This window comes from Erwinia persicina, assembly GCF_019844095.1.
In the GTDB taxonomy this organism is placed as follows: Bacteria; Pseudomonadota; Gammaproteobacteria; order Enterobacterales; family Enterobacteriaceae; genus Erwinia; species Erwinia persicina.
Genome location: NZ_CP082141.1, coordinates 2,878,316 through 2,991,294 on the forward strand (window position 1 = coordinate 2,878,316; position 112,979 = coordinate 2,991,294).

General features: G+C 54.3%; 116 protein-coding genes, 3 tRNA genes and 1 pseudogene (1 of these 120 cut by a window edge). 56 read left to right on the top strand and 64 right to left on the bottom strand.

Features of this window, described 5'->3' with window-relative positions; all coding sequences use genetic code 11:
- Both K6L24_RS13125 and K6L24_RS13130 read left to right on the top strand, forming a co-directional pair.
- Positions 1-350 (top strand): IS3 family transposase gene (locus K6L24_RS13125; protein WP_222681551.1); it begins 771 nt to the left of the window's first position. Within the gene, positions 1-350 belong to an annotated coding region that runs on past the window's edge; the region does not span the whole gene.
- Between the two features lie 228 nt (positions 351-578).
- Positions 579-1,688: an acyltransferase family protein gene (locus K6L24_RS13130; protein WP_222681552.1), complete on the top strand. Its 1,110-nt coding sequence runs from the start codon at positions 579-581 to the stop codon at positions 1,686-1,688.
- Positions 1,689-1,856: 168 nt separating this feature from the next.
- On the opposite strand, the gene K6L24_RS13135 is transcribed toward K6L24_RS13130, so the two are convergent.
- From K6L24_RS13135 to fliE, 4 genes are all read right to left on the bottom strand, one after another.
- Positions 1,857-2,255: a GtrA family protein gene (locus tag K6L24_RS13135; RefSeq protein WP_191927139.1), complete on the bottom strand. Its 399-nt coding sequence runs from the start codon at positions 2,253-2,255 to the stop codon at positions 1,857-1,859.
- Positions 2,252-3,205 carry a glycosyltransferase family 2 protein gene (locus K6L24_RS13140; protein ID WP_191927140.1) on the bottom strand — a complete coding sequence of 318 codons (954 nt, stop codon included), beginning with the start codon at positions 3,203-3,205 and terminating at the stop codon, positions 2,252-2,254. The genes K6L24_RS13135 and K6L24_RS13140 overlap by 4 nt, the downstream gene beginning before the upstream one ends.
- An 11-nt stretch (positions 3,206-3,216) precedes the next feature.
- Positions 3,217-4,359: a hypothetical protein gene (locus tag K6L24_RS13145; RefSeq protein WP_244634619.1), complete on the bottom strand. Its 1,143-nt coding sequence runs from the start codon at positions 4,357-4,359 to the stop codon at positions 3,217-3,219.
- Positions 4,360-5,671: 1,312 nt separating this feature from the next.
- Positions 5,672-5,986, bottom strand: coding sequence for a flagellar hook-basal body complex protein FliE (gene fliE, locus K6L24_RS13150; RefSeq protein ID WP_062743691.1), 315 nt, complete (start codon positions 5,984-5,986; stop codon positions 5,672-5,674).
- Positions 5,987-6,226: 240 nt separating this feature from the next.
- Between fliE and fliF the strand changes: the two genes are divergently transcribed.
- From fliF to K6L24_RS13225, 15 genes are all read left to right on the top strand, one after another.
- A complete protein-coding gene (gene fliF, locus K6L24_RS13155; RefSeq protein WP_062743692.1) occupies positions 6,227-7,966 on the top strand; it encodes a flagellar basal-body MS-ring/collar protein FliF in 1,740 nt (579 codons plus the stop codon).
- Complete coding sequence (fliG, locus tag K6L24_RS13160) at positions 7,963-8,955, top strand: flagellar motor switch protein FliG (protein ID WP_062743693.1); 993 nt, start codon at positions 7,963-7,965, stop codon at positions 8,953-8,955. Before fliF ends, fliG begins: the two co-directional genes overlap by 4 nt.
- Positions 8,948-9,637, top strand: a complete 690-nt coding sequence (gene fliH / locus K6L24_RS13165; protein WP_062743694.1) for a flagellar assembly protein FliH — start codon at positions 8,948-8,950, stop codon at positions 9,635-9,637. Before fliG ends, fliH begins: the two co-directional genes overlap by 8 nt.
- Entirely contained in the window at positions 9,637-10,998 is a 1,362-nt protein-coding gene (fliI, locus tag K6L24_RS13170) for a flagellar protein export ATPase FliI (protein ID WP_062743695.1), read from the top strand. The genes fliH and fliI overlap by 1 nt, the downstream gene beginning before the upstream one ends.
- A 57-nt stretch (positions 10,999-11,055) precedes the next feature.
- Positions 11,056-11,502: a flagellar export protein FliJ gene (gene fliJ, locus K6L24_RS13175; protein ID WP_062743696.1), complete on the top strand. Its 447-nt coding sequence runs from the start codon at positions 11,056-11,058 to the stop codon at positions 11,500-11,502.
- Positions 11,499-12,803, top strand: coding sequence for a flagellar hook-length control protein FliK (locus K6L24_RS13180; RefSeq protein ID WP_222681553.1), 1,305 nt, complete (start codon positions 11,499-11,501; stop codon positions 12,801-12,803). Before fliJ ends, K6L24_RS13180 begins: the two co-directional genes overlap by 4 nt.
- A 149-nt stretch (positions 12,804-12,952) precedes the next feature.
- The gene (fliL, locus tag K6L24_RS13185) at positions 12,953-13,435 is read left to right on the top strand and encodes a flagellar basal body-associated protein FliL (protein WP_062743698.1); all 483 of its coding nucleotides are present in this window, start codon (positions 12,953-12,955) and stop codon (positions 13,433-13,435) included.
- A 9-nt stretch (positions 13,436-13,444) separates the two neighbouring features.
- Positions 13,445-14,452 (top strand): flagellar motor switch protein FliM, encoded by a 1,008-nt coding sequence (gene fliM, locus K6L24_RS13190; protein ID WP_062743699.1) that lies wholly within the window; start codon positions 13,445-13,447, stop codon positions 14,450-14,452.
- On the top strand, positions 14,445-14,846 hold the full coding sequence (fliN, locus tag K6L24_RS13195; RefSeq protein ID WP_062743700.1) for a flagellar motor switch protein FliN: 402 nt from the start codon (positions 14,445-14,447) through the stop codon (positions 14,844-14,846). Before fliM ends, fliN begins: the two co-directional genes overlap by 8 nt.
- Positions 14,847-15,236 carry a flagellar biosynthetic protein FliO gene (gene fliO, locus K6L24_RS13200; RefSeq protein WP_062743701.1) on the top strand — a complete coding sequence of 130 codons (390 nt, stop codon included), beginning with the start codon at positions 14,847-14,849 and terminating at the stop codon, positions 15,234-15,236.
- Positions 15,233-15,970, top strand: a complete 738-nt coding sequence (fliP, locus tag K6L24_RS13205) for a flagellar type III secretion system pore protein FliP (RefSeq protein ID WP_062743702.1) — start codon at positions 15,233-15,235, stop codon at positions 15,968-15,970. Before fliO ends, fliP begins: the two co-directional genes overlap by 4 nt.
- Positions 15,971-15,985: 15 nt before the next feature.
- Positions 15,986-16,255: a flagellar biosynthesis protein FliQ gene (fliQ, locus tag K6L24_RS13210; RefSeq protein WP_062743703.1), complete on the top strand. Its 270-nt coding sequence runs from the start codon at positions 15,986-15,988 to the stop codon at positions 16,253-16,255.
- Positions 16,255-17,040, top strand: coding sequence for a flagellar biosynthetic protein FliR (gene fliR, locus K6L24_RS13215; RefSeq protein WP_062743704.1), 786 nt, complete (start codon positions 16,255-16,257; stop codon positions 17,038-17,040). The genes fliQ and fliR overlap by 1 nt, the downstream gene beginning before the upstream one ends.
- Positions 17,041-17,695: 655 nt before the next feature.
- Positions 17,696-18,331 (top strand): transcriptional regulator RcsA, encoded by a 636-nt coding sequence (gene rcsA, locus K6L24_RS13220; RefSeq protein ID WP_062743705.1) that lies wholly within the window; start codon positions 17,696-17,698, stop codon positions 18,329-18,331.
- Between the two features lie 165 nt (positions 18,332-18,496).
- Positions 18,497-20,200, top strand: a complete 1,704-nt coding sequence (locus tag K6L24_RS13225) for a methyl-accepting chemotaxis protein (protein WP_062743706.1) — start codon at positions 18,497-18,499, stop codon at positions 20,198-20,200.
- Positions 20,201-20,293: 93 nt separating this feature from the next.
- On the opposite strand, the gene dsrB is transcribed toward K6L24_RS13225, so the two are convergent.
- Together dsrB and K6L24_RS13235 are read right to left on the bottom strand one after the other, a co-directional pair.
- Positions 20,294-20,482, bottom strand: a complete 189-nt coding sequence (gene dsrB / locus K6L24_RS13230; protein ID WP_062743707.1) for a protein DsrB — start codon at positions 20,480-20,482, stop codon at positions 20,294-20,296.
- A 71-nt stretch (positions 20,483-20,553) separates the two neighbouring features.
- Positions 20,554-20,712 carry a YqaE/Pmp3 family membrane protein gene (locus K6L24_RS13235; protein ID WP_017800079.1) on the bottom strand — a complete coding sequence of 53 codons (159 nt, stop codon included), beginning with the start codon at positions 20,710-20,712 and terminating at the stop codon, positions 20,554-20,556.
- A gap of 690 nt (positions 20,713-21,402) precedes the next feature.
- On the opposite strand from K6L24_RS13235, the gene K6L24_RS13240 reads away from it, so the two are divergent.
- Positions 21,403-22,206, top strand: a complete 804-nt coding sequence (locus K6L24_RS13240) for a mannosyl-3-phosphoglycerate phosphatase-related protein (protein WP_222681554.1) — start codon at positions 21,403-21,405, stop codon at positions 22,204-22,206.
- Positions 22,207-22,234: 28 nt separating this feature from the next.
- A complete protein-coding gene (locus tag K6L24_RS13245) occupies positions 22,235-23,455 on the top strand; it encodes a glycosyltransferase family protein (RefSeq protein ID WP_137268857.1) in 1,221 nt (406 codons plus the stop codon).
- Here the strand turns inward: K6L24_RS13245 and dgcQ are convergent.
- Positions 23,452-25,107, bottom strand: a complete 1,656-nt coding sequence (gene dgcQ / locus K6L24_RS13250; protein WP_191931203.1) for a cellulose biosynthesis regulator diguanylate cyclase DgcQ — start codon at positions 25,105-25,107, stop codon at positions 23,452-23,454. The two genes, K6L24_RS13245 and dgcQ, sit on opposite strands and share 4 nt — an antisense overlap.
- A 197-nt stretch (positions 25,108-25,304) precedes the next feature.
- On the opposite strand from dgcQ, the gene K6L24_RS13255 reads away from it, so the two are divergent.
- Both K6L24_RS13255 and mfd read left to right on the top strand, forming a co-directional pair.
- Positions 25,305-25,529 carry a hypothetical protein gene (locus K6L24_RS13255; protein ID WP_240043768.1) on the top strand — a complete coding sequence of 75 codons (225 nt, stop codon included), beginning with the start codon at positions 25,305-25,307 and terminating at the stop codon, positions 25,527-25,529.
- 114 nt (positions 25,530-25,643) lie between these two features.
- Positions 25,644-29,090, top strand: coding sequence for a transcription-repair coupling factor (gene mfd, locus K6L24_RS13260; RefSeq protein WP_062743711.1), 3,447 nt, complete (start codon positions 25,644-25,646; stop codon positions 29,088-29,090).
- A gap of 121 nt (positions 29,091-29,211) precedes the next feature.
- Here mfd and K6L24_RS13265 read toward each other — a convergent pair whose 3' ends face one another.
- The 9 genes from K6L24_RS13265 to K6L24_RS13305 form a co-directional block, all read right to left on the bottom strand.
- Positions 29,212-29,751 carry a glycine zipper 2TM domain-containing protein gene (locus K6L24_RS13265; RefSeq protein ID WP_062743712.1) on the bottom strand — a complete coding sequence of 180 codons (540 nt, stop codon included), beginning with the start codon at positions 29,749-29,751 and terminating at the stop codon, positions 29,212-29,214.
- A 303-nt stretch (positions 29,752-30,054) separates the two neighbouring features.
- Entirely contained in the window at positions 30,055-31,359 is a 1,305-nt protein-coding gene (locus K6L24_RS13270) for an NAD(P)/FAD-dependent oxidoreductase (protein ID WP_118664304.1), read from the bottom strand.
- A 245-nt stretch (positions 31,360-31,604) separates the two neighbouring features.
- Complete coding sequence (ycfP, locus tag K6L24_RS13275; protein ID WP_062743714.1) at positions 31,605-32,147, bottom strand: alpha/beta hydrolase YcfP; 543 nt, start codon at positions 32,145-32,147, stop codon at positions 31,605-31,607.
- 39 nt (positions 32,148-32,186) lie between these two features.
- Positions 32,187-33,206, bottom strand: coding sequence for a beta-N-acetylhexosaminidase (gene nagZ / locus K6L24_RS13280; protein ID WP_222681555.1), 1,020 nt, complete (start codon positions 33,204-33,206; stop codon positions 32,187-32,189).
- Between the two features lie 15 nt (positions 33,207-33,221).
- Positions 33,222-34,073 (bottom strand): thiamine kinase, encoded by an 852-nt coding sequence (thiK, locus tag K6L24_RS13285; protein WP_222682330.1) that lies wholly within the window; start codon positions 34,071-34,073, stop codon positions 33,222-33,224.
- A complete protein-coding gene (gene lpoB, locus K6L24_RS13290) occupies positions 34,057-34,617 on the bottom strand; it encodes a penicillin-binding protein activator LpoB (protein WP_062743891.1) in 561 nt (186 codons plus the stop codon). Before lpoB ends, thiK begins: the two co-directional genes overlap by 17 nt.
- A 47-nt stretch (positions 34,618-34,664) precedes the next feature.
- On the bottom strand, positions 34,665-35,033 hold the full coding sequence (locus tag K6L24_RS13295) for a YcfL family putative periplasmic lipoprotein (protein WP_062743717.1): 369 nt from the start codon (positions 35,031-35,033) through the stop codon (positions 34,665-34,667).
- 24 nt (positions 35,034-35,057) lie between these two features.
- Entirely contained in the window at positions 35,058-35,408 is a 351-nt protein-coding gene (gene hinT / locus K6L24_RS13300; RefSeq protein WP_062743718.1) for a purine nucleoside phosphoramidase, read from the bottom strand.
- 145 nt (positions 35,409-35,553) lie between these two features.
- Positions 35,554-35,742, bottom strand: coding sequence for a hypothetical protein (locus K6L24_RS13305; RefSeq protein ID WP_222681556.1), 189 nt, complete (start codon positions 35,740-35,742; stop codon positions 35,554-35,556).
- 37 nt (positions 35,743-35,779) lie between these two features.
- Between K6L24_RS13305 and K6L24_RS13310 the strand changes: the two genes are divergently transcribed.
- Positions 35,780-37,390: an MFS transporter gene (locus K6L24_RS13310; protein ID WP_062743720.1), complete on the top strand. Its 1,611-nt coding sequence runs from the start codon at positions 35,780-35,782 to the stop codon at positions 37,388-37,390.
- Positions 37,371-38,510: a beta-galactosidase BglB gene (gene bglB / locus K6L24_RS13315; RefSeq protein WP_062743721.1), complete on the top strand. Its 1,140-nt coding sequence runs from the start codon at positions 37,371-37,373 to the stop codon at positions 38,508-38,510. Before K6L24_RS13310 ends, bglB begins: the two co-directional genes overlap by 20 nt.
- 57 nt (positions 38,511-38,567) lie before the next feature.
- Here bglB and ptsG read toward each other — a convergent pair whose 3' ends face one another.
- From ptsG to yceD, 14 genes are all read right to left on the bottom strand, one after another.
- Positions 38,568-40,001 (bottom strand): PTS glucose transporter subunit IIBC, encoded by a 1,434-nt coding sequence (gene ptsG / locus K6L24_RS13320; RefSeq protein WP_062743722.1) that lies wholly within the window; start codon positions 39,999-40,001, stop codon positions 38,568-38,570.
- A gap of 304 nt (positions 40,002-40,305) precedes the next feature.
- Positions 40,306-41,097, bottom strand: a complete 792-nt coding sequence (locus tag K6L24_RS13325; protein WP_062743723.1) for a metal-dependent hydrolase — start codon at positions 41,095-41,097, stop codon at positions 40,306-40,308.
- A 10-nt stretch (positions 41,098-41,107) separates the two neighbouring features.
- Complete coding sequence (gene holB / locus K6L24_RS13330; protein WP_222681557.1) at positions 41,108-42,106, bottom strand: DNA polymerase III subunit delta'; 999 nt, start codon at positions 42,104-42,106, stop codon at positions 41,108-41,110.
- Positions 42,103-42,735, bottom strand: coding sequence for a dTMP kinase (gene tmk / locus K6L24_RS13335; protein WP_062743725.1), 633 nt, complete (start codon positions 42,733-42,735; stop codon positions 42,103-42,105). Before tmk ends, holB begins: the two co-directional genes overlap by 4 nt.
- The gene (gene yceG / locus K6L24_RS13340; protein ID WP_062743726.1) at positions 42,725-43,750 is read right to left on the bottom strand and encodes a cell division protein YceG; all 1,026 of its coding nucleotides are present in this window, start codon (positions 43,748-43,750) and stop codon (positions 42,725-42,727) included. The genes tmk and yceG overlap by 11 nt, the downstream gene beginning before the upstream one ends.
- Positions 43,747-44,565, bottom strand: a complete 819-nt coding sequence (gene pabC / locus K6L24_RS13345; RefSeq protein ID WP_062743727.1) for an aminodeoxychorismate lyase — start codon at positions 44,563-44,565, stop codon at positions 43,747-43,749. Before pabC ends, yceG begins: the two co-directional genes overlap by 4 nt.
- Positions 44,566-44,695: 130 nt before the next feature.
- On the bottom strand, positions 44,696-45,937 hold the full coding sequence (gene fabF / locus K6L24_RS13350) for a beta-ketoacyl-ACP synthase II (protein ID WP_062743728.1): 1,242 nt from the start codon (positions 45,935-45,937) through the stop codon (positions 44,696-44,698).
- A gap of 88 nt (positions 45,938-46,025) precedes the next feature.
- Positions 46,026-46,262, bottom strand: coding sequence for an acyl carrier protein (acpP, locus tag K6L24_RS13355; protein ID WP_004157115.1), 237 nt, complete (start codon positions 46,260-46,262; stop codon positions 46,026-46,028).
- Positions 46,263-46,416: 154 nt separating this feature from the next.
- Entirely contained in the window at positions 46,417-47,151 is a 735-nt protein-coding gene (gene fabG / locus K6L24_RS13360) for a 3-oxoacyl-ACP reductase FabG (protein WP_062743729.1), read from the bottom strand.
- Positions 47,152-47,164: 13 nt separating this feature from the next.
- Complete coding sequence (fabD, locus tag K6L24_RS13365; RefSeq protein ID WP_222681558.1) at positions 47,165-48,094, bottom strand: ACP S-malonyltransferase; 930 nt, start codon at positions 48,092-48,094, stop codon at positions 47,165-47,167.
- 16 nt (positions 48,095-48,110) lie between these two features.
- The gene (locus tag K6L24_RS13370; protein ID WP_062743731.1) at positions 48,111-49,064 is read right to left on the bottom strand and encodes a beta-ketoacyl-ACP synthase III; all 954 of its coding nucleotides are present in this window, start codon (positions 49,062-49,064) and stop codon (positions 48,111-48,113) included.
- Positions 49,065-49,070: 6 nt separating this feature from the next.
- The gene (gene plsX / locus K6L24_RS13375) at positions 49,071-50,105 is read right to left on the bottom strand and encodes a phosphate acyltransferase PlsX (RefSeq protein ID WP_222681559.1); all 1,035 of its coding nucleotides are present in this window, start codon (positions 50,103-50,105) and stop codon (positions 49,071-49,073) included.
- A 22-nt stretch (positions 50,106-50,127) separates the two neighbouring features.
- Positions 50,128-50,298: a 50S ribosomal protein L32 gene (rpmF, locus tag K6L24_RS13380; RefSeq protein WP_003849870.1), complete on the bottom strand. Its 171-nt coding sequence runs from the start codon at positions 50,296-50,298 to the stop codon at positions 50,128-50,130.
- A 14-nt stretch (positions 50,299-50,312) separates the two neighbouring features.
- Positions 50,313-50,834, bottom strand: a complete 522-nt coding sequence (gene yceD, locus K6L24_RS13385) for a 23S rRNA accumulation protein YceD (RefSeq protein ID WP_062743733.1) — start codon at positions 50,832-50,834, stop codon at positions 50,313-50,315.
- 142 nt (positions 50,835-50,976) lie between these two features.
- On the opposite strand from yceD, the gene K6L24_RS13390 reads away from it, so the two are divergent.
- Complete coding sequence (locus K6L24_RS13390) at positions 50,977-51,564, top strand: Maf family protein (protein WP_222681560.1); 588 nt, start codon at positions 50,977-50,979, stop codon at positions 51,562-51,564.
- Between the two features lie 41 nt (positions 51,565-51,605).
- Here K6L24_RS13390 and rluC read toward each other — a convergent pair whose 3' ends face one another.
- Positions 51,606-52,568 (bottom strand): 23S rRNA pseudouridine(955/2504/2580) synthase RluC, encoded by a 963-nt coding sequence (rluC, locus tag K6L24_RS13395; RefSeq protein ID WP_062743735.1) that lies wholly within the window; start codon positions 52,566-52,568, stop codon positions 51,606-51,608.
- A 689-nt stretch (positions 52,569-53,257) separates the two neighbouring features.
- On the opposite strand from rluC, the gene rne reads away from it, so the two are divergent.
- Both rne and K6L24_RS13405 read left to right on the top strand, forming a co-directional pair.
- Positions 53,258-56,845: a ribonuclease E gene (gene rne, locus K6L24_RS13400; RefSeq protein WP_222681561.1), complete on the top strand. Its 3,588-nt coding sequence runs from the start codon at positions 53,258-53,260 to the stop codon at positions 56,843-56,845.
- Positions 56,846-56,990: 145 nt separating this feature from the next.
- The gene (locus K6L24_RS13405) at positions 56,991-57,740 is read left to right on the top strand and encodes an NAD-dependent epimerase/dehydratase family protein (protein ID WP_222681562.1); all 750 of its coding nucleotides are present in this window, start codon (positions 56,991-56,993) and stop codon (positions 57,738-57,740) included.
- A gap of 97 nt (positions 57,741-57,837) precedes the next feature.
- On the opposite strand, the gene flgL is transcribed toward K6L24_RS13405, so the two are convergent.
- The 11 genes from flgL to flgB all read right to left on the bottom strand — a co-directional run bounded on the left by flgL (position 57,838) and on the right by flgB (position 67,765).
- Positions 57,838-58,803 (bottom strand): flagellar hook-associated protein FlgL, encoded by a 966-nt coding sequence (gene flgL / locus K6L24_RS13410; protein ID WP_062743738.1) that lies wholly within the window; start codon positions 58,801-58,803, stop codon positions 57,838-57,840.
- 24 nt (positions 58,804-58,827) lie between these two features.
- The gene (gene flgK, locus K6L24_RS13415) at positions 58,828-60,471 is read right to left on the bottom strand and encodes a flagellar hook-associated protein FlgK (RefSeq protein ID WP_062743739.1); all 1,644 of its coding nucleotides are present in this window, start codon (positions 60,469-60,471) and stop codon (positions 58,828-58,830) included.
- Positions 60,472-60,601: 130 nt separating this feature from the next.
- Positions 60,602-61,543 (bottom strand): flagellar assembly peptidoglycan hydrolase FlgJ, encoded by a 942-nt coding sequence (gene flgJ, locus K6L24_RS13420; protein WP_062743740.1) that lies wholly within the window; start codon positions 61,541-61,543, stop codon positions 60,602-60,604.
- Entirely contained in the window at positions 61,543-62,649 is a 1,107-nt protein-coding gene (locus K6L24_RS13425) for a flagellar basal body P-ring protein FlgI (RefSeq protein WP_062743741.1), read from the bottom strand. The genes flgJ and K6L24_RS13425 overlap by 1 nt, the downstream gene beginning before the upstream one ends.
- A 9-nt stretch (positions 62,650-62,658) precedes the next feature.
- Entirely contained in the window at positions 62,659-63,360 is a 702-nt protein-coding gene (locus K6L24_RS13430; protein WP_062743742.1) for a flagellar basal body L-ring protein FlgH, read from the bottom strand.
- Between the two features lie 86 nt (positions 63,361-63,446).
- Positions 63,447-64,229 (bottom strand): flagellar basal-body rod protein FlgG, encoded by a 783-nt coding sequence (flgG, locus tag K6L24_RS13435; protein ID WP_062743743.1) that lies wholly within the window; start codon positions 64,227-64,229, stop codon positions 63,447-63,449.
- 15 nt (positions 64,230-64,244) lie between these two features.
- On the bottom strand, positions 64,245-65,000 hold the full coding sequence (locus K6L24_RS13440; protein WP_062743744.1) for a flagellar basal body rod protein FlgF: 756 nt from the start codon (positions 64,998-65,000) through the stop codon (positions 64,245-64,247).
- Between the two features lie 21 nt (positions 65,001-65,021).
- A complete protein-coding gene (gene flgE / locus K6L24_RS13445; protein ID WP_062743745.1) occupies positions 65,022-66,230 on the bottom strand; it encodes a flagellar hook protein FlgE in 1,209 nt (402 codons plus the stop codon).
- Positions 66,231-66,260: 30 nt separating this feature from the next.
- Positions 66,261-66,932 (bottom strand): flagellar hook assembly protein FlgD, encoded by a 672-nt coding sequence (gene flgD, locus K6L24_RS13450; RefSeq protein ID WP_062743746.1) that lies wholly within the window; start codon positions 66,930-66,932, stop codon positions 66,261-66,263.
- 11 nt (positions 66,933-66,943) lie between these two features.
- Positions 66,944-67,348, bottom strand: a complete 405-nt coding sequence (gene flgC, locus K6L24_RS13455; protein ID WP_062743747.1) for a flagellar basal body rod protein FlgC — start codon at positions 67,346-67,348, stop codon at positions 66,944-66,946.
- Between the two features lie 3 nt (positions 67,349-67,351).
- Positions 67,352-67,765, bottom strand: coding sequence for a flagellar basal body rod protein FlgB (flgB, locus tag K6L24_RS13460; protein WP_062743748.1), 414 nt, complete (start codon positions 67,763-67,765; stop codon positions 67,352-67,354).
- 156 nt (positions 67,766-67,921) lie between these two features.
- Here flgB and flgA point away from each other — a divergent pair, with 156 nt between their 5' ends.
- From flgA to flgN, 3 genes are all read left to right on the top strand, one after another.
- Positions 67,922-68,590, top strand: coding sequence for a flagellar basal body P-ring formation chaperone FlgA (flgA, locus tag K6L24_RS13465; protein ID WP_062743749.1), 669 nt, complete (start codon positions 67,922-67,924; stop codon positions 68,588-68,590).
- Between the two features lie 104 nt (positions 68,591-68,694).
- The gene (gene flgM / locus K6L24_RS13470; protein ID WP_062743750.1) at positions 68,695-68,997 is read left to right on the top strand and encodes a flagellar biosynthesis anti-sigma factor FlgM; all 303 of its coding nucleotides are present in this window, start codon (positions 68,695-68,697) and stop codon (positions 68,995-68,997) included.
- 3 nt (positions 68,998-69,000) lie between these two features.
- On the top strand, positions 69,001-69,432 hold the full coding sequence (gene flgN, locus K6L24_RS13475) for a flagellar export chaperone FlgN (protein WP_062743751.1): 432 nt from the start codon (positions 69,001-69,003) through the stop codon (positions 69,430-69,432).
- 61 nt (positions 69,433-69,493) lie between these two features.
- On the opposite strand, the gene murJ is transcribed toward flgN, so the two are convergent.
- The 4 genes from murJ to rimJ all read right to left on the bottom strand — a co-directional run bounded on the left by murJ (position 69,494) and on the right by rimJ (position 73,469).
- A complete protein-coding gene (murJ, locus tag K6L24_RS13480) occupies positions 69,494-71,032 on the bottom strand; it encodes a murein biosynthesis integral membrane protein MurJ (RefSeq protein ID WP_062743752.1) in 1,539 nt (512 codons plus the stop codon).
- A 264-nt stretch (positions 71,033-71,296) separates the two neighbouring features.
- Positions 71,297-72,220, bottom strand: coding sequence for a Gfo/Idh/MocA family protein (locus K6L24_RS13485; protein ID WP_062743753.1), 924 nt, complete (start codon positions 72,218-72,220; stop codon positions 71,297-71,299).
- Positions 72,217-72,867 (bottom strand): DUF480 domain-containing protein, encoded by a 651-nt coding sequence (locus K6L24_RS13490; protein ID WP_187509714.1) that lies wholly within the window; start codon positions 72,865-72,867, stop codon positions 72,217-72,219. The genes K6L24_RS13485 and K6L24_RS13490 overlap by 4 nt, the downstream gene beginning before the upstream one ends.
- An 8-nt stretch (positions 72,868-72,875) precedes the next feature.
- Positions 72,876-73,469 carry a ribosomal protein S5-alanine N-acetyltransferase gene (rimJ, locus tag K6L24_RS13495; RefSeq protein ID WP_062743755.1) on the bottom strand — a complete coding sequence of 198 codons (594 nt, stop codon included), beginning with the start codon at positions 73,467-73,469 and terminating at the stop codon, positions 72,876-72,878.
- Between the two features lie 262 nt (positions 73,470-73,731).
- Between rimJ and grxB the strand changes: the two genes are divergently transcribed.
- The 7 genes from grxB (at position 73,732) to solA (ending at position 78,849) form a co-directional block, all read left to right on the top strand.
- Positions 73,732-74,379 (top strand): glutaredoxin 2, encoded by a 648-nt coding sequence (grxB, locus tag K6L24_RS13500; RefSeq protein WP_062743756.1) that lies wholly within the window; start codon positions 73,732-73,734, stop codon positions 74,377-74,379.
- A gap of 152 nt (positions 74,380-74,531) precedes the next feature.
- Positions 74,532-75,095 carry a lipoprotein gene (locus K6L24_RS13505; protein WP_062743757.1) on the top strand — a complete coding sequence of 188 codons (564 nt, stop codon included), beginning with the start codon at positions 74,532-74,534 and terminating at the stop codon, positions 75,093-75,095.
- 136 nt (positions 75,096-75,231) lie between these two features.
- A complete protein-coding gene (pyrC, locus tag K6L24_RS13510; protein ID WP_222681563.1) occupies positions 75,232-76,284 on the top strand; it encodes a dihydroorotase in 1,053 nt (350 codons plus the stop codon).
- Between the two features lie 128 nt (positions 76,285-76,412).
- The gene (dinI, locus tag K6L24_RS13515; protein ID WP_062743759.1) at positions 76,413-76,655 is read left to right on the top strand and encodes a DNA damage-inducible protein I; all 243 of its coding nucleotides are present in this window, start codon (positions 76,413-76,415) and stop codon (positions 76,653-76,655) included.
- A 197-nt stretch (positions 76,656-76,852) separates the two neighbouring features.
- Positions 76,853-77,140: a hypothetical protein gene (locus K6L24_RS13520; RefSeq protein WP_062743760.1), complete on the top strand. Its 288-nt coding sequence runs from the start codon at positions 76,853-76,855 to the stop codon at positions 77,138-77,140.
- Between the two features lie 231 nt (positions 77,141-77,371).
- A complete protein-coding gene (gene bssS / locus K6L24_RS13525) occupies positions 77,372-77,626 on the top strand; it encodes a biofilm formation regulator BssS (RefSeq protein ID WP_062743761.1) in 255 nt (84 codons plus the stop codon).
- Positions 77,627-77,733: 107 nt separating this feature from the next.
- Positions 77,734-78,849, top strand: a complete 1,116-nt coding sequence (gene solA, locus K6L24_RS13530) for an N-methyl-L-tryptophan oxidase (protein ID WP_062743762.1) — start codon at positions 77,734-77,736, stop codon at positions 78,847-78,849.
- 60 nt (positions 78,850-78,909) lie between these two features.
- On the opposite strand, the gene proP is transcribed toward solA, so the two are convergent.
- The gene (proP, locus tag K6L24_RS13535; protein ID WP_062743763.1) at positions 78,910-80,388 is read right to left on the bottom strand and encodes a glycine betaine/L-proline transporter ProP; all 1,479 of its coding nucleotides are present in this window, start codon (positions 80,386-80,388) and stop codon (positions 78,910-78,912) included.
- A 598-nt stretch (positions 80,389-80,986) separates the two neighbouring features.
- On the opposite strand from proP, the gene K6L24_RS13540 reads away from it, so the two are divergent.
- Both K6L24_RS13540 and K6L24_RS13545 read left to right on the top strand, forming a co-directional pair.
- Complete coding sequence (locus tag K6L24_RS13540; protein ID WP_062743764.1) at positions 80,987-81,541, top strand: cytochrome b; 555 nt, start codon at positions 80,987-80,989, stop codon at positions 81,539-81,541.
- Between the two features lie 20 nt (positions 81,542-81,561).
- Positions 81,562-82,137 (top strand): YceI family protein, encoded by a 576-nt coding sequence (locus K6L24_RS13545; protein ID WP_062743892.1) that lies wholly within the window; start codon positions 81,562-81,564, stop codon positions 82,135-82,137.
- Between the two features lie 45 nt (positions 82,138-82,182).
- Here the strand turns inward: K6L24_RS13545 and trhO are convergent, their stop codons facing one another.
- Positions 82,183-83,235 (bottom strand): oxygen-dependent tRNA uridine(34) hydroxylase TrhO, encoded by a 1,053-nt coding sequence (gene trhO, locus K6L24_RS13550; RefSeq protein ID WP_062743765.1) that lies wholly within the window; start codon positions 83,233-83,235, stop codon positions 82,183-82,185.
- A 207-nt stretch (positions 83,236-83,442) separates the two neighbouring features.
- Here trhO and K6L24_RS13555 point away from each other — a divergent pair, with 207 nt between their 5' ends.
- Both K6L24_RS13555 and mdtG read left to right on the top strand, forming a co-directional pair.
- Positions 83,443-84,363 carry a Kdo(2)-lipid IV(A) acyltransferase gene (locus tag K6L24_RS13555; RefSeq protein ID WP_062743766.1) on the top strand — a complete coding sequence of 307 codons (921 nt, stop codon included), beginning with the start codon at positions 83,443-83,445 and terminating at the stop codon, positions 84,361-84,363.
- A gap of 136 nt (positions 84,364-84,499) precedes the next feature.
- Positions 84,500-85,735: a multidrug efflux MFS transporter MdtG gene (mdtG, locus tag K6L24_RS13560; protein WP_137268872.1), complete on the top strand. Its 1,236-nt coding sequence runs from the start codon at positions 84,500-84,502 to the stop codon at positions 85,733-85,735.
- Positions 85,736-85,740: 5 nt separating this feature from the next.
- Here mdtG and K6L24_RS13565 read toward each other — a convergent pair whose 3' ends face one another.
- Positions 85,741-86,490 (bottom strand): DeoR/GlpR family DNA-binding transcription regulator, encoded by a 750-nt coding sequence (locus tag K6L24_RS13565; protein ID WP_137268873.1) that lies wholly within the window; start codon positions 86,488-86,490, stop codon positions 85,741-85,743.
- An 83-nt stretch (positions 86,491-86,573) separates the two neighbouring features.
- Here K6L24_RS13565 and K6L24_RS13570 point away from each other — a divergent pair, with 83 nt between their 5' ends.
- Positions 86,574-87,170, top strand: a complete 597-nt coding sequence (locus K6L24_RS13570) for an NUDIX hydrolase (RefSeq protein ID WP_062743769.1) — start codon at positions 86,574-86,576, stop codon at positions 87,168-87,170.
- Positions 87,167-87,529, top strand: a complete 363-nt coding sequence (locus K6L24_RS13575; RefSeq protein WP_062743770.1) for an NUDIX hydrolase — start codon at positions 87,167-87,169, stop codon at positions 87,527-87,529. The genes K6L24_RS13570 and K6L24_RS13575 overlap by 4 nt, the downstream gene beginning before the upstream one ends.
- Positions 87,530-87,559: 30 nt before the next feature.
- Here K6L24_RS13575 and K6L24_RS13580 read toward each other — a convergent pair whose 3' ends face one another.
- Entirely contained in the window at positions 87,560-88,891 is a 1,332-nt protein-coding gene (locus tag K6L24_RS13580) for a carbohydrate porin (RefSeq protein WP_222681564.1), read from the bottom strand.
- 368 nt (positions 88,892-89,259) lie between these two features.
- Between K6L24_RS13580 and K6L24_RS13585 the strand changes: the two genes are divergently transcribed.
- Positions 89,260-89,802, top strand: a complete 543-nt coding sequence (locus tag K6L24_RS13585) for an RNA 2'-phosphotransferase (protein WP_222681565.1) — start codon at positions 89,260-89,262, stop codon at positions 89,800-89,802.
- 434 nt (positions 89,803-90,236) lie between these two features.
- On the opposite strand, the pseudogene K6L24_RS22325 reads toward K6L24_RS13585, so the two are convergent.
- Positions 90,237-90,365 (bottom strand): annotated as a pseudogene (locus K6L24_RS22325) (YrhB domain-containing protein); the annotation flags it as partial.
- 6 nt (positions 90,366-90,371) lie between these two features.
- On the bottom strand, positions 90,372-90,503 hold the full coding sequence (locus K6L24_RS22395; RefSeq protein ID WP_255850929.1) for a hypothetical protein: 132 nt from the start codon (positions 90,501-90,503) through the stop codon (positions 90,372-90,374).
- Between the two features lie 358 nt (positions 90,504-90,861).
- Here K6L24_RS22395 and K6L24_RS13590 point away from each other — a divergent pair, with 358 nt between their 5' ends.
- Positions 90,862-91,260, top strand: a complete 399-nt coding sequence (locus K6L24_RS13590) for a MysB family protein (RefSeq protein ID WP_062743775.1) — start codon at positions 90,862-90,864, stop codon at positions 91,258-91,260.
- A gap of 19 nt (positions 91,261-91,279) precedes the next feature.
- Here the strand turns inward: K6L24_RS13590 and K6L24_RS13595 are convergent, their stop codons facing one another.
- From K6L24_RS13595 to K6L24_RS13605, 3 genes are all read right to left on the bottom strand, one after another.
- Positions 91,280-91,513 (bottom strand): YceK/YidQ family lipoprotein, encoded by a 234-nt coding sequence (locus K6L24_RS13595; protein ID WP_062743893.1) that lies wholly within the window; start codon positions 91,511-91,513, stop codon positions 91,280-91,282.
- A gap of 199 nt (positions 91,514-91,712) precedes the next feature.
- Positions 91,713-94,292 (bottom strand): glucans biosynthesis glucosyltransferase MdoH, encoded by a 2,580-nt coding sequence (gene mdoH / locus K6L24_RS13600; protein ID WP_062743776.1) that lies wholly within the window; start codon positions 94,290-94,292, stop codon positions 91,713-91,715.
- Positions 94,285-95,820, bottom strand: a complete 1,536-nt coding sequence (locus tag K6L24_RS13605; protein WP_222682331.1) for a glucan biosynthesis protein G — start codon at positions 95,818-95,820, stop codon at positions 94,285-94,287. Before K6L24_RS13605 ends, mdoH begins: the two co-directional genes overlap by 8 nt.
- A gap of 270 nt (positions 95,821-96,090) precedes the next feature.
- On the opposite strand from K6L24_RS13605, the gene mdoC reads away from it, so the two are divergent.
- A complete protein-coding gene (mdoC, locus tag K6L24_RS13610; protein WP_062743777.1) occupies positions 96,091-97,218 on the top strand; it encodes a glucans biosynthesis protein MdoC in 1,128 nt (375 codons plus the stop codon).
- 32 nt (positions 97,219-97,250) lie between these two features.
- Here mdoC and K6L24_RS13615 read toward each other — a convergent pair whose 3' ends face one another.
- The gene (locus K6L24_RS13615; RefSeq protein ID WP_222681566.1) at positions 97,251-98,720 is read right to left on the bottom strand and encodes a phospholipase D family protein; all 1,470 of its coding nucleotides are present in this window, start codon (positions 98,718-98,720) and stop codon (positions 97,251-97,253) included.
- Between the two features lie 126 nt (positions 98,721-98,846).
- On the opposite strand from K6L24_RS13615, the gene K6L24_RS13620 reads away from it, so the two are divergent.
- On the top strand, positions 98,847-100,019 hold the full coding sequence (locus tag K6L24_RS13620; RefSeq protein ID WP_407065144.1) for a beta-glucosidase: 1,173 nt from the start codon (positions 98,847-98,849) through the stop codon (positions 100,017-100,019).
- On the opposite strand, the gene K6L24_RS13625 is transcribed toward K6L24_RS13620, so the two are convergent.
- On the bottom strand, positions 100,000-100,140 hold the full coding sequence (locus K6L24_RS13625; RefSeq protein ID WP_162900974.1) for a hypothetical protein: 141 nt from the start codon (positions 100,138-100,140) through the stop codon (positions 100,000-100,002). The two genes, K6L24_RS13620 and K6L24_RS13625, sit on opposite strands and share 20 nt — an antisense overlap.
- 422 nt (positions 100,141-100,562) lie before the next feature.
- Here K6L24_RS13625 and K6L24_RS13630 point away from each other — a divergent pair, with 422 nt between their 5' ends.
- Together K6L24_RS13630 and K6L24_RS13635 are read left to right on the top strand one after the other, a co-directional pair.
- Positions 100,563-101,399 carry an AraC family transcriptional regulator gene (locus tag K6L24_RS13630; RefSeq protein WP_118664318.1) on the top strand — a complete coding sequence of 279 codons (837 nt, stop codon included), beginning with the start codon at positions 100,563-100,565 and terminating at the stop codon, positions 101,397-101,399.
- Between the two features lie 51 nt (positions 101,400-101,450).
- Positions 101,451-101,858, top strand: coding sequence for a DUF2000 domain-containing protein (locus K6L24_RS13635; RefSeq protein ID WP_118664319.1), 408 nt, complete (start codon positions 101,451-101,453; stop codon positions 101,856-101,858).
- Between the two features lie 26 nt (positions 101,859-101,884).
- Here K6L24_RS13635 and K6L24_RS13640 read toward each other — a convergent pair whose 3' ends face one another.
- The 4 genes from K6L24_RS13640 to K6L24_RS13655 all read right to left on the bottom strand — a co-directional run bounded on the left by K6L24_RS13640 (position 101,885) and on the right by K6L24_RS13655 (position 106,539).
- The gene (locus K6L24_RS13640) at positions 101,885-103,267 is read right to left on the bottom strand and encodes an efflux transporter outer membrane subunit (RefSeq protein WP_118664320.1); all 1,383 of its coding nucleotides are present in this window, start codon (positions 103,265-103,267) and stop codon (positions 101,885-101,887) included.
- Positions 103,264-104,355, bottom strand: coding sequence for an HlyD family secretion protein (locus tag K6L24_RS13645; RefSeq protein WP_222681567.1), 1,092 nt, complete (start codon positions 104,353-104,355; stop codon positions 103,264-103,266). Before K6L24_RS13645 ends, K6L24_RS13640 begins: the two co-directional genes overlap by 4 nt.
- A gap of 59 nt (positions 104,356-104,414) precedes the next feature.
- Positions 104,415-106,046: an MFS transporter gene (locus K6L24_RS13650; RefSeq protein ID WP_194716048.1), complete on the bottom strand. Its 1,632-nt coding sequence runs from the start codon at positions 106,044-106,046 to the stop codon at positions 104,415-104,417.
- 61 nt (positions 106,047-106,107) lie between these two features.
- Complete coding sequence (locus K6L24_RS13655) at positions 106,108-106,539, bottom strand: MarR family winged helix-turn-helix transcriptional regulator (protein ID WP_062743785.1); 432 nt, start codon at positions 106,537-106,539, stop codon at positions 106,108-106,110.
- Between the two features lie 146 nt (positions 106,540-106,685).
- On the opposite strand from K6L24_RS13655, the gene K6L24_RS13660 reads away from it, so the two are divergent.
- The 8 genes from K6L24_RS13660 (at position 106,686) to K6L24_RS13695 (ending at position 112,397) form a co-directional block, all read left to right on the top strand.
- Positions 106,686-107,159, top strand: coding sequence for a GNAT family N-acetyltransferase (locus K6L24_RS13660; protein ID WP_222682332.1), 474 nt, complete (start codon positions 106,686-106,688; stop codon positions 107,157-107,159).
- 272 nt (positions 107,160-107,431) lie between these two features.
- The gene (gene srlA, locus K6L24_RS13665; RefSeq protein ID WP_062743787.1) at positions 107,432-107,980 is read left to right on the top strand and encodes a PTS glucitol/sorbitol transporter subunit IIC; all 549 of its coding nucleotides are present in this window, start codon (positions 107,432-107,434) and stop codon (positions 107,978-107,980) included.
- Between the two features lie 14 nt (positions 107,981-107,994).
- Positions 107,995-108,987, top strand: a complete 993-nt coding sequence (gene srlE / locus K6L24_RS13670) for a PTS glucitol/sorbitol transporter subunit IIB (protein ID WP_062743788.1) — start codon at positions 107,995-107,997, stop codon at positions 108,985-108,987.
- Positions 108,988-109,001: 14 nt separating this feature from the next.
- Positions 109,002-109,370, top strand: coding sequence for a PTS glucitol/sorbitol transporter subunit IIA (locus tag K6L24_RS13675; protein ID WP_062743789.1), 369 nt, complete (start codon positions 109,002-109,004; stop codon positions 109,368-109,370).
- A gap of 12 nt (positions 109,371-109,382) precedes the next feature.
- Entirely contained in the window at positions 109,383-110,162 is a 780-nt protein-coding gene (gene srlD / locus K6L24_RS13680; protein ID WP_062743790.1) for a sorbitol-6-phosphate dehydrogenase, read from the top strand.
- Between the two features lie 47 nt (positions 110,163-110,209).
- Positions 110,210-110,572, top strand: coding sequence for a transcriptional regulator GutM (locus K6L24_RS13685; RefSeq protein ID WP_118664323.1), 363 nt, complete (start codon positions 110,210-110,212; stop codon positions 110,570-110,572).
- A gap of 90 nt (positions 110,573-110,662) precedes the next feature.
- Complete coding sequence (gene srlR, locus K6L24_RS13690; protein ID WP_062743792.1) at positions 110,663-111,430, top strand: glucitol operon DNA-binding transcriptional repressor SrlR; 768 nt, start codon at positions 110,663-110,665, stop codon at positions 111,428-111,430.
- Positions 111,431-111,434: 4 nt separating this feature from the next.
- Entirely contained in the window at positions 111,435-112,397 is a 963-nt protein-coding gene (locus K6L24_RS13695; RefSeq protein ID WP_118664324.1) for a KpsF/GutQ family sugar-phosphate isomerase, read from the top strand.
- A gap of 127 nt (positions 112,398-112,524) precedes the next feature.
- On the opposite strand, the gene K6L24_RS13700 is transcribed toward K6L24_RS13695, so the two are convergent.
- The 3 genes from K6L24_RS13700 to K6L24_RS13710 form a co-directional block, all read right to left on the bottom strand.
- Positions 112,525-112,610, bottom strand: a tRNA-Leu gene (locus K6L24_RS13700).
- Positions 112,611-112,622: 12 nt separating this feature from the next.
- A tRNA-Cys gene (locus K6L24_RS13705) sits at positions 112,623-112,696 on the bottom strand.
- Positions 112,697-112,742: 46 nt separating this feature from the next.
- Positions 112,743-112,818 (bottom strand) — tRNA-Gly (locus K6L24_RS13710).
- Positions 112,819-112,979: the final 161 nt, after the last annotated feature.

Here is a 112,979-nt window from a genome sequence, read left to right on the forward strand (position 1 = left end):
TGTTTCGGGGCTATCCGGCGACAATAAGAACAGATCAGGGCCCGGAATTTACCTGCCGCGCGCTCGATCAATGGGCCTTTGAGCATGGTGTGGAACTACGGCTTATCCAGCCAGGTAAGCCAACGCAGAACGGATTTATTGAGAGTTTTAACGGACGCTTTCGCGATGAATGCCTGAAGGAACACTGGTTTAACGATATCAGCCATGCCAGGAAAACCATCAGTGAATGGCGTCAGGATTATAACGAGTGTCGCCCGCACTCCACGCTGAATTATCGGACGCCGTCTGAATTTGCGGCGGCCTGGCGAAAGGGTAATTCTGAGAGTGAAGGATCCGACATTACTAACTGAGCGTTGTATCTAATCCCGGGGGCAGGTCAAGGGGGCGATAAGCATCAATCAGGCGAGGTAGGGAGAACTGTCATTGTAGTGATATTTGAGTTCATTTTTCCACTCAGAACCTTACGAATTCTTGATGAATTCTTGATGAATTCTTGATGAATTCTTGATGAATTCTTGATGAATTCTTGACAGATGTTAAACTACCACCATTAATGAATCAGCACTGCGTCGGGAAAAATGCACAATAAAATAAACTCAATTCACTATCTCCGTGGAATAGCTGCTTTGTTGGTAGTAGGGTTTCATGCAAGACAATTTCTGAATGGAATGTTTGGAATAAAAGACTTAGGGAACTTTTTGTTTCTGGGCGGACAGGCTGGGGTTGACCTTTTTTTCATTATAAGCGGATTTATTATCGCATATTCCACACATGATAAGAATCGTTCAGCCCCTGCATCATTTGTCTTACGCAGATTTTTTAGGATTTATCCTGTTTTTATTATTTCTCTGCTAATATGCTATTTTGTTGTAAATTATGTTAAACCAATAGAGATAGCCTCATTATTACGATCATCTCTATTAATCCATACAAACTACTCACTTCATGGTCCTTTCTTCGGTTATAACATTCTCTATACAGCATGGACGTTAACATATGAACTCTACTTTTATCTTATTTTTACTATATCAATGTCCTTCAACCACAAGCATAGAGTACTGATATCATCAGTATTACTCCTCCTGCCGGGAGTGATTATTCAGAAAGTTTATAATGGAAGCATATCTATTTCTGGAGATACAACCCTTAATAACACAAGCTATCCATTTTTAAATTTCATTGCATCCCCCATGATGGTCGAATTTATTTATGGAATGGTATTATATAAATTTATTGCAAAAATCAAAATGCCATATTTTTCAGGGATTTTTCTTTTTTCATGCCTATCCTTTACTTTTATTTGTTACTTCAGTAAGTATCGTTTTGGTTCAGGACCGGCTAACTTTGGGTTGTGGGCATTAGTTTTAATGATTGGTTTAATGATTTACGAACAAACAAACAGCATAGGTGAAAATGCAATTCTTAATACACTTGGAAATATATCTTATTCGCTTTATTTAACACACGTCATCGTTATTTATGTAATGATTTATTATCCTACTTATGTTCCTATGTATGAAAGCACTAAGGGAATATCTCGATTCGCATATATTATTTGCGCCTCTATCACGGCTTCATGGTTAACACATGAGTACATCGAGAAACCGTTTATAACATTTGGAAAGCAGCTTATTAAATTAGGCAACTCAACATTACCAGCTCAAGCAACTCGTAGCGATGCTATATAATTAACTTAGGTGAGATCAAAAAGATAATTTTATGTGGCGCAAAAGATGACAAGAAAGAAAATTATTAATGTCTTTTAGCTCTAAAGCGGCAAGATCATATAACAACAGATATTGAAAGCCCTCAGATGAGGGCTTATATCTTTAGAAAACCCGCAGTTATATCAATGCTTAGACGTCTTTACGAAACAGTATAAGTTTTGATGTGGCGAGATTGACAAACATACCAGCTATGCTTCCTGCTGCAACACCGATCACTGGCTGAACCAAGACAAATCGGTAATTGGAGATAAGCCAGCTATAAAGACCATAGTTAACAGCACCGCCGCACAGCATCAGCACAAGATATGACGCGAATTCTGCTCGGGGCTTCATATTGGAGCTTTTATCCTTGAAGGTTATGCTCCTGTTAAAAACCCACGTAAACAAAACAGCGGAGAAAAAAGAGAAGCATCTTGCTATGTATGGACCGAAAATATCTATCAGGAGGTAAAGGATGACCGTATCTACCAGAAATCCAAGTCCGCCACTAATCGCGAAGAAAACTACTTCTCTCAGAGTTTTCATCATTTATCTTTGCTCATGAATGGAAGAGGTATTCCGAGATATACCAGTCTCTTCATTTCATGTCGCCCTCTAGTAACGTTATCCAAGATCAATCCGCAGACGAATGACAGTGCAGCGGCAATCATGATTGATGCCGCAAGAACTGCAGTTGGAAGTCTTGGAACCAAACCGTCTCTAAGGAACTCTGTCAGGAGTGGGAAGCCAAGTATGACAGATGTCATAGCCATTAATAGCGCACAAATGCCGAAGAAGGCAAAGGGTCGTTCAGTTATATATAGCCTTGCAATCATCTTCAGAATCCTGAAACCATCTCTGTATGTAGAAAGCTTACTTACAGAACCTTCAGGACGGGCTCCATATTCTGTCATAACCTCACCGTATGGCATGCGCAGTTCCAATGCATGAACGGTTAGTTCTGTTTCAATCTCAAATCCGCGAGAAATTGCCGGGAATGATTTTACATACCTGCGAGTGAACACACGGTAACCAGAGAGCATATCTGTGAAGTTGCCTCCGAAGATTTTCACCACGCTGTGCGTGAGCATGTAATTTCCCCACTGGTGGCCCCTACGGTATGCCTCCCCAGCCATTTTATCTTTGGTTTTTCTGCATCCAACAACCATATCCATGTGGTTATCGAGAAGCTTATCTACCAGCGAACGAACAGCGCTTACCTCATAGGTTGCATCACCGTCTACCATAACGTAGATATCAGCCTCAACATCCGCAAACATTCTTCTTACTACGTTACCCTTTCCTGGTAATTTCACTGAGATAACTTTCGCGCCTGCTGCTTCTGCAACCTGTGCTGTTCGGTCGCTGGAGTTGTTATCGAAGACATAGATATCGATTTCAGGCATTGTCTCACGGAAGCCATAAATTACTGCTTCAATCGCCGACTCTTCGTTGTAGCATGGAACTATCAATGCAACGTGCTGACCACGGTATTGCATATTAACCTCGGTTAATTTTTTCTAGTTTTGATAGATAGTAAAACAAAAGGAACGCTAGCTGACGTAGCAATGATAGACCAGTATGCATATCTGAAGTCAGAGGCTACGCCTACAAAGAAATATGCAAACAGGTAAAGGAAACTCGATGTATTCAAAGCAATGATCAGATTCCTTACTTCTCCTTTTCTGGTTAATAGCCCATACAACGAAAATATCAATGACGCAATCAACCAGAAACCTGGTTTAAATAAATAAGTTTTCTGCAGTGCGCCAGTTATTTCTTGTAGCACACTAAAGACAACCGTCTTTTCAAAGTCGAAGCCTAGTGAGTTCTTCGCAGTCCTTTCCTCAAGAATGCCTCCTGGCTGCCACAGAAGGTTCATATAGTTTTCATAGCGGTGGTAAAGATATGCTCTCGGCTGATGGAGCATGGCCCCAAGCCAATTTCGCATCAGTGAACCATCATCCCATGAACCTGACGCAACTAATCTTTTCAAAATAAACGCGCAAGGCCCCCATGCATAACTGTTCCATGATCTTGAATCGTAACAATCGGTACGCACCTTGCTATCTTCAGCAGAAGTCCATTCCTCGTTGAAGTAGTTTTTATCAGCAAAATGTGACACACCTCCAATATCAAAAACGATCAAAGATTGATATGCCTTTGATTTAGATGCGTTAAGTATTTGGTAGTTAAATACGGAAGTGATAAGGACTGTACATAAAGGAAATGCAAAGCATACGATGCTCCACTTTTTCCATGCATCAATATTCACTTTTGCAAGTAATAACCACACTAGGGGAAGGAGGCCGAATATGGCATTAAACCTAAACATGCTCCCCACCACCAGTAAGAGACTGGCAAATATAATCGCTTTCCTCTTTCCTGATTCACTTTTAGCATTTACAGAAATTAAACCAACAGCTAACATCCATGTTACTGCATGAAAAACATCTTTCAGGATATGGCTGAGGGTTCCCAATGCAAATGGCATGAACCCCACAATTACTACAGACAAAGAAAGGATTTTATGTTTTGCAGGAATAGAAATTGACAATAGCAGTAGAGAACCCCAATACATAGCGCACTCAAGCAACAACATGCCAAATGGTCCCAGTATTACTTTATCTGTTAATGACCAGATAAAGCTCATTATAGGAGGATGCCAGTCTGTAAATATAAAACGAGAGCCTTGCTCGTACTGGTCTAGCGCATCACTGCTAACGATACCGGGGTAAAATGCCCACAACGTAATTATTAGGCCAAACAGTGACAACAAGATCTGAGGGATCGCGAGCTTAAAATCTATCCTTGTAATTGACATTGAATCATCTAATTTTGAGGTTTTTCAGGGGAGTTAGGGTTCAGATTTTCCCACATGAGGTATTGGCAGGCAAGCTCTTTGGAAGTGAATTATGTTAGCGGAGAGATCATTGTAAAACATGTTCGCTTTTACGGCCTTTTTTACTGTTTACCAAGGGGAACCATCCTATAAGCTTGCCGGGTCAACTCCCATTTTGATGCAGTGGCCTGTACCGTCATGCCAAACGGCCACTTCACCTTTATGCACAATGTTTCTATTACTTTTTTCCATTGTATTTCAATCTATTAGTTCTTCCTGGCTCGTCAAAAAGGTTCACTTACCATCAGGTGTGTTTGTCCCTGACGTAACTCCAAAACATTTTCACCCAACACCTGCATTCGGGTGGTGTTGTCAGCCTGGAAGGAAGTATACGTAGTTCCCATGGATACATAATATTTTTCAATTATTGCCACCTGAGAATTGCAAACTACACTAACTGACTCAGTGCCACTAAGGTTAATATTATATGATACCTGAAGATCAATAAAAATTATTTGTCAAGCGGGCGGGGAAATAGTCTGGCATCTCCGAAAAAAAAGCCAACTGATCTCAACCTTAGATATTGAAAACAAAACTATTGTACTCGATTAAATTTTCAACCGCTTCAGGAAAAAAAAAGATGCATATCTAACATTGATAAGGTTGGTACAAGATGGGGATTCATGCATCAGTTAAAACATAGCTATCTTAAATAACATTTTTCCGCTATCGCCATTGACTGCTAAAAGCCGCCCCGTATCCAGTTACTTTACGTTTATTGACTTGCTCAGACTATGTCATAAATGCTTTGCCCGCCTTCTTAACAATGATGCTTAAGGAATGTGCCACCCTAAGATGCCGGGCTTCGTTAAAGTAAGGTATTTCAGTCCGAGTATAGATATAGATGCTGGCCTATGTAAGCTGGAGATAATCCAAACTTCATAGCCACACAGATGGGCCATGCTGACGTCAGGCAGTTTCCCCGGGTTATGGGGCGTGGAGGCTGAAAACGATGATGCGCGATTAAGCCTGATGAACCCGACAGCTTACGAGTTTGCCCCACTGATGCCCCAGAGTCACACGGGATAGCAACCTACCTGTTAATTTTAGTAGGTTATGATTTCTACACCTGCATGTTCATGATGTCGCTGTACGCACTGACCAGCTTGTTACGCACCTGAATCCCCATTTGCATAGAGACGCTGGACTTCTGCATATCGACCATGACGTCATTCAGCGAAACCCCCTCTTTACCCATCTGGAAATCCTGTGCCTGGGCACGTGATTCCGTCTGGACTTCGCTGATCTTGTTCAGCGCGGCTTTCAGCTCTGCACCAAAATCTGCCGTTGACGCACTGTCCGCGCCTTTGCCACCCGCCGCCTGCATTGCCGTGGTCTGCAGTGCCTGCATTACACCTTCAATACCCTGAATAGCCATGAATTCCCCCGAACGAACGATGTAGTGATTACGATTGCTGACAAACTTAACACAATGTCAATAAGACAAAGCCGCTAAATAGCCGCATAAATCACACCTTATCCAGCCATCGATTTTCTCGTTTCAGAAAATAATGGCACTCCATTGAGGTGGAAATTTTTTAAGCCAGCGCATCAGGGAGTCAGTTTTGTTACGACACTACACGCAGCAGTCCGGTCAACTGTCAGGCAGGAACGAGTCATGAATGCAACTGTCACGCAGGATAATCCAGAGAAGAAAGGTCTGAATGACCTGTTCGCTCGCCTACGCGCAAACCCCCGCATCCCGATTATTGTCGCGGCGGCCGCGGTTGTTGCCATCATCATTGCGATGGTGCTGTGGGCTAAGCAGCCAGATTATCGCGTTCTTTTTAGCAACCTCAGCAATGAGGATGGCGGCACTATCGTCACGCAGCTGACCCAGATGAACGTACCTTATAAGTTCGACGATCAGGGTGGCGCGCTATTGGTTCCTGCCGCACAGGTACACGAACTGCGCCTGCGCCTCGCTTCACAGGGTTTACCGAAAGGTGGCGCTGTGGGCTTTGAGCTGCTGGATAAAGAGAAGTTTGGTATCAGCCAGTTTAGCGAACAGATTAACTACCAGCGGGCGCTGGAAGGTGAACTGTCACGCACTATCGAAACGCTCGGCCCGGTGAAAAGTGCTCGCGTCCACCTGGCCATGCCGAAACCCACGCTGTTCGTGCGCGAACAGAAATCACCTTCTGCCTCCGTAACCCTGGCCCTGCAGCCGGGTCGGGCGCTTGATGAAGGCCAGATCAACGCGGTTGTGCATATGGTGTCCAGCAGCGTCGCGGGGATGCCCCCGGGTAATGTGACCGTCGTTGACCAGGCCGGTCGCCTGCTGACTCAGAACGATCCAACCGGGCGTGACCTCAATGACACCCAGTTGAAATATGCCAGTGACGTAGAAACACGTTATCAGCAGCGTATTGAAACCATCCTCGGCCCGATTGTCGGTAACGGTAATGTTCATGCGCAGGTCACCGCGCAAATCGACTTCAATAAGCGTGAGCAGACGGACGAGCAGTACAAACCCAACAGCAACCCTGACCAGCAGGCCATTCGCTCACGCCAGACCAGCGACAGCGAACAACTGGGTGGTCAGTACCCTGGCGGCGTTCCGGGTGCCCTGTCAAACCAGCCGGCACCGGCCAACGCAGGCCCGGTTACTACGCCAAATAACAATGCAAACAATGCGAACGCCAATAATGCGAATGGCGCAGGCGCCAATACGGCGAACAACGCAGCGGCGAATGCAGCGACGTCAACGGCACAGAAAACCGTCCCGTCCAATACCCGTAGCGATAACACGACGAACTATGAAGTCAACCGCACCATCCTGCACACCAAGATGAATGTCGGTGAAGTACAGCGTCTGTCGGTAGCGGTGGTCGTCAACTACCGTACAGATGCCGCCGGTAAGCCGGTGGCACTGAATGAAGCACAGATTAAACAGATTGAAGACCTCACCCGTGAAGCGATGGGCTTCTCGGAACAGCGTGGAGACAGCCTGAACGTCGTCAACTCGCCGTTTACCGCCAACGAAGACCTGGGCGATGACCTGCCATTCTGGAAACAGCCGGCATTTATCGAGCAGATGTTTGAAGCGGGCCGCTGGTTACTGGTGCTGATTGTCGCCTTCATCCTGTACCGCAAACTGGTACGCCCACAGCTGCGTCGCCGGGCTGAGCAGGAGAAAGCAGCGCTTGAAGCAGCATCTGTGGCTGCGGCACGCCGCGCTGAAGATGAAGAGTCCGGTATCTCCGTCAAGCTGTCGAAAGATGAACTTGATCAGGAACGTAAATCTCAGCACCGCATGAGTGCTGAGGTCATGAGTCAGCGTATTCGTGAGATGTCAGAAAATGACCCACGCGTTGTTGCTCTGGTTATTCGCCAGTGGATGAAGGACGAACTATGAGTCTCACCGGTACTGAAAAAAGCGCCATTCTGATGATGACGATTGGCGAAGATCGCGCGGCCGAGGTGTTCAAACACCTCGACTCCCGCGAGGTGCAGCATCTCAGCTCTGCCATCTCCAACATGCGTCAGGTGTCTCATAAGCAGCTGACCGACGTGCTGCGCGAATTTGAAATTGATGCGGAGCAGTATGCGGCCCTGAGCCTCAACTCCAATGACTACCTGCGCTCTGTACTGATCAAGGCGCTGGGCGAGGAGAAAGCCTCCACCCTGCTGGAAGATATTCTCGAAACGCGCGAAACCACCTCCGGGATGGACACGCTCAACTTTATGGAACCTCAGGCGGCTGCCGACCTGATCCGCGACGAACATCCGCAGATCATCGCCACCATCCTGGTTCACCTGAAACGTGGCCAGGCGGCCGATATTCTGGCCCAGTTCGACGAGCGTCTGCGTCACGACGTGATGCTGCGTATTGCCACCTTCGGCGGCGTACAGCCAGCGGCGCTGGCAGAACTGACCGAAGTGCTCAACGGCCTGCTGGATGGTCAGAATCTCAAGCGTGCGAAGATGGGCGGTGTACGTACCGCGGCCGAGATTATCAACCTGATGAAAACACAGCAGGAAGAAGCGGTTATCGAAGCGGTTCGCGAGTTCGACGGCGAGCTGGCACAAAAAATCATCGACGAAATGTTCCTGTTCGAAAACCTCGTCGAAGTGGACGATCGCAGCATCCAGCGCCTGTTGCAGGAAGTGGAATCCGAATCGCTGCTGGTGGCGCTGAAAGGCTCCGAACAGCCACTGCGCGAGAAGTTCCTGCGCAACATGTCGCAGCGTGCAGCCGATATTCTGCGCGACGACCTCGCCAACCGTGGCCCGATGCGTATGTCTGCGGTCGAAAACGAACAGAAAGCGATTCTGTTGATTGTCCGTCGTCTGGCCGAAAGTGGCGAGATGGTGATTGGTGGCAGCGAGGAAACTTATGTCTGATAACGCTTCCCTGCCCTGGCAGCGCTGGCAGCCCAACGATCTGGCAAGCCTGGACCGGCCGCTGATCGAAGAGCTGGTGTTACCCGACGTCACAGAAGATCCGGTCGATGAGCAGCAGTTTCAGTTAGAACAGCTTCAGGCCCAGGTACGCAACGAAGCCCAGGGTCTGGGCTATGCGGAAGGCCAGCAGCGCGGTTTTGCTGAAGGCCAGAAAGCCGGCTATGACGCCGGATTCCAGCAGGGACTGGCTGATGCCCAGCAGCAGCAGGCGCCTTTACAGGCGCGGATGCAGCAACTGGTTTCAGAGTTTCATCACACGCTGGAAGCGCTGGACAGTGTTATCGCTTCCCGCCTGATGCAGCTGGCACTGGAGGCGGCGCGCCAGGTCATCGGTCAGGCCCCACACGTTGATGGCACCGCCCTGCACCGTCAGATTCAGGGCATGCTGCAGCAGGAACCCATGTTCAGCGGCAAACCGACGCTGCGCGTCCATCCGGACGATCTGCCGCGCGTGGAAACCACGCTGGGCGCCACGCTCAGTCTGCACGGCTGGCGTCTGCTGGGTGACAGCACCATCCACCCCGGCGGCTGCAAGGTCAGCGCCGAGGATGGCGATCTGGATGCCAGTATTGCGACTCGCTGGCACGAACTGTGCCGGCTGGCCGCACCGGGAGAATTGTAATGACCACTCGCCTGTCGCGCTGGCTTGGCGTACTCGACAATTTCGAAAAGCGTCTGGCTCAGGTGCCGGACGTCCGTCGTTATGGTCGCCTGATCCGCGCCACCGGCCTGGTACTGGAAGCCACGGGCTTACAGCTGCCGCTGGGTGCCACCTGCGTCATTGAACGTCACGACAGCCAGGGCGTCAGTGAAGTCGAAAGTGAAGTGGTCGGTTTTAACGGCCAGAAACTGCTGCTGATGCCGCTGGAAGAGGTCGAAGGGATCCTGCCCGGTGCCCGCGTCTATGCACGTATTGCAGGCGATAAGCAGAACAGCGGTAAGCAGATGATGCTGGGGCCGGAGCTGCTTGGACGCGTGCTGGACGGAAGCGGACGCCCGCTGGACGGCCTGCCTGCGCCGGAAACCGGCTATCGTGCGCCGCTGAATACGCCCCCGTTTAACCCGTTACAGCGTACCCCGATTACGGACGTTCTCGATACCGGCGTACGGGCAATCAATGCCCTGCTGACCGTCGGACGCGGCCAGCGCATGGGGCTGTTTGCGGGCTCTGGCGTCGGGAAAAGCGTGCTGCTGGGCATGATGGCCCGCTACACCAAAGCCGATGTGATTGTTGTTGGCCTGATCGGTGAACGTGGCCGTGAAGTGAAAGACTTTATTGAGAATATTCTCGGTACAGAGGGCCGTGCCCGTTCGGTGGTGATTGCCGCGCCGGCCGATGTCTCTCCTTTATTACGTATGCAGGGGGCATCTTACGCCACGCGTATTGCCGAAGATTTTCGCGATCGCGGTCAGCATGTCCTGCTGATCATGGACTCACTGACCCGCTATGCCATGGCCCAGCGTGAAATTGCGCTGGCCATCGGTGAACCTCCGGCCACCAAAGGCTATCCACCGTCCGTATTTGCCAAACTGCCGGCACTGGTGGAGCGCGCCGGGAACGGTATCGACGGCGGCGGCTCGATTACCGCTTTCTATACCGTACTGACCGAAGGGGATGACCAGCAGGATCCGATTGCTGACTCCGCCCGCGCCATCCTTGATGGTCATATCGTTCTGTCACGCCGCCTGGCGGAATCCGGTCACTATCCGGCTATTGATATTGAAGCCTCGATCAGCCGTGTAATGGCGCATCTGATCGATGACACCCACTACGCGCGGGTTCGCCAGTTTAAACAGCTGCTGTCCAGCTACCAGCGGAACCGCGATCTGGTCAGCGTGGGGGCCTATGCCGCCGGTACCGACCCGACGCTGGACAAAGCGATCAAGCTGTATCCCGAGCTGGAAGCGTTTCTGCAGCAGGGCATGTTTGAGCGCAGTACCTTCGACGATGCCAGTCTGCATCTGCAGGCCATTTTTGGTTAAGTTTCATCTGACAACGCATCACGCCCTGCTGCGTGACGCCGCCTGACTGGAGGCTTTATGACAAAGACCGTTTCTGCTATCGACACGCTGCGCGACCTTGCGCATAAAGACGTGGAAAAAGCCGCCATTCAGTTAGGTGACGTACGTCGCGCACAAAAACAGGCCGATGAGCAGCTGACCATGCTGCTTAATTATCAGGATGAGTACCGTAAAAATCTCAACACCACCATGAGCGAAGGGATTGCCAGCACCCGCTGGTACAACTATCACCAGTTTATTCAGACGCTGGAAAACGCGATAGAACAACATCGCCAGCAGCTGCTGCACTGGAATACCCGGGTGGAGAACGCGCTGCGCCTGTGGCGCGACAAACAGCAGCGGTTGCATGCCTACGAGACACTACAGTCCCGTGCCCTTGCGACCGCTCTCTTACAAGAAAACCGTCTCGATCAGAAGCGGAATGATGAATTTGCCCAACGGGCATCACAGAGGAAAGGCGAATGATTACCTTACCAACGGCAGCCACGGCGACGAATGCCAGCGCCAAAACCACCCCCACCGGCGAGGCCCGCGAAAGCGACCTGAGCAATGCCGGTGGCGACGCACTTACTGGCGGCGAGACCTCACAACAGGGGTTTATCACCCTGCTGGGTAACCATCTTTTATCGCTGGCCCAACAGGGCAGCGGCGGTGTGGTGAAAGAAAATATCGGTGAAGCCGCGGATGCGGATGGCAAAACCGCTAAAAAACCGGGGATCAGCGATCTGCTGGCTGTACTGGATAAACCCGAAGCACTCACCGCGCTGTTGCATCCGCAGAAGGGCCAGGTTGACGCGAAAGAAGACGTGCTGAAAGACGAGAAAGAGACGCCTGCGGTGGTCCTCAGCGATAGCGACCTTCAGGCGTTGCAGGCACTTTACGCGATGTTACCGAACAACCCAGCCGTTCCTGTTGCCACGGCGGCAGCAAAAAGTAGCGACCTGCTATCCACCGGACTGAATAAAAGCGATAAGCAGTCGGCCCTGAACGCGTTAAGCGCGGCGTTAGGCAAAGGAAAAGGTGAAGAAGGGGAAGATACTGCTGCGCAGTCAAAAAATAGTGATAGCGCACTTTTGGTTCCTGTTAGTGCAAAATCTTCCGATAGCGTCGGCGCGGCCAAAACGTCAGTAAATCCGGCGGCTAACCCTATCGACTCAGCTTTTCAGCAGGTTATGAGCAATGTCAGCAAAGATATCGATAAAGAAAATTCAAGTTCTGCCCCTGCTGCGACGATAACCAATAATGTGATCAGTACCGCGTCTTCATTACTTACGCCGACCTCAACCTCGGTCGTGAGTGCACCGGCAACTCCTATGCTGAATTCTCAGCTGGGCAGTCCGGAATGGCAGCAGGCACTGGGACAACAGATCCTGATGTTCAGTCGCAACGGGCAACAGACCGCCGAATTGCATCTGCATCCGCAGGACCTGGGCAGTATCCAGATCAGTTTGAAACTGGATAACGACCAGGCCCAGCTGAGTATGGTGTCGAATCAGAGCCAGGTCAGGGCAGCACTGGAGGCAGCAATGCCTCAACTGCGCGCCTCGCTGGCTGAAAGCGGCATCAATCTGGGTCAAAGTAATGTCAGTAGCGATGCTTTCCAGCAGGGCCAGTCCTTTACCGGCCAGCAGGAACAGCAGCGCAATAACAACGGAAGCCCGTTTAGTCTTGCTAATGAAAATGACAGTGATGTGACGCCAATTGCCGTACCTGCCGCCCTGCAGGCGCGCGCAGCCGGCTCCAATGCTGTTGATATTTTCGCCTGACGGTAACAAACGCGTAAGCTGATGGCAAAACTCGCGTCTTTTCTGCCTATTGTTTGGCGCAAGACAAGGGATAATTTGCTCATAACGCCGTGGGACAGTGGATTACGTGGCACCGCCCCCGAAAATAATCACAGGAAGTTACAGCTAATATGACTGATAACGCTAAAGCCAAAAGCGGCAAACGTAAGCTCCTGATACCGGTGTTACTTATTGTGACTCTGGTCGCTTGCAGCGTGGCGGGCTATACAGTCTGGCGCATGATGAAAACTCCGGCCGATGCCGCTGCGGCAGCCAAGCCGGAGCCACCACCTGTGCCGGTATTTTTTGCTCTGGATACTTTTACGGTTAACTTGATCAATCCCGACAACGATCCGGATCGTGTGCTCTACGTAGGATTTACCCTGCGTTTGCCCGACGAAGAAACGCGTCGTCGTATGAATGATTATCTGCCGGAAGTCCGTAGTCGTCTGCTGCTGTTGCTTTCGCGTCAAAGTGCCTCGGCGTTAGCGAATGAGCAAGGTAAGCAGGAATTAATGAAACAGATAAAACAGGTACTGGCACCTCCGCTGGTGCAGGGACAACCACAGCAGGTCGTGACGGATGTTCTTTTCACGGCCTTCATACTGCGGTGATGTAAATTTATGGGCGATAGCATTCTTTCTCAGGCAGAAATTGACGCACTACTCAATGGCGACAGCGATAGTGCGACAGAAGATAAGGTCAGTAGCGGCGGCGAAAGCGACATTCGCCCCTATGATCCCAATACGCAGCGCCGCGTCGTTCGTGAGCGTCTGCAGGCACTGGAGATCATTAACGAACGTTTTGCGCGTTCTTATCGTATGGCGCTGTTTAACCTGCTGCGCCGCAGCCCGGATATTTCGGTCGGCGCGATTAAGATTCAGCCATACCATGAGTTCGCCCGTAATTTGCCGGTGCCAACTAACCTTAACCTTATCCACCTCAAGCCGCTGCGTGGCACGGCACTGGTGGTATTCTCGCCGAGTCTGGTGTTTATCGCCGTAGATAACCTGTTTGGGGGGGATGGTCGTTTCCCGACGAAAGTGGAAGGACGCGAATTCACCCACACCGAGCAACGTGTTATCCGTCGTATGCTGAAGCTGGCACTGGACGGCTACAGCGATGCCTGGAAACCTATCTACCCGCTGGACGTGGAATACGTTCGTTCTGAGATGCAGGTGAAATTCACCAATATCACCACCTCGCCTAACGATATCGTAGTCACTACGCCTTTCCAGGTTGAGATTGGTAACCTGACGGGTGAATTTAATATCTGCATCCCCTTCAGCATGATCGAACCGCTGCGTGAAACGCTGGTTAATCCCCCGCTGGAAAATTCACGTAGCGAAGATGAAAACTGGCGTGACACCCTGGTCAAACAGGTTCAGCACTCAGAGCTGGAACTGGTGGCCAATTTTGCCGAAGTGTCGATGAGAATTTCACGTCTGCTGGCGCTGAAGCCGGGTGACGTATTACCGATTGAAAAACCTGACCGCATCATCGCCCATGTCGATGGCGTGCCGGTGTTGACCAGCCAGTACGGAACGCTGAATAAGCAGTACGCCCTGCGCGTGGAACACCTGATCAACCCGATTTTGAATTCGCTGAATGAGGAACAGCCCGATGAGTGATACGAATAAGCCGTCCGATGACGACATCTCTGCGGACGACCTGTGGGCTGACGCAATGAATGAACAGGTGAAGTCGACCTCCACTGAAGGCGTTTTTAAATCGCTGGATTTGGGTGATGTCTCCGGGTCTGTGCAGGATATCGATATGATTATGGATATCCCGGTCAAACTGACCGTCGAGCTGGGTCGCACCAAAATGACCATCAAAGAGCTGCTGCGTCTTTCGCAGGGTTCAGTCGTTGCGCTGGACGGATTAGCGGGTGAACCGCTGGATATTCTGATTAACGGATACCTTATTGCTCAGGGTGAAGTCGTGGTCGTCGCCGATAAATATGGCGTACGCATCACCGACATTATTACCCCGACTGAACGTATGCGTCGTCTGAGCCGCTAAATGAATACCACCCAGCATCAGCCGGTCACTCCCGCGCCGGCCATTTCTACTGGCTCCATGCTCACCCAGGTGAGCAGCGTACTGGCAGCGATTATTCTTCTTATTCTCGCCTGCGCCTGGCTGGCCAAACGGCTGGGTTTTGCCTCGCGACGTGCCGGCAGCAAAACGCTGAATATCAGTGCAAGCTGCTCGTTGGGACAGCGTGAACGCGTGGTGATTGTCGATGTTGATAATGCGCGTCTGGTGCTGGGCGTCACTGCCCAGCAGATCACTCACCTGCATACCCTGCCTGCCAGCCCCGCGCCGGAAGAGACTGACGCCACTGAGCCTAAGCCCGATTTCCGTCTGGTGCTGCAGTCATTAATGAAAAGCACCGGAAAGAAAAAATGAAACGCATCCTTCCACTGCTGCTGCTCAGTTTGCTGATGCTGGCTCCCGATGTCTATGCTCAGTTACCTGGCCTGGTCAGTAAACCGATGCCTGGCGGTGGCCAGAGCTGGTCACTGCCGGTACAGACGCTGGTGTTTATCACCTCGCTGACATTCCTGCCGGCCATTTTGCTGATGATGACCAGTTTTACACGCATCATTATCGTTTTCGGCCTGTTACGTAACGCACTGGGCACACCCTCAGCACCGCCGAACCAAGTATTGCTCGGCCTGTCACTGTTCCTGACCTTCTTTATTATGAGTCCGGTGTTCGACAAAATTTATACCGACGCTTATCTGCCCTTCAGTGAAGATAAGATCAGCATGCAGGATGCTATCGAAAAAGGTGCCCAGCCGCTGCGTGAATTTATGCTACGACAGACGCGTGAAGCCGACCTGGCACTGTTTGCTCGCCTGGCCAATACGCCACCGCTTGCCGGACCGGAAGCCGTTCCGATGCGTATTCTGCTGCCGGCCTATGTGACCAGCGAGCTGAAAACCGCTTTCCAGATTGGCTTTACCGTTTTTATTCCTTTCCTGATTATCGACCTGGTGGTGGCCAGCGTGCTGATGGCGCTGGGGATGATGATGGTGCCGCCCGCGACCATATCACTGCCCTTTAAGCTTATGCTATTTGTGTTAGTGGATGGCTGGCAGTTACTGGTCGGTTCGCTGGCCCAGAGTTTTTATTCCTGACACGGAGCCACAATAATGACACCTGAATCGGTAATGGTAATGGGGCACGAGGCCATGAAGATTGCGCTGGCTCTGGCCGCCCCGCTGCTGCTGGCTGCACTGGTCAGCGGGCTATTGATCAGCCTGCTGCAGGCTGCAACACAGATCAACGAACAAACGCTTTCCTTTATCCCTAAAATCCTGGCCGTGGTGACCACCATCGTGATTGCCGGCCCATGGATGCTCAATCTGGTACTCGATTATATGCGTACGCTGTTCAGCAACCTGCCTTATACGATCGGATAATGATTCTTTTTGACAGTAGTCAACTTCTGTTCTGGATCAGTCAGCTATTCTGGCCCCTCGCCCGCGTGCTGGCGCTGATCATGACAGCCCCGATCCTCAATGAAAAAGCAATCAGCCGCAAAGTTAAAATCGGCCTGGGTGTGATGATTACCTGGGTACTGGTGCCTTCATTACCGCCGACGACGGTCACGCTGTTCTCCGTCGGTGGCTTCTGGCTGTTGATTCAGCAAATACTGATTGGCGTAGCCATCGGTTTTACGATGCAGTTCGCCTTCGCTGCCGTGCGAACGGCGGGGGAAGTGATTGGTTTGCAGATGGGACTGTCCTTTGCGACCTTCTTCGATCCTGGCAGCCGTCTGAACATGCCGGTTCTGGCACGCTTTCTGGACATGCTGGCCATGCTACTGTTTCTGTCTTTCAACGGCCATTTATGGTTAATCTCGATGGTGGCAGACAGTTTTCATACCTTACCCATCGGCGGAGAACCCCTTAACGGCAATGCCTTTATGGTTCTGACCAAGGCGGCCAGTCTGATTTTCCTTAATGGTATGAGATTAGCGTTACCGTTAATCACTCTGCTCCTCACCTTAAACCTGGCCCTGGGTTTGTTAAACCGCGTTTCACCACAACTGTCCGTTTTCGCCATCGGCTTCCCGGTCACCTTATCAATCGGTATGGTGTTTATCATCCTGATGATGCCTCTGCTTGGCCCTTTCTGCGAACATCTGTTCAGTGAAGTGTTCGATTTACTGGCCACGCTCCTCAGTGAATTACCCGGTAAGTAATCTTACCTATTTCCCGTTTCCCACAAAAGCATTGTTAAGCAATCAAAATACATTGGTGTATTTTTCACCCGATTATTTGCAGAATTTCCTTAAGGAAATTCTGATAAATGCGCCTGTGCGATGAAAATTATTCTTATTAAAACCCAGTTAGCGTATTTTAACCCCTCAAACCGATGATTTGTTGCGAAAGAGTTAACGGTTAAAAAACACTCAACCAACTGTTTTTTATGGGATTTTTATTTTTCGCGGTTTATCTTGTTTTAAAATACATTTTACGGCATTGTCAATGCTCTCCGCAGGCATACACTTTCGGAGAATGAATGTTTTTAAGAATCGTCCTATCCGAGTTTTCTGTTTTCTGCGCGATAGTGTGTAAAAGCAGGCGGAAAACTACTTAAAATGCTGTTTTAAGTCAGATTAGTAAGCAGAAATCTTGCTTACAGGCTGACTGTGGTACACAGGCAGGTTATCGCCGCGCCAAAACTCAAATTACCTGCCAGCAAGGACGAATCAGTACCCTCGCCATCAATGGCAAAGCTTTGCTAATGCTGGGTAAACATAACAAGATCGTGAATACAGAACTCTTGCACTCGTACCGAACGCGCGTAATTCATCGTTGATTTAAACGGATAACAAATTGGTGAGGGTCGCTATTATGCCAACGATTATTATGGATTCATGTAACTATACACGGCTGGGTTTAACTGACTATATGGCAGTAAAAGGGGTTAAAAAGAAAAATATAACCTCGGTGAATGACATAGAACAGTTACAAATTAAATGCCAGCAACTACAACCGGGTGTGGTTTTTATTAATGAAGATTGCTTCATCCATGAATCCGATGCCAGTCAGCGAATCAGAAACATTATTATGCAACACCCTGATACGCTGTTCTTCATATTTATGGCCATCTCCAATATCCATTTTGAGGAATACCTCTACGTTCGTAAGAACTTGATTATTACATCAAAATCGATAAAGCCTTCAACACTGGATTCTCTACTGAGTAGCTATTTTCAAAAAAACCTCAATGTCTCACCTCGCTATACTTCAGGCTTCGAGGTACATCCACTGACGCTGAGTCAGACCGAATCGAACATGCTTAAAATGTGGATGTCTGGTCATGACACCATACAGATTTCAGACAAAATGCAAATAAAAGCAAAAACAGTGTCATCGCACAAAGGTAATATCAAACGTAAAATAAAAACTCACAATAAGCAGGTTATTTATCATGTTGTTCGTTTAACTGATAACGTTACCAGCGGTATTTATGTCAATGTAAGATAATATTTCTGAGAAGCTGGCTGACGTCGGCTTCTCTGCCTTCCTGCACAAAAAGCTCATTTTGTGAGCCTGCTCTCAATTACAGTCCTAATCCTTTTCATCACAATGCCGATGCTTTCAAGACGACCGGAGTGTTCCTTCGTCCCTATCTGAATGAGAGCAAAGGATATGAAACAACAACAACAATCTCACGAACAACAGGCCATCAGCTTCTGGCAGCATCTGCGTCTGGTTCCTTTGTTTGCCACTATTCTTGGTGGAATTTTGCTACTTTTCGCCCTGTGTATTGGCCTCGCCAGTTATTTTCTAATCCAGAGTAATCAGTCACTGAACGATGTGACTGAAGAGATCCAGATTCGCACCGCGCTCTCAAACAGCTCCAACCACCTGCGCACAGCCCGCCTGACCGTGATCCACGCCGGGGCTTCTGCGCGCATTGGTGAAATGGACGAGTTTAAGGCCAATCTGGCAACCACCGACAAGCGCATCAAGATGGCGCGAGACAGTTTTAATGTGTACCTGAATCGCCCGGTGAAAACGCCGGCAGGGGAAGCGCTGGATGTCGACCTGAAGAAACGCTTTGAAGCCTATATCACTCAGGGACTGGTACCGATGGTGAAAAGTGCCAGCGATGGCAGCTTCGAAGGGGTCATTGCCCAGGAAACCGACTACACCCGGAAACTGGACGACGCCTATAATGAACTGCTGTTTAAAGCCATTAAACTGCGTACTGAACGCGCTGAAGGGCTGAATGCCGCCGCGAAATCTCAGACTCACTTCGGATTCATCATGATGGCGGGTGCCTTTGGTCTTGCGCTGCTGTTAACACTGGCAACCTTTATTTTCCTGCGCCGCGTGGTGATTACGCCCTTACGTCAGGCGGTCGAACGCATCGAGCACATTTCTCGTGGCGATCTGACTGCCCCGTTGCAAAGCTGGGGACGCAGTGAGATTGGCAGTCTGGGGAATAACCTGCAACTGATGCAGCAGGCGTTAGTGAAAACCGTAGGAACGGTTCGGGAAGGTGCTGTGGCAATTTATCAGGGATCGAGTGAAATCTCTGCCGGTAATACTGACCTGTCATCGCGAACCGAACAGCAGGCCTCAGCGCTGGAACAGACCGCTGCCAGCATGGAAGAGCTGACCGCGACAGTCAAACAGAACGCCGAAAACGCGCACCACGCCAGCCAGCTGGCCTCTGATGCCTCCGGTAAAGCCCGTCAGGGGGGCGATATTGTCACGGGGGTTGTGAATACCATGAACAATATCTCCACCAGCTCGAAGAAAATTGCTGAAATCACCACGGTGATCAACAGTATCGCCTTCCAGACCAATATTCTGGCTCTGAATGCGGCCGTTGAAGCCGCCAGAGCCGGAGAGCAGGGACGCGGTTTTGCCGTCGTCGCCAGCGAAGTCCGCAACCTGGCGCAGCGCAGCGCAGGCGCGGCAAAAGAGATCGAAGGGCTGATTTCTGAGTCCGTGGATTTAATCGGTAAGGGATCATCGCAGGTCGGTCAGGCGGGTAACACGATGAGTGAAATTGTCGATGCCGTGCGACGCGTAACCGATATCATGGCAGAAATTGCCGCAGCGTCGGACGAGCAGAGTAAGGGGATCCAGCAGGTCAGCATGGCGGTGACTGAAATGGACAACGTCACTCAGCAGAACGCCTCTCTGGTTGAGGAAGCTTCTTCCGCTGCCGCCTCGCTTGAAGAACAGGCTGCACGTCTGACACAGGCGGTTTCTGCGTTTAAGTTGAGCGCTGGCCCCGCAACGCCGGTAAAAACCCGTGAAGTCAGCGGTAAACCTGCTGTTCTGGCTGCAGCGCGACCAGCCCTGGCGAGCAGCAATGACCACTGGGAAACGTTCTGATAAAAACGGGGGCTGACCAGGAAGGGATGCGATGAGTCTCAGGACTGCGCATCGTCGGGGGCGACCGTCAAAGGCTCGCCCCCTGTGCGTTTGTTACGGGTGAGGTTCCACGAAAATTCCGTCGTGGTGCCCCATCTCATTGAAGAACCAAATTCCCAGCGGATAGTCTTCCAGCGCCACCAGATACATGGTGCCCTCGCTGAAGTCTTCCACGGCCAGCACTGTCCCCTCCCGGCGTGGCCCGCCGTCGGTTTTCACCGTTACCCTGTCATTGACCTGCATCGATCCTCCTGCGCAATTTTTTGGCCTAGTTTACCCGAAAACCTTATAAAGCACAGGGTCTGCGTTGAGCATCAACGACGCGCAATCACCCATACCGCATGAACGATCCCAGGAATATAGCCGCAGAGCGTCAGCAGAATATTCAACCAGAAGGCACCGCCAAATCCGACCTGCATAAATACGCCCAGTGGGGGTAACAGAATCGCAATTACAATTCGTAAAAAGTCCATAAATTCTCCATTATCTGTTTTATCTTACGGGGTTACCCGAACCCAGAGTATAGCCAGTGAATTTTATCTCGCCGTCATCTGCGGGTAAAAGTGGGTAAATCCTGCACCCGACCCGGCAGATATTTTCACTTTCTTTACGTGACCGGGCGAGACTTCTGACAGCTGGCCGCTCTACCATTGACTGACTGCACCAACCTCTAAGGGCAGCGCAAAGTAACAAGGATTTTTGCCCGCGCAGCGCGGGCTTTTTTTCGCCCGTTACCTACGGCACCCTTCGCTCTTACACCGACTCACCGGCGACAGGCAAAAAAAATCCCAACCAGTCTGGCCGGGATAACATGCTGCTCACAGGAAATGAATTTCGCTACTACCGGGAATTCTACAACCTGATTAGGTTAACGCGGCAGCCAGCCAGGATTAGTCTTATAATACACGCAAGGTTGTACAAAAATACAAATCACGTACAAGAATAGTCGGTCTGACCTGCGCCAGCATTGCTTTTTCCTTTCATACGGAATAGTCACCTCCGTCATTTAATGCCCTATTTTTTAAGATAATTCCTGGAATGTCGGTGGGGTGCCCGAACTCGTCACCGTTATCCTGCTGGCCGACATCCCTGAACTATACTCTGTCATCACAGGATCAGGTTCCACGCCTTCGGCGCAGTGACATCACTTTGAGGTATTGCTTATGCTCACATTGCAGGATCCACTGATGATTGTTACCGATCTCGACGGTTCGCTGCTGGATCATCACACTTATCAGTGGGAGGCCGCTGAACCCTGGCTGACACGATTGCACGCACATCAGATCCCGCTGGTGATCTGCTCCAGTAAAACGGCGGCAGAAATTATTCCTATCCAGCAGTCGCTGGGATTGAAGGACGCGCCGTTTATTGCCGAGAACGGGGCACAGGTCGTACTGAACAGCACCGATCCGTTGCCCCCCTATCCGGGTAATGTGCGCTATGACTATCCCGCCCTGTGTGGGCTGTTACAGCAGCTGAAGCAGCAATTCGGATTCAAATTTACCGGCTTTGGTGAGGTCACGGAGAAAGAGGTCGCTGACTGGACGGGTCTGACGCCGCAGCAGGCCACGCTTGCCCGCCAGCGCCAGGCATCTGAAAGCCTTATCTGGCGCGACAGCGAAGTGCAGTTTGCACGGTTCTGCGGGCAGCTGGAAGAGCGGGGTCTGACCGTCGTGCAGGGGGGGCGCTTCTGGCACGTTATGCCTGCGGGAAGCAGCAAGGGAGCAGCCCTGGGCTGGCTGCTGGAGCACAGCCGCCGGACTGGCACAGAACGCATCACCCTTGGGCTGGGAGATGGCCCTAATGATGCTCCAATGCTCGACAGTGTTGACTATGCCGTGGTGATCAAAGGCTACAGCAAGAATCCGGTGCTTTTACAGCGTCAGGATAAACATCATATTTATCATACCGCGAACTTTGGCCCGGTGGGCTGGAGCGAAGGGCTTGCGCATTTTATCACTCAGTGAACTGGGATGATCTTTTAAGGGGTAGACGATGAGCGATTTTTACCAGAATGGCGTCATAACCAATTTTCATAATCTGACCGGACGCTCCGTGGCCGATCTGGAAAAAGATCTGGTGCGATTTTCACGCAAGCGCAAAATGGGCCTGATCCTGCCTTCACTTTATTCAGAGCTGGAGGGACCCGCCCTCAGCCACATCGTCGATGAACTGGCAAAAGTGCCCTACCTGGCGGAAATTGTCATTGGCCTTGACCGGGCCGACCGGGATCAGTTTCTTCATGCCCGCGAGTTCTTTTCACGGCTGCCACAGCGGCATCGAATTTTATGGAATGATGGTCCGCGCCTGAAAGCGCTGGATGCCGAACTGGATAAAGAGGGACTTTCCCCTTCTCAGCCAGGCAAAGGTCGTAACGTCTGGTTCTGTACCGGTTATACCCTGGCTTCCGATAAGTCGAGCTGCGTTGCGCTGCACGACTGCGATATTGTCACTTATGAACGGGGCATGCTGGCCCGCCTGCTCTACCCGCTGGCCAACCCCGGTTTTCAGTACGAGTTCTGTAAGGGCTTCTATGCCCGCGTAGCCGACAACAAGCTCAACGGCCGGGTCGGCCGGCTGCTGGTCGGTCCCCTGCTGCGTTCGCTGCAAAAAGTCTACGGCCACTCAGAGTACCTGGATTACTTAACCAGTTTCCGCTACCCCCTTTCCGGAGAGTTTGCCATGCGAACCCACGTGCTGAACGGCATAAAGCTGCCGGGAGACTGGGGACTGGAAATTGGCGTGCTGTCGGAGATTTATCGCAACTACACCACCCGTCAGAGCTGTCAGGTGGAAATTGCCGATAACTACGACCATAAGCACCAGCCGCTGGCAGAAGAGGACGGAACCGGTGGGCTGAAACGCATGAGCAACGATATCGTCCAGTCGTTATTGCGCAAGATGGCCACGATGGGCGTGAACATCACCAGCGACTCGTTCCGCGTATTGAAAGCCACTTACTACCGTAATGCGCTGGATATGATGGAAATTTACAACCATGAAGCGACGATGAACGGGCTGAAGTTCGACCAGCATGCGGAGGAAGCCGCCGTGGAGATGTTTACCCAGGCGATCCTTGATGCCGGACAGGCCTTTATTGAGCGCCCCAATGAGAAACCGTTTATCCCCAGCTGGAGCCGGGTACAGTCGGCGTTCCCGGATATCATGCAGCGCATTTATCAGGCGGTGGAAGATGACAACAGCGGGGATGTTTAAGTCCCGCTGCTGACGCAGTTACGGCCGGCGGCTTTGGCCAGATAGAGCCGGCCGTCTGCAACGGACTGCAGGCTTTCAATCTGGTAATCCCCCTGCTCTTCGCTGCTGCTGACCCCCATTGAAGCCGTCACTTTTATCGTATGCATGGCATCAATCAGTACCTCTTTCGATGCCAGCTTGCAGCGAATTCTTTCAGCAATTTCGACGGCTTCTGCCAGCCCGGTATCGGGCAACACGATGCAAAACTCTTCTCCCCCCACGCGACCCAGGATATCCCTTTTTCTCATCGCCTTTGCAATAACGGCTGCGGAGTGCGTGAGCACGATATCGCCGGCATGGTGCCCGAGCGAATCATTAACCGATTTAAAATGGTCCAGGTCGAGCTGGATCAGGGAAACAGGCTGCTGCTGACGCTCGCTGAAGACCGAGAGCTTTTCCGCATGTTCAAAAAAGGCACTGCGATTAAGCAGACGCGTCAGACCGTCATAGTTAGCACGCCAGCTCAGTGTTTCCTGCAGGGTAAGCAACCGGCCTGTCATGCGAATGATCGCCTGATGAGACGCGATCAGCACCACACTGAACACCCCCCACATCAGTATCAGCACCAGCGTTACCCGGCCTGTCTCGCTGGACATCCCTTCTCTCAGAGGTTGTACGCTGATCAGCAACCCATCGAAATTTTGCAGCCGTACCCAGGTAATAAAATTAAGGCCGGATTTCAGCTGCCCGCTCTGTGCAGGCGTCACCTGCCTGAAAATCTCCGCTATCTGAGCTTTATCGAGATGATGCTCACTAAGATGATTCGCTTCCGATATCGCCACCGGATGCTGCTGGTTATCAAAAAGCATGACGCTGACATCCTGCCATTTAGGTAGCGCGTGTTGCAGGTACTGATGAATGGCTCTCGTGGAAAAGTCCATCGCCAGCACACCAAACCAGTAATTTTTTGCATCAACAGGAAGTGTTACCGTGACCATGTCCCCTTCATTATCAACGGAAAGGTAAGTTTCGGACCAGCGGAGTATGCGTTCAGGATTGAGCTCCGGGCGGGCACGGGTGAAATAAGGGCGATCAATAACGGTATTATAACTGGTCACGGTCTCTTCATTATCATCCGGCACTGAACTCAGGTAAAAACCAGCCCGGGAGATATACCAGAGACGAGAATGAAAATCCTGATGGGGATTAGCAAACTGGAGAATATAGCTCATTTCCAGCGCAGCTTTCAGTTCATCATCAAGACGCTGTGAATCACCGCGGTTTAATAACGGCACGCGACGGACAGCCTCATCTGAAATACCGTACAGGGGAATACTCCACTCTGTGTTGACCGATATTTTCCACAGAGGGTCGTGACGCTGATCGTTAAACATATTCAACGCCTCACGTGCCTTATCCGTTTCAAGCGGATAAATCAGCGCGTGTTGCAGCATTTTCTGGAAGAAAAACATTTGATCAATACTTTGCTGCCACTGGCGCTCCAGGCTGCCCGCGGCCTGTACCAGCCAGGCTCGCTGCCTTGTTTCGTAGGCAGACTTGAGGATCATCGCTTCACGTACGGTTAAAATACTTGAAAAGACAAAGACCACCGCAAAACAGAGATGCACGAGGTTTTTGGGGCGAAAATAACGCGAGTCTTTGTCTGATATCACTAAAGCATTCTCCGCTGCTGCGTTTATTTCAGTTATTCTTAGTTTAGACCGCAGCCAGCTGCACAGCCAGCGCCCTGTCATTTGTCATATTATATATATTATGTTGATAATGTTATTGATCTTATTTAGCACAGCCGCGATCTATAGGGATTAAATAGCGCCATCACCGTGAAGTGTGTTTACCTGGAGTACTGATTATGCAGGAGGTTGTGATGCCCGGATTGTCTAAAGGCAGTATTGTGCGCCATAAAACAGGACAGATTGAAGGTGTTGTTCTGAATGTATTCGTGCAAGGTAGCCGGTGCGGGGGCTATTACATTCAGTGGGATGATGGCAACCACAGCTATCACACTGAAAACGAACTGATCCGGGCAAATACTGACCGACCGCGTCTGAATGACACCCCGCGATCAGCAAAATAACGCGTTGCCCCCAACAAGCGATAAATTCAAGGTATACTCTCTTCAGCTGAATCGGGACCACCCGGCGCGCCAGGGCTCCCGTTCTCCCTTTTGTGAAGAGACCGTTTAACCTATATGCCTGAACTCTACCGTTATGATCTGCCAACCAGAGCCGGTGACCAGCGCCTGCTGGGACAGCTTACCGGCGCGGCCTGCGCCGTTGAATGCGCTGAAATAGTTGAACGCCATCCTGGTCTGGTGATACTGATTGCGCAGGATATGCAGAATGCACTGCGCCTGCAGGATGAAATCAAACAGTTCACCACCCATCCCGTGATGGCACTCGCCGACTGGGAAACGCTGCCTTTTGACAGTTTCTCGCCGCATCAGGAAATTATCTCCTCCCGCCTTTCCACGCTCTATCAACTGCCGACGCTGGAACGCGGGCTGCTGATTATGCCGGTGAATACTCTGATGCAGCGTGTCTGCCCGCATAACTTCCTCAACGGCCACGCGCTGGTGATGAAAAAAGGACAGAAACTCTCCCGGGATAAACTGCGGTCACAGCTTGAACAGGCGGGATACCGCAGTGTCGATCAGGTAATGGCTCACGGAGAATTTGCCACCCGCGGGGCGCTGCTGGACCTCTATCCGATGGGCAGTGAGCGCCCCTATCGTATCGACTTTTTTGATGATGAGATCGACAGTCTTCGTCTTTTTGACGTGGACAGCCAGCGCACTCAGGAAGAAGTGGCCGCCATCAATCTGCTGCCTGCCCATGAATTCCCGACGGATAAAAACGCCATTGAGCTGTTTCGCACTCAGTGGCGTGAACACTTCGACGTGCGACGTGAACCCGAACATATCTATCAGCAGGTGAGCAAAGGCACGCTCCCCGCCGGGATAGAATACTGGCAGCCTCTGTTTTTTGAACAACCTCTTCCCGCCCTGTTCAGCTACCTGCCCGCCAGGACATTGATGGTCATTTCTGGCGATCTGGAAAGCAGCGCCGAACGTTTCTGGCAGGACGTCAATGCACGCTATGAAAACCGCCGTGTTGACCCGATGCGTCCGCTACTGCCGCCGCCCACCCTGTGGCTGCGCAAAGAGGAGTTATTTAGCGAGCTGAAGCAGTTGCCGCGTATTCAGCTGCGCACCGATCTGCTGCCTGAAAAGGCTGCCAATACCAATCTGCGCTATGAGACTCTGCCGGATCTGGCGGTACAGGCGCAGGCCAAAGCGCCGCTGGATGCGCTACGTCGTTTCCTGGAATCTTTTGACGGCCCGGTCGTCTTCTCGGTGGAAAGTGAAGGTCGCCGCGAAACCCTGCAGGAACTGCTGGCGAGGATTAAAGTCAAGCCAGCCGCCATTGACTCGCTGCCACAGGCCGACCGCCCGGGCCACTATCTGCTGATCGGTGCCAGCGAACACGGTTTTATCGACGGCCTGCGCCATCGTGCCCTGATCTGCGAAAGCGATTTGTTGGGTGAACGCGTCAGCCGCCGCCGCCAGGACAGTCGCCGCACCATTAACCCTGACGTTCTGATCCGTAACCTCGCGGAGCTGCGTCCCGGCCAGCCCGTCGTCCATCTCGAGCACGGCGTGGGCCGCTATATTGGCCTGAGCACGCTGGAAACCGGCGGCATCCAGGCTGAATACCTGATGCTGGCCTATGCCGGTGATGCCAAACTCTACGTGCCGGTTTCGTCTCTGCATCTGATCAGTCGCTATGCCGGTGGCGCAGAAGAAAATGCCCCGCAACATAAACTGGGCAGCGATGCCTGGTCACGTGCCCGACAAAAGGCCGCTGAAAAAGTACGTGATGTCGCCGCTGAACTGCTGGATATCTACGCCCAGCGTGCTGCCAAGACCGGCTTCGCATTTAAGCATGACAAGCAGCAATACCAGTTGTTCTGTGAAAGCTTTCCGTTTGAAACCACGCCCGACCAGGCACAGGCGATCAATGCCGTCCTCAGTGATATGTGTCAGCCGCTGGCCATGGATCGCCTTGTCTGTGGTGATGTCGGATTCGGTAAAACCGAAGTGGCGATGCGCGCCGCCTTCCTGGCGGTGGAAAACCACAAGCAGGTGGCCGTGCTGGTACCGACCACCCTGCTCGCTCAGCAGCATTACGATAACTTCCGTGATCGCTTCGCCAACTGGCCGGTACGTATTGAGATGCTGTCACGCTTCCGTACCGCCAAAGAGCAGGCGCAGGTGATGGCAGAAGCGCAGGAAGGTAAAGTTGATATTCTTATCGGCACCCACAAGCTGCTGCAAAACGAGATCAAATGGCGCGATCTGGGACTGCTGATTGTCGATGAAGAGCACCGTTTCGGCGTGCGTCACAAAGAGCGCATCAAAGCCATGCGCGCCGATGTCGATATCCTGACCCTGACGGCGACCCCAATCCCGCGCACCCTGAATATGGCAATGAGCGGCATGCGCGATCTGTCGATTATTGCCACCCCACCCGCCCGCCGCCTGGCGGTTAAAACCTTCGTGCGTGAATATGACGATATGGTGGTGCGTGAGGCCATCCTGCGCGAAGTACTGCGCGGAGGCCAGGTGTACTACCTGTATAACGACGTGGAGAATATTGCAAAAGCCGCCAAACGCCTGTCAGACCTGGTACCCGAGGCGCGTGTCGCCATCGGTCACGGTCAGATGCGCGAGCGCGAGCTGGAGCGGGTGATGAATGACTTCCATCACCAGCGTTTCAACGTGCTGGTCTGTACCACCATTATTGAAACCGGCATCGATATTCCCACCGCAAACACCATTGTGATTGAACGCGCCGATCACTTTGGCCTCGCACAGTTACACCAGTTGCGTGGTCGCGTCGGTCGTTCGCACCATCAGGCCTATGCCTGGCTTCTGACACCGCACCCTAAAGCCATGACCACTGATGCCCATAAGCGTCTGGAAGCCCTGGCATCACTGGAGGATCTGGGTGCCGGGTTTGCCCTTGCCACTCACGACCTGGAGATCCGCGGTGCCGGGGAGCTGCTGGGTGAAGGCCAGAGCGGTCAGATGGAAACCATCGGTTTCTCGCTTTATATGGAGCTGCTGGAAAATGCAGTGGATGCCCTGAAAGAGGGACGTGAGCCGTCGCTGGAGGATCTGACCAACAGCCAGACTGAAATTGAACTGAGAATGCCCGCGCTACTGCCGGAGGATTTCATCCCGGACGTCAATACCCGCCTGTCATTCTATAAACGCATTGCCAGCGCGGCCCAGGCCGGTGAACTGGACGATCTTAAAGTCGAGCTGATCGATCGCTTTGGCCTGCTACCGGATGCAGCCCGTAATCTGCTGGATATTGCCTCCCTTCGCCTGGTGGCGAAAGCCCTGGGGATCCGCAAGGTCGAAGCCAGTGAGAAAGGGGGCTTTATCGAGTTTGCCGAGAAGAATAAAGTCGACCCGGTGTGGCTGATTGGGCTGTTACAGAAGGAGCCGCAGCACTGGCGTCTGGATGGCCCTACCCGGTTGAAGTTTATGCGTGACCTGGGTGAGCGTAAGGCCCGCATGAGCTGGGTACAGACATTCCTTGGCCAGATGACAGAACATACCACGGGATAGCCGCGTGGTTAAGGCCGGGTCGGCCGCCGCATAAGGCCGACCTGATCAGGATAACACTTGCCTGTGAGCCATAAAAAAAGGGACCAATCGGTCCCTTTTTCTCATCCATCAGGTCGCGTTATTACGCTTTATCATTCAGCACCAGCTGGCCGTTATTATCCAGCGGAATACGTGTGCCCGGGTCATTCTCCATCCGGATTTTGCCCTGCTGGTCACCAATTTTGTAGGTCACATCATAACCCAGCATTTTTTCCTGCTTGTCATAGACGGTTTTACAGCGCTGCTCGGTCGTGGTGTAGGTGTCACGATCCTGCATGGCACCCTGCACCTGATTACCGCCGTAGCCACCGGCCAGCGCACCCGCTACCGTTGCCACGTCGCGACCGCGACCGCCGCCAAACTGGTGGCCCAGTACCCCACCGGCCACCGCTCCCAGTACGGAACCCGCAATGCGGTTTTCGTCCTGTACGGCACGACGATGAGTCAGCGTCACGTTACGGCACTCCTGACGCGGATTCTTCAGGGTTTCTTTAATCGGAGTGGCTGAAAGCACCTGCGCATACTGCGGGCTACGATCGAACACATTCATACTGGCGACCGTTGCCACGCCTAATGCCGCAGCAACACCAATTCCAATACCCGCTAACATTGATTTATTCACAGGAAAACCTCCTGACATTGTTACCGCGCATTCTTGCCTGTTGCGACATCCTGTCGCAGGTACGGCATTCCCGGCGTGCGCGACGCACCGTGGTAATTAAACGTAATTCTGCGGTGAGCCGGAGATTGTGACAATAAGAATACTGGACGAAAATTAGATCCAGCATGATAAGAGAATGCTTTTAAGAGTCTTCTTAACGGGGCGGTTTCACTGTCGGGTCAGAAGCGCAGCTTATCACAGACCCGACAAAGAGCAGGAAGGATAAGCCGCGTTTAAACTCACTGAACCGGGGTCAGCCCCCTGTCAGTGCAGTTTCAGACGAGGTCGGATGACGCGGTTGATACTGCCTACCAGCATCATCAGCCCGGTCTTGAAGTAGCCGTGCAGCGCCACCTGATGCATGCGATACAGTGAAATATAGACGAAGCGCGCAATGCGTCCTTCCACCATCATTGAGCCCCGCATCAGGTTACCCATCAGGCTACCAACGGTACTGAAACGAGACAGCGACACCAGAGATCCATGATCTTTGTAGATATAAGGCTTTTGCGGCTGTCCTTTCATCTCAGCCAGAATATTGGCCAGCACGCGGGAGGCCATCTGGTGTGCCGACTGGGCACGGGGTGGCACAAAACCGCCCGACGGCAGCGCACAGGAGGCGCAGTCACCAATGGCATAGATATTCGGGTCGCGGGTGGTTTGCAGCGTCGGCTCTACCACCAGCTGGTTAATACGGTTGGTTTCCAGACCGCCCAGATCTTTCATAAAGTCAGGGGCTTTAATCCCGGCCGCCCAGACCATCAGATCAGCATCAATAAACTCTCCCGATTTGGTGTTCAGGCCATTTTTATCCGCGCTGGTCACCATGGTCTGGGTCAGAACGCGAACGCCAAGCTTGGTCAGTTCGCTGTGCGCCGCACTGGAGATGCGCGGCGGCAGTACCGGGAGAATGCGCTCTCCTGCTTCTACCAGCGTGACGTTCAGCGCCTGACTGTCCAGCCCTTTATAGCCATAGCTGTGCAGCTGCTTCACCGCGTTATGCAGCTCGGCAGACAGTTCCACCCCGGTCGCGCCGCCGCCGACGATGGCAATATTGACCTTATCCTGCGGCTCCTCGCTGGCAGAGAATTTCAGGAACAGGTTCAGCATCTCGTTGTGGAAACGACGCGCCTGGTGCGGGTTATCGAGGAAAATACAGTTCTCTTTCACCCCGGGCGTGCCAAAGTCGTTAGAGGTGCTCCCCAGCGCCATCACCAGCGTGTCATAGGCCAGCTCACGCTGTGGCACCAGTAATTCACCCTGGGCATCGCGAATTTCCGCCAGCTGCAAACGATTATTCTCGCGGTCAAGATCGGTCAGCGTGCCCAGTTGGAAGCTGAAGCCATGCTTGTGCGCATGAGCCAGATAACTCAGACCGTCAATCCCTTCATCAAGCGAACCGGTGGCCACCTCATGTAATAACGGTTTCCACAAGTGACTGTGATTGCGATCCACCAGGGTAATCTGCGCTTTCTTCTTACGGCCCAGTTTATGTCCCAGTTGGGTGGCCAGTTCAAGTCCCCCGGCGCCCCCGCCAATGATAACAATTTTTTTCATAGGTGTTGTCAAACGACCCTCTCTAAAAGTGAACCAATCGTTAATTAAAAGTTAAATAAATAACCTTAATTAACATAGGGTTGGCGATATTAATTCGCAAGCTGGGGTCAGAATAGCACGAGGGAATTCATCTGTTATAAGAAAATTGATCCTGGTCAATTTTATTGGCAAAACTAAGAATATTACGAATAAAGACCCTGCCACCCGCCCGCCTTTTAGCGGGCGTGGTGCAGCTCATTAAGAGGGCAAGGCAATGATTAACCCAGCGATTTGAAGGCTTTGATACGCGGAAGATGGTGTGAAATATTGCTGAACTTGTGTCCTTCTACTTCATCCCACACCAGTTCATAAAAAGGCTGTAACCCGGTGGCACTGCGCTGACTGTCCAGGACATCATCATGACGGGAGAGAATGGTCAGGCAGCGGTCACGATTTTTCTCGCGAAAATTCCCCACGCATTTGGTCGCGATATCCACATACTCTTCCGGGCGGTCGATCTTGCCCTGCATCACTTCCTGTGGCCACAGGTTGGGATTGAACATCACCTGCCGGACATCACAGAGAAAGCCGATCCGTTCAGCCCAGTATCCTCCGAGGCCGACGCCACAAATCAGCGGCCGCTCATCATCGCTCTGCTGCAGCATCTTGTACGCTTCTTTTAGCAGATGCTGCATATCGTGCTTCGGATGCCGGGTGCTGTAACTGAGCAACCGGACATCCGGATCGATAAACTGCAGCTGCAGGACTTTCTGATGGTTGCCCGGGCTGTTTGAATCAAAACCGTGCAGATAAATAATCATGCTCATCCTCACCGTTGTTGCACCGCAGGCCGCCTTCGATCAGAGGCCCGACGCCGCTTTGTGGTCCAGCCAGCGTTCCTGCAGCTGACTCAGTGTGGCACTGGTCTCTTTCCAGCGCGACGAGTCCCGCAGTTGCTGACGGGTAAACGAACCCTGATGGTAAAGCTGCGTCACTCTTTCAGCATTGATCGGCGACAGGTTATCCAGCACGCTCACTGCCCCCTGACGATTATTACACACCAGGATCATGTCACAGCCGGCATCCAGCGCTGCCTGACCGCGTTCAGCGTAGCTACCCATGATCGCCGCCCCTTCCATCGACAGATCGTCAGAAAAGATGACGCCATCAAACCCCAACTCCTGACGCAGCACCGTCTTCAGCCAGTGTGATGATCCGCTGGCCGGACGTGGATCCACCTCAGTATAGATAACATGGGCAGGCATAATGGCATCCAGGGCCTGTTCAGCAATCAGCTGCTGGAAAATCGGCATATCGTGCCGGCGAATTTCCGCTTCGCTGCGCGTATCGCGGGGCGTTTCCTTATGAGAATCGGCACTGACTGCACCATGCCCGGGGAAGTGCTTGCCGGTGGTTTTCATCCCCGCCTCGTGCATACCGCGAATAAAGCTGCGCGCCATTTGCAGCGCAATGGCCGGGTCTTCATGGAAAGAACGCTCACCAATGGCCGCACTGCCATGCCCTATATCCAGCACCGGGGCAAAACTGATGTCGATATCCATCGCAATCATTTCAGATGCCATCAGCCAGCCTGCCTGCTGCGCCAGCGATTCAGCCTCTGCGCCCCGGTGCAGCGCCGCAAACGCCTGCATGGCGGGCAGGCGGGTAAAACCGTCGCGGAAGCGCTGTACGCGGCCGCCTTCCTGGTCTACAGCCACCACCAGACGATGACGTGACGCTGCCCGGATCTGTCTGACCAGCTCCCGCAGCTGCGCCGGATCGTGGTAGTTACGGCTGAACAGGATCAGCCCCCCCACCAGCGGGTGTTGTAAAATTTCCCGCTCTTCCGCATCCAGTTCACACCCCTGCACATCTAACATTACCGGTCCCACACTTCACCTCTTACCTGATGATATGCGCTGCCAGCCTGCGGCTGCCAGCGTCTGAAAATGTTGTTCACCACTCTGCTGCCAGCGCAGTTCGTACCAGCTGGTCGCCAGCAGTGCCAGCCACGGCTGCCAGCGGTTAACCTGGCGCCACAGCGTATCCTCATCCCAGTGCTGGTGGCTGGCATAACGGGCGATCAGGCGCTGCTGTTGTAGCGCAGTCAATCCGTTGCCAGACACGATCGCCGCCAGCTCCAGTGCGGTATCGCCGTCTCCGGCATACTCCCAGTCAATCAGCCGCAGCCGATCGCCTTCGGCGATCAGGTTACCGCTGTGGATATCCATATGCAGAACGCCCGTGCGCAGCGCCTTCGGTTCACCCTCACGCTGACAGCGTTTCAGCGCGCGCAGCCAGTGGATCTGCCGCCGGGCGGGGAGGCTGCGCTGCCAGTAGCCCTCAAGCAGCGGCAGCAGCCGTAGCGGGTAGCCCGTCAGCGGCTGACGATGAAGTCGGGCCACTTCATCAACCACGCGATCCTGCCAGCGGTCCCAGTCGCCGGCCGACAATACCTTTCCAGGCTGCCAGGCCAGCAGCAGCCAGTGCCGGTTACGTCCGTAAACCTGCGGGACCAGCCCACTGGCCCCAAGCTTACGCAGCAGACGATACTCGCGCTGCCGGTCAACGCCTGGCATAGTGAGCGCCCCTGCCCCCTGTCGCGCCAGCAGCTGTGCCTCTCCCAGTGAGACCAGGACGCTGTAGCCGCTCAAGCCGGCCAGAGGAGAAAAAGAAGCGGCGGCTTGCGCCGCCGGAAAATATTGCATGATCAGCCGCTCAAGGGCTGAATCAGTGCAGGACTGCACCGCTGCCTGACCAGATAATTTCACCGGTCTGCACCAGCATCAGCTGCATCTGCAGCGTCGGTGATTTCACATCCCCTTTCGCATTGCTGTAGAGCACATACTGAGCGCCGACGTAGCGGGCCAGACCGATGGCTTTACTGCGCGAGACCAGGCTGTCTTCTGCCGACAGGCCCAGAGTCTGCCTGGCGACCGCCAGCTGCTGGGGGGTCACCAGCGTAAACTGGCTGTTTCCCTGGAGCGCGCCCTGCAGGGCGGCCGTCGCTTTTGCGCTCTGCAAACTGCCGTTAGTGCTGTTTTTTACGTTATCCACCAGCAGCACACTGCCCGGATTAACACCCTCGGCTTTCAGCATCTGCGCGACCAGCGGTGACACGCTGGCAGGCCAGTTCAGCGTCTGCATTTTTGGCGGCACCGGCACTGTCTGACCGGGTTCAGGCTGCGGCTGCTCCGGCACAGTCACCGGCGGCTGAACGGGTTCAACCGGCGCTGGCTGTTGAGGCTCCTGCTGTCGGTTCAGACAGCCGGTCAGCAACAACGCCAGCATCAGCACGCCTGAGAGTTTAATGATATTGCTGTTCACGCGATAACTCCTTACAGATACAGATAGAGACGAACTTTGCTTGCCGTCAGATTACCGGTTTGAGATGAAATTTCGGCTTTACCGTGGGCAGGGACCATCAGGGTTCGCGGCCGTTCAAACGGTAAAAGCTCCAGACCCTTTTCATCATACCAGTAGAAACGGTACGAGACCTGGACCGGCTTTTCCTGCTGGTTGAATAACACCGTTGCTGCGCGCTGCTGCCCTTCTGTTTCACGAATGGTCGGTTCATCGGTGGTGATCCCGGCTGACAGTACCGAGGATTCCATAATCAGCGTCTGCGATGTATTGATCGTCGTCCGATCGCTGCTGCAACCTGTTAAAGCTGCCAGTACCAGTAAAGTCGTTAAGCTTGCCCGCATTGCGTCATTTCTCTGTCATTGGCATCACGATGCCAGCATAGGGCCCAACGGTCGGCCACCGACGAGATGCAGGTGGATATGATAAACCTCCTGACCGCCGTGTTTATTGCAGTTCATGATCAGGCGGTAGCCGTCTTCGGCGATCCCTTCCTCTTTGGCAATTTTCGCAGCGACGGTAATTAAACGTCCCAGCGCGGCTTCATGTGCGGCGACGGCGTCGTTAGCCGTGGCAATCAGCAGGTTGGGCACAATCAGAATATGCGTCGGTGCCTGAGGGGAGATATCGCGAAATGCAGTGACCAGCTCATCCTGATAGACGATATTGGCCGGGATTTCACGGCGGATGATTTTACTGAAAATCGTTTCTTCAGCCATGCTATCTGTCCTTATGATCTTGCTATTCAAGTTAACGCAGTATGAGCGAGAAAATCGTTTTCTTTCAACCTGCAACTGACTTTTCTTTCTCCGATCGCGCGCGTTTGCGGCATTTTTCCTGCCTGTCTGCTCCCCAACGGCGCATTTATGTGCGCCACGCCATAAAATGAACCATGAAACCTATAAAAACAAAACGCTGTTTTATAAATTTAGATGTCGGGCATCCTGATAGCGGGGATTTTGCCACCGGATGTGCTGCCGCGGCAAAAATAACAAGGTTCAGCCACGACGAACGCTCTATTTTTTCAGCATCCGCCTGAGTTGTCCGGAACATGTGGTTAATCCCACCCCACAGCACAAGGAGTTTCCTGATGCGCACCCGTAAGATCGGACTGGCAAACTATCTCGCTTATGGTTCCGGTGATTTCCTCGGCGCCGGCACCACCGCGCTGACTGCCGCCTGGCTGCTCTATTTTTATACCACCTTCTGCGGTCTGACACCGATTGAAGCAACCTTTATCTTCGCGCTTGCCCGCGTGCTGGATGCCGTGATCAGCCCCTTAATGGGGTTTCTGACTGACAACTTCGGCAGCACCCGGCTGGGTAAGCGCTTCGGCCGCCGTAAATTCTTTATTCTACTGGGTATTCCCGCAGTGTTCAGTTACAGCCTGATGTGGGTCGGGGAGATGAGCTACCTGTGGTACTTGCTCACCTATCTGGCGTTCGACATCGTCTACACCATGGTTCTGGTGCCATACGAAACACTGGTGCCGGAAATGACCGACGATTTTAAACAGAAGACCCGCTTCTCCGGCGCGCGTATTGCCCTTGCCCAGCTTTCAGCCATCCTCGCCGCCTTTCTGCCGGGTATCCTGCTGGGTATTTTTGGCAAAGATAATGCGGTGTCGTTCTTCTATTCCAGCCTGGTGTTTTCCACCCTGTGCGCCATTGTCCTGACCCTGGTATGGTTCTTTACCTGGGAACGTCCGGCCGACGCGCTGTCAGAAGAGTCAAAGCGTGCCGAGGCTGAGCGAAAACAACTGACGTTAGGCCAGAGTCTGAAACGCCTGTATGTCGAGCTGGCCTCAACCCTGCGCATTCGTATTTTTCGTCAACATCTCGGCATGTACCTTGGTGGGTATATTGCTCAGGACGTGTTTAACGCCGTCTTCACGTGGTATGTGGTGTTTGTGCTGATGCAGAGCGCCCAGCTGGCTTCGAATCTGATGGGCACCATGGCCGTGCTGCAGTTCATTGCGGTGATAGGCATGATCCCGCTGTGTATCCGCATCGGGCCGGCTCCTGCCTATCGTCTGGTTGTTGTGCTGTTTGCCGCCAGCGCCCTCTCCTACTGCCTCCTGTGGTATGCGGGAATGAGCAATAATCTGACGCTGCTGGTGCTGATCTCAGCGGTCGCGGGCCTGGGACGGGGCGGCATCAACTACGTTCCGTGGAATATTTATACCTACATTGCGGATGTCGATGAAGCGATCACCGGCCAGCGCCGCGAAGGGATCTTTGCCGGGATCATGACGCTGACGCGGAAAGCCTCTCAGGCCGGTGCGGTCATGGTGGTAGGGATTGTGCTGCAACTGTCGGGTTTTGTTTCTGGCCGCGCCGAGCAACTACCCCAGGTGGGACACACCATTGTGTGGATCCTCAGCCTCGGCACCCTGGCAATGCTGACGTTCGGCTTTATCATCTCGCTGCGCTTTAAGCTCAATCTCAATACTCACCAAATCCTGCGGGAAGAAACCATCAGAATGCGCGAGGCCGATGGCACGGTTCCTCAGCAGCTGACACCGCAGGCGCGTGCCGTCGTCGAAACACTGACGGGAATGCCTTATGAAAACCTCTGGGGTAACAACAATATTGGCTACCTCAATCGTCACAAACCTCAGGCGGCTGCACTCACCGAGACTCGCGCCGTTTTCCCCGTTATCCGACCTCAGGAGCACCAAGATGACAGTTTATCCGGTTAAGCACAGTGCACTGCTACGCCAGCCCGAATTTTTGCTGCCACGCGCCGCGCTTCAGCAGCTGATTACCCGCCTCAGTGACAACCTGGTCGGTATTACCGATGAAAGCGGTGAGTTTCTGCTGCGCCTGGATGATGGCCGGGTGATCGATACCAAAGGCTGGGCGGGATGGGAGTGGACGCACGGTATCGGGCTGTACGGCATGTACCATTATTATCAGCAGACCGGTGACAGACTGACGCTACAGCGTATTGATGACTGGTTCAGCACGCGACTGCAGGAGGGAACGCCGACCAAAAATGTGAATACGGTCTGCCCGTTTCTGACGCTGGCATATCGCTATGAGGAAACCGGCGACGCATCTCTGCGTCCGGTGCTGGAGCGATGGGCGGAGTGGGTGATGTATGAGATGCCGCGCACCGAGCATAACGGTATTCAGCATCTGGTTTATAACAATGAAAATCATCAGCAGATGTGGGACGACACGCTGATGATGAGCGTGATGCCGCTGGCAAAAATCGGTCAGTTGCTTAACCGGCCGGAATTTGTCGAAGAAGCCACTTACCAGTTCCTGCTGCATACCCAGTATCTGATGGATCGTCAGACCGGGCTGTGGTTCCACGGCTGGACGTTTGATGGCCATCATAACTTCGCTAATGCACGCTGGGCACGGGGTAACAGCTGGCTGACCATTGCCATTCCCGATTTTATTGAACTGATGAACTGGCCGGAGCAGCATGCCACCCGTCGTTATCTGTTGCAGGTACTGGAAAGCCAGGTGAAAGCGCTGGCCGGGTGCCAGCACGAGAGCGGGCTATGGCACACGCTGCTGGATGACCGCGACGCCTACCTTGAGGCCTCGGCCACCGCGGGCTTCGCTTATGGCATCCTGAAAGCCGTTCGTAAGCGTTACCTGTCCCGGGACTATTATCCGGTCGCAGAAAACGCGCTGAAGGGCGTGATGGCACATATCAATGAGGACGGGGAATTGACCCAGGTTTCTTTCGGCACCGCCATGGGCAGCGACCTGGAATACTACCGCCAGATACCGCTGACTTCCATGCCTTATGGCCAGGCAATGGCGCTGCTGTGCCTGACAGAGTATCTGCGGGTCTATCTCTGAGGCATAAAAAAAGGGGCGCCTGGGCGCCCCTTCTTCGTGATGCTCATTCGTTATGCATTACGCATTACGCATGTAGTCATCCATATCGGTTTTCAGGTTATCGGACTTGGTACCGAAAATAGCCTGAACACCGGAACCCGCCACGACAACGCCTGCCGCACCCAGTTTCTTCAGTCCCGCCTGATCCACTTTGCTTACATCCGCCACGCTGACGCGCAGACGAGTGATACAGGCATCCAGGTTAGTGATATTTTCTTTACCACCGAACGCGGTCACCAGATTAGCCGCCATTTCACTGGCATTACCGGTCGTCTGCTCGCTGGTCGCGTCTTCACGGCCCGGGGTTTTCAGATCCAGTTTGGCAATCAGCACGCGGAAGATGGTGTAGTAAACCAGACCGTAGATGATCCCTACAATCGGGAACAGCCAGATTTTGCTGCTGTTACCGCTCAGTACGATAAAGTCGATCAGACCATGCGAGAAGCTGGTACCGTCGCGCATCCCCAACAGGATACAGATAGGGAAAGCCAGGCCTGCCAGAATCGCGTGAATCGCATACAGGATCGGTGCCACGAACATAAACGAGAATTCGATGGGTTCGGTGATACCGGTCAGGAATGAAGTCAGGGCAGCGGAGATCATGATGCCGCCAACTTTGGCACGGTTCTCAGGTTTAGCTGAATGCCAGATAGCAATGGCTGCGGCTGGCAGACCGTACATTTTGAACAGGAAGCCGCCCGACAGTTTACCTGCGGTCGGGTCACCCGCCATATAACGTGGGATATCACCATGGAACACCTGGCCCGCTGCGTTGGTGAACTCACCAATCTGCATCTGGAAAGGAACGTTCCAGATGTGGTGCAGACCAAATGGCACCAGTGAACGCTCAACGACGCCGTAGATACCAAATGCGACCACCGGGTTCTGATAGGCAGCCCACTGTGAGAACTCCTGAATCGCGGTCCCAATTGGCGGCCAGACAAAGGAAAGCGCCACACCGAGGAAAATGGCCGTGAAACCCGAGATGATAGGGACGAAGCGTTTACCGGCAAAGAAGCCCAGATACTCAGGCAGCTTGATACGGTAGAAACGGTTAAACATATAGGCTGCAATGGAACCGGCAATAATGCCGCCCAGAACACCGGTGTCTGCCAGGTGTTTAGCCGCAATTTCTTCGGCCGGCAGATGCAATACCAGCGGTGCCACGACGGCCATGGTTTTTACCATGATACCGTAGGCCACCACGGCGGCCAGCGCCGATACACCGTCATTATTGGTAAAGCCCAGTGCCACGCCGATCGCGAAAATCAGCGGCATATTAGCAAAGACCGACCCACCGGCTTCCGCCATCACATGTGAAACGACCGCTGGCAGCCAGTCAAAGTTGGCAGAACCAACGCCCAGCAGGATCCCCGCGATCGGCAGGACCGATACGGGCAACATCAGCGATTTACCGACCTTTTGCAGGTTCGCAAATGCATTTTTGAACATAGTGTAAAGCTCCTGAGTATGAGTGCTTTTCTTCGCGCTGAGCGCGTTGTAAGCGGGGGAGGTTCCGCTTACGGGTGGGGCAATTTATATGCCCTCGGTATTTATTACGAAGAGTAAAATAAATCCGTTCAAATTTGTTTGATGGCTATCACGTTTCGTTGAACGCGCGTCATTTCTTTAGAATAAGCCGATCAAAAAGGCCCATTTTTAGCTCAAAAAAAATGCAGAGCCCAATTTCATGGCGCTGCACTTTACGACTTTTAGTTATTAATTACGAGCTCTAAAAGAAATCTTCTGTGGAGAGTCAGTCCGACAAACGTGACATCGGGACATGGAACAGACGGGAAAAGTTTTCCGTCGTCGCCTGCGCCATCTGCTCAATGCTCACCCCTTTGACCACCGCCATATATTCCGCCACATCGCGCGTATAAGCAGGCTGATTTTCTTTACCCCGATGCGGTACCGGGGCCAGATACGGTGAGTCGGTTTCCACCAGCATACGATCCAGCGGAACATAGCGTGCCGCTTCACGGATCTGCTCCGCATTACGGAAAGTGGCAATCCCGGAGAATGAAATATAGAAGCCCATATCCAGCAACGTTTCTGCTGTCTGGCGATCCTCCGTGAAACAGTGCAATACACCGCCGCACTCTTCCGCCTTCTCCTCCTGCAGGATGGCCAGCGTATCCTCACGCGCATCACGGGTATGAACAATCACCGGTTTATTCAGATCGCGGCCGACGCGGATATGTTCACGGAATGATGCCTGCTGGCGAACCATCGTCTCCTTCTGATAGAAATAATCCAGCCCGGTTTCCCCCATCGCGACAACACGCGGATGAGCGGCCAGCTCGCGCAGCTCCGCAAAGTCATACTCCTCTTCCTGATTCAGAGGATGCACGCCGCAGGAATAAGCCACACGCTCACGCTCACCGATCAGCTCAACCATCGCCTTGTAGCCCGGCAGGGTTGTGGCGACCGCCAGCATAAACTTCACATCACGTGCGGCGGCTTTTGCCAGCACATCGGACACGTCCTGATGCAGGGTTTCATAATTCAGGCCATCAAGATGGCAGTGGGAATCAACTAAAAACATAATGTACTCTCTAAAGCGGTAAAGCGGCAGAAGCCGGCTTAATCATCATTTCCCAGCTCAACAGCTGCTCTGTCAGCAGCAGTTCGCGATTGACGGCGACTACCGTCAACAAACGTTCACGGCAAATCATCCACTGACGCAGGCTGGCATCTATGGCGCTGGCCGGAAGCATCCCGGCGATATGCATCACTTCGCTCTGGCGATCGACGTTGGTGATAAAAGAGGCGCCGCCCTGCTGCCATTTCACCGCATCCACCAGCAAGGAACAGAGCCAGCCGATACGCTGCGCAACATTATCATGGTGCAGCACCGGGAGCAGGCTCAGCATATCCCCCTGCAGGGCCACAGGCAGCGCCTGACAAAGCAGATCGCGCTGATGCCAGATTTTTTCTTCCAGCAGCGTCAGCGCAGCCGCAGGCGCTCCCCCCGACAGCCTCAGCGCGGCAGCGCGTTCGTTCAGCCCGGCAGGGCACTGTTTTTGTAACCATTGCAGACTCTGGGCTTCGTCAGGAGGTGCCAGGTGCCACAGCAGACAGCGGCTGCGCAGCGTCGGTAACAGCCGGGAGGGCTCACGACTGCTCAGTAAAAACCAGGTATTCTTCGGCGGCTCCTCCAGGGTTTTCAGAAGGGCGTTGGCTGCGGCCTCGGTCAGTTGCCCGGCATCCGGCAACCAGACCACCTTCGCCCCCCCCTGCTGGGCATGATGATACAGCTTCTCGGTCACGCCACGGATAGCATCTACCCCGAGAGAACTCTTGCCCTTTTCCGCCTCCAGGCGATACCAGTCAGGGTGCGTTCCGGCCAGCATCAGCTGACAGGCGTGACATTCTCCGCAGCTTTTCAGCACCTGCGGATGCCTGCACATCAGCCAGCGACTGATTCCCCAGACCAACGCATCATCGCCCATCCCCGCAAGCGCCTGGATCAGCAGTGCATGGTGACCCCGCTGCTGTTGATGCTGGCTGAGGATTTGACGATAGCTGTGATTCAGCCACGGATACCAGTTCATTGCTGTTCCTGTAACCACTGGCCAAGCACCTGCCGCAGTGAGGCAGTCACCTGCTCAAGCGGCTGTGTGGCATCCACCGTTTTGATGCGGGCGTCGGCCGCAGCGAGTTCCAGATAGCGATCGCGGGTGCGGGTGAAGAAATTCAGGGACTCCTGCTCAATACGATCGAGTGCTCCGCGCGCCCGCGCGCGCTGCAGGCCAATTTCTGGCGTCACATCCAGATACAGCGTCAGGTCCGGGGAAAAGTCGCCCAACACCGCCTGCTTCAGGCTGTTCATCAGGCCGGTATCCATTTGCCGACCGCCGCCCTGATAGGCCTGCGAGGAGAGATCGTGGCGGTCGCCCACCACCCAGGCACCCCGTGCCAGAGCAGGTTTGATGACGTTCTCCACCAGCTGGACGCGTGCGGCGTACAGCATCAGCAGTTCGGCGCGATCGGTTACCGGTTCATCACTGATACCCTGCTTAATCAGCTCGCGCAGCTTTTCCGCCAGCGGTGTACCGCCGGGTTCGCGGGTGAAAACAATGTCGTTAATGCCATGGCGCTGAAGTTCGCTGACCACTGCATCACGGGCGGTGGTTTTCCCTGCGCCTTCCAGGCCTTCAATAACGATAAATTTACTGTTCATTTTTTTCCTTCATCGCCAGGCGATAGACCTGCACGGCTTTATTATGGCTGGCCAGGTTAGTGGTAAAGGTATGTCCCCCTTTTCCATCGGCCACAAAATAGAGGAAGTTGGTCTTATCGGGATGCGCGGCGGCGGCCAGCGAGGCTTTACCCGGCATGGCGATTGGCCCCGGCGGTAGCCCGTTAATGGTGTAGGTATTATACGGCGTGGGTGTTTCCAGATCTTTACGCGTCAAAGTGCCCTTGTAACTGTCACCCATGCCATAGATCACGGTCGGATCGGTTTGCAGACGCATTCCGAGGCGCAGCCGGTTAATAAATACCGAGGCGACCCGGGTACGTTCGGCGCTGACAGCCGTCTCTTTTTCAATGATTGAGGCCATGGTCAGCATATCATTTTTACTTTTATACGGCAGGTTATCCATTTTTCCCTGCCACTCGCTGTCCACCAGACTGACCATGCGGTCGTGGGCACGTTTCAACAACGCGACGTCAGTGGTGTTCGCCGTGTAGAGATAGGTATCAGGGTAGAACCAGCCCTCAACTCCCGCCTCTTCACCTTCCAGCTTCAGCGCTGACGCCACGCTGCTCAGTTCATCATCTGGCAACGTATGTTTGATATAAGGCGCATGCCGCAGTTGGCTCAGCCACTCCTGCATCCGCGTCCCCTCCACAAAGCGCAGTGGGAACTGCGCCTCCTTTCCACTCGCCAGCAGGGCCAGCATCTCGCGGACAGTCATCTCGGGGGTGAAGCGGTAGGTTCCGGCTTTAAATTTTGCCAGTTCGGGCTCCAGTTTCAGCAGTATGCCAAACCACGGGCCACGCTGTACAATATGCTTTGACTCAAGCTGTGCCTCCAGCACTACGCGTCCTGAACCCGCAGGCAGAGTAAATATCGTTTCCCTGTCCACCGTTAACCGGGAATCAGCAAACTGCCGCGTCTGCCAGTAGCCATATGCCGCCACCAGCAGGACAACTGCCAGTAGCACCACAATACTCTTTCGGATTTTAGTCATAACGGTCCCGCGTCATTCAAAAAAGGGGGGTTGAGCAGATTAAACAGCTGCCGGGAGGCGTAACGCCATTGTTCTGCCTGATAAACCGGCAACACTGGCATCAGGGCATTGGTGATCAGCACTTCTTCTGCGGTAGCCAGTACATCCATTTCGGCACGCACTTCTTTCAACCTGAAGCCCAGCTGAACAACCTGCCGCATGACACGCTGGCGCTGTATGCCGTTCACCCCGGAGGTACTGAGATCGGGCGTAAACACCTGATTTCCCGTACGCCAGAATAAATTAGCCGCACAGCATTCCACCAGCATAGCGTCACTGTCAAGCACCAGCGCCTCATCGGCAGCAGTCTGGTCAAGCTCTGTACGGATCAACACCTGTTCAAGCCGATTAAGATGTTTGATGCCGGCAAGCTGCGGATTTTTGCCCAACCGGATGCTACTCAGGGCAAGTCGCGCACCGGTTTCCCGTAGCGAATGATAGCGGGACGGGTAGTCTGATAATGAAATAATGCGGGCGGGCTGACTGCACCCCGCCGCACTGTAGCCGCGTCCCCCGCTGCCGCGCGTCAGGATCACTTTCAGCACACCATCATCCCGGGTGGCCGCCGCGCCGATCATTTCGCTTTCCAGTCGCTGCCAGTCAACGCCGCCGATCTTCAGACGTTCACAGGCCTGCTGCAAACGCGTCAGATGTGCCTCAGTCTGTACTATTTTCCCCTGGTGGATGCGAGCCGTCGTAAAACAGCCATCTCCGAACTGCACTGCGCGGTCGCGGGCGTCAATACTGTCTCCCGGCACACCATTGACCCAAACCATGATCAGTCTCCGTTATCATCCTCTGCCCAGATTACCTGCCAACCCCGCCAGAATCATCTGATTGTCTCACCCAAACCACCTGAAAAAAAAGGCCCGCACTGTGCGGGCCTTTCAGTCAGTCAGAGGGAACTTAAATCTTACGGAAAATCAGCGACCCGTTGGTGCCGCCGAAGCCGAAGGAGTTACACAGCGTGTACTCCAGACCTGAAGTCTGACGTGCTGTATGCGGAACGAAATCCAGGTCACAGCCTTCATCCGGATTATCCAGGTTGATGGTCGGTGGGACCACCTGGTCACGCAGAGCAAGAATGGAGAAGATCGACTCTATCGCGCCCGCCGCCCCTAACAGGTGACCGGTCATGGATTTCGTCGAGCTGACCATCACGCTGTTAGCGCTGGCACCAAAGACCGATTTCACGGCCTGGGTCTCAGCTTTATCACCGGCCGGCGTTGAGGTGCCGTGCGCGTTGATATAGCCGATTTGCTCCGGGGAGAGTTGCGCATCTTTCAGCGCGTTCACCATCGCGAGGGCCGCGCCCGCACCGTTTTCCGGCGGCGAGGTCATGTGGTAAGCATCGCTGCTCATGCCAAAACCAACGATTTCCGCGTAGATTTTTGCACCGCGTTTTTTCGCATGCTCATACTCTTCCAGCACCACCAGGCCTGCACCGTCACCCAGTACAAAGCCGTCACGATCTTTATCCCACGGACGGCTTGCCGCCTGCGGATTATCGTTGCGGGTTGAAAGCGCACGTGCCGCACCAAAACCACCCACACCCAGCGGGGTACTGGCTTTTTCAGCACCACCAGCCAGCATGACATCGGCATCGTTATACGCAATGATACGCGCAGCATGACCAATGTTATGCACGCCAGAAGTACAGGCAGTCGCGATGGAGATACTTGGGCCTTTCATGCCAAACATGATCGTCAGGTGACCTGCAATCATGTTAACAATGGTCGACGGAACAAAGAACGGGCTGATTTTACGTGGGCCACCATTCACCAGTGAGGTGTGGTTTTCTTCGATCAGTCCAAGACCGCCAATGCCGGAGCCAATAGCAGCGCCAATACGATCGGCGTTCTCTTCGGTGATTTCCAGGCCGGAATCCTGCATGGCCTGAATGCCAGCGACAATCCCATATTGGATGAACGCGTCCATCTTGCGCTGATCTTTGCGCGAGATGAATTCATCACAATCAAAATCTTTTACTAAGCCAGCAAAACGCGTTGCGTAGGCACTAGTATCAAAATGGTCGATGAGGCTGATGCCACTCTGACCGGCAACAAGAGCATTCCAGGTGGACTCTACGGTATTGCCGACAGGAGACAACATGCCAAGACCAGTCACAACTACACGACGCTTAGACACGTTCGTCCTCCAGGGAGGGAAAAGTTGACACTGTGTGGGACGTTCAGAAAAAACTCAGGCGGTCGAATGACCGCCTGGAGATGCTCACTTATGCCTGGTGACCATTGATGTAATCAATAGCAGCCTGAACGGTAGTGATTTTCTCAGCTTCTTCGTCCGGAATCTCGGTGTCGAACTCTTCTTCCAGAGCCATTACCAGCTCAACGGTATCAAGAGAATCAGCGCCCAGATCTTCTACAAAAGAGGCAGTATTAACAACTTCTTCCTGCTTAACGCCCAGCTGCTCGCCAATGATTTTCTTAACGCGTTCTTCGATAGTGCTCATACTATTAAATTTCCTATCAAAACTCGCTTTCGCGATGGTTTTCGTAGTGTATAAAATGTTGAAAAAGATGCAACTAAATCCCGGCTGGTCCAACCACGATTTTACGCTATTTTGCGGCCTTAACCCCAAATAACGCAAATATTTTTCGTGATTTTCAGACCATGTACATTCCGCCATTGACGTGCAGCGTCTCACCAGTGATGTACGCTGCCTCGTCAGAGGCTAAAAATGCAACGGCATTGGCGATTTCCTGCGCGCCGCCAAGGCGACCTGCAGGAACTTCCGCCAGAATGCCCGCACGCTGATCTTCGCTCAGTGCACGCGTCATGTCGGTTTCAATAAAACCAGGTGCCACGACGTTAACAGTAATGCCACGTGACGCGATTTCACGCGCCAGTGACTTGCTAAAGCCAATCAAACCCGCTTTTGCTGCCGCGTAATTTGCCTGACCCGCATTACCCATTGTTCCGACAACGGAGCCAATGGTAATAATTCGACCCGCACGTTTTTTCATCATGGCACGCATTACCGCTTTTGACAGACGGAATACTGAAGTCAGGTTCGTGTCCAGGATATCCTGCCACTCGTCATCCTTCATGCGCATCAGAAGATTATCACGCGTGATGCCTGCATTATTGACTAAAATGTCCACTTCGCCAAATTCGGCGCGAATATTTTCCAAGACGCTCTCAATCGAAGCAGAATCGGTCACATTCAACAGCAGGCCTTTACCGTTATCACCCAGATAGGTACTGATAGCGTCGGCACCGCTTTGGCTGGTTGCAGTTCCCACCACTTTGGCACCGCGTGCCACCAGGGTTTCTGCAATCGCACGGCCGATCCCACGGCTTGCACCGGTGACCAGCGCGATTTTACCTTCGAAGTTCATGTTTATCTCCGTGTTATTGTTCTAGCGCCGCTGACAAGCTGGCCGGGTCGTTTACCGCCGTCGCTGTCAGGGTGTCAACAATACGTTTAGTCAGCCCGGTCAATACTTTCCCCGGACCCACTTCCAGCAGCGACGTAACGCCCTGCCCGGCCATAAATTCGACACAGCCGGTCCAGCGTACCGGATTATACAACTGACGCACCAGCGCACTGCGGATAGCGTCCGCTGATGTCTCGCACTTCACATCAACGTTATTGACCACCGGGAAGGCCGGTGCATTGAAGGTCAGTGCATCCAGCGCTGCGGCTAATTTATCTGCGGCAGGCTTCATCAGGGCACAGTGTGACGGTACGCTGACAGGCAGTGGCAGTGCGCGCTTCGCGCCGGCGGCCTTACAGGCAGCACCGGCACGCTCAACGGCTTCTTTATTGCCGGCAATCACCACCTGGCCTGGTGAATTGAAGTTCACCGGAGACACCACCTGCCCTTGAGCAGACTCTTCACAGGCTTTGGCGATGGAAGCATCGTCCAGGCCAATAATGGCCTGCATGGCCCCTGTCCCTTCCGGAACCGCTTCCTGCATGAGTTTGCCACGCAGTTCAACCAGTTTAATCGCATCTGCAAACGCAATGACACCTGCACAAACCAGCGCACTGTACTCACCCAGGCTGTGCCCTGCAAGCATTGACGGCGCTTTTCCGCCTTTTTCCTGCCAAACGCGGAAAATGGCAACAGATGCAGCCAGTAAAGCAGGCTGTGTCTGCCAGGTTTTGTTCAGTTCTTCAGCAGGGCCTTGTTGCACCAGCTGCCAGAGATCGTAACCCAGTACGTCTGAAGCTTCCCGGAAGGTTTTTTCCACAATCGGGTCGGCGGCTGCCAGATCGGCCAACATCCCCACGGTTTGCGAACCCTGCCCCGGGAAAACCATTGCAAATTGCGTCATTGTGATTTCCTGTTAATTAAAAGCGAACCAGTGCGGAACCCCAGGTGAACCCGCCACCAAAAGCTTCCAACAGAATTAACTGACCACGCTGAATACGGCCATCACGTACCGCTTCATCAAGGGCGGTCGGCACGGAAGCTGCCGACGTGTTGCCGTGACGATCGAGCGTCACGACCACTTTATCCATGTCCATGCCCAGTTTACGGGCAGTGGCGCTGATAATACGCAGATTGGCCTGATGCGGAACCAGCCAGTCGATCGATGAACGATCGAGCTTATTAGCTTCCAGCGTCTCATCAACGATGTGCGCGAGCTCAGTGACCGCCACTTTAAACACTTCGTTACCTGCCATGGTGACGTAAGCCGGCGTGTCCTGATTAGCACGATCCTGATTCGGCAGCGTCAGCAGCTGGCCATAGCGACCATCGGCGTGGAGGTGCGTGGAGATAATCCCCTGCTCTTCGCTTGCCCCCAGCACCACAGCCCCTGCGCCATCACCAAACAGAATGATCGTGCCACGATCGTTCGGATCGAGCATACGAGCCAGAACATCCGCCCCAATCACCAGCGCGTGTTTCACTGCGCCGTTCTTGATGTATTGATCGGCCACGCTCAGTGCATAGGTAAAACCTGCACAGGCGGCCGCAAGGTCAAAGGCCGCGGCATCTTCGATCTCCAGCATCTGCTGGATCATGCAGGCTGAACTGGGGAAAGCATGGCTTGAGGAGGTTGTTGCCACCACAATCAGGCCAATATCATTTTTATCGATACCGGCCATTTCCAGCGCGCGCTCAGCGGCATGGAAACCCATGGTCGCCACGGTTTCATCCGGGCCGGCAATACGACGTTCACGAATGCCAGTGCGGGTGACAATCCACTCGTCTGACGTTTCAACCATTTTTTCCAGATCGGCGTTAGTCCGCACCTGCTCGGGCAAATAGCTGCCCGTACCGATAATCTTCGTATACATGTACGCTCAGTCACTCTTAGGTAATACAGCTTGAAGGCGGGCAGCAATCCGCTCGGGAACTTGCCGCCGCACCGCCTGCTCTGCCTGTTGGATCGCCACGGTAAATGCGCGTTGATTTGCCGCACCGTGGCTCTTAATCACGGTGCCGCGCAATCCTAACAGACAGGCGCCATTGTACTGGTCGGGGTTAAGGTGGCCGAATTTCTTTGTCAGGCGCTTCTGGATCCAGCGCCCCAGTAACCTCAACCACCAGGCCTTCTTTTTACCTTCGCCCTGTGATTTCAACAGCGAAAGAAACATTCTTACCACGCCTTCCATCGTTTTCAGCGTGACGTTGCCGACAAAACCATCGCAAACCAGCACGTCTGTCTTACCGGTAAGAAGATCGTTGCCTTCAAGGTATCCAATATAGTTAAGTTCTGGCGTTGCGCGCAGGATAGCCGCGGCATCACGGATCGAACTTAACCCTTTAGTCTCTTCCTGACCAATATTCAGCAATGCCACTCTGGGCCGCTCAATGGCTAAAACTTCTTCAGCCATAACAGCGCCCATAACGGCAAACTGCACCAGCATGGCACTGTCTGAATCGACGTTAGCCCCTAAATCCAGAACCACCGTTCTCCCCTGCTGCTGATGAGGCAACACGGTCATTAACGCCGGGCGATCGATGCCGTCCAGCGGTTTTAATAATAATTTAGCCAGCCCCATCAGCGCGCCGGTATTGCCTGCGCTGATGCACGCCTGTGCCTGCCCTTCTTTCACCTGCTCCAGCGCAATTCGCATGGAGGTTCTGCGACTGGCGCGAATGGCCTGTGAGGGCCTGGCATCACTGGCAATAACCGATTCGGCAGCAATAATCTGCAGACGCGCCCGGAGGGTTGAATCAGCTTTGGCGAGTAATGACGTGATGGTGTCGGGATCGCCGACCAGAAGGAGATGCAGATGCGGATTAGATTCCAGTGCCTGCAGTGATGCAGGCACTGTCACGCAGGGACCGAAATCCCCGCCCATGGCATCTATCGCCAGGGTCAACCGTGTCAAAGTAGCGCCGCGAACCGCGGAATTACTTAACGATGACCTTGCGACCGCGGTAGTAACCATCCGCAGTGATGTGGTGACGCAGATGCGTTTCGCCAGAAACTTTATCTACGGAAAGTGCTGCTGTGGTCAGCGCATCGTGTGAACGACGCATGCCACGTTTGGAACGGGTTGGTTTATTCTGTTGTACGGCCATGGACCTTACTCCTATTACTTACGCTTTAAACTGGCTAATACGGCAAATGGATTTGGCTTTTCTGCCTCTGCAGGCAACTTGCCAAAGACCATGTCCGCCTCGGACACTTCACAGTGTTCAGAATCATGCACCGGAACGACAGGCAGGGCGAGAATGATTTCATCCTCTACCATTGCCAGCAGATCGGTTTCGCCAAACTCGTTGACGTTGATCGGCTCGTACGCTTCCGGCAGTGCTTCGGCCTGTTCGTCAGTGACGACCGGGCTGAAACAGTACGATACGTGGACGTGCTGTGGAAATGTCTTATTGCAGCGTTGGCAGCACAGCGTCACAGAGACTTCGGCCGTACCTTTCAGTACTGCCAGACGCTGTTCGTCAATCGCGAACGACATGACACATTCTACATCACTGTCCACACTCACTACCGACTCAGCAATCCGCTCAACCTGTTCAGGGGTGTAAACACCCTGGTAGTCCAGGCGTTTTTGAGCGGTACGAGCCGCATCGAGAGTCAGGGGTAATTTTACCTTTTGCATAGGGCGCGCATATTAACTTTGTAACGACATAGAGTCAAAGAAAAAGGCCGCATTACGGCATCTTTCACCCATGATTCGCATCCAGTGCGGCGCATAGTTTAAAATGCCTGTCACTGATTCGCTATCTATTATGGAAAAAATAATGCGACAACTGGTATTAGCCTCTACGTCGGATTACCGAAAAGCTTTATTAGCCAGGCTGGAACTGCCCTATATTACCGCCGCCCCCGGGGTCGATGAAACCCCGCTGGCAGATGAAGATGCCACGCAGTTAGTGGTCAGACTGGCCTCTGCTAAAGCACAGGCGCTGGCACAGCGCTATCCTGACCACCTGATCATCGGTTCCGATCAGGTCTGCGTGGTAGCCGGAAAAATTTGCGGGAAGCCACACACCGAAGCCCGTGCCCGGGAGCAGTTGCGCGCCGCCAGCGGTCACAGCGTGGTGTTTTACACCGGGCTGGCGCTTTTTGATAGTCGCGACGGTTCATTGCAGGTGCTGTGTGAGCCCTTCAGCGTGGATTTCCGCACCCTGACAGAGAGTGAGATTGCTGCCTATGTAAGCAAGGAGCAGCCGCTGGACTGTGCCGGGAGCTTTAAAAGTGAGGGACTGGGCATCACGCTCTTCGACCGTCTGTCAGGGCGCGATCCCAATACACTGGTAGGACTGCCCCTGATCGCCCTGTGCGATATGCTGAGAACTGCAGGCGTCAATCCGCTGATGACAGTATAAGGAAGCAATGGATGAGGACGGCTATCGCCGTCCCTATGGCATCACGTCGGGAGCGTGGTTTTGCGTAATACTGCCAGACAGTGACGGAGCTCATCATCCAGCGGCGCTTCAACGCGCATGATTTCCCCGGTGCTGGGGTGAGTGAAACGCAGCGCAGCGGCATGGAGGAACAGGCGTTTAAGGCCAGTACCTTTCAGTTGCTGATTAAACTCCTCTTCACCATAGCGATCGTCAAAAGCGATAGGATGCCCGGCATGGAGCGTATGTACGCGGATCTGATGCGTACGGCCTGTCACCGGACTGGCTTTTACCAGCGTCGCCACCGCATAACGTTCTTCCACCTTAAACAGCGTTTCTGACGGTTTACCCTCACTGTTCACTTTGACGATACGCTCGCCACTTTGCAGAATATTTTTCAGTAAGGGTGCACGTACCGCCTTAACATGCGATGGCCACTGTCCGCGAACCAGCGCGAGGTAATCTTTCTGCATACCCTTTTCACGCAATTGTTCGTGCAGCGATCGCAGCGCAGAGCGTTTCTTGGCCACCAGAAGAATGCCGGATGTATCACGGTCAAGACGATGTACCAACTCCAGGAAGCGGGCATCAGGGCGCAGGGCACGTAATCCTTCGATGACGCCAAAGCTCAGGCCACTCCCTCCGTGAACGGCGGTGCCGGAAGGTTTGTTCATCACCAGAATATGCTCGTCTTCATAAATGATGGCATGTTCCAGCGCCGCCACCTTCGCCAGCTTGGGTGAAACATTATCATCTTCACGTTCCGCGACACGCACGGGAGGGATACGCAGCTCATCCCCGGCTTCCAGTTTATATTCAGGTTTGATGCGTTTTTTATTTACGCGCACTTCGCCTTTACGCAAAATGCGATAAATCATACTTTTCGGCACCCCTTTGAGATGGGTACGCAAAAAGTTATCGATACGTTGTCCTGCCTCATCGGCAGAAATGGCAACAAAATGTACGGCTGGAGTATTGGTTTTCATAGTTGGCGATTCTAAATAGTGCGCTGTGATAGCGCCACTTCTTTTTCTGTGCTTAACTGACAGAGACGGTACCGTTGGAAGTTATGATCGGTTTTTAGACAATATGCTGAAAAGCGCTGCAATACGTTCTAAAAGCTGAGAGAAACTTCTCACCTCGGATAAAGTCACCTTGCGATCACCGCCTTAGCAATGGAATAATATCTCCGCTTTTGGCGCTAAGACTTGTGAATGCAAGGGAATAGATAGCGTACACCCAATTGATTTCGTGTTGCAGCGAGGCGGCAAGCGAAAGAATCCCCGTGAGCGATCAAAGATCGTTTCCAGGGGTGAAGAAGAGCAGCCAACTGGGCTGTGGCTCGAAAGATTAAGGGTGAGAAATTTTGCAGGATAGCGCATACACGCAGCAATGGCGTAAGACGTATTGTGCAATCAGGCATTTAGCGGGCTGCGGGTTGCAGCCTGGACGATAAAACGGGATTGGTTCACCTGGTATTCTACTGGCGGTTCCCCCCACAAATGCGCTGTTTTTCCATATGTAAAACAGGCTACCGAGTATTTGCGCCCCTTTAGCTGCTGACAACCGGGAGGTTGACGGCTTTGCGATGAGACACGGGGTCATCGGTTTCTGACGTCCAGCGTTACTTTGCCCGCAGCTTTGTCACTAATGTAAGAATAATGAGTAAGTTACGATGAAAAGAATGTTGATAAACGCAACTCAACAAGAAGAGTTGCGTGTCGCCCTCGTTGACGGACAACGTCTGTACGATCTGGATATTGAAAGCCCTGGACACGAACAGAAAAAAGCCAACATCTATAAAGGCAAGATTACCCGCATTGAACCCAGCCTTGAAGCCGCATTTGTTGACTACGGCGCTGAACGGCACGGTTTCCTACCTCTGAAAGAAATTTCCCGCGAATACTTCCCTGCCAACTACAACGCCCATGGCCGTCCGAACATTAAGGATGTCCTGCGTGAAGGTCAGGAAGTCATTGTACAGATCGATAAAGAAGAACGCGGCAATAAAGGCGCTGCTTTGACTTCCTTTATCAGTCTGGCAGGAAGTTACCTGGTTCTGATGCCAAACAACCCCCGTGCTGGCGGCATTTCGCGCCGAATCGAAGGCGATGACCGCACCGAACTGAAAGAGGCGCTTTCCGCCCTGGAACTGCCAGACGGTATGGGCCTGATCGTTCGCACCGCGGGTGTGGGTAAATCGGCTGAGGCACTTCAGTGGGATCTCAGCTTCCGTATGAAGCACTGGGAAGCGATTAAAAAGGCGGCGGAAAGCCGTCCGGCACCTTTCCTTATCCATCAGGAAAGTAACGTTATCGTTCGTGCTTTCCGTGATTATCTGCGCCAGGACATCGGCGAAATTCTGATCGACAACCCGAAAGTGCTGGAGCTGGCTCGTCAGCATATTGCCGCGCTGGGCCGTCCGGATTTCAGCAGCAAAATCAAACTGTACACCGGTGAAATTCCGCTGTTCAGCCACTATCAGATCGAGTCGCAGATTGAATCTGCCTTCCAGCGCGAAGTGCGTCTTCCTTCCGGCGGCTCGATTGTTATCGACTCCACCGAAGCGCTGACCGCCATTGACATCAACTCTGCACGCGCCACGCGCGGCGGCGACATTGAAGAAACGGCGTTTAACACCAACCTTGAAGCCGCTGACGAAATTGCCCGCCAGCTGCGCCTGCGTGACCTGGGTGGCCTGATCGTTATCGATTTTATCGATATGACGCCAGTTCGCCATCAGCGTGCGGTTGAAAACCGTCTGCGTGAAGCCGTGCGTCAGGATCGTGCACGTATTCAGATTAGCCATATTTCACGTTTTGGCCTGCTGGAAATGTCGCGTCAGCGTCTCAGCCCATCGCTGGGCGAATCCAGCCATCACGTCTGCCCGCGCTGTAGCGGTACCGGTACAATCCGTGATAACGAATCCCTGGCACTTTCCATTCTGCGTCTGATTGAAGAAGAAGCGCTGAAAGAAAATACCAAAGAAGTGCATGCTATCGTTCCAGTCCAGGTCGCTTCTTATCTGCTGAATGAAAAGCGTGAAGCCGTCAGCGCGATCGAAAAACGTCAGGGTGGCGTTAAAGCGATTATCGTGCCAAACGATAACATGCAGACACCACACTACTCAGTGCTCCGCGTTCGCAGTGGTGAAGAGACTCAGACGCTGAGTTATCATCTGCCTAAACTACACGAAGCCGAAATGGCACTGCCTTCTGAAGAAGAGCATGCCGAGCGTAAGCGTCCTGAGCAACCTGCCCTTGCCGCCTTCGTTATGCCAGATGCTCCTCCAGCACCCCTGGAAGAATCCGCAGAAGTGGCCGTCACCCAGCCAGTTGAACAGCCTCAGGTTAAAGCCCCTGCGGCTGCCGAGCAGCCAGGTCTGGTGAGCCGCTTCTTCAGTGGACTGAAGAAACTGTTTGCTGGTGAAGAGAAACCTGCCGAACAGCCGCAGCCACAGGTCGTGGAAGAAAAAGCACCTGAAACTCCAGCTGCGCCGCGTGGCGAACGTCGTAATAACCGTCGCCAGAACAACAATCGTCGCGACCGCAACGGTGACCGCAACGATCGTAACGGTGAACGCAATGACCGTAACGGCGAGCGCAATGACCGTAATGGTGAACGTAACGACCGCAACGGCGAGCGCAATGACCGTAATGGTGAACGTAACGACCGCAACAGCGAACGTAACGACCGTAGTGGTGAACGCAACGACCGTAGTGCAGAGCGTACTGAGCGCGCACCGCGTGAGCGTAATAACGAATCACGGGAAGGGCGTGAAGACCGTCGTAATAACGGTAATAAGCGCAACGGTTCTCAGGTTGATGCCCGCAGCGAGCGCATGGTGCCTGACGAATTTGAACGCAGTGAAACAACGCAGGCTCGTCCACCGCGTCAGGAACGCCAGCGTCGTCGTCCAGGTCAGAACCAGGAAGAAAAACGCCCGGTTGTGCAGGAAGAGAAGATCGTTGAGCCGCTGATCGAAACCGCTGAGAATCTGGAAGAGCAGGAAGATAATGTACAGGTTATGCCGCGCCGTAAGCCGCGCCAGCTGAACCAGAAAGTCCGTATCGAAACCGCTGAACAGACTGCAGCACGCTCGTTTGACACGGAAGATACTGTTACGTCAGAACAACCTGGCGCCAGCGAAACGGTGACAGAAACCCCCGATACTGACGATCGCGACAGCAATAATATGCCGCGCCGTTCACGCCGGTCACCACGCCATCTGCGCGTAAGTGGTCAGCGTCGTCGTCGTTACCGTGACGAGCGTTATCCAACACAGTCACCGATGCCGTTGGCTAATGCCGCTTCATCACCAGAAATGGCGTCTGGCAAGGTGTGGATCACATATCCGGTAGCACAGGGTAGCGATCACGAAACGCATGAAGAACCGGGTCACTCCCTGGTACCTGCTTACGGCCACGCTGACGTTGATGCGCCACACGCTGCTGCAGCCGTAGCAGCCGCAGACAGCATCAGCAGCGCGACGGATGAAAGCCATGAACCTGCAGTTGTCGCTCCGGTTGCAGAAACGCCTGCAATTGAAGCTCCGGCAGCAGAACAGGCAGCCCCTGTACAGCACGCGGAGCCGCAGCCTGAAAATCTGCCCGAAATCACCCCGGTGATCGCAGAAGAGACGGCCGCCATTGATGCCCCTGTTAACGAAGAGCCGGCTGTTATTTCTGCTGCTGACGAAACCGTTGCAGAAGAGACCGCAGCCGCAGCGATTCCGGCAGAAGCAGAAGACGTTCAGCCAGAGCCGCCATTCGTTGCCGTTGATGCCGTGGCTGAAATTGTTGAAGAAGCGAAGCAGGCTGAACCTCAGCAACAGGCAGCAGAGATTGCTCACGCCGCACCGGTTGAAGTCAGCGACGCGCTTGAGCAGCAGGTTGCTGAAGTGCTTCATGCACCAGAAGTGACCGCGGAGCCCGTAGTTGCTCAGGAACCGCATGCGCCTGTCCCTGCCCGCGATGAACCTGTCGCTGAAGCAGAGGCACCTGTCGCGGCTGAACCTGTCGTTAACGCACCGGTTGTCACTGAAACAGCTCCGGCTGAAACCGTGCCCGCTGCACAACCAGCTCAGAGTCACTTCAAGCTGCATGCTACTGCACCGATGACAAAAGCACCGGCTCCGGCTTACCAGCCAGAGGCCCCACGTCAGAGCGACTGGGTGCGTCCGGAGTTTAACTTTGAAGGTAAGGGATCGGCTGGCGGCCACGCGGCTACCCACCAGGCGACGGCTCCGGCCACGCGTCCTTAATACCGGATAATGCGTCAATCAGGCCCTGACCTCTGGTCAGGGCTTTTTTTATGCCTTCACTTCACTGAATCCCTTTTTGTCTGTTTCACCCTCCCCCGGGCTGTGGCAGAGTGGCTGTCCTGTTTTCAACCCAAAGGCTGACAGCGTGACCGTTAAAAATATTCTCCTTACCGGGGCCAGTGGGCGCATCGGGCGCACCTTTTTCAATGCCATGAACGAGAGCTGGCGCTTCGTGCTGACCGACCTTAGCCTGCCGGCTTACGATGTGCCTTCTCCGCACCGGTTTATTCCTGCTGACCTCTCGCTGCCGGGGGTGGCTGCCGGGCTGTTGCGTGGAGAGACGTTTGATGCGGTGATTCATCTGGCCGGCATTCCCGATGCGGGTGCGGCTTTCGAAGACCTGCTGCCCGCCAATATTTTATCTACGACTTATCTGCTTGAAGCCGTGTCGCATACCCCCTGCCCGCGCTTTATTTTTGCCAGCAGCGCACAGACCATCGAAGGGTATCCTGAAGACGTGCAGATCCACCCGGGGATGGCGGTGGCTCCGGCCAATTTATACGGCGTGACGAAATGCTACGGGGAAGCACTCTGCTCCTTTTACGCTACTCAGCGCGGCATAAGCTGCGTGGCACTGCGGATAGGGGCATTTGAAACCCGCTGCGCCGCCAACCTGAAAAACGCCAGAGACTACAGCGCCTGGCTCAGTCCGGAAGATGGCGTCAGGCTGCTGACCGCAGCGGTAACGGCAGAAAATATTACGTTCTTTATTGGCTATGGAATTTCAGATAACCGGTTTAAACGATTTGATCTGAGTCAGACTCGCGAGGTGCTGGGCTATCAGCCCCGGGATAATGCTTTCAGCGAATTTGTCCCGGAACAGCCGCTCTTTTAACGGCGGCCAAAAAAAACCCGCTGCCAACAGAGAGCTGTCGGCAGCGGGACAAACTAAACGTACCCGGTTAAAGCACGTTCAAATTCCTGATGTCAGATTATCGATTCAGACTAAAAAGTGACAGCTTGGACATCTGCTGGAACACGGTATAGGACGCCTGCAGGGCGGCCTGCTGCATGGTGTAACTGGAAATGGTTTCGGTAGTATCTGCGCCGATCAGTCCGCTGACCTTATTTTTCAGACTCAGCGTGGTGTCATCCCCTTTCGCATCCAGTTTCCCCAGTTCATCAAGATTGGTACCAATCTGTGCACGAACCGCTGACACGTTTTCCTGCGCATTTCGCAGACCGCGGTTAGCTTTGCCCATATTGAGGGCCTCGGCATCCACCGCCGCCTGGTCGGCATTTTCCAGCGGGACCTTCAGCGATTTGATCGCCGTATCCAGAATGGCAAAGATATTACTTTCACTGGCCGTACCGTCAGGCTCTTTCACCGCACTGCTGGTCAGTGAGTCGAATATCTGCGCACCGGTGTGGTTGATGATCAGCGTACGGCTGGCATCCACCTTCTGGGAAATGGGAGTATCCCCGCCCTGATAAGTGGTGTTTCCGTTCGCATCCGTCACAAACGGTGGCGTATCACTTTCATAGCCGGCAAACACATAGCGGCCATTGCCGTCGGTGCTGTTAGCCAGGTTCAGCATCTGTGCACGAATCCCTTCTAACTGCGTCGCATAAGAGGCGCGGTCTGTGTCAGATAAGATACCGTTAGAGGCCGCGACCACAGTAGTCTGCGCACTGATGATCACGTCAACGGCCTGTTTCAGCGTGGTATCTTCCGTCGACTGATTCTGCGTGGCAAATACGCGCGCCGTCTTGTACTGAGCGGTTTCAGCCTGCGCCTGGGACACAACCACCGCCTGCGCGGCGGCCACCGGGTCATCCGACGGTCGGTTAACGCGATTGCCGGTAGCAAGCTGTTCACCCACTTTCAGCCAGCTCGCCTGCGAAGTCTGAATGCCGCGCATCTGCTGGTCATAGATCATGCCGGTACTGAGTCGCATAGTATTAATTCCTCTGCAAAAAAATTAGCTGACAGCACCAATCAGTGACTGAAAAATGGTAGATGCGGTCTGCAATACCTGGGCGTTGGCCATGTAGTACTGCTGATAGCGCGTAAGGTTCGAATACTCTTCGTCGAGGTTAACCCCGGAAACCGACTGCTGCTGATTCGTCAGCTGCGTCACCACGGCCGTCTGGGTTTTACTGGTGGTTTCCAGCGTACTGGCCTTATTACCCACCTGAGCCACCAGACTGGCATAACCCTGCGTCAGGGTGCTTTTACCGTTAATGACGTTCGCGGTCTGCAGGCCCAGCAGCTTCTGCACGTTCTCATTGTTACTGGCCCCCCCCGTCGAACTGGCCGCAGCCAGTTTAGACTCCTCGGTCACCAGCACGCTCATGCCACTGACTACACTGGAAACAGGCTTGATGGTAAAGCTGTCTTTACTGGCGGGCAGCTGGTCATACGCAACGGAAAGACCGTCAAATGACAGCGTCTTCGCCGTTGCATCAACAGTTACCGTCGACTTGGTGTTATCCGACAGACGGGTTGCCGTCCAGTTCGTGCCATCGTAGCTGACAGAGTAGTCAGACGCCTGCACCCTGGTCGTATCACTCCACGTGGCCGTCAGGGACGCACCACCGGTATTGTTGGTGTTAGCCAGTACAGAAGGCGTGCCAAGACTAAAGAAAGCCCCGCCGGCATCGCCGTCACTATCTTTACCCTGCATATGCTGGGCATTAAAGCTGCTGCCCAGCGCCATCGCCAGCTGGCCAACCTGATTACGTGCGCCATCAAGATCGCTGCGGAAGGCCAGCAGTCCACCCAGTGAACCGGTGGTGATCAGTTTTTCAGAGAACTGCGTTTTTTGCCCTGTAGCCGGATCGACGGTCGCGAGTGTGGTACGCGCCGGATCGGCGCTGGACGGCACCGCCGCCAGCTGGCTGTAGGTGTCACCCTGCACCAGCGAGATACCGTTGCCGATGGAGATATTGTAGCTGCCGCCGTTTTGCTGATTGACACTGACACCCACCAGCTTATTCAGTTCACTGACCAGCTGATCGCGCTGATCCAGTAAATTATTCGGCTCACTGCCAGCACCGGCGCCCTTCAGCTTGGTGATCTGCTGATTGACGTTAGCGATCTGTTTGGCGTAGTTATTAATCTGGTCGACGGTTGACTTCACCGAGGTGTTCACGCTGCTGTCGAGATTCGATAAATAGGTATCTGTCACCTGGAACTGATTCACCAGTCCCTGCGCTTTGCCGATCACGGCCTGGCGTGCAGAGGAGTCACTGGCATTACTGGACAGCGTCTGCAACGAACTGAAAAAGTCCTGCATATTGGTCGACAGGGTATTCGTGGTGCTGGAAAAGATGTCATCAAGACTGGAAACCTGACCGTACTGAGTGGTGATCGCGCTGGACTGTGCGCTGGCCGCACGCAGCTGGTTGGTGATGAACTGATCGTATTCGCGATAAACTGTCGAGACATTCGCCCCGTTGCCGTAATAATTGTTACCGCTCAGGGTACTGTTCGCCTGAGCCAGCACGGTGGTCTGACGTGAATAACCGGTAACGGCATAGTTAGTGATGTTGTTACTGGTGGTATTCAGCGCGGCAGATGCGGCGCTTAACCCGCTCATCGCGGTATTAATTAAGTTTGCCATTTCGGTTCCTTGTTAACCGGCAACTGCGAGCCAGCATTGACGAATCGTTTGCCGGAGGCGGGTCAACCCCATCCGGCCTGAACAGGTTATCGGTTAAATGGGGGTAAACTTGAGCCTTCCCCCCAAATTTTTAAAACAAATCGCCAATATCCTGGCTATAGGCTTTGACCACTTTTTCACCCATGCTTTTGAACTGCTGGATCATACCGACCAGCTTTTGCGCATACTTGGGATCGGTGGCATAGCCCGCCGCCTGCAACGCCTGTGCGCCCTGCTCAGGCGAAGATGCCGTGGTCACTGCGGCGTAGCGCGGGTTGTTACTCAACAGTTTGACGTAGTCATTCAGGGCATCGAAATAGGAGTCATAAACGCGGAATTTCTGCTTCACCTTCTTCGCCTCACCGTTTTCGAATTCGGTGGTCATGATATCGGTGGTCTTGCCCTGCCAGCTGCCCGTGGCTTTAATGCCGAAGACGTTATAGCTCGGCTTACCGTCGCGGGTGAGGATCTGACGCTGACCCCAGCCGGATTCCAGCGCGGCCTGCGCGAGGATCAGGTGATGAGGAATACCGCTTTGCTCACTCGCTGCCTGTGCCGGTTTCGACAGCATGGCGATAAAGTCACCATTATCGCCCGACAGCGGCATCTCATGGGAAGAGAAACGCGGCACTGCCTTGCGGACAATCTGCTCCATTGCAATCGGCGGTAACGTGTTAATAAAACTCTTATCCAGCGGCATCGGCACCGTACCCGCTTTTTCATTCAGCGGCTTCTGGCCTTCCATCTGTTTAACAATAAGATCCGCCAGACCGAGGCCTTTCGCCCCGATCTGCTGGCCAATCTGCTGATCGTACATGGAGGTATAAAGCCGCGTCTGCTCGCTGCTCATCAGACCATCCTGAGGCAGCGCCTGGCGCATACTTTTCAACATCATCTGTACAAACATCCCTTCGACCTGTTTGGCCACTTCCCGCGCATGGGCTTTCGGATCGTTGCCCGCCAGGCGTTTCAGGTTGTTTAGCGAGCGGCTGTCATACGCCGCACTGGTCAGAGACTGGCTGTGGTCGGTCATCAGATAATTTCCAGTTTTGCGTGCAGACAGCCTGCGCTTTCCATGGACTGCAGAATCGACATCAGGTCGATAGGCGTTGCGCCCAGCGCGTTAAGCGCCCGCACTACGCTGTTCAGGTTGGCGCTGGCATTAACCGTCTGTAACGCCCCACCGCTCTGACGCAGATCGATCTGAGTCTGTGGTGTCACCACCGTCTGACCGCCGCCAAACGGCGTATCCGGCTGGCTGACGTTTTGCGTCTGGTTCACGGTGACCGACAGGCTGCCCTGCGCGATGGCGCACTGTGTCAGCATCACTTCACGGTTCATAACCACCGAGCCGGTACGTGAGTTGATAATAACTTTGGCATCCTGAATGGGTACCGAGACGTCAATGTTCTGAATGTCTGCCAGCAGGCGCACCTGAGAAGTGCTGTTCGCTGACGAGCGGATTTGCACGGTGCGGCCGTCAACGGCCTGGGCCATGCCGTAACCGCCCCGGCTGTTAATGGCATCGCTGATGCGCTGCGCCATGCTGAAGTCTTCCTGGTTGAGGTAGAGGCTGACCACGTTGCTGGTACCGAAGTTATTCGGCAGCTCACGCTCAATGGTGGCACCGCCGGTGATCCGCCCGCCATTAACCTGGTTCACCTGTACGCTGCTGCCGCCGGCCGCCGCGCTGGCTCCGCCAATCAAAATGTTACCCTGTGCCAGCGCATATACCTGGTTATCCACCCCTTTCAGCGGCGTCATCAGCAGCGTACCGCCGCGCAGGCTTTTAGCGTTCCCCATGGAAGACACCACGACGTCCAGCACCTGACCCTGACGGCCAAACGCCGGCAGCTTGGCAGTGACCATCACCGCCGCCACGTTTTTCAACTGCATATTGGTGCCCGTCGGCACGGTGATCCCCAGTTGCGAAAGCATGTTGCTCAGGCTCTGTGTGGTAAACGGCGTCTGCGTCGTCTGGTCACCGGTGCCATCCAGCCCCACCACCAGGCCGTAGCCGATAAGGGAGTTATCGCGCACGCCGCCCACCGTCGTGAGATCGCGAATACGATCGGCCTGAGCCAGGGTGCTGAACCCCACCATCAGCAGCAGGGCAAATCGAATCAGTACATTACGCATTAAAACCTCTTACATCGGTGATATGTTCAGGAAGAACCGCTGCAGCCAGCCCATGTTCTGCGCTTCATTGATATAGCCGTTACCGACGTATTCAATGCGGGCATCGGCCACCTGGGTGGAAACAACGCTGTTGCTGGCGCTAATCGTGCGGGGGTTAACCACGCCGGAGAAGCGGATAAATTCAGTTCCCTGATTAATCTCAATCTGTTTCTCACCGACCACATTCAGGTTGCCGTTCGGCAGGACCTGATTAACGGTAACGGTGATGGTGCCGGTGAAGGTGTTGTTCGCCGAAGCGCCCCCTTTGCCAGAAAAATCATTTTTGCCTTCCCCGGCGAAGGTGGCTTTGTCGCCGCCCAGCAGTCCGACCAGGGCACGCGGTGTGGCAGACAGCCCAAAGCTACTGCTGCCATCACGTCCGGCATTGGCTGAAGAACTCTTACTCGCGCTGACATTTTCCTGCAGCGTGATGGTTAACGTGTCGCCAATATTACGCGGGCGTCGATCCTCAAACAGCGGCTGATAGCCGTAGTTCATCGGCATCACGCCCTGAAAAATAGAGCCGTTGACCAACGCAGGCGAAGCAGGCATCGGCTGGGCCGTTGTCGAACCTTCCACCAGTGGCTTACGGGGAACTAACGCACAACCGTTAAGCGTTAGCAGCAGCGTGGCCACTAACAAACGTCCAGGCAATGAGATCTGCTGCGCCATGGATATAAACCTTTCATTACGAGAATATTTTATTAACGGGCCGGGCAAGCCCGGCACCTGTAACGGTCAGACAGGCCGTTTTACACTTACAGCTGAGTCAGCTTCGCCAGCATCTGGTCAGACGTACTGACCGCCTTACTGTTAATTTCGTAAGCGCGCTGAGTCTGGATCATGCTGACCAGCTCTTCCGCTACGTTAACGTTCGACGTTTCAACGTATCCCTGATACAGCGTACCCGCGCCGTTGTTACCCGGGTTACTTTCCGTAGGTGCACCGGACGCCTGCGTTTCCTGGTACAGGTTCTCACCCATACTTTCCAGACCGGCGTCATTGATAAAGGTGCTCAGCGTCAGCTGACCTACCTGTACCGGGTTGGTCTGCCCCTGCTGCGTGACGCTCACCACACCGTCACGGCTCACCGTCATGCTCAGCGCATTCGGGGGGATCGTGATGGCAGGCTGCACCGGGAAGCCCCCGTTAGTGACCAGCTGGCCATTCTGATCGGTCTGGAATGAGCCATCACGGGTATAGGCTGTGGTGCCATCAGGCATCTGCACTGAGAAGAACCCCTGCCCGCTGATGGCAACATCTTTCGATGAATCGGTCTGCGACAGATTTCCCTGATTATGCAGACGCTCAGTGGCGACCGGACGGACACCCGTACCAATCTGTAAACCTGAAGGCAGCGTTGTCTGTTCTGACGACTGAGCCCCCGGCTGACGCAGGGTCTGGTACATCAGGTCTTCGAACACCGCGCGCTGACGTTTAAAACCGTTGGTGCTGACGTTTGCCAGGTTGTTGGCAATAACGTCCATATTGGTCTGCTGGGCGTCAAGGCCGGTTTTGGCAATCCATAAAGAACGGATCATGTGTTATTCCTCTGGTCAGCTCATTGACAGCAGCTGGTTAGCTCTTTGTTCGTTTTCATCGACGCTGGAAATCACTTTCATCTGCATCTCGAAACGACGCGCATTGGCAATCATATCGACCATGGTCTGTGTGGTGCTGACGTTACTGCCTTCCAGCACGCCCGGCATCACTTTCATGGTCGGGTCAAGCGGCAGGGTGGCACCGCGCTGCGCCACGGCGCTGGCAGAGACGCGGAACATGCCGTCATCGCCGCGCGTCAGCTCACTGCCGGTGGCCTGTACCAGTTTGAGGCGGCCCAACTGGACTGTCGCATTCGGTGCATCGCCCGGATTCAGCGCGGTAATCGAACCGTCAGCCGCGATGGTGAGTTCCGCACCCTGCGGGACAGCAATCGGCCCGCCATCGCCCATCACCACATTGCCCTGTACGGTCAGCTGTCCGGCCGGGCTGACTTCCATATTGCCGTTGCGGGTGTAGGCTTCGGTGCCGTCGGCAGTCTGCACTGCCAGCCAGCCGTCACCCTGCATCGCCACGTCCAGCGCACGCTCGGTATAGTCCAGCGCACCCTGCGTCATATCGGCTCCCGGCGTCGATGCCGTGACCAGCGTACGGGTCGGTAGTGACAGCCCCTCAACCGGAACTGCACGCGCCGCACTAAGCTGCGCCCGGAATCCCGGCGTGGCGGCGTTGGCCAGGTTGGCCGCTGTCACTGCCTGCTGATCGAGGGTCTGACTGGCAGCCCCCATTGCGGTATAGATTGCGTGATCCATTGGACTCCCCTGTTAACCGAATTAACGCAGGTTGACCAGCGTGTTAAGGATCTGGTCCTGAGTTTTGATGGTCTGCGCGTTTGACTGATAGTTACGCTGCGCGACGATCATGTTGACCAGCTCTTTGCTCAGGTCGACGTTCGAAGACTCCAGCGCACCGGCGGTCAGCGTACCGAGGTTACCGGTACCGGCGATGCCGGTCAGCGCCTGACCAGATGAGGCGGAAGCAGACCACACGTTGTCACCTTCAGACTTCAGGCCTTCCGGGTTAGCGAAGTTAGCCAGCACGATCTGACCCAGCACCTGAGTCTGTTCGTTGGAATAGGTCCCGACCAGCGTGCCATCATCATTGATCTGATAGCTGGTCAGTTCGCCAGGCTTATAGCCATTCTGAACCGGGTTACCAAAGGTGGTGGTGCCGTTGTTCTGCTGCAGGCTGCCGGTGATATCCACAGTCAGATTGGTCGGGCCTGCTGAACCGTTCAGGGAGCCCATGGTGAAACCGACCAGACCGCTTGCCGGGGTAGTCAGGTTACCGCTGGTATCAAACTCCAGATTGGTCGCCGTGCCCGTGGTTCCGGTTGACGCATCTACTGGGGTAACGGTCCAGTTATTATCAGCCGTCTTGTTAAAGTACAGGTTGATAATGTGTGAGTTACCCAGCGAGTCAAACGTGGTCATCGCTGACTTGGCGTTATATGTCGTAGGATCGGCAATTTTCAAATCAGCAACAGGCTTAATGGTGTCCGTAGAGTTCAGGTTAGCCGTCATTGAGGTCGTTGTGGTGGCTTTAGCCGACATGCCGCCGGTGGGTACACTCAGGCCTACCGGGTTAGCACCGGTCTGGATAGTCGGCGGTGTGCCGGTGGCCGGATAGCCGGTCAGCTGCAGACCCTGCATGTTGACGATATTACGATCGGCGTCGAGGGTGAACTGGCCGTTACGGCTGTAGTACACCGCACCGCTGGCATCCGACATGCGGAAGAAGCCCTGCTGGCTGATCGCCACATCAAGTCCACGGCTGGTGGTGGTGGTGGTACCGTCGTTAAAGTCCTGCACCACGGCCGCAACCTTGGTACCCAGACCGACTTTTGATCCGGCAAACATATCGGCAAACGCGACGGTGCTGGATTTAAAACCCGCTGTCGCGGAGTTGGAGATGTTGTTACCAATAACGTCGAGGTTGCTCGATGCCGCGTTTAAGCCGCTGACTGCCTGTGAAAAGCCCATGTTGTCACTCCTGAAGCATAAATTAGTGGATTAAATAATCTGACGTATGTTATCCAGGGTGGTCGTACCCATGGTGCCAAGGTCAAGTACTGCGCCTTTTGAGCCGCTACTGACGCCGCTCACCAATGCATAGTTCAGCGGCTGAGCCACCAGCTGGCCAGTAGCATTGCTGGCGCTGATGGAAACGGTATATTTGCCGTCGGCGGCGGCGGTGCCATCCGCGGCTTTACCATCCCACTGGAAGGTATGTACGCCAGCGGTCTGTGCGCCGAGGTCAATGGTCTGGATCACGGCACCGCCAGCATCTTTAATGGTGGCGGTCGTCGAGGTCGAGGCCTGCCCCAGTTCCACACCAAATGGCGTGGTGGTGGTTTTACCGACCAGAATTTGTGACCCGTTGACCATCACACCGTGACCGATCAGCGTTGACGCCTGTAAAGACTGGCCGGAAGTAATCTGACCGGAGATCGAACCGAGGGTAGTGTTCAGCTTCTCAATCCCGCTCAGGGTGTTGATCTGCGCCAGCTGCGAGGTCAGCTGGCTGTTGTCCATCGGGTTCGTCGGGTCCTGGTTCTGCAGCTGGGTTACCAGCAGCGTCAGGAAGTTACTCTGTAAGTCCGCCGCTGACGTATCAGAAGAAGACGAAGAAGACTGCAGCGTGGTGGTAGCCTGCTTCTCATTTACACCAACAGCAATACTCATCGGGAAGCTCCTTATTGACCCATGGTTAAGGTTTTCAACATCATTTGTTTAACGGTGTTTAAAACCTCGACATTGGCCTGATAACTGCGCGAGGCCGACATGGTGTTCACCGTTTCACCCACAACATCCACATTGGGCATTTTTACGTAGCCTTTGGCATCTGCCATCGGGTTACCGGGTTCATAGACCAGACGTGCCGGGGCCGGATCGTCGATCACCTGAGCCACTTTGACGCCACCGGTAGGCGAACCCGGTGCCGCGTCGGTTTGAAACACGACCTGCTTCGCCACATAAGGCTGACCATCCGGCCCGGTGACGCTGTCGGCGTTGGCCAGGTTACTGGCGCTGACGTTAAGACGCTGTGACTGTGCAGCCATTGCCGAACCGGCAATATTAAAAATATTCAAAAGTGCCATGCGTTATTGCCCCTGTAGCACAGACATCATGCCCTTAATCTGACTGCTGATAGCCATCAAATCCGTCTGATATTTCAGACTGTTATCGGCAAACTCTGTGCGTTCGCGGTCCATATCTACCGTGTTACCGTCCAGCGCAGGCTGGTCAGGAATGCGGTACATCAGATCCATCGAAGGCGGTTGAAGATTTTCTGCAGGAATATGGCGTGCCGACGTCACCGCCAGCGACAGACCGGAACCCTGCGCCCGCCCCTGTTCCAGCACTTTGTTCATCTGGCTGGCGAAATCGATATCGCGTGCCTGATAGCCCGGCGTGTCAGCGTTGGCGATATTGGATGCCAGGATTTCCTGTCGCTGTGCACGCAGGTTCAGGGCTTCGGTATTAAACCGTAGTGCTGCGTCCAGTTTGTCGAGCATGCGTCCTCCGCAAGTGAGAATTTAGAGCTGACAGCATAATCGCCGGGGGGAAAGGGCTATCGTTTGAATAGCGCTAAAAAGCGTCGCTAATTTGCGCCTTGACAATATGTACGGAAGGGTAGAATCAGTGCCAGGTTGATTAAGAGGAAGCCCCTGATGCGAGGAATGACAAGACTGCTGGCCGTTTTACTGGTTCTGATAAGCGCCTCTGCCAGTGCTGCTGACCTTAACGCACAGCTCAATGAATTTTTCAAAAACCGCTATGGGCAAAGCGGACAGGCTGCCGATAACATGACCGTAGTGGTGAAAACGCCACAGCGGATGTGGCCCGCCTGTGAACAACCGCAGTTCTCCCTGCCCGGCAATAGCCGTATGTGGGGCAATATCAGCGTCGCGGCCAACTGTGAACAGAATCGCCGTTATATCCAGGTCCAGGTTCAGGTCACCGGTACTTATCTGGTCGCCACCCGCCAGGTCTTACGGGGCGCCACCATCAACGCGGATGATATGCGCCTGGAACAGGGCCGGCTGGATACCCTCCCCGCCCGTACGGTAATGAAAGCGGAGGAGGCAGTCGGAGCCATCGCCCTGCGTGACATCACGCCAGGACAGCCCGTGACCCTGATGATGATGCGGCAGCCATGGCGGGTGAAGGCCGGTCAGACGGTCACCATCACCGCCAGCGGTGACGGTTTTAACATCAGCAGCGAGGGTAAGGCGATGAACAATGCCGCCGCCCTGCAGACGGTCAGAGTACGAATGAATTCAGGACAGATTGTGATGGGTAAGGTCGACGCTAATGGGAATATTCTGATAACGCTATAAACCACTAAAGTAGGCCTCAGTTCTGCCGATAGTGTTAATAACGGCCATTTTACTATTAGAATATTGAACATCAGACCCGAATGTCTGAGTTAACAGGAGCGCATATGAGCATCGACAGAACCCAGCCACTGAAACCAGCAAGTACCGTTCAGCAACGTGACACCAATGATGTTGCCCAGCCTAAAGCCCGTGCGGCAGAAGGTAAAACGACGGCAACCCCAAACGGTACTCAGGTTGTGCTCAGCGGCGCACAGTCACAGCTGACCAAAGCCAGCGCTCAGGACATCAACACAGTGCGTGTTGAAGAGCTGAAGAACGCGATTCGCAACGGCGAACTGAAGATGGACACCGGCAAAATTGCCGACGCGCTGATCCAGGAAGCCAAAGACTCACTGCAAGGTAATTAACCCATGGATAAGCTGCAAAACGCCCTTGATAAAATGCTTGAAGTTCTTTCGTCGCTGGCCGATGTCATGAATGCAGAGCAACAACAGCTCTCAGCAGGTCAGGTCAATAGCAGCTTATTACAGCGAATTACTGAGGATAAGAGCTCTTTACTGGCAACCCTCAATTTCCTGGAAGAGATGCGTCGTGATGCGGAAAAAGCCAGCGGGACTCATGTGCCCTACAGCCGGCATCCGGAACTGGCGCGTCGCTGGTCATCTATTCAGGATCAGACGGTAAAACTGCGTGATACCAATTTACATAACGGTATGCTGCTCAATCATCAAATCAGTCATAACGAGCATGCGTTGCAGGTACTGAAGCCTTATCAGTCACAAAAATTTTATGGCCCTGACGGTCATGCGGTCGCCAGCGCTCCGGTGAGCCGCAAAGCCTGATTTCCGTCATCCATTGTCAGACTTTACCCCGCTGCGCTTGCGCGCCGCGGGGTTTTTCTGTTCATACTGCCGAACGGCGTGAGAAGTGTGCCGGACGGAAACCCAGTAGCCCCAGCACAATAAAATAGACGCCCCCGCCCACCGCGCAGACTGCCGCCAGCCGCAGCAGGCGTGACAGCATATTGCCGGTCGCCCAGTCCGGCATCAGCATCATCATGCCCACCAACGCCGCTGCCATCACTACCACGGCAATCACCAGACGGACGAGAAAGCTGAACCAGCCCGGCTGCGGCTGAAAAATATCCTGCTTGCGAAGCTGCCAGTAAAGAAGTGCAGCATTCAGACAGGCGGCCAGGCCGATCGATAACGACAGTCCCGCATGTTTGAGCGGGCCAATAAAGGCAAGGTTCATCAGTTGGGTGGCGGCCAGCGTGAACAGCGCAATTTTTACCGGCGTTTTAATGTTCTGACGCGAATAGAAGCCGGGTGCCAGCACTTTCACCACAATCAGCCCCATCAGCCCGACCGAATAGGCGACCAGCGCACGCTGGGTCATTGCCGCATCGAACGCGCTGAATTTGCCGTACTGAAACAGCGACACGGTCAGCGGCTTAGCCAGGATCCCCAGCGCGACGGCACTGGGCAGCGCCAGCAGGAAGCAGAGCCGCAGTCCCCAGTCCATCAGCCGGGAATACTCATCCTGATTCCCGCTGGCAAAGCTTTTTGCCAGCGACGGCAGCAGAATGGTGCCCAGAGCGACGCCCAGTACCCCGGACGGAAACTCCATCAGGCGGTCGGCGTAGTACATCCAGGAGACGGAACCCGACACCAGGAAAGAAGCAAAGATCGTGTTAATGATCAGCGAGATCTGACTGACCGACACGCCGAGGATCGCCGGGCCCATCTGACGCATCACGCGCCATACGCCGGCATCCTTCAGGTTCAGACGCGGCAGCACCAGCATGCCGATTTTCTTCAGATGCGGGAGCTGATAGCCCAGCTGCAGCACCCCGCCCGCGACCACCGCCCAGGCCAGCGCCATGATGGGGGGATGGAAATACGGTGCGGCAAAGACGGCAAAACCTATCATGCTGACGTTAAGCAGCGTCGGGGCAAAGGCCGGCACGGAGAAGCGATTCCAGGTATTGAGGATCGCCCCCGCCAGCGATGCCAGCGAAATCAGCAAAATGTAGGGGAACGTCACGCGCAGCAGCGAGGAGGTCAGGGCAAACTTGTCGGGGGTGTCCGCGAAGCCCGGTGCAGTGATCAGGATCACCCAGGGAGCAGCAAACATCCCCAGTACGGTGACCGCAGCCAGAACCAGCGTCAGTAGCCCGGACACATAGGCGACAAAGACTTTTGTTGCCTCTTCACCCTGCTTACTTTTGTACTCTGCAAGGATCGGCACAAAGGCCTGGGAAAAGGCTCCCTCAGCGAAGATACGCCGCAGCAGGTTGGGCAGCTTAAACGCAATAAAAAAGGCATCTGTCGCCATGCCTGCGCCGAAGACGCGCGCCACGATGGCATCACGCGCAAAACCCAGCACGCGTGAAAACAGGGTCATAGAGCTGACCGCTGCCAGTGATTTCAACAGGTTCATGTATATCCTGATTCAGGTATCCGGGAAGACCGGCTTGCAACAAGAGAGATCCGGTGAAAACCGGTCCGTTTAAGGTGTGGATAGTCTACTGAAGTAAAAGCAAATAACCACTGCGGATTGTTACGGGTTTTATCCTGTCTGCGCGGTGTGCGTGGTGATGAAAAAGGGCTGACCCAAAAAGAAGGTCAGCCCCTGCCATCACGCTTTGGTCCTGCGGGGGGTATGACAGGCTGGCCGGATAAGGCGGTCAGCCCCGCCAGCCGCCTACTCCCGTTCGGCGTCACGCCACAGCTTCTCGACCATGCGTTGGGCAATTAACGCCTGTTCTCCACTGGTTTGCGGCATTGTCTGATTTTCCACACAGCGGATAAAATGGTGGGCGGCACCGACAAAACCGCGCTGTTCCAGCGTGGTCTGCCAGCCGGGGGTCGGATCCACGCTGATCTTCCCCGCTTTCTCCTGCTGCCAGTCGCGCATCTCACTAACCTGATAGACGGCACCGTCATCGATTGCCATTACCCGCTCGGTCTGGCTCCCTGCACGGCGATGCATACTGGTGGTCACCTGGATGTTACCGGCGTTAAAATGGTGTTCGGCATACAGCATCTGCCCGCTGTCATTCGTCTGCAGCGTACCGCTCAGGAGCCGCCCCTCCCCACCCGCCAGCCACAGTGCACTGTCGACCACGTGCAGATAATCATCCAGCAGCGTGAAAAAAAGATCCTGTGGGCCGACGCTGTCGCTGCGGTGCTTATCCATGCGGATCGCGGCGGGCTGCACCAGTGCCTCTTTCAGTTGGAGGTAGCGCGGTGCAAAGCGGCGGTTAAACGCCACCATCAGCTTACGCCCACGCCTGTCAGCCAGTTCCACCAGACGCTCGGCCTCGCTCAGGGTGGCCGCAAGCGGTTTGTCCACGCAGACATCCACACCGGCACGCAGCAGGCGATCCACAATGGCATAGTGGCTGGCGGTGGAGCTGTGAACAAATACCGCGTCGCTGGCAGCAGCCAGATCGTCGAGGGTAGCCAGCAACGGAATACGATAGCTGTCGCAGATTGGCCGCGCCTTTTCCTGATTCGGTGAAAAAGCCCCCGCGATTTGCCAGCCGTCGGTGCAGGTCAGCACCGGCAGCCAGGCCTTCTGTGCTATCCCGCCCAGCCCGACGATACCGACTTTCAGTCCGCTCATTCCGCCCCCTGTACGTTCAGCAACCGGTCAATCTGCTGCTGTAAGGACGCCACCTGATGCTCAAGGGCGCTGACACGCGCCTCCAGCCCCCCCTCTGCTTCGCTGCCGGCACTGACCGGAAGCGTCTGCGCCTCCACGTCACCGCTGAACAGATGCCTGTAGCGGCTCTCGCGCTTACCCGGTTCACGAGCCAGTCTGACCACCAGCGGCCCCTCTTCGCGCTGCGCCAGATGCTCCAGCACCTGTTCCACTTCCCCCACATCGGCAAAGTCATGCATCCGCGTACTGCGGGTACGCAGCTCACCCGGCGTCTGGGCCCCACGCAGCAGCAGGGTGGCAATCACCGCGACCTGCGCCGGAGAAAATTTCAGCTGACCGAATTCAGAATTACAGAAGCGTTGCTCATATTTCACCACCCGGCTTCCGAAGCCGTTGAGGGCCGTCAGCTGATGCTTTTTGACCAGCAGGTCGAGGGTATTCTGCACTTCACTTTCGCTCAGGGACATGACCGGTTCGCGATTCGACTTCTGATTACAGGCGGTGACTACGGCATTCAGCGACATGGGATACTGGTCCGGCGTGGTGACCTGTTTTTCCAGCAGGCAGCCGATCACCCGCGCTTCAGTGGCGGTTAAGGGCGTTTTGATCATCAGGGTTACACTCCACGCCGTTCAGGCGTCCATTCGTGGGAGGTCAGCGCCGTCAGGACGTGATCCTGCCAGCGGCCGTCAATCATCAGGTAATCTTTGGCATAGCCTTCTTTTTCAAAGCCGAGGCGGGCCAGTAACCCGCCGCTGCGCTGATTGTGCGGCATATAATTGGCCATAATACGGTGCATTCGCTGCTGGCGCTGCATATAGCGGATGGCACTTTGCAGCGCTTCGAACATCATGCCCTGCCCCTGCCATTTCTCACCCAGCGAATAGCCGAGATAGCAGGCATGAAACGATCCGCGCAGCACGTTACTGAAGTTCGCCACTCCGCGGATTTCGTTCTCATCAGGGTCCATGACGGCAAAGTAAAAGGCACTGCCCTGTTTCTGCATTTCTGTAATTAACCCCAGCCGCGCCTGCCAGCCGGAGGGATAGCAATGACTTTCGTCACGCACCGGCTCCCAGGGTTTAAGGAAGGCGCGGTTTTCAGCATAGTAATCGGCCAGTCTCCAGGCATCACGCTCATTGACCAGACGAACCACCAGACGGTCGGTAGTCAGGTGCACTTTCGGCACGGCAGTACGGTAGCCAAACATCTTATCTCCTGAAATCTCTGGCCAAAACAACATTATTCAACGGGAGCCACCGGCGGAAAACTGCACGGAATGCCTGTTGCTTTACTATAACCGCCATCACGAAGCCGGGTAAAATAGTGCCGGGTAAAAAATCGCAAAATTGACGAAAAAACGATGAAAATCCCGAGTGAATTTGCCCTATGCAGGGTTCTCTTCCATACTTCTTCAATACATTCAGACAATTGATGGTATTTTCATCGCTGTCGCGATTAAGGGGAACCGATTGAAACTCTATATCTACGATCACTGCCCATTCTGCGTTAAAGCGCGCATGATCTTCGGCCTGAAAAACCTGCCGGTGGAGCTCATCGTGATGATGAATGATGATGAGGCAACGCCGAACCGCCTGATCGGTCAAAAAATGGCTCCGATCCTGATGAAAGACGACGGCAGCTGTATGCCGGAAAGCATGGATATCGTGCAGTACATTGATCGGCTGGATGGTGAGCCGCTGCTGACCGGGAAAACCAATCCGGCTATCACTGACTGGTTGCGTCATGTGCACGGCTACGTCAACAAGCTGCTGTACCCGCGTGTGGCCGAAGCGCCGTTTGCCGAGTTCTCCACTCCGGAGGCGCGTACCTACTTTAAAAACAAGAAGCAGGCAGTCGCCGGTGATTTTGCCGAACTGCGTGAACACTCCGCAGGCTGGATCAAAAACATCAATGACGACCTGCGTAAGCTCGACAAGCTGATTGTTAAGCCGAATGCGGTGAGTGGTGAACTGTCACTGGACGATATACATCTCTTCCCGCTGCTGCGCTCACTGACGCTGGTCGCGGGCGTGGAGTATCCAAGCCGCGTGGCTGATTACCGTGACAATATGGCGAAACAGACTCAGGTTACGCTGCTTTCCTCCTCTGCCTCCTGACCGCTCGGGCCGCCGCACGGCGGCCCGACACATTCCGTTGTCATTTCCTGCGGTTTCTCTCGGCGTTGTCCTGGTGACGAACCGGCGTGAGTGGTGCATGCTAGTCCCCTGCTCCGGCGGGAACGTCCGGTGATTAAAAACAGAGGAACAACATGAAAAAAACACTTTTTGGCCTTGGCGCTTTACTGTTAGCGGGTTTGGTCAGCGGCTGCAATCAGATCGCCCAGTACAGCATCAGCGAACAGGAAATTAACCAGGCGCTGGTTAAGCATAATAATTATGAGAAAAATATTGGCGTCGCCGGTCTCGCCGACGCGCACATTACGCTGAAGGATCTCGCCAGCCAGATAGGCCGTGAAGAGCCGAATAAAATCACGCTGACCGGGAAAGCAGACGTGAATATCAGCTCCCTGTTTGGGCCGCAGCAGGCGCAGATGACGCTGAAAATGAAAGCGCAGCCGGTCTTCAACCAGCAGGAAGGGGCCATCTATCTGAAAGACATGGAGCTGGTCGATGTCACGGTGCAACCGGAGAAGATGGAAGGCGTACTGAAAACGCTGACCCCGTATCTTAATGAGTCGCTGAAAAACTACTTCAATCAAAAACCGGCCTATGTCCTGAGCACTGACCGCAGCAAGGCGGAGTCGCTGGCGAAACGCTTTGCCAAAGGGCTGGAAGTGAAACCTGGCGAACTGGTGATCCCTTTCACCGACTGACCGAAAAAACGGTACGGGCAGGCCCGTACCGTTTTTTCACCCAGCGCGCATAAACCGGGTGCATTCCCCGCGCTTTATCCCTATCCTTAGTACCCGGCCAAAACCTGCCTTTTCCCTTTCTGCCGGAGCACATCGCATGACCACACAACCTCAGCAATTGATTATTCGCCGCCCTGACGACTGGCACATCCATCTGCGTGACGGAGAGATGCTGGAGGCGGTTGTGCCCTTTACCAGTGAGGTCTGTGGCCGCGCCATCGTGATGCCCAACCTGGTGCCGCCGGTCAGTAGCGTGGCCGCCGCCCGCGCGTACCGCGAACGCATTCAGGCTGCCGTCCCGGCCGGCCATCATTTTACCCCTCTGATGACCTGCTATCTGACCGACGGTCTTGCTCCGGACGAAATTGAGACCGGCTTCACTGAAGGGGTGTTTACCGCCGCGAAGCTTTACCCCGCCCATGCCACCACCAACTCCGCCCACGGTGTCACCAGCATTGCGTCCATTGCCCCGGTACTGGAGCGCATGCAGAAAATCGGCATGCCGCTGCTGATCCACGGTGAAGTGACCGATGCACACATTGATATCTTTGACCGTGAAGCCCGTTTTATTGAGACGGTTCTGCATCCGCTACGCCTGCAGTTCCCGGAGCTGAAAGTGGTCTGCGAGCATATCACCACCAAAGAAGCGGCCGCTTATGTACTGGAAGGCAATCGTTTCCTTGGCGCGACCATCACACCGCAGCATCTGATGTTCAACCGTAATCACATGCTGGTCGGTGGAATCCGCCCGCACCTCTACTGCCTGCCGATCCTGAAACGTAATATCCACCAGCAGGCGCTGCGCGATGCGGTCGCCAGCGGGCATGAACGCTTCTTCCTCGGCACGGATACCGCCCCCCACACCCGCGACCGAAAAGAAACCAGCTGCGGCTGTGCCGGTGTGTTTAACGCTCCGTCGATGCTGGCCGCTTATGCCACCGTCTTTGAAGAGATTGATGCCCTTGCCCACTTTGAGGCGTTCTGCGCTGAAAACGGGCCGCGCTTCTACGGGTTGCCGCTGAATGAAGGTACCGTGACGCTGGTACGCCAACCCTGGACGGTAGCGGAATCTGTTCCGGTCGGTGATGACGGCCATACGCTGGTGCCGTTCCTGGCGGGGGAAACGCTGAACTGGCAGGTTGTGGTGTAAGTTTTGCCACCCCGAGGCCGGTCACGGTGGGGGATCCGCGTTTTCGGCTCCCCCCAATGTCAGCAGCAAAAAGGTTGCGCCGCACTGAATTACTGTATATATTTACAGTAATTCAACCGGAGGCTATCATGCGTATTGAAGTCACTGTAGCAAAAACCACCTCTTTGCCTGCGGGTGCCATTGATGCACTCACGCAGGAACTCAGCAAAAGAATCGACAAACAGTTCCCTGACGGCAGCAATACCATTTCTGTACGCTATGCCGGTGCCAACAACCTGACGGTGATGGGCGGCGGAAAAGAAGCGAAAGATCAGATTAGTGATATTCTGCAGGAAACCTGGGAAAGCGCTGATGACTGGTTTATCTCCTGAATAATCCAGGCTGTTGCCGCTGCGTGTATGGCCACTCCCTCTGCGGCCTGAAGCAGAATGGATAAATAACGATTGTGCCATTTTTGCCGGATACGCTATCCGGCTTTTTTATGCCTTCTTTTGCCGAAGAACACCGATAGACGCAACGGGTAGAATATCTTATTCTGAGCCTGACATTAATTACTGAGGTTTTTCTTATGGCTGCCGATAATCCAGAAGAGGCGATGACGTTTGGTGAGCTACTGACGATGATTGGCGAACAGCAACGCCGTCTGACAGTATTAGAGAATGCCTTTTCCACCCTCTCCTTTTGCCTTGATGATAAAGCTAATCAACTGTTAATTCACAGTTTAAAGCTGGAGGGGCAAAACCAGAATCGGGATGAACAGTTGCAAAAACATTTCATCCGTCTGGCCGGGGAACTGGAAAAACGTTCAGGGGTGTTGCCGTCTTCTCCGGATGTACTCTCTTCACCAGAAATATGAGTGCATTATCACACCCTAATTAATCGTGCCGCATCCCCGCAGGGTGATTATTTTTCGCCCTGCCCATGTATAATTGCCCGGTCGAATAGCGGCTGTTTTTTAACCCGGGCGAGATTTAAGTCAACGAACAAAAAAACTCCTGTTATAATTAGGACGCTCTAAGAAAAAAAACGCATTGAACCTCGATAAATCACTTCGTTGCCATCATTCACGAGTAATAAGGGGGTTATAATGGACAGAAACAAAGAGGTCATCCAGACACATCCCCTCATCGGATGGGATATCAGTACCGTAGACAGCTATGATGCCATGATGATCCGTTTACACTCGCTCTCTTCTGACCAGCAACAGGCGGAAGATGCAGAAGTCGGGCAGACCTACTGGCTGACTACCGATGTGGCAAGGCAATTTATCTCCATCCTTGAAGCTGGCATTGCCAAGATAGAAGCGACTGAATACCAGGATCGTGATTACAAAAAGCACTAATCTGTGACTGAACGATGTTTCTCAGAGGCACCCCACAGGGTGCCTTTTTCATGCCCGCCATAATTTGTTATCCTTCCGCAATTGCTTGATTAACTGAGGCTGATCCGATGGTTTACGATTTAATTGTGGTGGGCAGTGGTTCCGTCGGCGCCGCCGCCGGATGGTATGCGACACAGGCGGGTCTTAAGGTCCTGATGATCGATCGCCACCATCCTCCGCACCGCGAAGGCAGTCACCACGGTGAAAGCCGGCTGATCCGCCATGCTTACGGCGAAGGGGCGCGCTACGTGCCGATGGTGCTTCGTGCCCAGCAGCTGTGGGATCAGCTGGAGCAGCAAAGCGGCGAGCGCGTGATGCAGCGAAGCGGGGTACTGAATCTGGCACCGCATGCTTCAGAATTTATTCAAAACGTCATCCAGAGTGCAGAGCAGTTTGCGCTGAACGTGCAGATCCTTAACGAAGCAGAAATCCACCAGCGCTGGCCGCAGATAAGCGTTCCTGAAGGCTATATTGGCGTATTTGAACCGCAATCGGGTTACCTGAAATCAGAGATTGCCGTGAAAAGCTGGATCCGCCTGGCAAAAGAGGCGGGTTGCGCGCAGCTGTTCAACTGTGGCGTGACGCAGATTGACACGGTAGAGGGACTGCAGGCGGTCACCACACCGGACGGTGTTTATCGTGCGCGCCGGCTGCTGATCAGCGCCGGAACCTGGGTGAAAAGCCTCTATCCTGCGCTGCCGGTCACCCCGGTGCGTAAAGTCTTTGCCTGGCATCAGGCTGACGGACGCTACAGCGAGAATAATCAATTCCCGGCATTTACCGTTGAGATGCAGGACGGGATCCATTATTACGGATTCCCCGCTGATAATAACGCCATCAAAATCGGCCGGCATGAAGGCGGACAGCCGATTGACTCGCCGGAAGGACGTAAACCCTTTGGCAGCATGGCAGAAGACGGCAGTGAGCTGTTTAACTTTATGCGGACTTTCCTGCCCGGCGTTGGCGTCTGCCTGCGCGGTGAGGCCTGTACCTATGACAATTCGCCGGACGAAGACTTCATTATTGATACCTTCCCCGGTGAACCTGACCGGATGCTGATCACCGGGCTGAGCGGTCACGGATTCAAATTCGCCAGCGTGCTGGGCGAGATTGCCGCGCAGTTTGCTCAGGGGAAAAGCAGCGAGTTTGATTTAACCCCCTTCTCACTGTCACGCTTTCAGTAGCCGCAGACAGGATTAAAAAAGGGCTCCCACCGGGAGCCCTTTTGCTTTTCTGCCTGACGATTATTTCCCGTCAGCAGGACGGGGCTTTCTACCGCGCAGACGCAGCTTATCAACCAGTCGCTGTGCTTCAGCACGGCTGCCTACCGACGGGGCTGAACCGCGCAGGGGCTTACGTGCTGTTTCACGCAGGGTAAAGACGGTTATTACCCCAATCACCCCGGCCCCCATCAGGTAGTAGGCGGGCATCAGCAGGTTACCCGTTTTCGCCACCAGCCAGGTCGTAATCAGCGGCGTCGTGCCGCCAAACAGTGAAACTGACAGGTTAAAACCAATCGCCAGTGCGCTGTAACGGATATCGGTGGAAAACAGGGCGGGCAGCGTCGCCGGCATGGAGCCGCTGAAACAGGTATGGATAGCGCCAAGGATAATCAGGCCGAGGAATACCAGCCACAGGTTGCCGGTACCGATCAGCAACATGCACGGTACCGCCAGCAGGATCAGCGCGATGGCCCCGCCCCAGATCACCGGACGGCGACCCAGCCGGTCGTTCCAGTGGCCCCAGAACAGCGTCAGCGGCATCATAACAAACATCACCACCATAATCAGCAGCAGTGAACTCAGCTCGCTCAGCCCCAGAATACCCGTCAGGTAGCTCGGCATATAGGAGGTCATCATATAGTTAGAGACGTTGAACAGCAGCACCAGGCCAATGCACTTCAACATCGCAGCACGGTACTTTTTCAGCATCTGCCACAGGGTCAGGCGCGGCTTATTGTGTTCCAGCTCCTCCTGCTTTTCCATATGCTTCTGGAAGGCCGGCGTTTCTTCCAGCTTCAGACGGATATACAGCCCAAACAGCCCTAATGGCGCGGCGATAAAGAAAGGAATACGCCAGCCCCAGTCGAGCAGCGTGGACTCCGGCATCGCAGCGGTGAGCCCGGTCACCAGGCCGGCCCCCAGCAGATAACCGCCGAGCGTACCGAACTCCAGCCAGCTGCCCATAAAGCCACGGCGCTTATCGGTAGAGTATTCGGCGATAAAGGTAGCCGCCCCGCCGTACTCACCGCCGGTGGAAAACCCCTGCAGCAGGCGCGCCAGCAGCAGCAGCACGGGCGCCATGATACCGATAGTGGAATAGGCGGGTATCAACCCGATGCAGAACGTGCCGATCGACATCATGATCATCGTCAGTGCCAGCACCTTCTGGCGGCCGATACGGTCGCCCAGCGGGCCAAATACCAGCCCACCCAGCGGACGCACGAGGAACGCAGCAGCAAAGGCACCGAAGGTGGCCAGCAGCTGTGCTGCCGGACTGCCGCCGGGGAAAAACACCTTACCGATGGTTACCGCAAGAAAACTGTAAACCCCAAAGTCAAACCACTCCATGGCGTTGCCGAGGGCGGCCGCGCCGACGGCCCGCTTGAGCATGGATTTATCCACGATAGTGATATCGTCAACGCTGAGTTCCGGCCTGGCGGATTTATCTTTATTCCAGAAATGCTTTTTATGAGGCTGTTGCCCCTCTGATGTTGTACCCATTGAGCGCTCCCGGTGTTGCAGTAAGTGAGCAGCCTCATAGCTTTCGTCGCCTGACAGAGAAGGGAAAAACAAAGGGGAAGAAAGCTATAACGCAGCAAAGTCAGAATGGTCATGAACGGTAAATCTTATAACGTCTGTGACTTACACTCCTTTACAGTAGACAATATTCCAAAAAACTTCAAGTTAAGCGCAGCATTCGCTGCTTTGTCGCACAACCCCCGCTTTACACGTTGTCATTATGATTTAATGCCAGACGGCACACTGCCCTCATCGGCCACCCGGCCCCGCAATGCATAAATTTATATAACAATTATCGTCAGCGTGATATTGACATAACGTGACAATAAACTGACGTTCGACGAGAATAACAGCAAAAAATCAGAACATGATATTTATCCCTCCAACGAAATAATCATTGATATGCCCGTCTCATGCTGTCACAAATCCGACTTAGCCTTCTGATTAACTGTCGATAACTGCTTATATCATTCAAAATATTTCATGCGATGAATGAATTCTATAATCAGTAAAATTATTTGTTGATTTTGCTCAGGTACCCGGTCAGTCTTACTGAAAATTCTCACAAGCGGATTTTCCTATGCAGTTGAAAAATAGCGCCTCTCGTTATGGCTCAGTGAGCATCCTTATGCACTGGCTGGTGGCGGCAACCGTTTATGGCATGTTTGCGCTTGGTCTGTGGATGGTCACGCAGGGCTATTACGACACCTGGTACCACAAAGCCCCGGAGCTGCATAAAAGCATTGGGATGGTGCTGTTTGCCGTCATGCTGGTGCGCGTGGTGTGGCGATTTGTCTCCCCTCCGCCGAAGCCACTCGCCAGCTATACGCCACTGGTACGCTACAGCGCCGTCGCTGCCCACCTTCTGCTTTACGGCATCCTGTTTGCGATTTTAATCAGCGGCTATCTGATCTCGACGGCGGAAGGTAAGCCGATCGATGTCTTTGGCGTACTGCCGGTTCCGGCGGTATTTGCCGGGCTGGGTGAGCAGGCAGATCTGGCCGGCGATATTCATCTCTGGCTGGCCTGGAGCGTGGTGATCCTTTCCGTGATCCATGGGCTGGCTGCACTGAAACACCACTTTATCGATCGCGATATCACGTTAAAAAGGATGCTGGGTCACCGCATCGATTAATCACAGAAATGGAGAACACCATGCTGAAGAAAAGTATTCTGGGTTTGACTACTGCCGCACTGTTAATGACCGCCGGCACCGCCTCTGCCGCTGACTATAAAATTGATAAAGAAGGGCAGCACGCTTTTGTCCAGTTCCGTATCAAGCATCTGGGCTACAGCTGGCTGTACGGTACCTTTAAAGATTTCGATGGCGCATTCACCTTTGACGAAGCCGATCCGGCTAAAGATAAAGTGAATGTCACCATCAAAACCGGCAGCGTGGATACCAACCATGCCGAGCGTGACAAACACCTGCGCAGCGCGGACTTCCTGAATGCCAGCAAATTCCCGCAGGCGACCTTCGTCTCTACCGGCGTGGAAAAGCAGGGTGACGGACTGACCGTTAACGGTAATCTGACGCTGAATGGCGTGACCAAACCGGTGAAGCTGGCGGCTAAGCTGACCGGCGAAGGGAAAGATCCGTGGGGTGGCTACCGTGCAGGCTTTGAAGCCACAGGTAACCTCGCACTGAAAGACTTTAATATTAAGTCTGATTTAGGCCCGGCCTCACAGGAAGTCGAACTGATGATTTCTGTTGAAGGTGTGCGTCAGTAAATGAATGTGGCGTCATCATCGTCCACGATGATGACGCCTGCACCGTTACTCTTCCGGCGAAGGGATGTGCATGGTGGTGCTCAACAGCCCACGGGATTTGTTAAAAATCTTATTGCCATTCTCACGCCCCGCACGTCGGGCGCGCTGCTCTTCGGGCGGTAACGCCAGCTCTTCCATGCAGATCGGGCTACAGCAGTGGTTAAATTTGCTGGCGCAGCTCGGGCACTGAATAAACAGCAGGTGACAGCCGTCGTTCAGGCAGTTAACGTGAGTATCGCAGGGCTCGCCGCACTGATGGCAGTTGGCGATAACATCCTCAGAAATACGCTCCCCCATCCGCTCATCAAAGACAAAGTTTTTGCCTTTAAACCGCACCGGTAATCCCTGTTCACGGGCGCGACGGGCGTACTCAATGATGCCACCTTCAATATGGTACACGTTCTCGTAACCGTTATGCCGCATCCAGGCGCTGGCTTTTTCACAGCGGATCCCCCCGGTACAGTACATGACGATTTTTTTATCTTTATCCTGCTGCAGCATATCGACGGCCATGGGCAGCTGATCGCGGAACGTGTCCGCCGGGATCTCCAGCGCATTATCAAAATGCCCCACTTCGTACTCATAGTGGTTACGCATATCCACAAAGACCGCCTGCGGATCATCCAGCATGGCGTTCACTTCCGCCGCCTTCAGATAGGCCCCGACATCGCTGGCATCGAAGCTGTCATCCGTAATGCCGTCAGCGACAATGCGGTCGCGCACTTTCAGACGCAGTACCCAGAAGGATTTACCGTCGTCGTCCAGCGCAATGTTCATACGCAGGTTATCCAGCGCAGGATGGAAGGCATACAGCGCAGCTTTCATGGTCTCGTACTGGCTGGCCGGGACACTGACCTGGGCGTTAATGCCCTCTGCCGCCACATAAACGCGACCGAAGACTTTCAGCCGGGTCAGGGCAATATACAGGGCGTCGCGAAACGCGCGGGGATCGTCAATAGTGAAGTACTTATAAAAAGAGACTGTAGTTCGCGGCTCGGTTTCGGCCATCATGCGCGCCTTCAGCTCTTCATTGGAGACAAGGTTATGTAACACTGGCATGGTGTACGTTCCTGTATTCAAGGAGAGGAAAAAATTTTCGGCGCTATCATACCCGAGCCGCCACACCTTGTCCTTAGCCGAAAAAAGTTTTCTTCCCACGTCTGCCGCCGAAAACTTCGACTACACTAAGAAAAATGGCACAATAGGCCATAAATAAACTTTAAACTTCTTCATAATAGCCCCCTTTTTTTTACGATCTGGAAACTCATGACCCAGCTGCCTCAGTTCAATCGTGCATTGTTGCATCCCCGTTATTGGTTTACCTGGCTCGGTATTATCCTGCTTTACCTGCTGGTGCTGCTGCCCTACCCGGTGCTTTATTATATCGGCTGCGGCCTCGGAAGATTATCCATGCGTTTCCTGCGCAGCCGCGTCACCATTGCCCGGCGTAACCTGGCGCTCTGTTTCCCTCAGATGCCTGCCGCCGAGCGTGAGGCGCTGGTCAGGCGCAACTTCGAATCGCTGGGTATGGGGCTGATTGAAACCGGCATGGCCTGGTTCTGGCCTGACTGGCGGATTAAAAAATGGTTCAGTGTCAGCGGGCTGGAGCATATCAGCCAGGCGGCGGCAGACGGGAAAGGAGTGCTGTTAATTGGTATCCATTTTCTCACCCTGGAGCTGGGTGCACGCATCTTCGGTATTCATAATCCCGGCATTGGCGTATACCGTCCCAATGATAATGCCCTGCTCGACTGGCTGCAGACCTGGGGACGTATGCGTTCCAATAAAAGTATGCTCGACCGCAAAGATCTGAAAGGTATGATCCGCGCCCTGAAAAAGGGCGATATTATCTGGTACGCCCCGGACCACGACTACGGCCCAAAAAGCAGCGTCTTCGTGCCGCTGTTTGCCGTTGAACAGGCGGCGACCACCAAAGGCAGTTACCTTCTGATCCGCAGCGGTAACCCGGCGGTTATCCCTTTCGTGCCGCGCCGCCTGCCATCGGGTAAAGGGTATGAGATGGTGATCCTCCCTGAGCAGACCGGCATTCCACTGGACAGTGAAATCGCCACGGCAGCACATATGAATAAAATAATTGAACACGGCATCTTAATGGCACCCGATCAGTATATGTGGCTGCACCGCCGCTTTAAAACCCGCCCTGAGGGGCAGCCCTCTCTCTATTAACGCCCTGCCAGGCCGGACCACCGGCCTGTTTCATTATTTGAAACGGTTTTTCATTTTTTTGATCGCCCGCCGTTCAGTCGCCTGATATCAGCGTATACTGGTTTAGCTGATTGCTGATAAGGTTACTGTTTACTTTATGTCTACCCCCGATGTCCCCGCTATCGCCATCCACTGGCAACGAAATCTGTTCGTCACCTGGATAGGGTGTTTTCTGACCGGCGCAGGCTTCAGTCTGGTTATGCCCTTTCTGCCGCTTTACGTTGAGCAACTGGGCATCACCGACCCGCAGGCCCTGAATCTCTGGTCGGGTCTGGTGTTCAGCATCACGTTCCTTTTTTCGGCTATTGCCTCACCCTTCTGGGGGGGACTGGCGGATCGTAAGGGACGAAAAATCATGCTGCTGCGCTCGGCACTGGGCATGGCTATCGTGATGATGCTGATGGGCATGGCGACCTCGATCTGGCAGTTTCTGGCGTTACGCGCCCTGCTCGGTCTGCTCGGCGGATTTGTCCCCAATGCCAATGCCCTGATCGCCACACAGGTTCCGCGCGGTAAGACCGGCTGGGCGCTGGGCTGGCTCTCCACCGGGGCCGTTAGCGGCGCGCTGATTGGCCCGCTGATCGGCGGCCTGCTGGCCGACAGCTTTGGCCTGCGTCCGGTATTCTTTATTACCGCTGCAGTGCTGTTTACCTGTTTTCTGATGACGCTGTTTTGCGTGCGTGAGAGTTTTATCCCGGTGCAGAAAAAAGACATGCTGCACGCCCGCGAGGTGCTGACCTCGCTGAAAAATCCCCGTCTGGTACTGGCGCTGTTTGTCACTACGCTGATTATTCAGGTCGCCACCGGATCTATTGCACCGATCCTGACGCTTTACGTCCGCGAGCTGGCGGGCAACGTTGCTAATCTGGCATTTATCAGCGGGATGATCGCCTCAGTACCGGGAGTGGCAGCTCTGATGAGTGCGCCGCGCCTCGGCAGACTGGGCGACCGGATCGGGCCGGAGCGCATTCTGATCGCTATGCTGATGCTCTCCGTGCTGTTGCTGATCCCGATGGCCTTTGTGCAGAACACCTGGCAACTGGGCATGCTGCGCTTCCTGCTCGGGGCGGCCGACGGTGCGCTGCTGCCGGCAGTGCAGTCCCTGCTGCTGTATAACGCCAGCAATCAGGTTGCCGGCCGCGTTTTCAGCTATAACCAGTCGTTCCGCGATATCGGTAACGTGACCGGCCCGCTGATGGGGGCCGCCGTGTCAGCACATTTTGGCTTCCGAGCGGTGTTTATCGTCACAGCCTGCATCGTCCTGTTTAACGTGCTGTACACCTGGATTACGCTGCGCCGGCGCAGTGAACGCATGGTGGTACGCGAGGAATAGCCCGGTCAGACCAGACCGATCTGCAACTGATGCAGCCGCTGGCACATCTCTTCATCGGGCCACTCATCGACCACCAGCGTGCTGGCCAGCGACAGGTCGCCAATGGCGAACGCCGAGGCGGAGTTAAGCTTTTCCTGCGACACCAGCACCACCGTCTCTGCTGCCCGTTCTGCCAGCGCCCGTTTGACGCACGCTTCCTCATAGTTGCCGGTGGTCAGCCCGGCGCTTCGGTGTACCCCGGTCACCCCCATAAAGAACAGATCGGCATTGATACGTCGGATCCCCTCGATCATCGCCGCTCCGGTGGTCACCACAGAATGCTTATACAGCTGACCGCCGATAATAATCACATCGATCAGCGGATAGTCCACCAGCCCCACCGCCACGCCCGGACTGTGCGTCACGACCGTAAAAGCAAAATCGGTAGGCAGCCGCCGGATCATCTCTGCTGTGGTGGTGCCGCCGTCAATCATCACCACCTGACCCGGCTGGATCAGCCCGACGGCTTTCTCCGCGACGCGCCGTTTAGAGTCCATCTGCACGCTTTTGCGTGTTTCAAACGGTGCGATGGCGGCCGAAACCGGCAGCGCACCGCCATGAACCCGTTGCAGTAATCCCTCGGCGGCTAACTCCCTTAAATCCCGACGGATAGAGTCTTCTGATACGGCAAAATGCAGGCTCAGTTCCCGCGAAAGCACCTGCTTCTCACGGTCGAGCATGGCCAGAATCTGCTGTTTGCGCTGGCTGGAAAGCACCCTTACCCCCTTCACGATTGATCTTGATATTGCACGATTATGCATGATAGCGTGTTGTCTGTCACTTCATTAAGGGCACAAACATGCAAAACATGCAGGAACGCGTACGCAACATCCGAGAGCAGCTGCTGTCGGATAACTGGTTCACCCTGAAAAAATACACCTTTGAACTGCTGCGCCGCGACGGCAGCTGGCAGGAACAGAACCGGGAAGCTTACGATCGCGGTAACGGTGCCGTGGTGCTGTTGTACCATAAAGCCCGCAAAACCGTGGTACTGACCCGCCAGTTCCGCTTCCCCGTTTTCGTGAATGGCCACAGCGGTTTCCTGATTGAGGCCACGGCGGGACTACTGGATAACGCCTCACCGGAGGCACGCATTATTGCCGAGGCCGAAGAAGAAACCGGCTTTCGCATCACGCAGATTGAAAAAGTTTTCGAATCCTATATGAGCCCCGGTTCAGTGACAGAAAAACTCTTTTTCTTTATTGCTGAATATTCCGACGACGATCGTCAGGGCACCGGCGGTGGCGTGGCAGAGGAAGGCGAGGATATTGAGGTACTGGAGTGGCCATTCGAACGCGCGCTGCAGGCAATACGTGACGGCGAAATTATGGATGCCAAAACTATCATGCTGATCCAGCATCTTGCTCTCAGTCGTGTTTTTCAGGAGATACCATGAAATCATTGCAAATTTTAGTGGCAGGCCCGGTTCGCAGCGGCACCGGCGATCGGGAAGACTTGATCCATGCCAACCTTGAACGCATGGAACAGACAGCGTTAGCCCTTTATCAGAAAGGGCATATTCCACTGATTGGCGAGTGGCTGGCGTTTCCACTGGCGCGGATTGCCGGGTCGCAGAAAATTGGCGATGCGATCAGTGAAGCGTATTTATATCCGGTCGCACACCGTTTAATCGGCCACTGTGACGCCATTCTGCGTTTACCGGGCGAGTCGCGCGGAGCAGATAACGATGTGCGCATTGGCCGTGAACTGGGGCTGACGATTTATCAGCATCTGGATGAGGTGCCTCAGTGCTGACCTGAAGCGGGGCCGGATGGCCCCCTGTCATCAGAAGCTGATATCTGCCGCGATACCGCCGACCAGGGCATCATTCACCTGGCGTACGCCGCCCGGTTTAGTGATCACCTGTAAGTTTGGCCGCACGTTCAGCCAGCGGGTAGCCTTCACATTATAATAGACCTCATAGTTCCACTCTGATCCCTGCTGCAACGGCAGGTAAGCCGGGTCGTTGTAGTCGCTGACGCCCCGGTCCTCATTCTGCTGATTGCGCATTTTGGTGTAGTCGTTGTTGACGTGAATACGCGCCATGCCGACACCCACTTCATCGCCCGGGCGAGCATCAAACGGCCCTTTCCACGCCAGCGCCAGCGACTGATAATTGTCCATGCGCGCAGTACGATGGTCGTTCATCACATACTGGAAGCTGACGCTAAGCCCCCGGCTTTTGTCCCCGGCCATGGCAAAAAGCTGCTGCTCGGCCAGCAGATAGCCGCCGTAAGCCTTTCTGGTTTTACCATAGCCGCCATCATGCCAGGTGTGAAAGTCGCCGCCTTTGGTTGAGCTGTAAAACATGCCCAGCCGGTAGTTACCGGGCAGTTTCTGCTGGCCGAGCTGTGGCGTCCAACCCAGCTCTACCGGAACCAGATTCCCTTCGCCGTGGCCCATATCAAAACGGAACCCGTTCGCTTTGGTGTCGTTCGCCTTGTTCTGGTTATACACGCCGACCTGAAAATAGACGTCATCAGGCAGATTCAGCTTTACCCTGCCGCCCCACTGAGAAATCGGGGCGTTAAACCAGCGATCGTTGCGCCAGTGGCCCGGCTGGCCATTACCCATCGCCCAGTTCTGGAACATCCCGACGCGGGCGGTATCGAAATCTTCATTGGTCGTTACCCGGCCCAGTTTGACCTCCAGCCAGTTATTCAGCAGCTTCTGGTTTAACCAGAACTGGGTGAGGCGCAAATAGTCACCGCGTGCCGAAATGCCCTGCACGTTCGACAGGCCCCCCGTGCGGGGATCGTTGATATAGGGCGTGAGGTCCTGACCGTTACGGTTGGTCAGGGTGACCTGGAACTGGCCGCCCTGCCAGTTCAGTAATTTTTCCAGATCCAGCTTGCTGCCAAACGTCCACTGATCGGCATAGCGCATGGTGGTACTGGTACGGTAGCCGCCCGCGAGATTGGCCGCCGACTGCGTGGTGTAGCCCACCTGGAAGTCAACGCCTTCGTCAGCAAGATGTTTGCGATAGCCCGCCCAGTCACCCAGCAGCCAGGGGGAGTCGGGGTCAAACGGGGTCACGCTGGCGAATGCCGGGGCTGCCAGCATAAGGATGCTGAAAGAAAGCCCGGTAACGCTCGTTCTGAAAGAAGGTTTGCGCATCTGTCTTATTTTTCCTTATCACTGATCCTGAAACAGGGGGTGAACAGCCCGGCCGTGGCCGGCGCTGGGGCAGATCATTTGCCCGGCGCTAATTAACCATATTCCTGAAATGCAGCCTTACTGAAAACGTGCGAAAGATACCGCTATAGCACGCCGGTGAAAGCGGGTAACGATATGAGAGGGGACACTGTTAGCGGGTTTGTTATTTTCATTGATGCAATCTCCCCGCATTCACTCATACAGATCCCCGCACGCTTATCGTTCTGTCAGCACCGGTTAATATCCCCCGAATATCTTTTCTGGCATCGGGAGCGTTCCGCAGGCAAAATCCGCTTCAGAACGTTATTTGCTTATTGGGATTAAGGTTTATGAGTCAGTCTCTTTCAGACGTCAGTAAATTTTTGAGCTACGTATTACGCCACCAGCCTGAAGCCATTGGCTTAACTTTAGACAGCCAAGGCTGGGCAGATATCGATACGCTGATTGCCTGTGCAAAAAATGACAGTAAAAGCCTCACTCGAGAGACTATTCTGTCCATTGTTGAAAGCACTGATAAGAAACGATTTTCACTCTCAGAAGATGGATTGAAGATCCGAGCCGTGCAGGGACATTCATCACAGCAGGTTGATATCAACTATCAGGAAAGCACACCTCCTGACGTTTTATACCACGGCACGGCCACACGGTTTCTTGAGTCGATACTGATCCAGGGATTAATCTCTGGATCGCGCCAGTATGTACATTTATCTGCGGATGAAGCGACCGCCAACAGCGTCGGACAACGACACGGGAAGCCCACTGTGCTGAAAATCGATGCACTGGCAATGCATAAGCAGGGTATGAAATTTTATCAGGCTGATAACGGGGTCTGGCTGACGAAAGCGGTAGCCAGCACGTTTATTATTCAGTGAAATTTTAAATTTCGATAACATTTTTGAGTGCCCGGTTCTTAAAACCAAGGTCGGAAAAGGACTGTTTGATGCGTGGTTTCTCGTCCTCCAGATCTTTTAGATCAGATGCCACTGTAAGTATCCCCGCACTCAATCCACCATACGTCATATCCGTCTCCCCCGCTTCGTTCTTAACTACGGAGCAGGTCAGCAACTGATGAGTTTATGGCCGATTACAACCGACGATTTGCGAAATCTCACCGGCATAACTTTGTTGTCCATCGGCCACCTGGAAATCATTCATCCCGCTTGCGGCTGGTTAACAGATTGCTCCTGTCGCCGACTACGTCACCGGACAGCACCTTACATACTCAGGAGTCCACATGTTTGGGGTGCAGTCTAAATATTTTTTGACTCTTCTAACTCAGCGCATGTTTCTTTTCTTCATAATCTTGTCAATACTTTTCAATAGGATAAGCAGTTCCAGGTTCATGTACTTCACCCGTATCCTTATCAACTATAAATGGCGAATTACCTGCGAGTTGCGCAGAAAACTCCCCAGTTTCAAGGTATTCTGCTCTTTCTCTTTATCAAAAATCGGGTTGCTGCTGCTGGCGCACCGCATCACGGTCGGCCGGACTGAGCGGCGCAGCCGACGCACTGGCGATACTAACCGTCAGCAACAGGGCTGTCAGTGTCCTTACTGGAAATAACATCGTCATGATATAAGCGCAATAAATGTAAACAGGGCGATAATGGAATGCGCACAGATTACATAATGAGAAATAAGAATAAACTTAATTTATACGGTTTGACGTGTTATCGCTGACATTTACTTTAAGTCACTATCTGGCGCTATTTTAATAAAAATAGAGAAAATCATAAATAATTCCATCTCTTTACTAATAATGTATTTAAGTGAAATTTTTCTGTGCATGATATCGTCGTTTAAACAATCACAGTAACAATCTTTGCCTGTGTCAGGCCCGCCATCGGACACAAATTTTTTCTTCACACGCCTTGCATCTTTGCCCATAGCGGCAACAATTACTCTTTATCATGATAACCAGGGAGATAACGATGACACTGTATGCCACGCTGGAAGAAGCCATTGATATGGCTCGTGAAGAGTACCTTGCCGCCAATCCGGAAGTCGATGAGGAAGACGCCTCCGTCAACCAGTTCAATCTGCAAAAATATGTTATGCAGGACGGCGACATCATGTGGCAGGCCGAGTTCCTCACCGATGACGGTGATGAAGGGGAGCTCCTGCCGGCGCTGAGCGGGGAAGCCGCACAGGCTATTTTTGACGGCGACTTCGATGAGATTGAATTACGTAACGAATGGCTGCCGGAAAATACCCTGCATGAATGGGATGAAGGGGAATTCCAGCTTGAACCTGCCGCAGGCAGCGAAGAAGCCGATGCAGCAGCGGAAGAGTGGGAAGATAATAATACCGACGCCGATAATCGTGCCTGAGGATCAGTGCGGAAAGTGATTACTCATAAGGGCCGTGGCTGGCATCGACCGGCACCAGCAGAGTATCCAGTATCAGCGACAGCGGCAGGTCGATAATGGTGATAAAGCGCCATGCCGAATCCCGCACATCCCACTGCACGCCCGGGTAATACTGATTGCCGTGCCCCTGTCCGGGCACGGTTCTACTGATAATACTGCCGCACCCGCTCAGTACCAGTAAGCTGACTGCTACGATCACACCGCGTAAAAACATGGTCACCACGTTAACCCCGATTAAAAAACACACTATTTTACCCCTGCTTATCTCTGCACAATAGCACTGAAGGCAAAATAATACGTAAAAAAAGCCGGAACGTGAGTTCCGGCTTTTTATCGTCCCGCCTGACGGGCTGACCCGAAAAGAAGGTCAGCGCCTGCAAAGCAGAGTTTTCATTTCATGCATGGGCGTCCTTTTATTCCGCCCGCACCACGTCCTGTTTCGCGTTATTCAGCGCCAGCGGGTTAAGCGTCAACGTATGGTAGTGATCTAACCAGTCGTGATACTTGTCCGCGTTCTGCCACAGGCGGTAGTGCATCCGCGACAGCGTCACCGGGTCACTGAGCAGCGCCAGGCGCTGGTCACGATCCAGTTTTGCCGGCGATTCGCTGAGGGCCTGCTCAACGCGGCGGTCACGGGCAAAGTCGAGAATATCGCTCTTCAGGTGGCGCGACGTTGCCATGGCGCTGGCGAGCGCGTTAAACGACGGATGGAACATGGCATGCATAAAGCCATCATCCAGGGCGCGCTCACGGTTCAGCTCCACGTAACGATCGGTATCCAGCAGCTCCTGCGGCGGACTGAACTCTTCCGGGATCAGGAACAGCTTGCCGCGCTTGGATGCCTGACCGAGCGTACGGCGGCTGGACCACACCGACACAAACGGTGACAGGATCAGCGAGAAGACAATCGGTGACAGCCACCACAGGAAGTTCAGATCCAGCCAGCCCATGCCACCTGCCCAGACCAGGCCCAGTAACATCTGCGAACCGTGACGCTTAAAGGCTTCACTCCACGGCGTGGCATCATCGTCACGCTGCGGCGAGTTCCACACCACTTCCCAGCCAAGGAATGCGCTGACCACAAACACGGTGTGGAACAGCATACGCACCGGTGCCAGCAGCACGGAGAACAGCATCTCCAGGAACAGCGACGCCAGCACGCGTAACGCACCGCCGTATGGCTTCGCCCCCTTGCACCACACCAGCACGATACTCAACAGCTTCGGCAGGAACAGTAAGACCAGCGTGGTGGAGAACAGCGCAATGGCCAGCTCCGGACGCCATTGCGGCCATACCGGGAACAGCTGCCTTGGTTGCAGGAAGTACTGTGGCTCCATGAGCGTGTGAACGACCTGCAGGGCGGTAGACAGCGCCAGGAACATAAACCACAGCGGCGCTGACAGATAGGACATCACGCCCGTCAGGAACACAGCACGGTGAACCGGGTGCATCCCTTTAACCAGGAACAGACGGAAGTTCATCAGGTTGCCGTGGCACCAGCGGCGGTCACGTTTCAGTTCATCCAGCAGGTTTGGCGGCAGCTCTTCATAAGAACCCGGCAGATCATAAGCAATCCACACGCCCCAGCCTGCACGGCGCATCAGCGCCGCTTCCACAAAGTCGTGGGACAGGATCGAACCGGCAAATGAGCCTTCGCCCGGTAGCGGTGCCAGCGCACAGTGTTCGATAAACGGCTTCACGCGGATAATCGCGTTATGGCCCCAGTAGTGCGACTCACCCAGCTGCCAGAAGTGCAGACCGGCGGTAAACAGTGGACCGTACACGCGGGTAGCAAACTGCTGACAGCGTGCATACAGCGTATCCATGCCGGAGGCCTTAGGGGATGACTGGATGATACCCGCTTTCGGGTTGGCTTCCATCATACGCACGAGGCCATTCAGGCAGTCACCGCTCATCACGCTGTCGGCGTCCAGTACCACCATATAGCTGTACTGGCTGCCCCAGCGGCGGCAGAAGTCATCGATGTTACCGGATTTGCGTTTTACGCGGCGACGACGACGGCGATAGAAAATACGCCCTTCCCCACCCACGTCACGCACCAGCTCCATCCAGGCCTTCTGTTCCGCCATGGCAATATCCGGGTTGTAGCTGTCGCTCAGGATATAGACATCGTAGTTCGCCTGCTCACCGGTACGCACCACCGACTCCCAGGTGGCACGCAGACCGGCAAAGACACGCTCAACATCTTCATTACAGATGGGCATGATCAGCGCGGTACGGTGCTCCGGGTTAATGGCTTCGTCGCCGTTGGTCAGATACGAGATACTGTATTTGTCTTTACCGATCATCAGCTGCAGGAAGCCCATCAGGGCCGTCCAGAACCCGGCGGAAACCCACAGGAACAGAATGGCAAACAGCACCAGAATTCCGGTCTGCAACACATAAGGCAGGATCTGCAATACCGACTGCTGCCAGTTCTGGTTGATCATATCCATAGGATCGATCAGCGCCCATCCCTGATAAGGCAGGATGGTTTTCATATACCAGGTCGCCACCACCGTCTGGAAAACGGAGAGGAACAGCAGAATATAACGACGAATGGAGCCAACATGGCGCCATTTGTCCTCATTTTTCTGCTCTTCGCGGCTGTCGAAACGCGGCGTGCTTTTACGCCCGCGCAGGGAATCCCACGCGCGCGCCACCGGGTTAGTCCGCCACTCTTCCGGATACATGGAAGAACGGGTGTGTTTCGGCATCGCTTTCAGCGTGGTACGGTCCAGCGCGTCTTTATCAAACTGACGGCCACCATCAACAGAGTCAGGCCAGCTCATCTCTACGCGCGCTTTTACCGACTCCTGCGGAGCATCATCGGGACGCGTTTCGACCGGGCCCTCTTCGGCCAGCTGATAATGCAACTGACTGAATGCCTCTTCCGGCTCTGCGGGCAACGCTTCACGCAGCGCCCCTTTCCGCTCAGGGGGAAGGGGCAGCGCGTCAATATATTCGTCGGGAATTACGGTTGACTTATTCATTGGCAGGCAACTGATTGCTCCAGGTTTCCGTCAGCGTTTTGTCACCGTTAACCAGTGCAGCACGCATCTCGGTCGGCTGTTTATTGTCTTTAACACGAATACGTAACACCAGACGCCAGCCCTTGGTGACCGGATTATAACGGACGCTGTTTTCGACCAGCTCTGCGTTATTACCCACGCTCACCTGCGGCGTTACCGGGGTGTTTTCCGGCAGCTTGCTCATCTCCGGTCCAACAAAGTCGACGATAAACGCCACCGTGCCGTCCGGCTGACGCACCAGGTTAGACTGTTTCACATCACCCGGTGAACGCAGCGTGCTTTTCACATACGCCGTTTCAGGGGAGTGCAGCTGGTTTTCGTCACGCGTAAAGTGCAGGCGATAGGCAAACTTCATCTCTTTGCCCGGCTCTGGCAGGGTTTCCGGCGTCCAGAAGGCCACGATATTATCGTTGGTTTCGTCGGTTGTCGGGATTTCTACCAGCTCAACACGGCCTTTGCCCCAGTCCCCTTTTGGCTCAACCCAGCCACTCGGACGCAGATCGTAGCGATCGTCCAGATCCTGATACTTATCAAAATCGCGGCCACGCTGCAGCAGACCGAAACCACGCGGGTTTTCCACGGTAAAGGTGCTGACGGCCAGATGTTTCGGATTATTCAGCGGACGCCAGATCCATTCGCCGTTACCGGCATGAATCGACAGCCCGTTGGAGTCGTGCAGTGCCGGACGGAAGTTCGCCCCCTGTGACGGCTGATTCGCACCAAACAGATACATGCTGGTGAGCGGTGCTACGCCCAGTTTACCGACGTTATCGCGCAGATAGACCTTCGACTGCACGTCAACGGTGCTGTCTTTACCCGGTGTCAGGGTGAAACGATAGGCACCGGTGGCACGCGGTGAATCGAGCAGCGCATAAATCACCAGATGCTTATCCTGCGGCTTAGGGCGTTCGATCCAGAACTCTTTAAAGCGCGGGAACTCTTCACCAGACGGCAGCGCGGTGTCAATTGCCAGGCCACGTGCAGACAGGCCATAGACCTGGCCCTGACCGATGACGCGGAAATAACTGGCGCCCAGGAAGCTGGCGATCTCGTCTTTCTTATCTTTACTGTTAAGCGGGTACAGCACTTTGAAACCGGCAAACCCAAGGTTTTTTACCGTATCAGGATCGTGCTTGACGTTACCGAAGTTGAAATACTCAGGAGAGTATTTTATCTCGCGAACGCTGGTTGCTGTGACCTCGTTCAAACGTACCGGGGTATCGAAGTACATCCCCTGATGGTAAAACTCAAGCTTGAAGGGGGTCTTCAGTTTGTTCCAGTACGCTTTTTCATGATTGAACTGGATCTGCTGATAGTCGGCATACTTCATATCACGCAGTTGTGACGGCAGATTGCTCTTCGGCGCTTCAAAGCCTTTACCCGCTAAGTCTTTCGCCTGTTTTGCCACATCGTCAATGTTAAAAGCCCAGCCTGTATTGGCATACATTGAAAGCAAAACTGCTGCGCTAACCCAGCGCAATTTCATCAGTTTTGGTTTATTGTTCATGTTAATCCGCACATCCCCCCCTTTCGGGTACGTAAATCAATGGATCCATCTTAAAGGATAATTCGGCATTCCGACAGCCTGACCCCAATTTTGTTCTGCCCTCTCTCCGCGGCTAACAGCCCTATTCTCAAGCGTTTAGCGGAAACAGATTCGGCTGATAGTATACGCGTGTTTGCGCAATTAAAGTAAGCAGTAAGCTTTAGGCTGGTTCAGGGTGAGCCAGATTAATAACGTGTTGAATATTGGATATATATGACTAATAAAACACCACAACGAGAATATTTTCTGGATTCGATTCGCGCCTGGCTAATGCTGTTAGGGGTGCCTTTTCATGTATCGCTGATTTATTCCACACAAAACTGGTCGGTTAACAGCCCCGCCCCCTCTGAATGGCTGACGCTGCTGAACGATTTTATCCATGCCTTCCGCATGCAGGTATTCTTTGTTATTTCAGGTTATTTTTCTTATATGCTGTTTCTGCGCTATACCCCGTCGGACTGGCTGAAGGTGCGCGTGGAGCGGGTTGGCATCCCGATGCTGACGGCAATCCCGCTAATCACGCTGCCGCAGTTTTTTATGCTGAAAGAGTGGACCAGTAAGATCGGTGACTGGAGCAGTAAGACACTGTACGAAAAATATAACACCCTGGTCTGGGATCTGATTTCGCACCTTTGGTTCCTTCTGGTGCTGATTGTACTGACAGTGGCGGGCTTCTGGCTGTTCCGTTTTCTGCGCGATGGCACACGACAAAAAACAGACTATTCTGACCTCACCTGGACCCGTTTAACGTGTTTTATTCTGCTTTGCAGCCTGGTCTGGATCGCTTTTCGTCGTATGCTGTTCATTTTTGCACCGCAAATTCTTAGCGATGCGCTGTTTAATATGGCGGTAATGCAGACGCTGCTTTATCTGCCCTTCTTTATTCTGGGCGCCATGGCGTGGAAATACCCGGCGATTAAAGCCCTGTTCGTCCGCCCGGTTCCCTGGACGTTTATCGGTTCCGCACTGGCTTTTGCCGCCTATGTGGCTAACCAGACCTGGAGTAAAGGCGAAGGCTGGCTGTATGAGATTGATGCAGTGGTGTCGATGCTGATGGGCCTGTGGATGGTCAATGTGGTATTCACCTTCGGCCACCGGATGCTTAACTCTCATTCGCCGCGCGTCACTTATCTGGTCAATGCATCCCTGTTCATCTACCTGGTGCATCACCCGTTGACCATTCTTTACGGTATTCTGTTTGTCAAAAAGATCGACAGTAATACCCTGGGCTTTTTCGCCGGGCTGGTTTTCGTCTTTGGCATTGCCTTCCTGCTGTACGAAATCCACCTGCGTATTCCGCTGCTGCGCTTCCTGTTTTCCGGTAAACCGCAGCGTAAATAGCAGACAGGGGGCGACCAGACAACAGGTCGCCCCTACAATAACCACTCAATGGGCAGCCGCCATACCAGACGGACCAGCAGACGCTGTATCAGCCGGGTGCGCGGCTCACGTTTATGCACCACTTCGTTCGCGCCTTCCCCCGGGTACTCCACCCAGTTTACCCGCCCCCATTTATCCAGTCTGAGCGTCCATGCGCGGTCGCGCATGCTGCTGATAAAACGCTGGTGGATTTGCGTAGCCAGCGCCTCATTCTCAATCACCAGGCCCATTTCCGTGTTCAGCACCGCGGAACGGGGGTCGAAGTTAAATGAACCGATAAATACCGTCTGGTTATCCACGCTGAACGTTTTGGCATGCAGACTGGATCCTGAGTTCCCGGTCAGGCCCCGATCATGGCTTGGTTCCCGCACGTCACTGTGTGGTTTCAGTTCGTATAAGCGAATGCCATGGCGCAGCAGTTTTTTACGCCATTTGGCGTATCCGGCATGGACGATTGATACGTCATTCGCCGCCAGCGAGTTGGTGAGAATGGAAATCTTCACGCCTTTACGCACCAGTGCCAGCAGCTGCGCGACGCCGGTGCGCGTCGGCACAAAATAGGCGGAGATAATGTCCAGCTGTTGCTGAGGCCTGCCGATCACCTCCAGCAGACGCTGCGGCAGCAGCGTGCTGGTTCTCGCCCGGCCCAGGCCTTTGCGGGGATCGTCACTGAGCAGACGGGTTTTCGCCCAGGTGAAGGGCAGCGATCGGTTGTCTAAACCGGTCACAAAGGTCGACTCATCGACCTGACGCAGATAGCGCGCCACCTGCGGACTGTCGCGCCAGGCTTCCGGCAGGGTGACGGCTGAGGTGGCATTCTCTTCCTCATCCACCACCCGACGCAGTGGTGCCACTGGTCGGCTCTGCCAGTAGCGCTCAAAGTCCTGCGCGACCTCATGCACCACCGGGCCGATCGCCAGCACATCCAGATCGGAAAACAGCGGTTCATCACCGACGCCAAAATATTCGTCGCCGACATTTCTGCCGCCGACGATGGTGGCCGCATTGTCCACGGTAAAACTTTTGTTATGCATCCGTCGGTTGAGACGAGCAAAATCGGTCAGATAACCCAGCGCCCGCAGCGTGCGGAAGGTAAACGGATTAAACAGACGCACCTCAATCAGCGGGTGACGGTTCAGCTGACTCAGCGTGCGATCCAGTCCCAGCGTGTTATTGTCGTCCAGCAACAGGCGCACCTTCACCCCACGCTCTGCGGCCGCCAGCAGCGCGCTAAACAGCAGCCTGCCGGACAGATCGTTCTGCCAGATGTAATACTGTATATCCAGCGTCTTTTCCGCCAGGGTGATCAGCTGATAACGCGCAGCGAAGGCATCCAGCCCTTCAGACAACGGATAGACCCCGCTGTGCTCAGGATGCTGTGCAATCAGCGGCGTAATCGCCTGTTTCAGGCGTGTCCCGGCAGCCGCGCTGTCTGCCTGCGGTGAGTGGAACGTGTCGGTCATCAGCGATCCTTAGCGGTAATGCTGTTATTCATCCAGTTATTCTTCCTCTGTTTTTCGCCGGGATCAGTGAGGCAGACATATAGTCTAGACTTAGTCCATCGCCTGCGTTTATTGCCCCGGGAGAACATCATGCATGATGACAGCACGGCGGTCACACGCCGTCACCAGCCAGCCCTCTTCGCGCGTTTTTTCCAGGGCAGTTTTGCCTGTTCAACCGCCTGCCGCACCCCCGGTAAGCGTGCAGATTTAATGATCAGTAGCGGTCACGATACACTGCTTGAAAAAGATTACGCCCTGCTGGCCAGTCACCAGATCCTCACGGCGCGCGACGGCGCCCGCTGGTACTTAATTGAGAAGCAACCAGGAGAATACCACTGGGACAGCTTTTTGCCGCAGCTAAAAGCTGCAGAAAAACACGGGATTGAGATGATCTGGGAGCTGGCCCATTTTGGCTGGCCGGACGGGCTGGATATCTGGGGGGATGAATTTGTTGATCGTTTCAGCGCTTACGCCCGGGACTTTGCCCGCCTGCTGCGGGACGAAGGCCATACCCACCCGTTTATCACCCCGATGAATCAAATCTCTTTCTGGTCCTGGGCCGGAGCGGAAATTGCCTGGTTTAACCCCTTTGTCACCGGGCGGGGGCGCGAGCTTAAGCGTCAGCTGGCCCGCGCCAGCATTGCCGCCATGCACGCCATGCGTGAAGAGCTGCCCGGCGCGCGCTTTATCATCACCGATCCGCTGGTTCATGTGGCCGCTTCGGGTTATTCCGCCGCCGCCCGGGAGGAGGCAGAGCGACAACATCAGGCGCAGTTTGAAGTCTGGGACTGGCTGGCGGGAAGAAGCGAGCCGGAGCTTGGAGGGTCGGAGGATCTGCTGGATATTATCGGGCTGACCTGGTATCCGGATAATCAGTGGTTCCATAACGGCGATCCGCTGGAGCCCCATCACCCTGATTATCGTCCGCTGAACCTGCTGTTACAGGACGTGTGGCAGCGCTACCAGCGGCCGCTGCTGATTGCGGAAACCGGTGCGGAAGCGGGCCGCAGTCAGGACTGGCTTAATCGTGTGATTCATGAAGGTGAGCTGGCACTGAATGCCGGTGTTCAGCTGGAAGGCATTTCGCTCTATCCGGCAGTGGATTATCCGGCATGGGATGACGATCGCCGTTATCCTGCGGGTCTGTTTGGCTTACCGGATGCCAACGGTAATCGTACCGTCAATGAGGCGATGGCGCTGACGCTGCGCAGCCAGCAGATCAAGCTCAGTCAGGGACCGATCAGGACATCCACAGCGTGATGCCCAGCACAAAGATAATCAGCGTGAACGAGGTAACGGCAAGCACCACTATGGCAAACTGCGCATCATCTAACGGGACACGGGGTTCTTTTTCAGACTCAGGTTTGGAACTGTTTTTCATGTTCAGCCACAGCGCACCGGCAAAACATTCCTGTTGGGGTGCCGATAAAGAATGAAAGACGTCCCTTTCACCAAAAGTAAGTATTACTAACGCAATTGCAGCCTGCTGCAGGCGCGAATCACGCCAGAAAGCGTCAGTTATCCTCAAATAATCGCGCGGAATAATAGCACGAGATGCCCATGTATTAACGTAATAAATTGATTAAAGACAGCTGAAAACGGAATAACTTATACTTTTTTATTGAAAATCAGCGAGTCCGATTGCTTCACAACTTGAACAGTCAGACAAAATAATTATCAACCTTAACTAATATTTTCATCATTCCGTCAGCTCGCTCCGCCCGGTTTCAGCACCCGGAGTTCAGAGGCCGGCGCCGGAAAATCCGCGGTTTTGAGAGACCGCCGTAAACCAGGGGAGAAAAAATGAAGCAGTCAGGCTGGGTAGACTTCGCACGCGACGGACTGTCATCCATAGAGACGCTGCGCGCGCATTTTACCGGACACGCCTACGATCCGCACTGGCACGACAGCTATCTTGTCGGCGTAACGGAACAGGGTGTGCAGCAGTTTCATACCCGCCGTCAGCAGCACCGCAGCCGTCCCGGCACGGTGTTCCTTCTGGAGCCCGGTGAACTGCACGACGGCGATGCCATTGACGACAGCGGGTTTACCTACCGGATGCTGTACATCGATCCGCTGACCATGCGCGGACAGTTGGCCAGCCAGTTCAGTGATATTCCCGACCATTTCGAGCTGAATTTTGCCCGCACGCTCAGTGGCGACCGCCAACTGGCCCGGGCAACGTTTGATGCTTTTCAGGCGCTGCATCAGGGGGAGTTGAAAATCGTCAAAGAGAGCGCACTGCAGCGTCTGTTTGCCGCGCTGACGCGCCACCTGCACTGGCGCAGACCAATCCATATTCCGGCGCATGAGAAAACCCTCGCGCAGCGGGCGCGGGATTTTATGCTGGATCGCCGCTATGACGATATTGGTCTGAGCGATATCGCTGCGGCGCTGGACGTTGACCGTTTTCGCCTGTCGCGCGAATTTCATGCCCACTTCGGCCTGCCCCCGCACGCGTGGCTGATCCAGCTGCGTCTGAGCGAAGCACGTCGCCTGCTCGCCGTGGGGCTGCCGCCTGTCCAGGTGGCGGCACAGCTGGGTTTTGCCGATCAAAGCCATTTAGGTCGCTGGTTCAGGCGCACCAGTCAGTTAACCCCCGCCCGTTATCAGCAATACTGCACAAATCTTCCAGACTGAGCCGCCGCACTGATTTACGCTGCGTGTTTTCTCCGTCAGAAGGTAAAAGTGATGAGTGATGTTCGTTGTGTGGTGGTGCTGAACCAGGATTTAGCCAGTGGCAAGGCGGCGAATGCGGCAGCGGTGATCGCGCTGACACTGGGTCAGCGCCATCCCGGCCTGGTGGGTCATACGCTGTCAGACGCCCACGGCCAGCAGTATCCTGGCCTGATCCCGGTAGGGATCCCCATACTGTCAGCTGATAATACGCAGCTGCGCGCGCTGCTCGCACGCTGCAGAGAGCAGCAGCTTGATGTCGTTCTCTTTCCCCGCGAGGGCCAGATGACGGTTGATTACGCGGCGTTTGCGGCGGCAGTCAGCGAAGTGGCCACCGGGGATCTGCAGCATCTGGGGCTGGGGATTACCGGGGATAAGAAAGCCCTGCGCAAGCTGACGGCCAGCCTTAAGCTGTTTGGCTGACGGTCGGCCCATTTTCACCGGCCCTGTTATGACGACTGCCAGCCGCCACCCAGGGCACGATAAAGGTCAATCTGTGCCAGCAGCAGGTTGTTTTTCGCCTGTACCACGCTGAGCTGGATGCTGAACAGCGAACGCTGGGCATCCAGCTCATCCAGATAAGAGGCATAACCATTCTGGTAACGGTTGCGGGCAATGCGCAGCGCCTCCTGCACCACCGTTTCCTGCTCCTGCAGTTCGGCCAGCTGCTCCTGATAGCGGGTAATGGCATCCAGATCGTCATTGACCTCGCTGAATGCACTGCGCACCACTTTTTCGTAGTTGTACAGAGCCTGATTGCGCGTGGCCATCGAAACATCGACCTGTGCCGTCAGTGCTTCGCGGTTCAGCAGCGGGGCCAGCACGCTCCCGCCGATGCTCCACAGACGGAAAGGATTTTCTACCAGTTCATGCAGCACGGAGCTCTGCATCGTACCGCTGGCGGTCAGGTTCAGCGAGGGCAGCAGGCTGGCGCGCGACGACTGCAGTGAGGCATCAGCGGCCAGCAGCTGCCGTTCGGCCTGCACGATATCCGGCCGGCGTTGCAGCAGCTGTGAAGGCATCACCGCGGGCAGGGTTTGCGGAACAACATGGTCAAAGTGGTTCTGCCGCGCGATCTGACGCGGGTTCATCCCGACCAGAATACTCAGTGCGTTTTCCTGCTGGGCAATCTGATGCTGCAAGACGGGAACCTGCGCCTTCGCCGTCTGGTATTCCGATCGTGACTGCACCCATTCCAGCCGGGAGGTATAACCGGATTCAAACTGGCGCTGTGCCAGCGTTAAGGAGTCTGCGCGGCTGGCCAGCGTGGCCCTGGTCACCCGCAGCTGCTCATCGAGTGATACCAGCGTCATATACCCCGAGGCCACCGAGCTGGCAATCGTCAGTTCGGCCGCACTGGCGGCCGCCTGCTGTGCTGCCAGAGAGGCTTTCGCGGCGTCAATGCTGCTGCTGCGTTCCCCCCACAAATCAACGTTGTAACTGGCCTGCAACAGCCCCTGGAACACCGCCGACTCAGCCGGCTGCCCGGTAGCAGCTGACAGGGAGCGCGCACGCGTGGCTGACACGCCCGCATCCAGCGTCGGGAAATTATCGCCCTGCGCACCGCGCAGTTGAGCACGGTACTGATCGACCCGGGAGCGGGCAGTGAGAATATCCGGGTTATTGCGCAGCGCCTGATCCACCAGCTGATTCAGCGACGGGTCATTAAACGCCCGCCACCAGCTCGCTTCCACAGCCGCCCCCGGCCCGACCTGATTACGCCACTGCGTAGGGATCGGCAGCGATGACGGGGCCTGTTCGACCTCGGTTGCGCATCCGGCCAGCGTGGCCGACAGCATCATCACGAACAGCGTCTTTGGCGCAGGGATCATTTTTTCTCTCCCGACGGTGCCGCTGCCGTATCAATATTCACCTCCACCGACATGCCCGGACGCAGATGTCGGGTATTGTCACTGGTGATCTTAATGCGTACCGGAATACGCTGGGCGATTTTAACGAAGTTCCCCGTCGCGTTATCCGGGGAGATCGCGCTGAACTCAGACCCTGCCGCCGGGGAGATATATTCTACCTCTCCGCTAAAGCGTTCACCGTTCAGTGCATCAACACGGAAGCTGACCGGCAGGCCAGGTCTGATATGCGCCATCTGGGTTTCTTTCATATTGGCGATCACCCACTTCTGCTCCGGCACCAGTGACGTCAGCCGGGTTCCCGCCGTCACGTAGGCCCCCTGCCGTACGGCAATCTGGCCCAGCTGTCCATCGCGGGGGGCGATAATTTTAGTGTTATCGAGGTCAATCTGCGCCAGCTCAAGTGCGGCCTGTGCACTGGCCACGTCGGCCTCCAGCGAGGCGCGGTTGACTATCGCCGTTTGCAGATCCTGACGCGAGACTTCCAGCGTTGCCTGCGCCTGCTGCACGTCGGCCAGCGTCTGACTGTTGCTGGCGCGCGCGGCATCGCGTTCACGCAGCGACAGTGAGCCGTCGGAAACCAGATTTTCGACGCGTTTCAGGTCAAGCCCGCCTTTCACCGCCTGCGCTTTCGCATTTTGCAGCGCGGCCTCATTGCGTTTGATCACCGCTTCTGCACTGCGCCGCTGCTGAATATTATTGGCCAGTACCGCCTTTTTCATCTCCAGCTGCGCCACCGCCTGGTGGACGCGCTGACGATAAATCCGATCGTCAATGGTCATCATGAAATCGCCCTGGTGCACGGGCTGGAAGTCCAGTACGTTAACCTGGGTGATATAGCCGCTCACCTGCGGACTGATAAACGTCACCTGGCCGCGCACGTAGGCATTTTCCGTCGACTGCGTCTGGCTGGTAAAGGGCGGGAGCTGCCAGGCATAAAGGATCACCAGTACGCCGACCAGCGCAATGCCTGACCCGAGGGCTATCGATATAATTCGCAGCTTATTATTTCTCAGACGCTCCGTGAGCTGCTGCTGTTCCTGTTGACTCATAATTTCCCCGTGTTCCGTTTGTTGCACTGCACGCAGAGGTGTTGCTCCGCCTGCTGGTGTTACCGGATAATCGTCTTGTTAATATTTTGCATGGCACGCTGTTCCGCTTCCGCTTCGCGTTTTGCCTGCTGCCAGTTGAGATAGCGCAGACGCGAGAGACGCCACAGCACCCAGAGTAATGTGATCCCTGCCATACAGGCGGTCAGAATATAGACATCGTTGTAGGCCAGCACATTCGCCTGCAGGGTGGCAACGGTCTGGAGCTGTGTCGTCCCCTGTGCGCCCTGCAGGGTGCTGTCACCAATCAGGCTGCTGAACAGGGCGTTGTACTGCGCCAGGCGTTCCGTCACGTTAGGATCAAGCAGCGAAAGCTGGTCGCCCAGCAGGCTGGAGTGGTACTTTTCACGCCAGGTCTGGAAGGTACCGAGCAGCGCCGACCCCATCAGGCCGCCGAGGTTCTGGCTCATACCAAACAGCACAACAAAGCTCACCAGGTTCTTCGGCTGAGTCACCACGCTGCCCACGCCCAGCAGCATGGCCGGGGCGATAAAGAAGGAAGTACTGAATCCCAGCAGGAATTGGCTGAAATACATATTATTGCCGCGAGTCAGCGGGCTGGATTGCGCATCCATCAGCGAGGCCACCATCACAATAATCAGCGACAGCACGATCGGCCAGCTCAGATGTTTGGGATTAATGGTCAGCGCACTACAGACAATACCCGCCGCCACGCCGGCGAGGATCGCCAGCGCCAGCCCCTGCATCTGATCGTTCTGCAATCCCAGCTGTTGCAGATAGCCGATCGCCCCGGTGTTCTGTTCGGCAAGCATGATACGCAGCAGGATCATCACAATACCCAGGCGGAAAATCGCCCCACTGCCCAGCCAGCGCGTGTTGATCAGCGGATTACTGCGATTATGCTCCACCAGCACGGCGGCCGTCACCAGCACCAGACCCAGCGCCAGGCAGACGCCGAGCCAGGGCGTGCTGGTCCACCATTCGATGCGGCCCAGCGACAGCACGGCACAAAACAGTGCCATACCGGGAGCCAACAGGAAGAAGGTAAGAAAATCTTTTTTCTCGAACACTTTGGTGCGCTCGCCCGGCGGGAGCTTGAGGATCAGCACCGCACCCAGCGCCATCAGCGCCAGACCCAGTTCAAACAGATACAGTCCGCGCCACTCATCCAGCTGTAACAGTTCTGTCGAGAAGAGCCGGGCCAGCGGGATGGCCAGCTGCGAAGCGCCCAGTCCAATGGCCAGCGCCTTCAGACGGTGTTTCGCCGGCCAGGCCTGAACCTGATAATAGATACCGAGGGAACTGAGGGCTGCCCCGACCATCCCATGCGCCGCACGCACGATAATCGCCGAGCTCAGGTCATTGGCCAGCAGGTGGAAAAAGGCCACCAGCACGTACAACACCAGAAAGGCCTCTGTAAACACCCGCAGGCCAAACTGCTGACGAAACTTCACCAGCAGCAGGTTAATCGAGATATTGCCCATGACGTAAACCGCCGGGAGCCAGGCGATTTCGTTGTTATACGCACCAAATACCCCCTGCAGGTTGGTCAGATTGGCGGTCACCAGCGCATTACTCAGCGCCCCGGTGATACAAATCAGCAGGCCAACGATGCCAAAGGCAATACGTTTATGTGTCGGGTGCAGCGGCGTGGAAGGAGACCCGGGCAGCATGGGCTTTTCGCCGGGCGCCCACTCTCGCGGTGCGTAGGGGTTGGCTTTATCGCGTGACACCTTACTTCACCTCTGTCGCCACCAGCAATTGCTGCAGAACACGCTGTGTCACTGCCAGCTCATCCGCGTTCACCCCGGAGAGCAGTTCGTTACGCAAAGCATCCGCCTCAGTTTTCAGACGCTGATAGAGCAGCTCACCTTTGGGTGTAACGTGTAGCAGCCGCTTACGGCGATCTTGCGGAGGCTGAAATCGTTCAACCAGATTCTGTTTTACCAGCCGGTCAATCAGGGGAACCACGCTGGCATCTTCCAGCCCCAGTGCCTGTGCCAGCTCTTTCTGACTCATAGGCTGATCCTGAATAGCGATCGTCGCCACCGCCATCCAGCTGCTCATGCTAAGCCCATTATCTTTCATGCGCCGGTCAATAGCCTGACGCCATGCGTGGGCAGTCAGATGCAGCAAGCGGGAGAAATTAAGTTCCTGAATGTTCAATAGGTAAGATACCTGATAATTAGAGCTCTAACTAAACGATATGGCAATTATAGCCACGACAAGATAAAGAAAGGAAGACAGCTGCCAAAGAGTGTAGATAATTCTTTATCGCCCTGCCAGGCAACGCCCCACTGAGGAACCGATTGATGCACATTTTTCCGCTATGCCAGCAGCCTGAATGCCACCGTGAAATTGCCCGTCTGCTGCACAGTGAATGGTCAGACTTTCCTGCCTGGTCCTCGCTGCCTGTGATTGAACAACGCCTGCTGGAGCGTAACCAAAATGAAAGCGGCAGTTTCACGTTCGTGTCCTCAACGGCCGAAGGGACGCTGACCGGCACTGCCAGCGTGATTGAGTACGAGCTGGACGACCGGCCGGAGCGCCGTTTCTGGCTGGGAGAAGTGTTTACCCCGTGCGAGTGGCGCGGTAAAGGTGTCGGATCGGCGCTGGTTAACGCCTGCATCGCCCGCGCTGCCGACCAGCAGATGGAAGCGCTGTGGCTGTATACGCCAGATCAGCAGGCCCTCTATCGGCGCCTTGGCTGGCAGGATGTAGAACAGCGTTGGATTTCAGAAGAGTGGGTGACGGTGATGGTGCTATGCCTGACACAGGAGCCGTAACCCCCCTGCTCCCGTTTTAGCCTATTGAATCTCCCTCCTTTCTCTTTTCTCCTTTCTCTTTTCTCTTTTCTCTTTCCTCCTTTCGCCTGGCGGCCAGTTCCGCCGGCAAAAAAGAACAAATGAAAGGCTAAATCTTTCATTTTTTCTTTTTATTTGAAAGATAATTCATTCATTTTGTGATCAGTGTGGTTTTTTATAAACCTCTCAGAGGCTAGATTAGCTTTCACAGAAAATAACAATATCCACTGTTATCCACGTAAAGAGGTTTCATCATGATTGAAAGCATTACGCACGGAGCCGAATGGTTTATCGGGCTCTTCCAGAAAGGAGGGGACGTTTTTGTCGGCATGGTGACAGGGATCCTCCCCCTGCTGATCAGCCTGCTAGTGATAATGAATGCGTTAATTGTCTTTGTGGGTCAGAAAAGGATCGAGAAACTGGCTCAGCGCTGCGCAGGTAACCCGGTATCGCGCTATCTGCTGCTGCCAGTGATTGGCACCTTTGTTTTCTGCAACCCGATGACACTGAGCCTCGGCAGGTTCATGCCTGAGAAGTACAAGCCGAGCTATTACGCCTCTGCATCGTACAGCTGCCACTCAATGAACGGCCTTTTTCCTCATATCAACCCAGGAGAGCTCTTCGTTTACCTCGGTATTGCTAACGGCCTGACCACCCTGAACTTACCACTTGGCCCGCTGGCGGTGAGCTATCTGCTGGTCGGGATGGTGATGAACTTCTTCCGCGGCTGGGTGACCGATCTCACCACCTCCATTTTCGAAAGAAAAATGCACATCCAACTTGACCGTCACGTTCGTTTATAAGAGCGGAGAGAATCATGGCTAAGATTATTGAAATTCATAAAGGCGAAAGCGGCTGGGGTGGTCCCTTATTTTTAGTGCCAGCACCGGGCAAAAAAATCGTTTACGTCACCGCTGGCACTCGTCCGGCCATCGTTGACCGCCTGCACAAACTGACTGGCTGGGAGACGGTGGATGCCTTTAAAGAGGGCGAACCACCGGCTGAAGAGATCGGCGTGGCAGTCATTGACTGTGGTGGCACCCTGCGCTGTGGTCTGTATCCAAAGCGACGTATCCCCACTATCAATATTCATGCCACCGGTAAATCGGGCCCTCTGGCGCAGTTTATTACCGAAGATATCTATGTGTCCGGTGTACGCCCTGGTGACATCCGCACATCCGAGGAAAACAGCGACGCGCCAAAGGTTTCCCTTCCACAGGAAAAACCGATGCTAACTCAACACACCGACTACGACACCAGCAAGAAAATCACTGAGCAAAGTGATGGCCTGCTGGCGAAAGTCGGCATGGGGATGGGGTCTGTCGTCGCCGTCTTTTTCCAGGCGGGGCGCGAAACCATTGATACGGTTCTGAAAACCATCCTGCCCTTTATGGCCTTCGTATCAGCGCTGATCGGCATCATTATAGCGTCCGGCCTCGGCGATTTTATCGCCCATGGCCTGACGCCACTGGCGAACAGCCCGGTTGGACTCGTCACACTGGCGCTGATCTGCTCCTTTCCTCTTCTGTCGCCATTTCTCGGCCCTGGTGCGGTGATCGCACAAGTGATCGGCGTGCTGGTGGGCGTACAGATTGGCCAGGGCACTATCCCACCACATCTGGCTCTGCCCGCGCTATTTGCCATCAATTCGCAGGCCGCCTGTGACTTTATCCCGGTAGGACTTTCACTGGCGGAAGCGCGCCAGGAAACCGTGCGTGTTGGCGTTCCTTCCGTTCTGGTCGGGCGTTTCCTGACCGGTGCACCGGCTGTTCTGCTTGCATGGGCCGTGTCCGGCTTGATCTATCAGTAACTGAGGGAGTGATGATGAAAACTGTCTATGAATCCACCTTTATTGCCGTTGGCGACTGTGCCATCGAAGCGCTTGAAGACCACTTCCTGATCACCTTCGGTGAAGGCGCCCCCAGTGATGTTGCGGAGTACTGTTTTATCCACCGACCTGAACAACGTGGCGACACTCCGATTGTCGCAGGTGGTGTGCTCAGCATCGGCGAACAGAGCTGGTCGGTGACAGCGGTCGGTGATGTCGCCGATATCAATCTGCGTGAACTGGGCCATATCACGGTGAAGTTTGATGGTGCGACCACAGCCGAATCCCCTGGCACAGTGCATGTTGCAGGCCGAGTGCCAGCCGGCATTAAACCGGGTCAGAAGTTTCGTGTTTTAAGTCATTAACAGGAGAAATCAATGGATCAGGTTGCTGTAGTTATCGGTGGTGGTCAGACACTGGGTGCTTACCTGTGTAAGGGTCTTGCTGAAAACGGTTATAAAGTTGCCGTTGCGGACCTCAATATCAGTAATGCGCAAGCCATCGCGGCTGAAATTAATCGCGCGCAGGGAAAAAATGTGGCGACAGGTTTTCAGGTCGATGCCACCGGAGAAGAAAGTGTGGCAGAGCTTGCTCGTGCCGTGGATGAGGCATTTGGTCGTGCCGATGTGCTGGTTTACAGCGCCGGGGTGGCGCGGGCAGCCCCGATCACCCAGTTTATGCTCAACGATTTTGATTTGTCTTTACAGGTCAACCTGGTGGGCTATTTCTTGTGTGCCAGGGAGTTCGCCAGACTGATGATCCGCGACGGTGCAGGCGGCAGGATTATCCAGATAAACTCTAAATCGGGGAAAGTGGGCAGTAAACATAATGCAGGCTACAGCGCCGCTAAATTCGGCGGCGTGGGCCTGACACAATCGCTGGCCCTTGACCTGGCGGAGTACGGCATTACCGTTCATTCGCTGATGCTGGGCAATCTGCTTAAGTCACCGATGTTCCAGTCGCTGCTGCCACAATACGCCGAGAAACTGGGGATTGAACCGGACGACGTGGAGCAATATTACATCGATAAAGTCCCGCTAAAGCGGGGCTGTGACTATCAGGATGTGCTCAACGTTCTGCTGTTTTATACCAGTGATAAAGCCGCCTATTGTACCGGGCAATCCATCAATATCACCGGCGGCCAGGTGATGTTTTAAGACCTTCCCGGCAGCACAACGCTGCCGGTTTTTTAATGGAGAACACGATGAGTTCAGTGAATATGTTTATCTGCGTAGCAGGCTTCGCCTGGCTGGGACAAATTGCCCTGGGCTGGTTACAGATGTCACGTTTTAATCATGCCCTGACGCAGCTTCCATCAGAGGGCCGTATCGGGATTGGCCGTTCTTCAGGTCGCTTTAAACCGCGGGCGGTACTGGTTATCTGCGTTGACAGCCGCCACATGATTACGGGAAACTTTGTCATGCGTGGGCTGACCGTCTTCTCTCAGCCCATCCCAGATGATGCCCTTAACGGACTGAATATTCAGAACCTGGTGCCAGCTCACATTTATCCCCACAATAAAGCCATGCGCACGGCGTTGGAATTGGCCATAACAAACAAACGGTGATATCTTTCATTTTGAAAGATTTCCCTTCCTTGTTTGCTTTGTTTGTGCGAATACGAAAGGAATCTATTGGCCTACGACAGGGAAACCAGGATGAAACCAATACAGCGGCAAGCACTGATACTTGAATACCTCCAGGGCAAAGGTCGTACTACGGTTGAAGAACTGAGTGCCTACTTTGACACCACAGGCACCACCATCCGCAAAGACCTTTCTCTGCTCCAGCAGCAGGGTGCAGTGATCCGCACTTACGGTGGCGTTATGCTGAACCGGGACGATGGCGACCAGCCTATCGACAGGAAAACCTTTATTAACTCGGATAAGAAAAAACAGATTGCCTCACGTGCAGCCCAGTGGGTTTCTGAAGGTGATTCGCTTATTTTTGACGCCGGCAGCACCGTGCAGCAGATGGTCCCCCACCTTGCTAAATTTAATAATATCACTGTGATGACGAACAGCCTGACCATCGTTAACGAGCTGGTTGAGCTCAATAACGATCAGGTGATTCTAATGCCAGGCGGTACCTATCGCGGCACGTCCGCTTCATTCCACGGTAGTCTGGCGGAAGCCGCATTCAGCCATTTCAGCTTCGACAAGTTGTTTATTGGAGCGGACGGCGTTGACCTTAATGCCGGAGTCACGACGTTTAATGAAGTGTTCGGTGTCAGCCAGGCTATGTGCCGTGCGGCACAAAAAATTATCCTGCTGGTTGACTCGTCCAAATTTGGCCGCAAAAGTCCAAATGTGGTATGCACTCTCGACTCGGTAGATGTACTGATCACAGACAGCGGGATTGCTGATGATGTGGCGGCACAACTGCGTGATCGCGGCATTGATGTGATTATCGCGGGAGATAAATAACCTGATGCGTGAAATATTGATCGAAGCAGCCCGAGAGACGCTGCAGACGGAGATCGATCAGATCGTCAGTCTGCCTGACAGGCTTGGTAACGCTTTCGCGGATGCCTGCACAATGATGCTAGCCTGCCGCGGAAAAGTGATCGTCAGTGGCATGGGTAAATCAGGCCACATTGGAAAAAAAATCGCTGCTACACTGGCCAGCACCGGAACCCCTGCATTTTATGTGCATCCCGCCGAAGCCCTGCATGGTGATCTTGGTATGATTGCCGCAGGCGACGTGGTAGTGCTGATCTCTTACTCAGGTCACGCTGCCGAATTTCGCCGCATGATACCACTGTTACGCGCCCTGCCAGTGGGGATCATTGCCTTTACTGGCAATGCCGATTCACCGCTGGCGCAGGAGGCTGACCACGTGATTAACGTAGAAGTGTCACGTGAGGCCTGCCCGCTTGGCCTGGCCCCTACCTCTTCTGCTGTCTGTACCCTGATGATGGGGGATGCGATAGCCATCGCCCTGATGAAGGCACGTAATTTTGATGAGAATGACTATGCGCGTACCCATCCAGCCGGCAGTCTCGGCGCGCGTCTGCTCTGTCGGGTCGGCGATATTATGCGCAATGGCGGGAAAATAGCCCAGGTACAGGAGGACGCATTGATAAGTGATGCTCTGTTTGAACTGACGCGCACAGGGCTGGGTCTGGTGGCGGTAACGGACCGGGGCCGTAGGCTGCGCGGCGTATTCAGTGATGGTGATTTACGTCGCTGGCTGCTGAAAGGTGGCCAGATTTCCGCGGCGATAGTCGATGCAATGACCCCCATGGGCTTCAGCCTTTCCCCTTCGCAACTGGCCTCTGAAGCGCGGGCTGCGTTCCATGAAAGGAAAATTTCTGCCGCACCAGTGCTGTCGGAGGATAACCGGGTGGTCGGTGCCCTGGCAATGCACGATATCCATGATGCGGGGCTCTAAGCCCAACCAGGACATCTTTAAATGATGTCTCAGGAAAAAGATTCAGACACAAAAAAACCGCCCTTGGGCGGTTACGACATTACTGCATACTGCTTGTTTTTATTCGTTTTAATCGGTAGTTCTAAAATGGTGCCCGGGGTGGGACTTGAACCCACACAGCCATAAGCCGAGGGATTTTAAATCCCTTGTGTCTACCGATTTCACCACCCGGGCTTGGGTGTTAATTGGAGGCGCGTCCCGGAGTCGAACCGAGGTAGACGGATTTGCAATCCGTAGCATGGCCACTCTGCCAACGCGCCTTTAATTCTTTTTTGTCATCAGAGAGTCATCTCTGATCACGTAATCTGGAGCGGGAAACGAGACTCGAACTCGCGACCCCGACCTTGGCAAGGTCGTGCTCTACCAACTGAGCTATTCCCGCATTGCCATCAGGTTTTATTCTGTTTGAGATGATACTGACAGAACTTGCTGATTTGCTTTATCTTCTGGCTGTCTGAGCTGCCTTTCGATGCGTTGCATTCTACTGTTCTGGAGGAATGAGTCAACCAAATTATCCTCACAACGCATCCGTTTGCTGCTTTT

Bases quoted from the DNA above. Each gene is read 5' to 3' on its own strand.
- K6L24_RS13130 (WP_222681552.1), top strand. From the start codon at position 579: ATGCACAATAAAATAAACTCAATTCACTATCTCCGTGGAATAGCTGCT.
- K6L24_RS13135 (WP_191927139.1), bottom strand. From the start codon at position 2,255: ATGATGAAAACTCTGAGAGAAGTAGTTTTCTTCGCGATTAGTGGCGGA.
- K6L24_RS13140 (WP_191927140.1), bottom strand. From the start codon at position 3,205: ATGCAATACCGTGGTCAGCACGTTGCATTGATAGTTCCATGCTACAAC.
- K6L24_RS13145 (WP_244634619.1), bottom strand. From the start codon at position 4,359: ATGAGCTTTATCTGGTCATTAACAGATAAAGTAATACTGGGACCATTT.
- fliE (WP_062743691.1), bottom strand. From the start codon at position 5,986: ATGGCTATTCAGGGTATTGAAGGTGTAATGCAGGCACTGCAGACCACG.
- fliF (WP_062743692.1), top strand. From the start codon at position 6,227: ATGAATGCAACTGTCACGCAGGATAATCCAGAGAAGAAAGGTCTGAAT.
- fliG (WP_062743693.1), top strand. From the start codon at position 7,963: ATGAGTCTCACCGGTACTGAAAAAAGCGCCATTCTGATGATGACGATT.
- fliH (WP_062743694.1), top strand. From the start codon at position 8,948: ATGTCTGATAACGCTTCCCTGCCCTGGCAGCGCTGGCAGCCCAACGAT.
- fliI (WP_062743695.1), top strand. From the start codon at position 9,637: ATGACCACTCGCCTGTCGCGCTGGCTTGGCGTACTCGACAATTTCGAA.
- fliJ (WP_062743696.1), top strand. From the start codon at position 11,056: ATGACAAAGACCGTTTCTGCTATCGACACGCTGCGCGACCTTGCGCAT.
- K6L24_RS13180 (WP_222681553.1), top strand. From the start codon at position 11,499: ATGATTACCTTACCAACGGCAGCCACGGCGACGAATGCCAGCGCCAAA.
- fliL (WP_062743698.1), top strand. From the start codon at position 12,953: ATGACTGATAACGCTAAAGCCAAAAGCGGCAAACGTAAGCTCCTGATA.
- fliM (WP_062743699.1), top strand. From the start codon at position 13,445: ATGGGCGATAGCATTCTTTCTCAGGCAGAAATTGACGCACTACTCAAT.
- fliN (WP_062743700.1), top strand. From the start codon at position 14,445: ATGAGTGATACGAATAAGCCGTCCGATGACGACATCTCTGCGGACGAC.
- fliO (WP_062743701.1), top strand. From the start codon at position 14,847: ATGAATACCACCCAGCATCAGCCGGTCACTCCCGCGCCGGCCATTTCT.
- fliP (WP_062743702.1), top strand. From the start codon at position 15,233: ATGAAACGCATCCTTCCACTGCTGCTGCTCAGTTTGCTGATGCTGGCT.
- fliQ (WP_062743703.1), top strand. From the start codon at position 15,986: ATGACACCTGAATCGGTAATGGTAATGGGGCACGAGGCCATGAAGATT.
- fliR (WP_062743704.1), top strand. From the start codon at position 16,255: ATGATTCTTTTTGACAGTAGTCAACTTCTGTTCTGGATCAGTCAGCTA.
- rcsA (WP_062743705.1), top strand. From the start codon at position 17,696: ATGCCAACGATTATTATGGATTCATGTAACTATACACGGCTGGGTTTA.
- K6L24_RS13225 (WP_062743706.1), top strand. From the start codon at position 18,497: ATGAAACAACAACAACAATCTCACGAACAACAGGCCATCAGCTTCTGG.
- dsrB (WP_062743707.1), bottom strand. From the start codon at position 20,482: ATGCAGGTCAATGACAGGGTAACGGTGAAAACCGACGGCGGGCCACGC.
- K6L24_RS13235 (WP_017800079.1), bottom strand. From the start codon at position 20,712: ATGGACTTTTTACGAATTGTAATTGCGATTCTGTTACCCCCACTGGGC.
- K6L24_RS13240 (WP_222681554.1), top strand. From the start codon at position 21,403: ATGCTCACATTGCAGGATCCACTGATGATTGTTACCGATCTCGACGGT.
- K6L24_RS13245 (WP_137268857.1), top strand. From the start codon at position 22,235: ATGAGCGATTTTTACCAGAATGGCGTCATAACCAATTTTCATAATCTG.
- K6L24_RS13255 (WP_240043768.1), top strand. From the start codon at position 25,305: ATGCAGGAGGTTGTGATGCCCGGATTGTCTAAAGGCAGTATTGTGCGC.
- mfd (WP_062743711.1), top strand. From the start codon at position 25,644: ATGCCTGAACTCTACCGTTATGATCTGCCAACCAGAGCCGGTGACCAG.
- ycfP (WP_062743714.1), bottom strand. From the start codon at position 32,147: ATGATTATTTATCTGCACGGTTTTGATTCAAACAGCCCGGGCAACCAT.
- nagZ (WP_222681555.1), bottom strand. From the start codon at position 33,206: ATGTTAGATGTGCAGGGGTGTGAACTGGATGCGGAAGAGCGGGAAATT.
- lpoB (WP_062743891.1), bottom strand. From the start codon at position 34,617: ATGCTGGCGTTGTTGCTGACCGGCTGTCTGAACCGACAGCAGGAGCCT.
- K6L24_RS13295 (WP_062743717.1), bottom strand. From the start codon at position 35,033: ATGCGGGCAAGCTTAACGACTTTACTGGTACTGGCAGCTTTAACAGGT.
- hinT (WP_062743718.1), bottom strand. From the start codon at position 35,408: ATGGCTGAAGAAACGATTTTCAGTAAAATCATCCGCCGTGAAATCCCG.
- K6L24_RS13305 (WP_222681556.1), bottom strand. From the start codon at position 35,742: ATGTTCCGGACAACTCAGGCGGATGCTGAAAAAATAGAGCGTTCGTCG.
- K6L24_RS13310 (WP_062743720.1), top strand. From the start codon at position 35,780: ATGCGCACCCGTAAGATCGGACTGGCAAACTATCTCGCTTATGGTTCC.
- bglB (WP_062743721.1), top strand. From the start codon at position 37,371: ATGACAGTTTATCCGGTTAAGCACAGTGCACTGCTACGCCAGCCCGAA.
- ptsG (WP_062743722.1), bottom strand. From the start codon at position 40,001: ATGTTCAAAAATGCATTTGCGAACCTGCAAAAGGTCGGTAAATCGCTG.
- K6L24_RS13325 (WP_062743723.1), bottom strand. From the start codon at position 41,097: ATGTTTTTAGTTGATTCCCACTGCCATCTTGATGGCCTGAATTATGAA.
- holB (WP_222681557.1), bottom strand. From the start codon at position 42,106: ATGAACTGGTATCCGTGGCTGAATCACAGCTATCGTCAAATCCTCAGC.
- tmk (WP_062743725.1), bottom strand. From the start codon at position 42,735: ATGAACAGTAAATTTATCGTTATTGAAGGCCTGGAAGGCGCAGGGAAA.
- yceG (WP_062743726.1), bottom strand. From the start codon at position 43,750: ATGACTAAAATCCGAAAGAGTATTGTGGTGCTACTGGCAGTTGTCCTG.
- pabC (WP_062743727.1), bottom strand. From the start codon at position 44,565: ATGGTTTGGGTCAATGGTGTGCCGGGAGACAGTATTGACGCCCGCGAC.
- acpP (WP_004157115.1), bottom strand. From the start codon at position 46,262: ATGAGCACTATCGAAGAACGCGTTAAGAAAATCATTGGCGAGCAGCTG.
- fabG (WP_062743729.1), bottom strand. From the start codon at position 47,151: ATGAACTTCGAAGGTAAAATCGCGCTGGTCACCGGTGCAAGCCGTGGG.
- fabD (WP_222681558.1), bottom strand. From the start codon at position 48,094: ATGACGCAATTTGCAATGGTTTTCCCGGGGCAGGGTTCGCAAACCGTG.
- K6L24_RS13370 (WP_062743731.1), bottom strand. From the start codon at position 49,064: ATGTATACGAAGATTATCGGTACGGGCAGCTATTTGCCCGAGCAGGTG.
- rpmF (WP_003849870.1), bottom strand. From the start codon at position 50,298: ATGGCCGTACAACAGAATAAACCAACCCGTTCCAAACGTGGCATGCGT.
- yceD (WP_062743733.1), bottom strand. From the start codon at position 50,834: ATGCAAAAGGTAAAATTACCCCTGACTCTCGATGCGGCTCGTACCGCT.
- K6L24_RS13390 (WP_222681560.1), top strand. From the start codon at position 50,977: ATGCGACAACTGGTATTAGCCTCTACGTCGGATTACCGAAAAGCTTTA.
- rluC (WP_062743735.1), bottom strand. From the start codon at position 52,568: ATGAAAACCAATACTCCAGCCGTACATTTTGTTGCCATTTCTGCCGAT.
- rne (WP_222681561.1), top strand. From the start codon at position 53,258: ATGAAAAGAATGTTGATAAACGCAACTCAACAAGAAGAGTTGCGTGTC.
- flgL (WP_062743738.1), bottom strand. From the start codon at position 58,803: ATGCGACTCAGTACCGGCATGATCTATGACCAGCAGATGCGCGGCATT.
- flgK (WP_062743739.1), bottom strand. From the start codon at position 60,471: ATGGCAAACTTAATTAATACCGCGATGAGCGGGTTAAGCGCCGCATCT.
- flgJ (WP_062743740.1), bottom strand. From the start codon at position 61,543: ATGACCGACCACAGCCAGTCTCTGACCAGTGCGGCGTATGACAGCCGC.
- K6L24_RS13425 (WP_062743741.1), bottom strand. From the start codon at position 62,649: ATGCGTAATGTACTGATTCGATTTGCCCTGCTGCTGATGGTGGGGTTC.
- K6L24_RS13430 (WP_062743742.1), bottom strand. From the start codon at position 63,360: ATGGCGCAGCAGATCTCATTGCCTGGACGTTTGTTAGTGGCCACGCTG.
- flgG (WP_062743743.1), bottom strand. From the start codon at position 64,229: ATGATCCGTTCTTTATGGATTGCCAAAACCGGCCTTGACGCCCAGCAG.
- K6L24_RS13440 (WP_062743744.1), bottom strand. From the start codon at position 65,000: ATGGATCACGCAATCTATACCGCAATGGGGGCTGCCAGTCAGACCCTC.
- flgE (WP_062743745.1), bottom strand. From the start codon at position 66,230: ATGGGCTTTTCACAGGCAGTCAGCGGCTTAAACGCGGCATCGAGCAAC.
- flgD (WP_062743746.1), bottom strand. From the start codon at position 66,932: ATGAGTATTGCTGTTGGTGTAAATGAGAAGCAGGCTACCACCACGCTG.
- flgC (WP_062743747.1), bottom strand. From the start codon at position 67,348: ATGGCACTTTTGAATATTTTTAATATTGCCGGTTCGGCAATGGCTGCA.
- flgB (WP_062743748.1), bottom strand. From the start codon at position 67,765: ATGCTCGACAAACTGGACGCAGCACTACGGTTTAATACCGAAGCCCTG.
- flgA (WP_062743749.1), top strand. From the start codon at position 67,922: ATGCGAGGAATGACAAGACTGCTGGCCGTTTTACTGGTTCTGATAAGC.
- flgM (WP_062743750.1), top strand. From the start codon at position 68,695: ATGAGCATCGACAGAACCCAGCCACTGAAACCAGCAAGTACCGTTCAG.
- flgN (WP_062743751.1), top strand. From the start codon at position 69,001: ATGGATAAGCTGCAAAACGCCCTTGATAAAATGCTTGAAGTTCTTTCG.
- murJ (WP_062743752.1), bottom strand. From the start codon at position 71,032: ATGAACCTGTTGAAATCACTGGCAGCGGTCAGCTCTATGACCCTGTTT.
- K6L24_RS13485 (WP_062743753.1), bottom strand. From the start codon at position 72,220: ATGAGCGGACTGAAAGTCGGTATCGTCGGGCTGGGCGGGATAGCACAG.
- rimJ (WP_062743755.1), bottom strand. From the start codon at position 73,469: ATGTTTGGCTACCGTACTGCCGTGCCGAAAGTGCACCTGACTACCGAC.
- K6L24_RS13505 (WP_062743757.1), top strand. From the start codon at position 74,532: ATGAAAAAAACACTTTTTGGCCTTGGCGCTTTACTGTTAGCGGGTTTG.
- pyrC (WP_222681563.1), top strand. From the start codon at position 75,232: ATGACCACACAACCTCAGCAATTGATTATTCGCCGCCCTGACGACTGG.
- dinI (WP_062743759.1), top strand. From the start codon at position 76,413: ATGCGTATTGAAGTCACTGTAGCAAAAACCACCTCTTTGCCTGCGGGT.
- K6L24_RS13520 (WP_062743760.1), top strand. From the start codon at position 76,853: ATGGCTGCCGATAATCCAGAAGAGGCGATGACGTTTGGTGAGCTACTG.
- bssS (WP_062743761.1), top strand. From the start codon at position 77,372: ATGGACAGAAACAAAGAGGTCATCCAGACACATCCCCTCATCGGATGG.
- solA (WP_062743762.1), top strand. From the start codon at position 77,734: ATGGTTTACGATTTAATTGTGGTGGGCAGTGGTTCCGTCGGCGCCGCC.
- proP (WP_062743763.1), bottom strand. From the start codon at position 80,388: ATGGGTACAACATCAGAGGGGCAACAGCCTCATAAAAAGCATTTCTGG.
- K6L24_RS13540 (WP_062743764.1), top strand. From the start codon at position 80,987: ATGCAGTTGAAAAATAGCGCCTCTCGTTATGGCTCAGTGAGCATCCTT.
- K6L24_RS13545 (WP_062743892.1), top strand. From the start codon at position 81,562: ATGCTGAAGAAAAGTATTCTGGGTTTGACTACTGCCGCACTGTTAATG.
- trhO (WP_062743765.1), bottom strand. From the start codon at position 83,235: ATGCCAGTGTTACATAACCTTGTCTCCAATGAAGAGCTGAAGGCGCGC.
- K6L24_RS13555 (WP_062743766.1), top strand. From the start codon at position 83,443: ATGACCCAGCTGCCTCAGTTCAATCGTGCATTGTTGCATCCCCGTTAT.
- mdtG (WP_137268872.1), top strand. From the start codon at position 84,500: ATGTCTACCCCCGATGTCCCCGCTATCGCCATCCACTGGCAACGAAAT.
- K6L24_RS13570 (WP_062743769.1), top strand. From the start codon at position 86,574: ATGCAAAACATGCAGGAACGCGTACGCAACATCCGAGAGCAGCTGCTG.
- K6L24_RS13575 (WP_062743770.1), top strand. From the start codon at position 87,167: ATGAAATCATTGCAAATTTTAGTGGCAGGCCCGGTTCGCAGCGGCACC.
- K6L24_RS13580 (WP_222681564.1), bottom strand. From the start codon at position 88,891: ATGCGCAAACCTTCTTTCAGAACGAGCGTTACCGGGCTTTCTTTCAGC.
- K6L24_RS13585 (WP_222681565.1), top strand. From the start codon at position 89,260: ATGAGTCAGTCTCTTTCAGACGTCAGTAAATTTTTGAGCTACGTATTA.
- K6L24_RS22395 (WP_255850929.1), bottom strand. From the start codon at position 90,503: ATGACGATGTTATTTCCAGTAAGGACACTGACAGCCCTGTTGCTGACG.
- K6L24_RS13590 (WP_062743775.1), top strand. From the start codon at position 90,862: ATGACACTGTATGCCACGCTGGAAGAAGCCATTGATATGGCTCGTGAA.
- K6L24_RS13595 (WP_062743893.1), bottom strand. From the start codon at position 91,513: ATGTTTTTACGCGGTGTGATCGTAGCAGTCAGCTTACTGGTACTGAGC.
- mdoH (WP_062743776.1), bottom strand. From the start codon at position 94,292: ATGAATAAGTCAACCGTAATTCCCGACGAATATATTGACGCGCTGCCC.
- mdoC (WP_062743777.1), top strand. From the start codon at position 96,091: ATGACTAATAAAACACCACAACGAGAATATTTTCTGGATTCGATTCGC.
- K6L24_RS13615 (WP_222681566.1), bottom strand. From the start codon at position 98,720: ATGACCGACACGTTCCACTCACCGCAGGCAGACAGCGCGGCTGCCGGG.
- K6L24_RS13625 (WP_162900974.1), bottom strand. From the start codon at position 100,140: ATGAAAAACAGTTCCAAACCTGAGTCTGAAAAAGAACCCCGTGTCCCG.
- K6L24_RS13630 (WP_118664318.1), top strand. From the start codon at position 100,563: ATGAAGCAGTCAGGCTGGGTAGACTTCGCACGCGACGGACTGTCATCC.
- K6L24_RS13635 (WP_118664319.1), top strand. From the start codon at position 101,451: ATGAGTGATGTTCGTTGTGTGGTGGTGCTGAACCAGGATTTAGCCAGT.
- K6L24_RS13640 (WP_118664320.1), bottom strand. From the start codon at position 103,267: ATGATCCCTGCGCCAAAGACGCTGTTCGTGATGATGCTGTCGGCCACG.
- K6L24_RS13645 (WP_222681567.1), bottom strand. From the start codon at position 104,355: ATGAGTCAACAGGAACAGCAGCAGCTCACGGAGCGTCTGAGAAATAAT.
- K6L24_RS13650 (WP_194716048.1), bottom strand. From the start codon at position 106,046: ATGCTGCCCGGGTCTCCTTCCACGCCGCTGCACCCGACACATAAACGT.
- K6L24_RS13660 (WP_222682332.1), top strand. From the start codon at position 106,686: ATGCACATTTTTCCGCTATGCCAGCAGCCTGAATGCCACCGTGAAATT.
- srlA (WP_062743787.1), top strand. From the start codon at position 107,432: ATGATTGAAAGCATTACGCACGGAGCCGAATGGTTTATCGGGCTCTTC.
- srlE (WP_062743788.1), top strand. From the start codon at position 107,995: ATGGCTAAGATTATTGAAATTCATAAAGGCGAAAGCGGCTGGGGTGGT.
- K6L24_RS13675 (WP_062743789.1), top strand. From the start codon at position 109,002: ATGAAAACTGTCTATGAATCCACCTTTATTGCCGTTGGCGACTGTGCC.
- srlD (WP_062743790.1), top strand. From the start codon at position 109,383: ATGGATCAGGTTGCTGTAGTTATCGGTGGTGGTCAGACACTGGGTGCT.
- K6L24_RS13685 (WP_118664323.1), top strand. From the start codon at position 110,210: ATGAGTTCAGTGAATATGTTTATCTGCGTAGCAGGCTTCGCCTGGCTG.
- srlR (WP_062743792.1), top strand. From the start codon at position 110,663: ATGAAACCAATACAGCGGCAAGCACTGATACTTGAATACCTCCAGGGC.
- K6L24_RS13695 (WP_118664324.1), top strand. From the start codon at position 111,435: ATGCGTGAAATATTGATCGAAGCAGCCCGAGAGACGCTGCAGACGGAG.